We start from the raw sequence: 115343 nt of genomic DNA on the forward strand, positions 1-115343 counted from the left end.
CTGCTGCCAGTGGTGGATACGCGATCGAAACCGGTGGATCACTGTCTCCGACACCTAACTACGCCCTATTCCAGTTCAATGTGGAATACGCAGGATTCTATGCTCTGAAGGCAGGGGTTAAAACGGTGCTGCTAAATGGAACGACTGACTCGTTCTACGTTTCAATCGATGGCGCATCCAATTCCCAGCACGTATGGGATACCGAACAGTCTGATACCGTCTATGTAGAAGACTACGCAACAAGTCGTACGGCAGGTGATCCTTTGTTGTTCTTCCTCTATCCCGGTGGGCACACGATTCGTATTGGGGACCGCGAAGGCCCATTCCTCGATTGGGTTGAACTCGAGTACCAAGGGGATGGTTTGTAAGCTTTTCGCTTCAAGACTTATCAAAATGAAGCGATTTTGAGTAGTAAGTAGCAGCCTCAGTATGTTGGGGTAGATGTGCTGAGGCTATTTACTGCCTGGCCACTGCGGGGGCGGTGGCCAGGTTTTACTTTTATAAAATGACCTTATGAAAATTCTGTCTCAATCCAAGTGGGTGGTTTATCTCGCCGCTGGAGCAACTTTGTTCGGGCTCGGGTATATGGCGGGGACTGGTAGCTCGCCCACCGACCTTGTACCGGAAAGGGTCGCACCCGAATACCTAGAGGCATCGAAGGGGGAATCGATCATTTCTCCGAAAGTAGAAACTTTTGAAAAATCGTATCAGAATGAAAGATACGCCAGCCGTGAAGTTGTTTTAGAAAGTAAGCGCGTTTCTCATGCTTCTTCCGAGCGATCTGCATTAGAGAATAAGGACTGGCTCGTCCGCTTGGCCCAGGAAGATCCGCACTCGGCAATTAGAGAAGCTGCCACTACAGAATCCGAGTACTTGAGAGGCATCTATCTGCAATCAGTAGTTGAGTCTTGGGCGGAAAGCGATTTTCAAGCAGCGTTTGACTGGGCCTTGAGCTACGGGGAGGAAAGTCTCCTCAAGGTAGCTTTGAAAAACCTAACCGGTGGTGCTGAAAACGCGAGTCTCGTGTTTGGTCAAGCTCTCGAAGTATACGGAGCTGAACGTCGTAGTGATTGCGCTATGGCTGTCCTGAAAGGTTTATGCTACTCGGGCGATTACGATTCAGCATTCGAATTTTCCGATACGCTTGAGGATAATCTTAGTAGGCAAGCGGAAGACGTTGCCCTGTCACATTGGGCTCGCTACCAACCAGAGGAGGCCGCGGCCTTTGCCCTCTCTCGAAGTGGGACTGAACCTTTCTCGAAAGTCGTTTCCAGCTGGGCAACGAGCGATCCTGCCGCCCTTGCGAGCTATGCCAGTGAACTCCCAGAAAGTTCGGAGCGTAGTCATGCTTTGAGCGAGGCTTTGAGGTCTTGGGTTGCTACAGATGAGGACGCAGCTGCGAAATGGATTTTGCAACAACCAGCCTCTAAGGATTTGGATACGGGATTACTCTCTTTGGCGAGCCGCTCCAATCGGGCGGAATCAGCACCTCGGGAAGCGGTTAAATGGGCGGAGCTGCTTTATGACAATGGTTTACGCAACGATACCCTGTCCCGAGTGGTTAAGCAGTGGGCGGCGACTGACAGGAGGGCCGCCAGAGCGTATTTGGAAAAATCTGACAGCCTCTCCTCTGAGATGAGATCGGAGCTCGTGGCTCTCTTTGATGGTCGGTAGTCCGGCTACAATTTTGAAACACATGAAAAAAATCCCCTTATTGATCATGGCTTTGCTACTCTCTCGCTTACCATTGTCTAAGTTTTCGTTCGTGGCTGCATTGAGCGGTTCTTTAGCGCTTATGCTGCAATCCCCTTTGGAAGCGGCTACGCACGAGACAAGTACGCTTGCCTACGAAACTATAAGCGTCGAAAACGCTCCGTTCGAGATGCCAAGCTTTGAGGTTCCGGACTTTTCCAAGGCATCTCGCTTTTCGATCGAGGATTTCGGGGCCATGGAGAACAACCAGGCTTCCGTTTCAAAAGCTTTTGCAGCTGCTATCGAAGCAGCCCACGTTGCAGGAGGAGGTCAGGTTGTTGTACCAGAGGGGCATTGGCCGACCGGTAAGATCCACCTCAAAAGCGGGGTTTGCCTGAATTTGGAAAAAGGCTCGGTGCTAGAGTTTTCATCTAATCCTGAGGATTACCTGCCAGCGGTGCAGTCGACTTGGGAAGGAATGGAGTGTTTCAACTACTCTCCTCTGATCTATGCTTTCGAATGCGAGAATGTTGGAATCATAGGAGAGGGGAAGCTGTACGCAAATTTGGATACATGGAAGATCTGGTACAAGCGTCCGCCCGAGCATCTAGAGGCTTCCAAGCGTTTGTATGAAATGGCCTCGCATGACGTACCGGTTGAAGATCGTGACATGACGACTGGCGAGGCGAACATGCGTCCCCAGTTTATCCAGTTCAACCGTTGCGTCGGAGTGCGCCTGGAAGGTATCTCGATCGAGAATAGTCCCTTTTGGGTAATCCATCCATTCATGAGCCGCGATGTGCTGGTCCGAGGGGTGAAAGTGAAGGCTTTTGGTCACAACAACGATGGAGTCGATCCCGAGATGAGCCAGAATATCTTGATAGAAGACTGCGTGTTTGACCAAGGCGACGACGCGATAGCCATCAAGTCAGGGCGTAATCGGGATGCTTGGCGTCTGGACATGCCGACTCGCAATGTAGTCGTTCGCAATTGCGTGGTGAAGAACGGTCACCAACTTTGCGCGATCGGGAGCGAGTTATCCGGGGGCGTCGAAAACGTATTAGTAGAAAACTGCAGCTTGGACAAAGATATCGAAAACGTGGGTCACCTTCTTTTTATCAAAACGAACGAACGGCGCGGTGGCTTCGTGCGAAACATCTACATGCGAAACGTCGACGCCGGCGGTTTGCGTTACGGTGTCCTAGGCATCGAGACGGATGTGTTGTACCAGTGGAAGAATTTGGTTCCCACCTATGAAACGCGGCTCACTCCGATTGAAGATGTTTACGTAGAAAACGTAGATGTAGAGCAGGCTAAGTATGTAACCAAAATAGAAGGACAGCTAGAGCTGCCGGTTGAGCGGGTCGTTCTGAAATCTGTCCGGGTGGGCAAGGTCGAAGAACGCGGTTTGCAGAATACGAACGTAAACGATTTCAGCTTCAATAAGGAAGCTATGTAGAATCAGCAGCGGCTGCGGTTTGCGTTTGTTGAATCCTTGAACACTGAGAGGGTCGTCTGATTCGCCTAGCTCGTTGGCTAGGCGATCATTCTAGAATTTAGTCGGCCTTAGATTGTTGGAGTAGCCAATCTCTCGCCGGTTCTAATTGGTAGGCGTAATCGAAAGAGTACATGTGCTCCGCGCCGCCGTGAGAGTTACTAGATGGAGGTACGGTGCCCTCGCTGAACCGGATGAAATTGATGGGAAGGCCATTCTTCAGCAAGGAAGATACCTTCTCGTTTTTTTCAGCGTCACTAAGTTTGGCCGAGAATTCGGTTTGTCCGAATTCGACGCCTTTGCTTGAGAGCAGCTCGCCGAGTTCTTCCATTCCGCCCGAGGCTTTTTGGTCTCCGGCTGAAACGACATACAAGAAGCTCATTTCGGCGAGTGGCGAAAGTACGTCGACGTCCCACTGGCTTCCGACAAAGAGGCTTGCGGCAAAGAGGTCAGGATGAGTTGCGTTTAAGTAAAATGAGATCATACCTCCCATCGATTGACCGGTAGTGTAGATCCTGTCCTCGTCGATGCTGTATTCAGAAACTACTGATTTTAGTACTTTCAAAGTTAGATCTACCTCTGGGCTTGTCTCCCAATCATCGTTTACGACCCAGTCTGGTCCGCGATAGGAGGGTACGAGGACGAAAGACGGAGTCTTCGCCTGGCTCTCCTGCGTTGCCCAGATTATACCACCGTAGCCCTGCATGAGTGGGGCGATGGCTCCTTTTCCTACCGTACTTGCATCAGCCATGAACATCACCAAAGGGTAGCTTCGGTCGGCTTGGTAATTCTCGGGGACGTACAGGTTGTAGTCCATGCTCGAGCCCGTCGTTTCGTCGTGGAATGTCAAATTCTTGAATTTTGGAGCGATCTCTTCGCGCAGCTGCAAAAGCTGGGCATCATAGCTTTTATCCACTCCACCGTAGGATTGATCCCAAGTAGTGGAAGCGTCCGAGGCCGCTGTTTCGGGGCTCTGATGTGAGCAGCTGGAGACTGTAAATGCTGCCGAGAGAGAAATTACTATGATAGAGAATTGTTTCATAAACGAGCTTAGGATAACCCTTCAAGGGCTCCATGTCAGCCCCGAACGGGATGAAAGTCTTTCCGAGGGGGAGTATTGAAGTCTTTTTCCCACTAGCTGTGGTTCCTTACGTTGCAGTGGGACCCCAATACTACTTTTTCTGGAATATGGAACTGTCAGATTGCTGGGCAGCAGCCAGCTTCGGTAGCTTCCATAGGTTTACAGTTAAAATTTTGCCTATGAAAAGACCCCTTGTTGCCTCGCTTTTGTTCTTAGTTTCCGCCCTTCGCTTTGGCCTAGTCACAGCTCATGCGACCGAGGTGGATCCGATCAATTTTGGTTGGCGTTTTGCGGAGGGCGAATTCCCGGCTGCGGCTGATAGCGATTTCGATGATTCTGAGTGGGAGTCGGTCGATTTGCCGCATGACTGGGCGATTCATTCCGATTTCGATCCGGAAGGAGATCCGAATACTGCTAAGTTGCCTTGGAAGGGGGAGGGCTGGTATCGCAAGCAATTTGAGCTGCCCAAAGCGGCGAAAGGAAAACGGCTTCAATTCATTTTCGACGGAGTTATGGCGAACCCTGTCGTTTATTTGAATGGCGTAGAAGTCGGGTCGTGGGTGTATGGATACAACTCGTTTCATATCGATGCTACGGAGGCGGCACGATTTGGGGAGGTAAATACTTTGGCAGTCCACGTGGACACTCGCGGTCATCACTCGCGTTGGTATCCGGGAGCAGGGATCTACCGTAAGATCGGTATGCGGCTTGTTGAGCCAGTCCATGTCCCAGTTTGGGGAGTTCAAGTAACGACACCGAGAATTGATGAAACTGGAGCGAGCTCACGAGTGGAAGTAGAACTTGCTAATTCAACTGGGAAATCCCGTAAGGTTTGGCTGGAAGTGGAGCTGCTAGATCCGGCCGGGGACGTGGTTGCGAGTGAGCGTAGAGAGATTCGCGTGAAGGAAGATTTGGAGGTTGCGTCTTTTAATTTCGAGTTAGCAGAAGCGTTGCGTTGGGATGTGGAGCATCCGCATCGCTACACGGCTCGGGTGAAGCTTGGAGCGAAGGGGGCGGATACTCAAATTGTCGATACGAAGTTTGGTTTTCGAGTTTTCGAATGGACCGCGGATGATGGCTTTTATCTCAACGGTCGCCGTCTGGAACTGAAGGGTGTAAATGAGCACCATACGCAGGGGATGTTGGGAGCTGCCTTCTTTCCTCGCACCTTGGAGCGCAAGTTTGAGCTTTTGCGGGACATGGGTGTGAACGCTTTGCGAACCTCTCATAACCCTGAAGCTCCCGAGGTGCTCGAGATGTGCGATAGGCTTGGAATTGTAGTCTTCAATGAACTGTACGACAAGTGGGGCCCTACCGGTGGGGTCGCGGTGGATACGGAGACGTTTGTGAATGAGCACGCCGAAAAGGAGGTTCGCAATTTCGTACGCAGGGACCGGAATCATCCGAGCGTCATGATCTGGTCGGTGGCCAACGAGGATGGTGCGATCTTGTCGAACCGGGACGGAAAGTCGGCCCAGCACGTGGCTCGCATGGTGGACTACTTTCGAAAATACGACAGCACACGTCCTACCACGATGGGCTGCCACATGGCGGGTGGGGCTCGCCGGGAATGGGGCGTGTTTGATTCTTTGGATACGTCGGGCTGGAACTATTCCCAGCGCTATATGAACTTCCGGAAGAACTATCCCGAAAAGCCAATTATCTACAGCGAGACCGCTTCGGCTTTCGGAACTCGCGGGCACTACGAATTGGACTTGCCCGAATCCAAAATCGATTTCGGAGACGATGGTTACTTGAGTGCCTACATTATGACGGCGGCTCCTTGGGGAGACATTCCTGAGCATGAGTTCGAACGCATGCGGAAGCACCGTTACCTGAATGGGGATTTCGTTTGGACTGGATTTGATTATCTTGGAGAGCCTACTCCCTTGCGTGGGACGAATTCGCCTCCGGAGCTCATGCTCGAAGCTCGCAGCAGCTATTTTGGAATCATCGATTTAGCCGGTTTGCCGAAAGATACATTCTACTTGTATCGCAGTCAGTGGAACGAGACGGAACCGACCGTGCACCTCTCTCCGCATTGGAATTGGAAAGAGGGGGACGAGGTTCCTGTGTTTGTATACACCAGTGGAGACGAGGCCGAACTCTTCTTGAATGGCCGTAGCCTCGGCCGCAAAGCGAAGTTGGATCCAGACGCGCTGCAATCAGGAAATCTTGGATACCAAAAGCCGAGCTATGCCAGTAGTGCGGAGGTATTTCAAGATGCGGGTGGCAATGTGCTGAAGGACAATACTTCTGATAAAGCTTTCGATGGAAATCCGGATACGCGTTGGTGCGCGGCGGACGGAAGCTTTCCTCAATCGCTGCAAGTCGATCTCGGGGAATCTACTTCGGCCAAGCTTGCCCGTATACGCTGGGAACGAAATGCGTCGGATTACACTTTTTCCGTTGAGGGGTCGCAAGATGGAGAGACTTGGACGGAGCTGGATTTGTCTTTTGAGAACAATGGAAATGTATCCATTGCCTCATTGCAGGAGATCGAGTCCCGGTTTTGGCGTTTGAATGTCAAAGCCGTGGCTGGGGATGCGTGGGCGAGTGTGCGGGAGTTCGAAATCTTGGAGGACGCGGATGCCAGCTCGAACCCCTATTACGACATAGTGGATGCCTACCGTATCCGCTTTTTCGATGTCCCGTTTGAAAGAGGGACGCTCGAAGTGGTCGCGTATGAGGACGGTGTTGAGATTGGTCGCGACTCAGTGGTGACAGCGGGAGAGGGTGTTCGTTTGCAGCTGATTGCTGATCGCGAGGAAATCGCGGCTGATGGCATGGATCTCTGTTACGTGACAGTACAGCTAGTTGACAATGCTGGGAATCTCTGCCCTTGGGCTATGAATACACTCACCTTCGAGGTGGAAGGACCGGCTACGTTTATGGGGGTAGCCAACGGAGATGCCACCGAGATGGATGGGCTCACCGACTTGCAGCACCCTCTTTTCTACGGGCAAGCAGTGGCAGTGCTACGCAGCAAGCCAGGCGAAATGGGGGAGGTTACGCTACGAGTATCGTCCGAGGGAGTGGAATCCGGTTCTCTCGTGGTTTCTGCCCAGTAAGCCGGTTATCCCCCAAAACTCACTTTTGGTGGGGGATTCTTCCCTTTCAAAGAGAGCTTAACGGATTACGGCTTCTTTGGCCCGTTCGTTTTTGCGCAGCAAATTCCAGCGGACTTTGAAATTGATCCCGATGTCGCTCTCCTCCGCTTGCTCGGGCAACTTTTCCATGGCGTACTCCACGTCGAGGGTTAGCTCGAAATGTCCCGCGATGGAACGAAAGAACCACGTATCATCCGGTGGATACCAGGTTATGCTGGGGATGATTTTCAAACCGTCGTTTGTTCCGCCGTCGAAGTCTTCGGTGATGTAGAGAAATCTCAGCCCGTAGCGCAAATCGCCCGGTGGGTGGTGGATGAAGCCGGTGGTAAACCTAGCGAGCGAGTTGGGAGCTTCAATGAGGTAGGGCATCTGGTTGTTGTCTTTATCCAAGAGCTCGTAGGCGACATTGGAGAAAACGGTCCACTCTCCGCTTTTGTCGATTTCGTAGGCGGCGACGAAGAAGGGCGTATAGGAGTCGTATTGGTCGCGTTGCCAGTCGCTAGGGATGGTGTCCAATGGCAAACGTCCGTTTAGGCCCACTGAAACAGCGAGGCGGTCGTTTTCCAAAGCGTCGATGCGCTGCTTTAGGCCGAAAGTGAAATAGCCATCGCTGCTGGCGCGATCTCCGTGGAAAGGGTTTTCAAGAAAGGGGATGACTCCGATGCTGCCCTCCAACTTAGGTGTGAAACCGTACTCCAGCTCGATTGGCAAACGAATGAAAGGCTCATCCAGAAGGTCGCCTATCTTGGGGCGAATTTCGATATTTAGCTCGGAGTTGTTTTGCGTGAAAGGAAGTTCGGTGCCGCTGAAGGTCTGTATGAAATCGGTGCCAAAGGGCGAATTCTCTCCCGCTCGCAGCGAGCTCGCTGAGCAGAGGAGCGCGCAGGAAAAGGCAGATATCAGTATCTTGGATGGCTTGATCATACGTGAGTCGGTAGTTGGTAGGCGTATAGAGAAAGATCCCAGCGATTGAGCTAGGATCTTACATCTGAACCGTTCTCCCGACAGACGGCGTTACGCTAAGTTGCGCCCAGCGGGGAGATTTCTTAAACCTTGGTGGAGAAGGGAGGGATAGCGAACCCTTTTTGACTAGGTTAAGCCCCTACGTATTCGCAGGTCCGATACTTGAAAGCCGCCTAGAGCATAGGTTCGCCACGCTTGCAGAGCTGGACCGAAAAGCCCCACGGGTCTCTCATCATTATGAGGTGGGAACCGTCGGGGAGTTTCACCTCTTCTGCGAAGGTGGCTTCTGCCGCTTCCAGACGCTCCCGATCTGCTTCAGGATTCACTGATACGAATGCGAGGTGCAGCAGCAACGGGTTCATGCTGGCGTAGTCGGGGACTTCGTTCTTCGGGTTGTTGTAGATCTCGACCATAACATCGCCGACGGAGTCCTTGAGAAAGTGGGTAAAGGGTGCCTCGTCCATCTTGCGGGCGATGCTCATGTTGAAGTTTTCGACGTACCAGTCGGCCACTGCGACGGGGTCCTTCACGTTGATTGCGAAATGTTCGATTTTCATGGGGTTCCAGAGATTGGGTTAAGGTTTTGTGTTAAAGGGTTTTGGGGCTAGCTCTCCAGAGCACAGCAGACTGCCTGAGCTAGTGCCATGTGCCCGATGGAATTGGGATGGATCTTGTCTTCTGCGATAAGCTGGGGGGCGATGTGTTCCATCAGCCGGTCCATCTCAAGCTGGCTGTCCACGTAGATGGCGTCAAACTCAGAGGCGATTGTTTGGGTCATCTTCCGATACTCGTCCATGCGTCGTCGCATGGGATCGTGCCGATCGCTTTCGATGTGGTAGGGGGAGATGATGATGAGCCCTTTCAGGCGATCTCGGGTCGCCTCCAGGAGTTGTCGGTAGGTGGCTTGGAATTCTTCGGGCAACACATGCACATGAGGCGAGCGAGGGGAATCGAATTGCCGCCAGACGTCGTTGATACCGATCTTGATTGAAAGCCAGTCGGGACGAAGGTCTAGAACGTCTCGTTTCCATCGCCCGGCAAGATCGCGAATGGTGTTGCCACCTAAGCCCCGATTAAGAACACGAATTTTTCGCTCAGGCCAGCGGGATTGAAGCATGGCGTTTACGAACTCTACGTAACCAAAGCCTAATCCTCCTGGATCTTCCCAAGGCGAAGCGTGAGATTTTCGCTCACGACCCGAATCGGTAATCGAGTCGCCAATAAAAAGAAGCCTTGAATGGGGAGCTAATCGCATCGAGCTCTTGCCTAGTGTGCAAAGGCGCGAGGTCAAGCGAAGCCCCTGTGTTTACCCCGCTTCTAGGGCGTTTTCTTCCCCCTCGCGGCGGAATTGGTTAACGTACAGGTGATAGTAATGTCCACGTTGGGCCAGTAGCTCTGCGTGCGTGCCTTGTTCCTCGATCTCTCCTTTGGAGATTACTAGGATTTGGTCGGCAGATCGAATCGTGGAAAGCCGGTGAGCGATGACAAAACTAATGCGGCCCTTGAAGACCCGCTGCATTCCATCCTGTATCAGTTTTTCGGTTTCCGTGTCGATCGAAGAGGTCGCTTCATCCATGATGAAGATCTGTGGATCCGCAATGAGGGCGCGAGCGAAGGAGATCAGCTGCCGCTCTCCGGTGGAAAGACGAGCTCCTCCTTCGCCAATCACTGTGTCGTATCCGTCTTCCAATTTCATAATGAAGTCGTGGGCATTTACTAGGGTGGCCGCTTCCCGAACTTCCTCCGGAGTTGCATCTAGACGTCCGTAGCGGATGTTTTCCATGACTGAGCCATTGAAGAGGTGAGGTGTCTGCAGAACGATGCCGAGCTGGGCCTGCAACCAAGCCAGACTCCTCTCCCTATAGTCGATGCCATTGAATCGAATTTCACCTTCGACCGGTTCGTAAAATCTGGATACGAGTGAAATGATCGTACTTTTACCTCCACCAGAGGGTCCGACCAAGGCAATGGTCTGCCCACGCTTCACCGTCAGATTGAACTTATTCAGAACCGTGTTTTTGCGATCGTAGGAAAAGGTGACATCCGAGAAATCGATATCTCGTATGTAGCTTTCGTGTCCGTCGATGGCTGTGGCTTCGGATTGATTATTCGAAGTTGAGTGGCTATGGATTTTTTCGCTTACCTGCTCCGAATCGCGAATCTTCGGCTCGGTGGCCAAAAGGCTCATTACCCGTTCGCCTGCCGCTTGTGCTCCTTGGATTTCTGCCATGATCTGAGCGATCTGATTGATCGGGTGGAAGAAGTTGCCCGCGTAGCTAATGAAGGCGACCAACGTTCCCAGAGTGATGGCCTCGGACAAGACATTGAGTCCGCCGTACCAGAGGGCTAAACCTGAACCGATGCTACCGATGATCATAACCAGAGGCAGGTAGATTGCGCTAAGCAGGGCACGGTGTACAGAAGCTGAATACATATCTGTGGACATGCCTTCGAACTCGTTTAGGTTTTCCGTCTCGCGGCCTAAGGTTTTGGTGGTTTTGACGCCAGCTATCCCTTCGTTGTAGGAAGCGGTGATGCGTGCGTTGTGCTTCCGGATTTGTCGCGAAGTAAGCAGCATCTTTCGCTGGAAGTAGATACTAACTGCGACCAGAGGTGGAATGGTAGCCAGTACGATTAGGGCCAGCTTCCAGTTGAGGATAAGCATGGTTATCGACATGGCCAAAACGAAAAAGCTGCCCCACATCAGGTCGAGAAAACCCCATGCCAGAATACGAGACAGACGGTCACAGTCTGCGGTCAATCGAGAGATAAGCCAACCGGTAGGCTGCTTGTCGTAGAAGGAAAACTCCAGCTCCTGGAGCCGTTTGAAGCAGTCTCGTTTGATGTCGAAAGCGATATGGTGAGAGATGCCACCCGCGCAGCGGATAAACAAATAGACGAGCCCAGCCAAGCCGAGTGTCAGACCAAAGTAGATGCCAGCGACTGGTAGCAAGTCTTTGGGTACGCCTTCATTTTCGACGATGTCGACAGCCATCATAGTAACGATGGGAAAGGCCGCGTCGATCAGGCTGAGCACCAATGCGCTCAGAGTGAGCGGAATCAGCAGGCGCTTGTGGTTAAGAGCGAAACGGAAGATCCGTTTCCAGAGATTCAGGTCGATTTTCGAGCTGAATTCTTCTTCTGGTTCTTGTGTCATTGAAAATTGGACTCCTAGTTTTCTGCTTTCGCCTCGGTTTCCTCGGCGAGAATTGTTTCCAGTTGGGTTTGGATGTTCCAGAGCCTTTGGTACAAGCCCTGTTCTGTTCTCAAGGTCTCGTGGTTGCCGGATTGCGTTATTTTACCACCCTCCATGACCACGATCTTGTCAGCGTGGGCCAAGGTCGACAGGCGATGGGCAATGACGATAGTGGTCCGCTTGCCGCGACGTTTTTGTAGAGCCTCGATAATAGAAGACTCGGTTTCGTTGTCGACGGCACTCAAGGCGTCATCGAGCAATAGAACAGGAGGGTTGCGAAGAAGGGCCCGCGAGATCGCAACACGCTGCCGTTGACCACCAGACAAAGTGATTCCTTTTTCACCGATCTCAGTATCATATCCATCGGCGAAGTCTGTGATCGCGTCATGGATACAGGCCATTCTCGCTGCTTCTTCGATGTCCTTTTGGTCGGTCGATTCGACCCCCAGCTTGATATTGCTGGCGATCGAGCGAGAGTAGAGAAATGGCTCTTGCAGGACTACGCCAAACTGGGCTCTGAGGTAGGCGCGATCTAGCGTTCGAAGGTCATGGCCGTCGAGGGTTATAGAGCCTTTGTCTACGTCATAGAATCTCAGCAATAAGTGCATGAGGGTTGTCTTTCCTGAGCCCGAAGGGCCCAGTATGGCCAAGGTCTCGCCCGGTTCGACACGTAGGTTTATTCCGTTTACCGTGGGGGTTCCTTCATTGTGAGAAAAGGAAACCTCCTTCATTTCGATGAAGCCTTGGGAAGGCGAATCCGGTTGGATCTCGACTTGGTCGCTTTCAGTCTCGAATGGTTGCGTGAGTATTTCGTTGATACGTTGCAGCGCTACTGAGGTTTTACCGAAATCGGTCAGGATCCGTCCGATCATGCGAACGGGCCAGAGAACCATGTTCATGAGGGCGAGGAATGCGAAGATAGTGCCTACGGATACGCTTCCCTGTATAGCGAGATAGGAGCTCGCCACAAGGGCGATGCCGATCTGGGTGAGGCTGGCTATGTCCGAAACGGACCAGAACCAGGACATGATACCGATAAGCTTGATGCTGGTATCGCGATACTCGCTGTTTGGCTTTTCGAATTTTTCGATTTCGTAGTCGTGTCGGCCGAAGGCGCGAACGACGCGGATCCCGGTGATATTTTCCTGCACCACTGAGGTTAGGCGGCCTTCCGCTTCATCGACCTGAGTGAAGAGATGCTTCACCTTTTTGATGTATAGATAGCTGTAAAGGATTATGACCGGTATCAGAGCCATGGATGCGACCGTGAGCCCCACGTGCATCGAAAGCATGATTGGCAAAACGGTTACGATTAGGATGAGGCCGCGTCCTATCTCCACTATATGGGCTGCTAGGAAAATGCGTGTCGTTTCCACGTCAGAGGTACAGCGCTGAACGAGGTCCCCGGTCTGAGAGCCGTCGAGGTAGCTGTTCGTAAGGCGCTGGATATGATCGTAGAGTTGGTCCTTGAGGCGTTTGCAAATACCATCGGACGCTTTAGCGGCTGCGAGCTTTTGGAAGTAGTTGAATACGCCTCCCAGAGCGGCAAAGCCAAGCATGGCAACACCCGGAATCCAAAGATTTTCGGATACAAGGGAAGAGCCTCCCAGTAAATCTATAATGTGTCTGAGGATAGGCTCCGAGCTGTTGGGCTCGGATGTTAGGGCGTAGTCGATGGTGGCGCTTCCAATGAGAGGCACGACGAATTGGAAAGCGGTCGCGATGAATAGGGAGATCGCTGCCCACAGGTATTTGAGGCGGAAGCCTCTTATGAGGGTCCAGACGAGTTTGGGCCCGGAAAGGACCTTGCCGGAAGTGTCTTGTAGTTTGAGAGTCATTGTCCGCTGGAAGGAATAAGAGTTTTGAACGATGAACGTTTCTGTTCGGCTTCAAACGCGGGCAAAAAAGAAAGGCCCGCTGTGAAGCGGGCCTTAAGGGATGGGAGGGAAAATTGTAACTAGCTGGCCCGCTGAATGTAGTGTCGAGCCATCTGACTTAGTTTCGTCTAGTCTAGCTCGAGCCTCTTTTCGAGGATTGGGTTGAATGTGGTTACCATGAGCTTCATTGACTTGGACGTTACAGGTTGTCTGATAAGTTAAGTGGGCAAAATAAAGTTGCTTGTCCTGCATCATGCAAGAAAAAGTTTTAGTAAACTACATATGTAGTGTTCACGGTATTACAGGTGATAAGAACGAGTCGGAGGAAAATTAAGACAGGTTATGAGCCAATCTAGCGCATACGTAGGAAGGGTTGCTCCGACTCCGACTGGCTATATGCACTTGGGGCATGCCTGCACTTTTCTGGAAGCTCAGAGAAGGGCTCGTCTGGTAAAGGGGCGCCTGTTGCTGCGAATAGAGGATTTGGATCAGTCGCGCTGCAAGCCCGAGTTTGTGAGCGCGTTGGAGGAAGACCTCGCTTGGGCTGGTTTGGAATGGGAACTGCCGGTTGTGAAACAGAGCGAGCGGATTAGCTATTTCCAAGAGATACTTTTGCGATTGAAAGCGGACGGATTTGTTTTTCCGTGCTCCTGTTCCCGCAAAGATGTGGCCGAAGCGATACGCGCTCCGCACGAATCAGGTGGGGAATTGATTTATCCCGGTACCTGTCGTGAGAAGGAGCTAGCGTTTGCTTCCGCTGAGGACCTGTTTACGATTAACTGGAGGTTTCGGGTGCCAGATGGAAAACGTATCCAGTTCAAAGATGGACGCCTTGGAGATCAATCATTCCTAGCGGGAGAGGATTTTGGCGATTTTCTGGTTTGGAGAAAAGACGGATTTCCTTCCTACGAGCTGGCGGTAGTCGCCGACGACGTAGCTCAAGGTGTTACGGAAATCGTGAGAGGGGAGGATTTGCTGCTTTCCACTGCCAGACAACTGCTGCTCTACGAAGCATTGGGAGCGAAAGTCCCGGCTTTTTTTCATTGTCCTTTGATATTGGATACAGATGGGAAGCGCTTGGCCAAAAGGGCAGGATCCAAAGGGTTGCGCGAGCTAAGAACATCGGGGGTAACCCCGGCTGACCTTATCAGTCTTGGCCGCAGTTCACTCGCGGGTTAAGTTTTTTGATCCATTGCTTTTTGCAGAGACATTGTTGCGATTCGCCACGGCTAATCGGTGTTTTGTCCACAGAAATCGAGTATTTCGTGTTAATATTCATTTAGCGCGGTATCTGCAAACTGCGTGGTATGAAACTCGATGGAAAAGTAGCATTGGTGACGGGAGCCACCTCTGGAATTGGTAAAGCTGTAGCGGAGCTCTTTTTGGAAGAAGGCGCTCGATTGGTTGTGAATTACCACAGCGAAGACGAGAAACGCGACAACACGGAAAAGGAACTGTTGGAAAAGCTCGAATCGGGTGGTCGGCCTGCTTCGGACCTCTTGATGATCAACTGCGATATTTCCGATCCCGAAGAGGTGAGTTCAATGTTCAGCCAAATCGACCAGAGCCTCGGTTCATTAGATGTGTTGGTCAACAATGCGGGGATGCAGAAGGAGTCGGCCTCTCACGAGTTGGAACCTTCCTCTTTGCAAATGCAATTGGGTGTCGACCTGCTTGGGCCGATCTATTGTTCGGTAGAAGCGTTGAAGCGTTTTGTGAGTCGGGGAACTGAGGGTGTGATCCTAAACAATAGCAGCGTTCATCAGGTGATTCCCAAACCCGGCTTTCTCGCTTATTCCGCTTCAAAGGGAGGATTAGGCAATATGACCCGAACCCTTGCCCTAGAATACGCGAGCAGAGGAATTCGGGTAAACAGCGTTTGTCCAGGCGTCGTGGATACGCCTATCAATGACGAACTCGAAGATCCGGAAACAAGGGAGGAAACGAAGTCCCATGTTCCTCAGCGTTCGATTATCGATTCGCGGGAGATCGCGAAAGCGTTTCTTTATCTCGCGAGCGATGATGCCAAAAGCGTAACTGGCCAGTCCTTGGTGGTCGATGGCGGGTTGACGCTTTATCCCAGTTTTGAGTCGAATTGGTCATCCCAATAGGTGACCAGAGATGGGAGCTTAGGCCGTTTGCAGTGGACCCAAAGGTGGCTCTGTTTCTGTGCCCTTTTGACTTTCGATTGCAGGACTCAAGCCAAGCTAGAGACAAGGTGGACGGGATTGGTAAACCACTGCGCATTGCAGGGATGACCTTGCAAACTGATGCTTCGAGTCACCTCGAAGGAATGTGGCCGGAGATTATTAGCGGAAAGAGAAGCTTGGCAGGCTGTCCGCTTCCCGGGCGATCTCCAGAGCTTGTTGTTCTGCTCTTCGCATAAGCTGGCGATCAGAATCGTCTATGTCGTCAAATCCGCACAGGTGCAGGTATCCGTGAATGAGATACAACCCAAGTTCGTCGCTAAACTCTAGGCTATGCGTTTGGGCGTACTCTCTGGCGACTTGAGGGCAGACTATGACCTCACCGGCTTGATCGATATCTGGATCTGCTGGAAAAGTGATCACATCGGTAGGGGTGGGGTCGCCCATGAACTGATCGTGCAGTTGCGCGATGTAGGACTTGTCGACGAATGCGAATGATAATTCGCCGGCTGGTGCGTCGAAGGCTCCTGCTTTATCGAGGGTCAGGATGAGTCGCTCGATCTGATCTTCGTCGAGCCCGAGTTCAGGACAGAGATTATTTACTTGGGTTCGCTTCGGCGCGTTCTGTTTTGCGTTCATCCTTTTTACGCGTGGGTTTTTCTTCCAGCTTTTGGCCAGGGTAGGCGATGCGGGTGTGGAGGGAGTTGAGTAGCGTGAAGATGAAGGATTCGCGGACCTTGGAGACCTCGGCGATAGTGATTGGGCAGTCGTTGAGCTGACCATCTTCGATATTGGCGCTAAAGATCCGGTCTACCAATTCCTCGACGTTCTGAGGGGTGACTTTGGCCAAGGAGCGGGACGCGGCCTCCACGGAGTCGGCCAGCAAGATCACGGCGCTCTCCTTGAATTGCGGTTTCGGTCCGTCGTAGCGGTATGTGGATTCTTGGACGTGGGCAGGATCCTCGGCCTGTTGTTTGGCCTTGTGGAAGAAGAAGCGGATCAGGTTGGTGCCGTGGTGTTGACGTATGACGTCAATGATGGGGCGAGGGAGCTTGTAGGTCAGTCCCAAATCGACGCCCTCTTTCACGTGCGACTTTATGACCAAAGCCGAGAAGGACGGCGTTTTTTCGTCGTGGGGATTAAATCCGTCTAGTTGGTTTTCGGTAAAGTACTCCGGTTTGACCAGCTTGCCGATGTCGTGAAACATGCAAGCCACGCGGGCGAGCAGGCCATTGGCATTGATCGCATTGCACGCGTTTTCCGCCAAGTTCGCTACCATTAGCGAGTGGTGCCAAGTCCCTGGAGCTTCGAATTGCATGCGCCGCAAGACCGGGTGGTTGTAGTCCGATAGTTCCAGCAGCGTTATATCCGTGGTCCGTTTAAATAAGCCTTCGAGGATGGGAAGAAGACCTACGACCATCACGCCTGCGACCAGTCCAGTGCCCAATCCGCCGGTCATTTGGTAAATGATGGTCGACCAAGGGAGGCCGTCCACTCGGTTGAACATCAGGGTAAAGAGGGCTACGCTGAGGCCTGCAAAAAAGCCGGCAGTCACCACGCGGCTACGTTTGCGCAAGTTGCGGGTGACGTAGATTCCCACGGTACAGGCCAAGAAAGACATCACTAGCAGGTCCAAGCGGTTGCCGAACATCACCGCAGTGAAAAGGCTGATCATGAGGGAGGCCAGCAGGGCGGGACCGGTGCCCAGCAGGATAGCTACGAGGATCGGAGCCAGAATGGTCGGCGTTATGTACGGAATGATCGCCGAGAGTTGATTGTCGTATAGGAATGCCTCGAAGCTACCCAATTCGTAACAGGTGCGAACCAGAACAAGGTTGGTTATGACCACGAGGGCGAGTAGGGCCAATCGGCCATTGCTTTGAAAGGTAGCCCTATGTTCCAGCCGAATGTAGAACGTGGCCGCGAATACCATAGCTAGCACCAGCAGGATTCTGCCGATGAGCTGATTGTCGATGGCCCCCACCTTCTTGCCGGCGATGTGTCGTTGATAGGCGACGAGTTGCTCGTATTGCTCTTTGCTGACCGGCTGTCCTGGCTCGATTATGGAGGCCCCTTCTTGCACGTGCACGATGACTGGCTCGAAGGTGGCGAGCAATTTTTGGCGCAGTTGCTCCATCTCCTCTTGGCTTTTGAGGAGGTTGGGCTGCAGGGCGTCTCGGAAAATTCTCAGAGTAGCGTCGGCTGTTTCGGGAGATACGTTGGCGGAACTGATATTGATGCGAATGGAACGAAGGGCCTCTTCGATGGATTCGACACGTTTCTGGCTGATTTTTTTGTCTTGGTTGGCAATGTGGAAAACGGCCACCGCCCCGCTACCAAAATTGAAGGTCGGGTCCTTCTCGTCGTAGATGCCTACCTTGAAGCTCTCCTTGATAGTGATCAGTCCGGTGTTGATGAGGTTTTCAATGGTACTGTAGTCCGCATTGGTGACGATCTGGGCCATGCCTTCAGCGTTCGCGCGGTAGTTGCCCTTCTTATTGAAGGCACTGGTTAATGTCTCGATCATCCTTTCGGCTTCACTGGCGGAGAGATCATCTTCGATCTCCTTAAAATCCTTAATGTCTTTCAGCAGCGCCTTGGCATGCGCTTCGAAAGTTTCGTAGGGCTCCATGTCGATGCGGTAGACATGAGGGGCCTCTTCCAGGAGCTGAAGACGCTTCCGAGCCGTTAGGATATCCGAACGGTAGGAAAAGGATTCTGCAGCGGAAATACGAATGGACGCGACTTGGTTCGCCAGGATTTGGAAGCCGCTCGGCTTGATGCCCACGAAGCTCGTGATCACGATCAGGGCGACCGTGGTCAGGAAAACCAGAAACCCAACCAGCGAGCTCTCTTCCAGGTAACGAGGAAGGGTCGAGGGTGTTTCGGTACGCCGTTTCCGTTTTTTCGGAAACGTCTGTTGAAACCAGGCCTTTATCTGCTCGGAGACGGGCATATGAGGAAAGACTCGTTAGGGAACAAATGATTCAAATTAGATTGGGCGAATATACGTAATGGTATTGTTCGGCGGCTCTGATGCAGCTTTTGCAATCGATCACTGGCGAGTATCGCCACGGTATCGGTCGTAAGCTTGAATGATCTTTTGGACCAAGTGGTGACGCACGACATCGCTGGCGTCGAAAAAGTGGAAGGAGATGTCTTTGATGCCTTTCAGTATGTTTTTGACTTCCAAAAGTCCGGAAGATCGCGACTTGGGGATGTCCACTTGAGTGAGGTCTCCGGTAATCACCATACGGCTGCCTTCGCCTAGGCGGGTGAGAAACATCATCATTTGTTCCGATGTGGTGTTTTGAGCCTCGTCGAGGATGACGAAGGAGTTGCTGAGCGTTCGGCCACGCATGTAGGCGAGGGGAGCGATTTCGATGATGCCGCGCTCGGTGAGCTTCTCGATATCGGAGTGGCTGAGCATATCATTGAGCGCATCGTAGAGGGGGCGGAGGTAGGGAAGGATCTTTTCTTGCAGGTCGCCTGGGAGGAATCCGAGCGTTTCGCCGGCTTCGACCGCGGGGCGACTAAGTATGATACGTTCTACCTTCCCTTCGATTAGCATGGAGACGGCTGCGGCCATCGCGAGGTAGGTCTTGCCTGTACCAGCAGGACCGATGCCGAAAACGATGTCGTTCTCAAATATGGATCTCAGGTAGCTTTTTTGGCCTAAAGTCTTGGGAACGATGCTTTTACGCTTTGTTTTGATGACGGATCCACCTTCGAACAAGGACGCGAGATCGCCCTTTTGGCCTTGGGCGATGCCTTCCACTGTCTTCTTGAAGTCAGCGTTTTTGATGGATAGCCCCTGCTCTCTCCCCGAAAGGAGAAGTTCGAAGACGTCGGCCACGGCTTGAATCGCCTCTTCGGATTCGGCCTCGATTTGTACCCAATTGTCTCTGCAGACGACCTTTACGGGGAAGGTGGACTCCAACAATTCGAGGTTTTCCTCCTGGTTGCAGTAGAGCTCGCTCAATTGGCGTGGGCTCTGGAAATGGATCTTACGACTCGGCATCTAGCGTTGGTATGGATCGAAACGTGTATGGAGACAAATTCTGAGCAACTCTGCTCAAATTGACTCCTTAAAACTCATTCTCGAGCGTTTCCTTCAGGTGGTCCCACATGGCTTCCAGCGATTGTGGGAGGACTCGAGTCGAGCCGAGGACCGGCATGAAGTTGGTGTCTCCGCTCCAACGCGGAACGACATGTTGATGCAAGTGCTTGGGCACGCCGGCTCCCGCTGCTTCGCCAAGGTTGATCCCGATATTGAAGCCGTTCGGCCTCAGGGCTTTGGCGAGAAGCTTTTTGGCTTTGAGCGTGGTTTTGGTGAAGCAGAGCAGCTCTTCGTCGGATAGATTCTCCAGATCTGGGACTTCGCGATATGGTAGGATCAAGAGGTGCCCAGCGTTGTAGGGATAGCGATTCATGAGGATGAAACTGTGTTTCTCCCGGGATAGCACCAAGGTCGCCCGATCGTCGTCCATCTTGGGGAGTTCGACGAAGGGATGCCGCTCAGCAGGGGTCTTTTCCTGCTTCACGTATTCCATTCTCCAATATGCGTGAAGGTGATCCATCTTGATTAAGAAGGCGGAGAATAGTTCGAGGGAGGGGCTTGTCAATGAGCGCTTCAAGCGGCTCGGTAGCCGGAGAAAGAGCATTTCGTAGGCTGTAAAACGCTGCAGGAGGAAGCTTGCTTTGGCTTGGAAGACTTGGTTTTGAGGTCGGGGTGTTTATTTGGATTTACAGAGTGCTGTTTCTGCCGCTGTGGCTGTTGACGCTGCCCGGCTACTACTTGCACATTCGGAAGCGAGGAGGCTACCGGGAGAAATTTATGACTCGTTTTGGAGCCGGGCTTTCGATCCCTCCCAAGAAAAAGGAGTCCAAACGGATCTGGATCCAAGCGGTTAGCCTTGGCGAAATGTTGGCTATTGAGCCGCTCATCAAACGCTTGGCGAGCGAAGATGGCATCGAGATTTACCTCACCGTGACCACCAGCACCGGCTATGCGGTGGCGATGGAAAAATACTGCGAGCTCGCGGTTGGCATTTCCTATTTCCCAGTCGATTTCGCTCCCTTCAGTTCGCGGGTTTGGAGTGCGATCGCCCCGGATTTGGCAATATGCGCTGAAACGGAGCTTTGGCCGGAGCACATCTGGCAGGCCAGCAAGCGTGGGGTGCCTTTTCTGCTGGTAAACGGACGTTTGTCCGATCGCTCCTTCCGCAGGGCCATGAAACTGAAAGGCATCTTTGGCTCCATGCTGAAGCTGACGAGCCAGATTTTCGCCTGTTCGGATCTCGACCGCCAGCGATTCATCGACTTGGGGGCGTCGGAGGAAAACGTTGTTTCCACCGGCAACATAAAGGTGGATGTCGTAATCGAGCCGATTCTTGACGAAGTCACCCGCTCAACCATGCGGGGCGAGCTGGGATTGGGCGACGGATTCGTATTGCTGGGATCCTCCACCTGGCCGGGCGAGGAGGAAATGTTGATCGCCGCCTTCCGCAAGATTCGGGAAGTGGACGAAGAGGCGCGTCTGTTAATCGTGCCTCGCCACGCCGAGCGCCGGCACGAGATCGAAGCGATGCTCAGAGAGGAAGCAGACGATTTCATTTGGCACTTCAAAAGCCGTGGAGCCCCCGAAGGTGATCTGGATATTTTGATCGCGGATACGCACGGCGAATTGCGGGCCCTCACCCAACTTTCAGATCTCGCTTTTGTTGGGAAGTCGCTTCCTCCCCATACCGAAGGGCAGACTCCGGTGGAGTGCGGAGTGCTGGGCAAAGCCATGGTTTTTGGCACCGGGATGTCTAATTTTCGCAGCATTCGAGAGGGCTTGCTGCAACACGGAGCTGCCATTGAAGTTGGCGACGAAGAGGAGGCGATTGCGACCCTTGTGGAGCTCAGCCAAGACCCGAAGCGACGGCAGAAGCTCGGGGAAGGCGGGCTGCTATGGCATGCTGGAAGCCGCGGGGCGGTCGAGCGCACGGTTCGAGGGGCCCTTGACTGGGTTATTCGGTAGCTTTCCCATCTTGACACATTGGGCGAATTTTCGATTTAAACGACGCTTATGGCAGACAAATCCGATAAGTGGGCAGACAACACAGCCGGCAAGTTTTACGTAGATGAGCAGTGCATCGACTGCGACCTTTGTCGTGAAACCGCCCCAGACTTCTTCACTCGCAACGACGACGAAGCCTACTCTTTCGTTTACAAGCAACCGGAAGACCAAGAGGGAATCGATCTTTGTATGGAGGCTCTCGAAGGTTGCCCAGTTGAGGCGATCGGAGACGACGGCGACGAATAGGCTGCGCAGTTAAGCCCTTACCGATCTTAAAACGCGACTCTCTCAAGGAGGCGCGTTTTTTGTGCCTGTTTGCCGAGCTCTACTAGGAGAAGCGCTTCCAGAGCGATGGCGAGAAGAGGGCGAGAATGGCGTAGAGCTCCAAGCGGCCCATGATCATTAGCAGGGCCAGGAAGTACTTGGTATGCGTGTGCATGAAGGCGAAGTTTTCCGTAGGACCCACCTCGGCCAAGCCAGGACCAATGTTGAAAAAGCAGGCGAATACGGCGCTCAAATTCGTATCAACCTTCAAGTTTGGCTCGAAAATAGAGACGACAATGATCGAAGAGAGCACGACGCCCGAGGTAAGTATTAGATAAATCGATACGTCGCTTAAGGCCTGTTGGCTTAGCACGTTTCCGTTGAGGCGAATTTGCCGCACGACGCGGGTGCGGAAGGAACGTTCCACGCTCAACAAGGAAATGCGGATGGCTACGACGATGCGGTAAATCTTAATGCCGCCTGCGGTTGATCCCGAGCAACCTCCGGCTACCATCAGGAGAAGCAGAGTCATTTGAGGAAGGGCGGACCAGGCTACATAGTCTTCGGTGGCGAAGCCGGTTGTAGTCATGATTGTCACGACCTGGAAAGTCGCAGCCCGAATAGCGTGGTGTGCTTCGTTGCTGGTGCCATCCAGCACGAGAGTCGAGGCGATCATCAGCGATGCGAAAACGATGATGAGCAAGTAGGCAAGGAACTCGGTATTGCGACGCAGGAAGTAGAACCTGCCACAGCTCAAGCGGATGATGAGCAGGAAGCTTACGCCCCCTAGAATCATGAATACGATCGCGATCCACTCCATAGCGGGGCTATGGAAATCCGCGAGGCTTCCGCTTCGCGTGCTGAAGCCTCCGGTCGAAAGGGTGGTGAAGGCGTGATTAATGGCTTCGAAGAGATTCATTCCCGCGATCCAAAAGCTCAGGGTACAAGCCAGAGAAAGTCCGATGTAAACCCAGACTAGGCGAGCGACCGTGGACTGGATACGGCTTTCCTCAAATTCGCTCACGGTTCCCGATGCCTCGTTTGCGTAGAGCATTTTTCCTCCCACGCCGATGAAGCCCAATACCGCTACGAAGAAGACGACGACTCCCATGCCGCCGATCCATTGGCTGAGCGAACGCCAGAAAAGCAGGCTGGGAGGCAGTTGCTCCAAGTTGGAAAGCACGGATGCACCCGTCGTGGTCAGGCCTGAAGCGGCTTCGAAAATCGCGCCCGCGAAACCGACTTCCGGCACCACGATCATGTAGGGGATGGCTCCAACCAAACTGGCCAAAAGCCAAGAAATCCCGATGGTGCAGAGCGCTTCTTTACGGAAGAATTTTTTGGTATGCCTGCGGCCAACCCAAAAGAACATTCCTGCCCCCACCAAAGCCGTGCAGGTGGATGCGATGAAAGCGGTACGAGCCAACTTTCCGAATTCTTGGGTATCCAGCTGGAAAGAGACGCCGAGGCAAACCGCGAAGGCGATTGCGAGGATCAGCATCACGACCCCAAGCAGCTTCGAAACGAGAGGGAAATTCATGCGGAGAGGGGAGCTACTTGGTTAGCTTTAGCAGCTCCTTGATGCGGCTTTTGCAGATGATCGCGATGATGGAATCTCCCGCTCTCAAGATGTCGTCCCCAGTCGGGGTTCTAGGCATGTAGTTGTGCTCATGCCCCACCAGAACGCACTCTTCTGGCCATTCGATATCGCGAATCTTCTTGTCCACAACGGAGGATTTCTCGGCGATGTCCAACTCGATGATGAAGTTGTTGTCGATCTCCTCGCGCACGCTGTCCTCCAGCTGGATGAAAGGCTTTTTGCCGATGTAGCGGAGGACTTCGTTGGTGGCGGCGATACGGGGGGAAACGGCTAGCTCTACTCCGAGGTTGGTGTTCAGCTTCTCCAAGATTTCGATGTAGTCGGCCCGGTTGATCGCCAGCATAGTGTGCTTGGCTCCGAGCTTGAAGGCCTGCAGGCAGGTCATGATATTGTCCTCGTCGTCCTTGCGACAGGCTACGAAGAAGTCGGAGTGCCCAATCTCCTCCTCCTCGAGGACGCGAAGCGAAGTGCCGTCTCCGTGAATCATAGTTACGGATGGAAGGCGTTCGGCGAGAGCTTCGCAGTGCTTCAGGTCACGCTCAATGATGCGGATCTTGAAGCGAGGGTTGGAGAGAAGTCGGGCGAGGGAAATCGCGATTTCCGAGCCGCTCAGAATGGTAACCGATATCTTCTTGGAGCCCTTGGAAGAAGGGTCGAAGAGGGCTTTGGTTTCAAACAGGGAGTCCGGATGGCCAAAAACAGTGACTTGGTCTCCGACCTTGAGGGTGGTGTTGGCGTTGGCGACGATGTTGGTGTCGTCTCTCTGCACCAGACCGATGCGGATGTTACCCGGCAGTTTAAGGTCTTTCAGGGGAATGTCGCATACCTTGGCTCCGGATTGGATCTCGATGGACTTCACTTCGATTTGGCCTCGGCCAAAGTCTTCCACCGCCACGCGTCCTGGATTTCGAATACGTTTGGCGAGCTCCACCGCGGCGAGTGCTTCTGGATTTACCAGATGGTCGATGCCGAAGTGCCGTTGGTGGTTTATCAAGGTGTTGTCTCGGTAAGTGGCGTCGTGGGCTCGAGCGAAGGTTTTCTTTGCTCCGAGAGCCTTGGCTAGGGAGGCGGAGACCAGATTGGTCTCGTCGCTGCTGGTCATGGCCAAGAAGAAGTCGCATTTTGAGGCGCCTGCTTTGAGTAGGGTGCTGGCGGATGAGCCATTTCCTTTCACCACCCGCACGTCCACGGTTTCGGTGAGAGTCTGCGCCAAGGCTTCGTCGCGCTCGATCACGGTGACATCGTGGTCGGCGACGCTGAGGGTTTCGCTCAAATGGGTACCGACTTCGCCGGCTCCAACGATAACGATCTTCATTGCTGAGCCTTTAGGCGAACAGTCGCCGCGATTCAAGAACCACTTTTTGACACCTAAAGTTGTTTGTTAAAGCGGGACGCGACGGTTTCTGGCTTTTCCTCTTGTGTGAGAGTTGCGTCCCCATCCGACCCGGGGCCTTGAGTTTGACTTAATCCCGAGCCTTTTCTTCGTAGGAATTCCCCACTCAATTCATCATCGCTTTATGCTACTCAAGAAACTCCCCCTTCTCGCTGCTCTCTTTGCGGCAACCGCAGCTTTTTCAAGCAGCTCCCAAGCCTCGGAACGAACCCGAGACCAGATAAACGACGGCTGGAAATTCGCTCTCGGGCACGCCACGGATAAGCAAAAGGATTTCGGACACGGGCTCGGCTATTTCTCCTATCTCGCCAAAACCGGTTTTGGTGACGGGGCGGCATCTCCCTCTTTTGACGACCGGGCGTGGCGGGAAATTTCCATTCCACACGACTGGGCGGTCGAGGCGGAGTTCTCGCCGGACGCCAGCTACAGCCACGGTTTCAAGGCGATTGGCCCCGGCTTCCCAGAAAGCAGCGTGGGCTGGTATCGGCGGGAGCTGGACATCTCGGAGGACGACCTCGGCAAGCGGATCCGCATCGAATTTGACGGGATCTACCGCGACGCGGCGGTGTTTGTGAATGGTTTTTTTGTTGGGCAGGAGCCCAGTGGGTTTGTCTCCCAATCCTATGACATCACCGAGTATTTGAACTATGGCGGGAAAAACGTGGTCGCGGTTCGTGCCGACGCCTACATGGAGGAAGGCTGGTACTACGAGGGTGCGGGGATCTATCGTCATGCTTATCTGCTCAAGACTGCTCCGGTGCACGTGGCCCGCTACGGGACTTACGTCACCACTGAAGTCGAAAAAAACAAGGCGGCAGTTTCGGTCGAAACCAAGGTCGCCAACGACAGCGATTCAGCGGCCACCGTTTCCGTTTTCCAGAGCATTTTGGATAACAAGGGAAAGGAAGTCGCCAAGGCCGAGAGCCTCTCGATCGAAGTCGGCGCGGGGAAGAGCGGAGTCGTGTCTCAAGACCTGATGCTCAAAAAGCCGAAGCTATGGGATTTGGACAGCCCAAACCTCTACACCATGCTTACCCAAGTGAAGGATTCCGAAGGCGAGCTCATCGACGAGTACCGCACTTCATTCGGCGTTCGCACGATACGCTTCGACCCTAACGAAGGCTTTTTCCTCAACGGACGCTCGGTCAAGCTCAAGGGCTCCAACAACCACCAAGACCATGCGGGAGTGGGAGCGGCCATGTCGGACGCGATGCAAGATTTCCGTATCAAGGCGCTTAAGGACATGGGAAGCAACGCGTATCGAGTTTCCCACCACCATGCGTCGCCCGCCCTGCTGGAATCCTGCGATCGCCTCGGAATGCTAGTGATCGACGAGACTCGCCTGATGGGCATTAACGAGTACCACTTCGACCAGCTCGAGCACTTGATCCTGCGCGACCGCAATCATCCGAGCGTAATCGTTTGGTCGGTTGGTAATGAGGAATGGGGCATCGAGGGCAATATCTTTGGAGCTCGGATCGCTAAGCGTATGCAGGACTTTGTGCACCGGCTCGATCCGACTCGTGTGGTGACTGCTGCGGTGAGCGGCGGTTGGGGCGGCATCTCTTCCACCATCGAAGCATTTGGAGTTAATTACATTAAGCACGGTGACGTCGATCAGCAGCATGAGGACTATCCTGATCAGATAATCATCGGTACTGAAGAAACCACTACGCAGCAGACCCGCGGTATCTATTTCGAGGACGCGGCTTTGGCTCATCAGCACCCTAAGGAGAATGGCTCTTCCGGTGGAAACGCCGAGCTAGGCTGGAAATTCTATGACGAGCGCGACTACACGGCAGGTGTTTTCTTCTGGACTGGTTTTGACTATCGCGGCGAGCCGACACCTTACGAATGGCCCGCAGTGCTTTCGCAATTCGGTATTCTCGATAACTGTGGCTTCCCGAAGGATGGTTATTACTATCTAAAGTCCTGGTGGTCGGATGAGCCGGTTCTGCACATCTTCCCGCACTGGAATTGGCCCGGTAAGGAAGGCGAGACAATCGAAGTCAGAGCCCATTCCAACTATGAGGAGGTTGAGCTTTTCGTTAATGGCGAATCCCAAGGCCGCAAAGAGATGCCGCACAACGGGCACCTGGCATGGGATGTTGAATACGCTCCCGGCGAGTTGTTGGCCAAGGGCTACACGGATGGAAAAGTTGTCGCGGAAAAGCGGGTACGCACTACCGGCGAATCCGCCGCCTTCGCATTGGAACCGGATCGCTCTGAGATCAAGGCAAACGGTCAGGATATCTCGGTTATCACCTTGAGCGTTTTGGATGAACGAGGAGACGTCGTTCCGACCGCGGACGATTTGGCCTTTTTCACCATCGAAGGACCGGGCGAAATCATCGGAGTGGGCAACGGAAATCCATCATCGCTCGAGCCCGATCAGTATAACGAATCGGTTGAAAAGATTAAGGTAGGAGAGTGGGTCGGTCCCAAGGCTTCAATCACCGATCAGCCTGTTGTTTTCGAAACGACCTTCGACAGCCCCGAGCTGGAGAAGGGACAAAGTGCCCGCATGCTGCTCAATCCAGTCGGCAAGGATCTCAAGCTTACCTTGAATGGTAAGCTGCTGGATAACGCCCTTTTCGACGAAGCGGTGCCGGTGGAATCGCTTGATTTAAAGGCGAGCGGAAACGTCTTGAAAATGGAAGCGATGCCATTCGACGAGTGGGGCGCTCGTGAAGATGTCCAGACCCTTTCCCCGCTTGCGTTCGCCATCACGACTCCTGCCGAGCAATATAAGCGAAAGGCTTTCAACGGTCTCGCTCAGATCATCGTGCAGAGCACCGGTGAGGCGGGGGAGATCGTCCTCAAGGCGGAAGGCGAAGGCCTAGAGGCGGTATCTCTCATTATCTCAGCCCACTAGGCTAGTAAATTTCTGTGGGCGGGTCGCTTTTTCTGAGCGGCTCGCTTTTTTTGTGACCAAGTTAGGTTGGGGGGATTCGATCAGCCTCACTTTGGGATAATGAATCGTTGGGCTCACCCTTACCCTATTGGGGCAGGGTGCCTATGAGATAATCTTGCTAAATATCACTCCGCGAATTGCGTCCTTCTTTGGCTGTGTTTAAGGTTTTCGGTTCCTTCCGAAGTGTCAGGGGCTATGGCAAGCTCTTCAGAGACTAAGACCGCTACGGTTCAGGTGTGTATATGAAATTTCGATTTTCTCCTAAACTAGTTATTTGTTTAGCTCCGCTTGCTTGTTCAATCATGTACGCGATCCAAGAGGCGGACGAAGAAGATATATTCGAATTGGATACTGTCTTTGTTACGGCGGAAAAAACGGTTGAGAAATCGGTCCAGAAAACCCCGATCGCCATGAGTGTCGTGGATTCGGAAGAGTTGAAGGTAAACGCGATAAGCAGCGCTGCCGACCTAGGGAGCTACTTGCCCAACCTTCATATAGCCAAGAGCTCTAACGCCATGGAAATCGCGATTCGTGGAATCGGTAGTTCCAATAACAGCGAAGTTGGGGATCCGGCAGCGGCTTTCTCGATAGATGGAGTCGTGTATGCCCGACCTGAATCGGCGGGGGTCGCTTTCTATGATGTCCAGCGGGTTGAGGTTTTGCGAGGTCCGCAAGGTACCTTGTACGGTCGCAATACCATAGCCGGTAGCTTAAATGTCATTACCAATAAGCCTAATCAGGTTAAATCGGCGGAGTTGAATTTCGGATACGGTAGCTACGGCCAGCGAGAGCTCGACGGATTCGTCAATCTGCCGCTAGGCGAGCTTTGGGCCCTAAGGACTGCATTTTATGCGTCGAGCCAAGATGGTTACATCGATAACTCTAGCGAGTTGCTTACCGATGCGAAGGATTATGGGTGGGGTGATAGCAAAAGCGCCCGCGTGCACCTAATCTATCAGCCCGACGAGGATTTTTCTATGCTGTTCACCGTGCATGGCTCGAGGCTCAAGGGAGCTTGGAACTCCTTTGTCTTGCGGCCCGTGGATGGGAGCGCTCCCGGCTATGAGGTGCAAGTCGATTACCCTAACTTGCAGGACGAGAGCCATACCACAGCCAATGTCGAAATCAGCAACAGTTGGGGAGCAGTTTCTATGTCGTATCTCGGTTCGTATAGCGAGGAGACTGTAGATTCCATTCTCACTACTGCTGTCTCGCCCTTACCCGATCCGGCTTTTGTTTCTGGCCCAAATATCAACCGGCAGGATTTGAGGAGTCATGAGCTTCGTTTTAGTACCAAAGAGCCTGATCGCTTGGAGTGGGTGGCCGGATTATTTCTTTTTGAGGAGAACAACGATGTTTCACTCGTATTCCCGGAGTGGGGAATCGCTTTTTTGCAACCCGATGTCCTGAGCGAATCGAAGGCAGTGTTTGGACAAGCGACGTGGAAGCTAACGGAACGCTCTCGACTGATCGGAGGCTTGCGTTTCACTCGGGACCGGAAAGCGAGAGAAGGCGGGCAATTCACCGTTCTGGAGGATGGTAGCTACGGTGTGCAGCTTTCTGTTAATTCAGCGGATCGTGAATGGGATTCCTCCGACTACAAATTTGGTTGGGAATACGATTTACGGGACGAATCGCTCTTCTATGCGACGATTTCCACTGGGTTCAAGGCGGGGGGCTTTTTCGATGGAACTGGAGATGTCTACTACGAGCCAGAGGAGATTGAAGCCCGTGAAGTTGGCATGAAGAACCGTTTTCTCGAAGGACGTCTGCAAGCTAATTTCTCCGTTTTCGATTACGATTACACCAACTTCCAAGTCACCAACATCGAACAGAATGCGGTGACTGGAGAGTTGGGAACGGTTACCCGAAATGCCGAGAAAATCCCCGTTCGCGGTTTGGAATTCGAGAGCCTCTTTCAACTTGGGAAAAACGAGAAGCTGTCGCTCAACCTGACTTGGCTCGATGCCCGATTTGACACCTTCGAGTTGGGAGCGACTGATCTTTCGGGGGATTTTTTGCAAAGGGATCTATCCGGCAATCAACTCGCTAAAGCCTCGGAGTGGACCGTCCAGTTTTCCTATTCCAAGATCTTTGAATTCGAAAACCAGTCCCTGCTCCGGCTGCGTTTCAATTCCCGCTACAACTCGGGCTACTACTTGTCCTACGACAACTTTCCCCTGCCGCCAAATCCGGTCGATACGTGGCAGCCTGCTTTTACCAGCTCGGACCTTGTTCTGACTTATGAGCCTTCCGACCGCCGCTACTACTGCTCGCTTTCGCTTAAGAACTTGGAAGACGAGCTGGTCATGACTTCAAGCGGTGGAAATGCGAATGGCATCATGGCCAACCTGTCCATGCCCCGCACCTGGGGGGTGAGAATCGGGGCGAAGTATTAGGTGCTCGGGCGGCTGAGCTGCTTTAGCCCTTCTGCGACCAAGTTCCGTCCGGAGCTTGCACCCAAACGCCGCTAGCTGACTTGGCCCGCAAGTCTTCCGCTCTGCCTTGGCCAACGAGGGTGGCGGTAAGACCGAGCTTCTGTCCCACGATAGTGTAGAGGGCCCGGCGGTCTGCGTTTTCCGAGTTCATCAGCTGGGTCTCGGCGGGTTTGAGCATGGCTCGTTGCTCGAGTAGCCCCTTGTTGTTTTCGCCGACTTTACCCTCGAGCTTGAGGGCGTCGACTTGGGCAACTCGCTCGATGAGTCGCTGCTTGATCGCTTCCTCGTCCTGGTTCTGGGCTTGGGCGAAACTAGGCAAGATCGCAAAGAGTAGGGCGAAAAGGGGGAGTATTCGGGAGATGGATATCGTTTTCATCGTGGCAGAAATTCGTGTTTTGAGGCGGGTTTATTCGGAGGCGTTTACAGTGGCTGAAGCGGCGTCGATGTCATCGAAGACATTGGCCAATTCCTTCTGTAGCTGAACCTTTAGGTCGATGGTCAGGTTTAGGTAGATCGGGTCGAAACTGCTGTGAGTCTTGACGCTGATGCAACCTGTCAGGGCCAGGCAAAGGGAGCCGAGGGCAAGGAGGGAGGTTTGGATTTTCACGTTGGTTGGTTTTATTTTGTGACGCTTAGCCGAGGCGGACTGTTTGTTTAACATAGCTTCAGAGTGAGTTTAGACGAATGAGAAAGTTATATAATTCACTCATCGATCCGAAAACTTGCGTGGAGATCACCACCGGTATTTCCGCCACGCCGGAATGAGCGGTGCCTTCCATCCTAATCGTAATAGGCATGTCGGGCGAGTCTTCAGGGAACAATTCCGCATCGAAGCGGGTGAGAGTGATGTTGCCCAGCGCCTCCTCGGCGGCCCGGTCGGGATCGATTTTGAGAAACTTCAGAACACGGTCGGAGAAGGTGGGTTTTTCGGCCGGAGCCTCTGTATCGTCCTCGGTGAGAAGCCCTTTGGTATTGTAGAGCAAGGTGGCGGTGGTGTTGGGGGGAAGGTTGAGAGAACCCCGCAGGAGCTGGAATTCGCCGTCTTTCACTCGGAAAGGGAGCTCGCCGCTCAATCGTCCGTCCATCTCGCCCTCGAAGCTTTGGGCGTAACGGGAAAGCTCGGCCAATGAAAGGTGCTCTAGTCGAACGGAACTCTGGAAATCCGAGCCATCGATAGGGATATCGGAGGTGCGAAGCAGGGCTTTTCCGTCGAAGAGGGAAACGTCGGCGGAGTCGATCGCCAGTTGGGTACCCTCGAGAATGCGAAACTGGGCTTTGGCGTCGTGAGCCTCGAAATCGCCGGCCTTCAGCTTGTCGATGGTGAGTCGGGAGCGATGTTCTGCGCTGTCGAGATTGGCTAGAGAATCGACTTGCAGATCCACTTCGATGCCGGAAGCGGTGATTTGAGACGCGGGGTATTCGACGAGGCCTTCTTGCAAGATCGTGTGAAAGCTGGAGTCGGAACTGTCCCGGTCGGAGTGAAAGGACCCAGAGGCGGAAAGGTTGCCGGAAACGGTGAGGCCTGCGAGTTCAGGAATGAGCAAGGAGGGCAGGTCGGAGTGGAAGAGGGAAATGGGCGATAGCTCGAAGTCGCCACTTAGCTTTGGCTCATCCAGAAGATCGAGGGCCTCGTACTTGCTTGAGAGCTCGATACTTGTCCCGGCCAAAAGGGAGCTGAACGCCACGCTCCCTGACATCTGGCTCAAAGATCCCTGATTCGAATTTTCCACATAAACCTGTTCCACTTGGATGGTGTCAAGAGCGACGATTCCAAGGCTTAGTGTATTGGAAAATTGGATGCTACCATCGATTCCCGCTAGAGAGTGGCTTCCGCCGCTCCATTTCGCGCTGGCATTGGGCAGATCCAATTCGTTGGCTTGCCAGTCTAAGGTGACTTGGAGTTTGTCCAGTAGATCCGCTATTGTCGGCTCGCTCGGAAATTCGTCGCTTGTCAGCGAGTCCGAATCCAAGTCGCGGAAGCTGATAAGAGATTGAATGTTGACGCCATTGCCCGATAGCGGCTCGGACTGTATTGAAAGGTTGGATGCGTCGAGTTTAACGCTGCCGGTAAAGAGTTCGGTAGCCTCGCTCTGATTGAGGTCGACGTTTGCAGCGAGGGTTCCCTTCAATGTGGCGAGTCCTGGTAGGTTCAGGTAGCTTTGCTGGTCTTTGGAAGCGACGGTGATTAGACTCCGAGTTGATTCGTCGCCCACTTCGGTCGATAAGGAAATCGTGAATACGGGAATACCTGCTGTTTCTTCGTTTAAGATGATAGGATCGGAGAGGGATTCTGCATTGAAGGTGACTGCTATGGGTTCGGTCTCGTCCTCAGGAATTAGAATGTTTCCGTAACCAGCAGAGAGGCGGTGTTCTGGAAAATCAGCCAGCCCAAGCTCCTCGGTTGTAAAGCGGAGCTCATCGAAGTCGCCTTCTAGCTCGGCGAAGAGCGGCGTTAGAGTGTAGTCGCTGAGCTCGATCTGCGGATCTTCTAGTACAGCCCATAAGGGGGCTGTCTCGTCGTTGAGCTTGTAGGTCGCGGTGAGTTTGCTCGATCCACTGATGTAGTCGGTATCGTAGTTCCATGGAATCGGGGTCAGACTTTGGATCTTCAAAAATGAGAAGTCCTTCAGTTCGATTCCGAACTTCAAATTGGAGTCGGGACTCAGGCTAAGCGTGTCTCGCGCTAATTGCTGGACGGAAAACTCTAGAGTTGCGGGGATGTTATCGAAGCTGTTGAAGGAACTCCTCAGCGAGAGTCGCGGGATTTGAGCCACCACTTCTTCGTAGTCTGTTCTGAGGTCCTGGATCTCGATTGAGAAATCAATGTTTCGAGAATCCTGCACAGCGGCGGGTAGCTTTATTTGAATCTCTACTGGCCCGCTTTCTATTCGAGAAAGGTCCGGCAGGCTGTTTCGCCAATCTGGATACCAGTAGGAGAGGGCTTGGCTGGGATCTTTCAGCCGCAGGTCTAAACTGAATTCGGATGTATTAGGATCGTAGAGTGTGCCCAGTAAATGGAGAGTGCCACTTGGCTCTTCGAGTTGGAGCTCGATGTCGAGACTTTGGTCGGCTTTCGCTACAAACGTTGCCTCGATTTTGGGACTGATGGTTTTACCATCGATCACGAACTCCGTTGTTGAATCGGCTATTTGGATACGGTCAAAGGGCAGTGGGCCAATCGCGGAAAGATCGAAGTAAGAGAAGTAAGTTTGCAGATCTTCCAAAACGAAAGAGTCTGTGTCCTCGGAAGGGGACGATTCACCTGATTCCAAAGCTTGGACGAGTGTAGCCCCCTCGATGTGGGCTTCTTGTATTCGCTGATTGTTGATGAGCTCCGATAGGTCGTAGCTGAGACTCAGCTTTCTCAATTGGAGAGACGTTTCGTCCCTCTCCAGTGTGACGTTTTCTACCTCCAGCGAATCGAGCTGCAGGGAAACCAGATCGAATTCCGCCTTTTGGAATCCGTTATCCTCAAGGTAGCTTCGAACGAGGCGACTTGCGGTCGAGATTCTCGTAAACCAGAAAACGCAGATGAGCAAAAGTAGCAAAGCTCCTCCCGCTAGTGCGATGCGGAGGGAAATTCGAAGAGACTTTTGCAAGCGAGGATTCACGAGGGCAGGATTATCAGTGCGACAAACGATTGTCCACTAGGCTCCCTCTTTTTCTACGACAGCGAATCCTTTTCGCGTCGGCCTTGCTTAGGCCAGCTTGCGGTAATGGGTCTGCATGGCCTGCACGGCGCGGGCGAAGGAAGATTCCGGCGGACCATCGGGGGTCACTAGGGTGGCGGCGGCTTTGGGGCCATCCCAGGCACGGTCCATGGCTGCGGAGAAGCCAGAAAATTCGAACATTGGGATGTCGTTGTTGCCGTCACCAAAGGTCGCGAGCTCGGAGGCTTGGATTCCAAGGTGTTCGATCAAGGGCTTTAAGGCAGCGGCCTTTGAGGTTTTGGGGTCCGCCTGCTCGTAGATATTAGTCATGGAGCGAACTGTGTAGAGCTGGCTCTTGCTGAGGAAGTCCAACTGCTGAACCTCGTCCAGCTTCTCCTCTTCGCCAAAGTAGACCACCTTGAAAATGTGTTCTTTCAGGACTTCCTCGTGCGTGGTGAAAGTCGGGTCGAGCCCTGCCAAACTGGCGTAGAAATCGATCCATTTTCCTTTGCTTAAGGTGAAGAGCCCGGCAGCGGTATAGACCACGATAGAAAGGCCATGCTCCTCGCCAAAAGTGATGGCTGCGTCCGCATCGTCAGTTGGCATATGCGACACGTACAGGGTTTGACTGTTATCGACATCGCTAGCGTAGGCTCCCTGTGCAGAGACCATGTAGCGAACCATGGGCAGGCTTTTGGCGTAGGGAAGCATGCTCTGGTAGTGGCGACCAGAAGCGAGGATGATTTCGACTCCGGAGGCGTGTAGCGTCTCGATCGCTGCACGGTTTTCCTCGGAAATTGTGTGGTCCGGAGAAAGGAGAGTGCCGTCCAAGTCGATGGCTACGGCTTTGATTGGATGAAAAGTGGATGCTGGATTTTGGCTCATCTTCGGCAACAGACTCTGCAGTTCCAGAAAAGTCGCGAGTCTAGAGTTGTTACAAGTTATAGAACGCGAGACTTCATTTTTGACTGCGGAATATGCGAATCGCGAGTGGGCGATCCTGTTGAATTGTTCATTTTTGACCCAGCTCTTCGCTGAAGATTTTCTCCGTGATCTTCCAGAACTTGCCTTGCTTCCTCCCGATAACAAAGGCCGGCATCCTAAGCTGTGGTTGCATTTTAACTACCTCTTCTACGGAGCGAATATTTAGCTTTAGTTCGGGACGTCGCAAATGGGACCTGAGGAAGTTGACGTTGAACTTCTTGAGGCTGGTTGGGTTGTTGAGGTAATGGATCTCGGCCAGGAAGCGGGCGTCGTAGTCGTAGTATTTGACCTGTAAGTAAGGGTTCCCGTTCTTGTCGAAGCGTTCTAGCATCTCTATGGAATCGGGCGTTAGGACGTGGGCATCCTTGGAGAGCTTGGCTTGCTTTAGCTTTGTGTCCGGGTCGATGAGTATGTTTCCGCAACTGCTGCATTCGCGAGCGGTGATGTCGTTTTGGGCGGAACAACGCTCGCAGACCTTGAAGCGGAAGCGATAGCCACAGGGCCTGAATTCATAAGTATCCGGATTTTGCTTACCACCTCGGCATTTGCGGCCAAAGTGTTCGATTACGTTCCCATCGTCGTCGACTATTCCCCAGAAGTCGTTGATGAATCCGCACTCCGGGCAAGGGACTTGCACGGCGACTGATTCGGATACGGTTTTCTTTTCGCCTATCTCTGGGCTGAAAATGCTGTGGCCCATCCCTGTGTAGTCTAGAACGAGGCAGTCCTTCTTTGCTGTATCCAGTCGAAGACCACGCCCGATGATTTGCTGGTAGAGGCTGATCGATTCGGTTGGACGAAGGATGGCAATAACGTCCACGTGAGGAGCGTCGAATCCCGTGGTTAAGACCGATACGTTAACCAAGTATTTGAAGTTTTTCCGCTTAAACTCCTCGATTATTTTATCCCGATCCACTGCTTCGGTTTCCCCGAGGACGAGGCGAGCTTGGCCTTCGGGCAGGCACTTCATAATCTCCTGGGCGTGCTTCACGGTGGAGCTGAAGATCATGACACCTTGCCGCTGGTAGCTCTCGGTTATGTCTATGATGTTCTTTATGATCAGAGGCGTCAGGCGTCTTTGTTGCTGCAGCGCGTTCTCCAGTTGAGCCATGGTGTACTCCTTGCCGCCTTCGGTGAGCTCGGAAAAGTCGTAGGAAGTGACAGGGATATCGACTTTGACCGGAGGGGTTAGATAACCATTTCGGATCATGTATTCTAGCGGAAGGTCGTAGATGCAGCTCTTGAAGAAACGCATCTCCAGCGTTTTCACTTCTCCGCGTAGAGCGTAGTTGTAGATCCATCCAAGCCCAAGGCGATATGGGGTTGCAGTGAGGCCAAGGATGCAGATTCGGCTGTTGCTGAGCTTGAGCCGCGTGATGACTTTTGCGTACTGGCTGTCCGGTTCAAGGCCGACGCGATGGCACTCGTCAATAACGAGCAGTGTGAAGTCTTCAAAGAAGTCGTCGCTGGCGTTCGCAACCGATTGAATGCTGCCGAAGATGACCTTTTGCTTGCTGTCCTTCTGGTTCAGTCCCGCAGAATAGATTCCTGCTTCGAGACCGTAGCTTTGGTATTTGAGGTGGTTTTGTTCGACTAGTTCCTTGACGTGGGCAAGCACCAGTACGCGTCCTTTGGCGACCTTGGCCAGTTCCGCAATGACCAAGCTCTTACCGGCACCCGTCGGCAAAACGATAACGGCCGGAGTCCGCTTTCGCCGAAAGTGGTTCAAGGTGCTGTCAACAGCCTCCTGCTGGTAGGTCCTGAGCTTGTACATAAATGGGGCGAGTGTCTCCGTGGTCTATACCAAATAGAGCAAGTTAAATTGGGATCGCATTTTCATTGCTCAAAGTGAGACAGGAGCAGGTCGTGGATGTCGATGGATTCTAGGTTCTCCGGTGCTTGTAAGGGCGATATCAATACGGGCCAATCTTGCTTGTTGCTTGGGCGGCAGCCGTGAGAGCCTTTTACGAGGCTGGCGTCTAGGGGGATGACGTCTAGTAGGGCGCGGAAGCCGAGCTTTTTCTTGAGTAGGAATTTTGCGATCCGGGCGGGTGGAAGCTTTAGCTTTGGATCTATGAAGAGCTCCACCGGGTCGTAGCCGGGCTTGCGGTGGATGTCGATCGTTCGAGCGAAGTCGGGGGCTTTGTTATCGTCCAACCAATAGTAGTAGGTGAACCAAGCGTTTTCATTGGCCACGGCTATGAAATCTCCGCTGCGCTCGTGATCGATGCCCAAGTCTTTTTGCTGGTTGCGGTCCAAGACTTGATCGACTCCCTGCAGAGATAGAAGGGTTTCGCGTACTTCGTGGGCTATGCTAGAGTCGTTCAGGTAAACATGGGCGATTTGGTGGTCGGCGACGGCAAAGGCTTGGCTGATCCCTGCGTCTAGCTGTTCTAGGCCAAGCTCTTCTTTGGTATTCAGCCAGCCCTTTTCTCTTAGGGCCCTGTTGATGTGGATTGGTGTATCGACGTCCGTGATACCGTATTCGGAGAGGAGGATGACTTGCACTCCTCTTGCCTCGTAAAAGTCTATCAGCTCGCCGACCACGCTGTCGATGGCCTGCAAGTCCTTAGCGATGTCGGGATGCTTGGGGCCAAGTCGTTGCAGGTTGTAGTCCAAGTGGGGAAGGTAGACGAGCGAAAGGGTGGGGCTCTGTTTTTCCTCAGTCCACATAGCGGATTTGGCGATCCATTGGGAGCACTCGATACCGGCTTTGGGTCCCCAGAAAGTGAAGAAGGGAAACTCACCGAGGTCCTTCTTGATTTCTTCCCGCATCCCCATCGGCTGAGTATAAATGTCGAATACCTTCCTGCCATCCGCGGGATACATGGGACGTGGCGTGATGGTGTAGTCTGCGGTAGAATACATATTGTACCACCAGAATAGCTTGGCGCAGGTGAACTCCGGGTCGCGTTTCTTCAGGGTTTCCCAGATTTTTGGGGCTTTGACCAAGTGGTTGGATTGCTTCCAGAAATGAACCTCCGAGTAGTCTCGGTTGTACCAGCCGTTCGCTACGATGCCGTGTTCGCTGGGCTTTTTGCCTGTGAGAATATCGGATTGGCTCGTGCAGGTGAGGGCCGGGAAGGAGGGCGAATAGGATGCCTGATTTTGCTTCCTCGCGTAGGCGAGGATGTTCGGGGTGTGGGGACCGATCAGACGAGCCGATAAAGCGACGATATTGATTACGGCGGTACGACGCATTTTATTCGCGTTTAGCTTCTAGCCTCTGGGCAGCTCGCCGATGGACTCGAGGATTATATCCGTATCCATTTCGTGGACCTCGATTCGACTGCCGATGCCAGTCAGTAAGGTGATGGTGAGCATGCCGCCCAAATGTTCGCGAAACTCTTCCAGACCAGCGATCACGGCGTTTTCGTCGTTCGCAGACTTTTGCTCAATCTCTTTTGCGTAAGTGGCGAATCCGAGCCGGCGAATCAGGAATAGGATTCGAGAGGCGCTGGGGTGATCTAGGAAACCCTTCTTCAAGGAATAGAGTGTATCGAGGGCTATCCCGATGGCTACAGCTTCGCCGTGACTAAGACGGAAATCGGAAAGCTGCTCGAGTTTGTGAGCAGCCCAGTGTCCGAAGTCGAGCGGACGGGCGGAACCGAGCTCGAAGGGGTCGCCTGAGGTGGCGATATGTTGGACATGAAGCTGGGCGGAGCGATGTACGAGCTCCTGCACCGCTTGGGCTTCGGAGCGAATCAGCGAATCCGCATTGATTTCAATCCAGTCAAAAAAGGCAGCGTCTCGTACGAGGGCAACTTTGATGGCTTCGATGAAGCCGTTGCGGAGGTGCTTCTCCGGCAAGGTCTTTAGGAATGCGAAATCGTTTACCACCGCGAAAGGTGGGGCGAAGGTGCCTACGAAGTTTTTCTTCCCGAGGTAATTGACACCGTTTTTCACACCTACTCCTGCATCCCCCTGCCCAAGCGTTGTAGTGGGAAAACGGATATGACGAATCCCGCGATGAGCGGTCGCTGCGGCGAAGCCGACCGCATCGAGCAAAGCCCCTCCTCCGATGGCGATCACGTACGAGTGGCGGCAGATCTTCCAATCCTCGATTTCCTCGTAGATCTTCCTCAAGTAAGACGAGGTATTTTTAATGGCCTCTCCGGCGGGTAGGAGGGAGATACCGCGCAGGTCGAGGGCATCTTTGTGTTTTTGGCAATAGCTTTCGATTTGTTCGACGAGGCCGGGCGAAGCTTGAGCGACACCTTCATCCAGATAGAATGCCACCTTGCTTCTGAAGCCGACACCCTGCGGGTCAAGTAAGTCGAGCAACAAGGAATTGTCGGGGGCAAATGCGTTTTCGGTAAAAAGGACCCTTAGCTGGTAGGGGATTTGTATGGAGTGCTCGATACTCGGGAGAAGCGTCATGTTGGTACTGGAAACCACGAAGAAAAGGGGCAGAGGGTTGCGAAATTTTGAGAGCTTGGATTTAGCTGGCGGGGATTGTTTTTTGGGCGGTCGCTGTGAGTGCGAACAGGGCCACGAAAACGATGAGATGGGTTTGGTTGGCCAAACCGAGCGTCGATAGGATGAGAAGGTCAAGGATGGGAATGGAGGCCAGCAAGGGTCCGATCGTCTTTCCGATTATGAGTTCTCCGTCTACTCTAGCTCTCAGGAAAGATCGCGCGTTCCAAGCGGCGAAAAGGGCTAAGACCGCGCCGCGTTGGGCGTCGAAGTAGTCGGAGCGATAGTAGAAAGCTCCGAGTACCGGGGCGGCTGCCATCGCGAGGGCGGGATAATCGATCGCATTGGTGGTCGACTCCCCGCGGGCAAGGTAAGTCACTCCCAGGATGAAGGTGAAAATCGTGCCTGTTGCGATGAGGTTGTAGGTGTCGATTCCATTTTCGTAGGAGCTCGCGACCGCGAGATAAAGGAGCGCTCGGCAGGCTGCCATGAAGAGGGGCGAGGCGGCATTCCCTTTGTGGCTGAAGTCGTAGATGACGATGCAGGCAACGATTCCCGCCGCGAAGGCGGCGGGTAGCAAGCCGGTCCAGGCGAAGCCGGCAAATCCGACCAGGAGTAGGGCTGCGGCTATGTTTCTGACCGTAACGGGTGAAATTTGCTGCGAAGGGATCGGGCGCTCGGGACGAAATTCGGAGTCGAACTCGCGATCGAAATAGTCGTTGAGGTACATGCCTCCGGTGTAGAGCAAGGTTCCGCCGATCGCGTAGGAGGCGAACTGGAGCCATTCGTACCCGCCTACGATGATCCAAGCGCAAAGGATATTTGACCAAACGGTGGGCAGGTTAGAGGCCCGGGCAAGTGTGAGATGAGTTCGGAGATTCGTCACGGAAACGGGAGGATGCGGGAGTTTCCGGAAAAGAAAAGAGGTAAGCTGCTAAAACGATACAGCCCCCCAACCCGAAGGCTGGGAGGCTGACCGCTGCTTTTGTCGGGGTAACAAATGGTTGCTGAACTATTCGAGCCTGATTCGAATAAAGGTTTTGCTGCCTACCGCTGCTTCCACGCGTCCGGTTTGGAGTTCGCTTGTCGTGGCGAGCACTTCTTCAGCTTCGACCCAATCCACTAGGTCAACGCTCTGTTCGACGATGTAGTTCCGGGCGCTGACGCTTTGCCATTGGTAGTTGATATAGCCGTCGCTATCCACTGCGTCGGACTGAATCTTTAGATTTGAATTCGGGTCGATAGGCGAAGTGCCGCTTAGATACTCTGCTATGTTCGACTGGCCATCGTTGTCCTCATCGGCCTCTGCGGAGTCCAGTGCGTACAGGCTTTCCCAGTAGTCGGGCAGGCCGTCCCCATCGGAATCGGTAGCGTCTTGAACAGTGGCGTACTGGAAGGATCCAGAAATTCCTTCTGCATCTTCGACGACTAGCGTCGCTTCGGTGGCGATGGTCTCAACGACGAGGGGGCCCTCGAAAACTCCCGCCTCGAAGGAGATCTCTTGGGGAGAGGTAACCAGAACGGTCGAGCCGGCTAGCGCAGAAAAGGTCGCCGTGCCTTCGTAGAATTCGACCAACCTTCCGTCTGCATCCAATGCATTGATACGAGCATAAAACGGCTGCCCCGAATCGACTGTGTCGGGCGCGAAGCCCCAAGAGTAGGAGGCTAGTCCTCCGCTACTGGCGATGGTCAAGGTGAGCAGAGCGGAGGCTGTTCCGGTTGTCGCGGCTGCGCTGAGGGCGATTTCGAAGGTTCCCGCTTCGTTGGGTGTGCCGGAGATCAAGCCAGTGCTGCTGGATAGGGTGAGCCCATCGGGAAGTCCGCTTGCGGCGTAACTGTCGACGGTCTTGTTTACGGTTATCTGGTAAGAGTAGGTCTCTCCGATGGTTGCGTTTTCAGCCGTGGCGCTCGTTACAAGCGGTGGCTCCACTCCTCCAGGGTAGCCGCCTGCGACTCCGGAGGTTGTCCAGCTGGAAGCCAGATCCCATAGTTCCACTTCCGTTCCCAGACCTTCTTTTATGACGAGGGAATAACCGTGGTCATCTGCCAAATCGGACCAGCCCCCATCGTACTCAAAACGCAGGATGTTCAGGTCAAGAGGGTTGGGTAAAAGGAGGGCAATCTTCTCACCCGAATTGGAAAGCGAGCCTGTGTATTCGCCTGCAGCCAATGTATCCAAGGCGTCAGGATGGGCTTCTGTAAAGGCCTCTGTATCCTTGGCCACAACGATGTATGCTTCAGCTCCCAAGGTGGTACCAGCGGGGAAGGTGTATTCGACGCCGTCGGCGATTCGTACGCCGGAGAGGTCCAAGGTGGAACTCCCCATGTTTTGCAGCTCGATGAACTCGTAGTCTTTCCCCTCGGAAGGGTTGTAGAGAATCTCTGTAATCCTCAGCGAGTCGATCAAGTTGGAGTAGGTGGACATGTCTGTCGCGTTGGATACGCCGGGGGTTGGGATTTCGAAATCGGCCCACGTATCGCTGCCATCTGTTTCCCTCCCGGTGGAGTGGTCCGCAAATTGCGAGGTGATATCTACGGAATCGATTAGGGCCCCGTTTGAGCCGATCAGGTGTATGAAGTCGGATATGCGGTCTAGTTTGAATCCCAATGTATCCTCGTCTAGGCGCAGAAACCCGTTTGCTGGCAGGTAGCTCAGGTCGGGGAAAACGTAGAGTTCGGGCTCGCGAGCAAGGTTATCCGTCAAGGAAAGGCCTGCGAGGGAAACGGCGTTCAAGGTCGGGTTGTAGATCTCAATGAAATCCTCGGAAACGAGGTAGTTCGTATTGCCGGTCCACTCGTTTATCCGAAGCTCTGCTGGAGACCCGAGCGCGGTGGAGGCGGGGTTTGCCGAGCCGAGAGATGGCGTTGCCAAGGCCCAAAGAGATGGGTCAGAGCTGGATCTAGCTATGGCAGTATCCGCCATTTGAGGACCGAAGCTCAGGCTATCGATCAAAGTGCCATCGGGATCAAAAAGGTAAAGGGATTCGCCGTCTGCGCTTAGTTTAAAATCGACCTCGTCACCGTCGGCGTAGACAAGCAGATAGGAGTTTGCTGCGAGGCTGGCGCCGGATTCGAACACATATGCGGTGGGGTCGTCGATGTCGTCGCTCAACGAATACCCTGCGAGGTCGATAGAGGAACTTGAAGCATTGTAGAGCTCTATGACATCCGGATACATCCCGTCGACCTCAAGTAAGGTATTGTTCGATACAACGATCTCGTTTATACGCAGGTCGCCGGTAGTGGAGCTTTGGGAGCTCGCTGAGCTTGTCGCGACCGATGGTACTATTTTCTCTTCACCGATGAGTCCTAGAAGATAGGTTTGTCGGTTGGTCATCCATTCCTTAATAGTAGTTCTGTTTTCATCCGAAAACCATTCTCCAAGATGGTTGTCTATGAACGCGTAGTAGGTCGGGTAGTCTGTTTCCGAAGTGTCGGCATTGAACACGGTGCCAAACAGCTCTCTGATGGCATCAAGGTAGGTCTGGCGAAATGCCGCGTTACCTTCTCGAGTGGAGTCGCCTAGCAAGGGGAGAAGCGGGTATATTAGCGATGATTGCATCGCTCCCTGCTGGTTCAGCGTGTCGACTTCGGTAACGTCGTAGAGACCGTAGGAATTGTAGGCGATAACGGACTCTCCAAATCCGTGAATTGTATCCAGATCGTGGGGAAGTGGATACATTCGAGTGTACTCTCCGTCGTAGACGAAGGCGGCTGCATAGTCATCGTCTTCTCCGGTCGAGAGATTTTGCTCGCGAGCCTGCAGTACCGTCATGCAGGCGAGCCAACGCGCCAAATAATCGATGTCGCAAACGGTATTTAGTTCGGCGACTTCGGCGTCGGTGAATGCGGAGCCATCCCATGTACCCGAGGCAATGTCGCCTGCGGTTTCACCTGTGAAGTGACTGGCGGCGACTTCCTGCCATTTTTCGGAGAAGGCGACTACGTCCGACCAGTCGTTGGCAGCGGAGTCGGATTGTTTGTCCCAGCCCGAATAGGTTCCATCTGGGGTAGATGGTACCGAGTAGTTGGTCGACCAGTTTGAGGTGGAGACTTTGCGGTATAGCTGGGAGGATTCAGCGTCGGAGAAGTGATTGTCCAGATAGTCGCTGTTGAAATCCTCGACTCGGCACCATAGCCCCCAGTTTCCCGAAGATCCATAGGTCGCTTCTTGCGCTCCGTTGTGGCGAAGGTTGACGGGAGTTACGTCCGAGGCGACTAGGCCCGCCATTCGCATCATAGAGTGGGCTACGAATTGGAAAGGGGAAGAGCGAGGCGCTAGCATGAAGCGGCTGACATCGTTCCATTGATTGTCTCGAGGCATATAAATGCGCAGCGGCGGGTAGGTGAGCTGTCTGCTGCTGTTTCCCCGAATACGCATGGCAGTGTTATAGCGAATGGTGACGTCATCGCCTTGAGTCGCGATAAGGGTGAGGTTGAACTTTGTATCCAGATTGCGGTTAACAGACTGGAATGCTGCCTCTTCGGATGCGGTGAGAATGAGGTGGTAGGAAGGAGCGAGTCCGGTGATCTCTTCGTCTAAAACGAAGTAGTTGCAGTTCGTTGTTTGTCCCACTGCATTTTCTGCGGGCCAGGTGCGTGAATTGGTACCGTCGGTTGAGGATACGTAGAACTCGACGATAGAACCGTCGGTCATGGCCCCGATTTCGGCCTCGTACAGCCCATTTTCATTTAGGGTCATAGCGACCGTAGAAAATGAGCCGGGGCTGGTCGAGGAGGCGTCGCGCCAGTAGAGTGTGGCAGAGAGGTCCTGATCTTCCAAGTCGGTTAATTTACAGGTAACAGTGACTGTATCGGAGCTCGTGGGAATAGCGGGCGAATGTGTTACCTTGGTGATGACCGGAGCGATATCGGAAACGGCCAGTGAGTTGACCGCGCCCGGGGTGCCTCCTGTGGAGGAGGAGCTGCCCCAGTTTTGACCGTTGCCGGAGTCGAGCGTAGCTACGCGACGTTCAAGGGAAGCTCCCGAGTCGTTGGCGGCAGAGGACCAATCCCATCCGTCTGTCGTGTTGTATGTGCGTGTCGCCCAATCCCCCTCGTCTGCGTAGGTGACGGAATCGACAGACTCCCAGTCGTCTCCGTCGGGTTTGGATAAAGTGACTTTCTCTCCATCGTTGGAAAGCTTGTCTCCCGACTCCCAAGGGCCGTACACGGTGGAGGCCGAGCTGATCTGGCTGGGGTCGGAAGCGACCACGACGAAACCTTCGGAAGCGATACTCGATCCTTCGGGGAAAACGTAGTCCACACCGTTGGTTAAGGCCCAACCTGAGAGGTCTACCGATTCGGAATCAGGATTATAGATCTCAATAAATTCTTTGCTGGTATCCTCTGGGTAACCGGTACCGGAGCGGAACATGATCTCGTTTATCACTGGGCTTGCGCTTAAAGCTCCAGCGAAGGCAATCGCCCCAAACGAAAGGATAGATCGTGAGAGGCGCGCGGCGCCGCCACCGCGCGCCCAACCATGAATTGACACATTACGTGTCTGGAAAGAATGGGCTTCAGCCAAATTTATGAAATGAGGATCTTTAATTTTAGTTTTGGGGTGTATGTGTGGTGTGGACATTTAGATTGCAGGTAGTTTTAGGAGGAGGTTTGTGCTCTTTGCCGCAGGCTTTTGGCAAAACGGTACCATGGCTTCGTTTCGGGACGAAGGGGGTGTATCCGTAGATGAAATACCGTCAGCTTCTCAGGTCTGTGGAGATCGCGATTCGGTCTGTGAGCTCTTTTGTCGGTATGGTGAGCGGTATGGTTTGCCCGCTCGACAACATGATGTGTTTTTTCTTCGGGTTTATTCGGATGAGTTGTGAAACCTTGCGCAGGTTTACGATGGCCGATCTGGATACGCGAAGAAAGGGTGCTCCGTTGCAGATCAAATTCTCAAAGTGTGACATGGTTGAACGTAGCATCCACTGTTGTTCGCCCACATGTAGGGAAACATAGTTGCCTGCTGCTTCGACCCAGTCGATATCATCGGGGGCGATGTAGGATGTTCGGTTCCCAGAGTGCGCTTCGAATCGGTTGAGCGGTTCGTTCTGCTTGGCGGCTTTCGTTTTTTCGATATGGCGTTGCGCCCGATCAATCGCTTGGCTGAGCCGCTCTTGGGAAATTGGTTTCAGCAGGAAATCATCGGCTTGCCTATCGAAAGCTGCGACTGCGTGATCCGCTTGGTGTGAGGTGTAGATGAGGTAGGGACGAGTCGTTTTTCCGGCGGCGGTGGCGAACTCGATCATCTCCTCGGGCGCTTTCTTAATATCCGAAAGCAGAATATCCACGGAGTGGTGTTTCAGCGTGTTGAGCACGACTCCCATGGTGCCGGTCGATTCAATAGTTTCGATGGCCGGATCACTGGATAGCAAGGTGCTCAGCAGTTCCCTTGTTGGTTGCTCCTCGTCTATGATAACGGTTTTTAAAGGTCTCATTTCCAAAGTTTGGTTTCAGAATATTTCTGCTAAGGGGGCGCTTCATATTCAGGAGTTTTGTTTTCTCAGTTTCTATTTTTCTTGGAATAACGAACGTGGAAGGAGAGCGTTTGCTGGAGGGAAAGCTCTGCCTTTATTTTCAAATTCAGTGCCTTGGCGCTAGCCAGAGCGATGGATAGTCCGAGTCCGCTGTGATTCGAACCGGTGCGAGAAAAGTCTCTTCGCCAGAATCGCTCGAACATGTGTTCGACATCTTGGGATGTTAGTTCCGGCGCTTGATTTTCAACTACAAGTTCGCAGATTCCTGATTCTAGTTCTTTCTTATATATCCTAGCTTCACTGGAACTAGGCGCGTACTCGCTTAGGTTTGAAAATAGCGTATTCAGAATCAGGGCGAACAAGTCTGCGTTGGTCTGTAGGGTCTCGCCTTGTGGGATGTCTATGGTGGTGGTGATCCCTTTGGCGTCGGCGAATTTCTTGTGCGGTTTCCAGATCTTTTGGACTAGAGACGTTAGGTCGACTGGCTGGCAGTCTTTTTCCACTTGTCCCGCATCCAAGCGCGCGAGCTTGAGGAGACCATCCAATATCATCTCCATGCGTTTACTGATCCCTAGCACCTTTTCGTATCCATCCGATGGAGCGCTTTCGGGCCATTTGATAGCGATTTCCGATAGGGTGGTTAGCTCGGCTACTGGAGTTCTGAGTTCGTGCGAAGCGTCGGAACTAAAACGCCTTTCCCGATCGAAGCTTTGTTCCAAGCGTTTGAGCAGATCGTTAAGGCAAGTGTTTACGGGAATGAGTTCGCGTGGAGTATCGTCTGTGGCAATACGAATGTCCAAGTTGCTCTCGTCGATAGTCTCCACTTGGGCGGCGAGCTTCTTTAACGGCTTCAATCCGACGCCTAGAAGGTAGTTAACTAGCGCGACTGTAGCGAAGGCGCCGCAAAGGCCGATTCCCAAAAAGGCATAGAGGTATCGTTTTAGGGAAGCGTCTAGCTCCGAACGACTCCTAGCCAATACGACGGTTTGTATTTTGCGCTCTCGATCGCGCGGCGGGCCATCGTTGCGGAAACCTTCTTCTTGTACGTCTTCGCTAGGGGGGGCTTCTTCACTGGGTTCATCGTTGCGAAATCCATCCCCGGGAGGGCCAAAAGAGGGTGAGCGGGTAGCCATAACTCGAACTCGATCGCCATTGGGCAGGTCGTAGTCCCAGAACGTGCGGCGTCCGGCGTTCTCTAGAATGGGCAGCTCGTAGTCGCCTAGGCTGGGGGATTTGCTTTCGACAACCCCATCCTTGTAAACAGCGAAGTACAATCCGCTGTCTTTCTCGGAGAACATTTTGGCTCTCTGCGAGAATTCTGCGGGTCCAAAGCTGAAGTCATCCGATTCTTGAGGTGGTGGAGGCGGGGCGTCGCTTTTTTGCTCTGACAAAAGAGGTTGGTCTTCGAGGGCTAGAACTTCGCCTCCTTGAGTTTGGCTCGACCGGCCTGATCGGCCAAAGTCCGGGCCGCCGAAGTCCGGGCCGCCAAAACTTGGGCCGGAATCGCCCCCAGATGGTGGGCCCGGCGGCATGCCCCCGCGGTCGCGTGGCCCCCTATCGAATCGTCCAAAAACGGGTCTCAGAAAAAAGGATACGTCTTTTTCTATGCTTTCGAGCTCTTGGTCGAAGCTCTGTATGGTGACGCTTTCGATCGCTCGATACACGAAGCTTTGCGTGACGATCCAGACTAGCCCCATGGAGACTAGCAGAGTGAGCGTCAGCTTGCTGCGGATCGATTTCATACGTGTAAGCTAGGCTCGGAGTTCGAGGACGTAGCCCAGTCCGCGGCGGGTATGTATGAGTTGTGCGGAATTTTCAGTGACCTTGATCTTCTTTCGCAGCGTGTAGATGCCTACGTCGACTACGTTGCTCATGGGCGATACAAGGTCGTCATAGATATGGTCTTCGATTTCGGTCCTGCTGACCAGAGACCCGGCTCGCATGGCGAGGTATTCGAGAAGGTTGAACTCGCGAGCGGTCAGATCGATCTCTTGGCCGGCTCGGAAGGCTTTGCGCGAATTGGTATCGATGGTCAGGTCGTCTACCTCGATTTTGGAATTGGCTTGTCCGTGAGCGCGACGGCATAGGGCCTGGACGCGAGCGAGCAACTCCTCGATAGCGAATGGTTTTACCAGATAGTCGTCGGCTCCCAGTTGAAGTCCTTTGACGCGATCATCCACAGTGTCGCGAGCGGTCAGGAACATGGCTTGGCAGCGGTTGTTTTTAGCCCGCAGCTTTTCCATAATAGAGAGCCCATCCAAGCCTGGTAGCATGATGTCCAGGATGATAGCGTCATATTGGTTCTGTTCAGCGAGATGCAGGCCGTCGATGCCGTTGTCGGCACCGTCCACGGCGTACCCTGAATGCTGCAGAGCCAGAGTGACTGACTGGAGCAAAATGGGTGAATCTTCTACGATGAGTACTCTCATAATTTGCACGCAATGGTTTGTGTTACGATTTGTAAAGCCCTTTGTATTAGATTGTTGCAAAAAACATTTGTTTTACTGCCATTCATCTTCCGTTCATTTTCGGGGTGCTATTATGTGGGCCTTTGCTGAGCTTGTGACTCGCAACGACACTTGTTGACGGAGCGATTTTCAAGCCACTGAGCTTATCATAAAATGGGCATTTCGAGGAGGGATTACTTTTGCTTAACAAGCCTCGTTTGCTTGTTGGCGAACGGCTTGGGACAGGCTGCTTTGGCTAGCGCTTCGATGGTTCTGACGGAGATCATGTATAATCCGGCAGATTTCGAGGACTACGACGGGCAGGAACTGGAGTTTCTAGAGCTTTTCAATAAGGGGGATGAGCATCTGGATTTGTCTCAAGTCGTTTTCGCCGACGGGGTGGAGTACACCTTTGCCGCTGGTAGCGGCCTGGACGCGGGCGAGGGGCTCGTATTGGTGTCGAACGAGGAAGCCTTTTCCGCGATGTACCCAGAGGTGTCAGTCTTTGGCGAATACGAAGGGCAGCTTGGTAATGGCGGTGAACGTATCGAGATCGCGGATGCGGAGGGAGAGACCCTTCTCGAAGTGACTTATGGGGACGAAAGCCCATGGCCGACTTCGGCGGACGGGCTCGGGTACTCGATCGTCTTGAGGGACGAGGAATTTTGGCCTGAGGATCCCAGCGTAGGTGGTGAATGGAGGGCTAGTTTCGCTGTCGGCGGATCGCCTGGAGAAGAAGACCCGCAGGCGGATGTGGCTGGAGTCTTGGTCAATGAGATCTTGGCGCACACGGATTTGCCGCAGGTGGATTCGGTCGAGCTTTATAACCCCACCGATGAAGCGGTCGACGTGAGCGGTTGGTATTTGACGGACGATCCCGCTTTGCCGCTTCGTTTCTCGCTACCGGAAGGAAGTGTGATCGAGGCGGGTGGGTATATTGTCTTTACGGAATCCAATTTTGGTCCGGACGTTCTAGGGGACGACGGTTTCCGGTTTGATAGCCATGGAGACGAGGTCTGGCTCTACTCGGGCGATGGAGAGGGGAACCTGACTGGGTACCGCCATGGATTTGTTTTTGGCGACTCTGACAATGGAGTCAGTTTCGGCCGTGTGGTCGATTCGCAGGGCTCTGAGTGGCTTACTTTTCTAGAGGAGAACAGTTTTGGCTATGAAAATGGAGATCCGCTAATTGGCCCTGTGGTGATAAGCGAGATCTTGTATGATCCGGTTTCGGGGGGCGTGGAATATTTGGAGATAACAAATGTCAGCGATTCGGAGGTTCTACTTTACGATACGGAAAACCCGGAGAATACCTGGCAGGTCGAAGGTATCGGCTACCAGTTTCCGGAAGGAGTCAGCCTGCAGGCTGGCGAGGTTGCCCTGCTGGTGAGCGTGGAGGCGGAAGAGGCCCGAGCGCTTTGGGCTTTGCCGGAAGATCTACAGATATTCGGTCCCTACGAAGGCTCGTTGAGCAACGAGGGCGAGCAGGTTGCTCTCTTGTACGCCGACCCACCGGACGAGCTCGATAGTGGAGAGATCTACGTGCCCTACATGGATGTAGATCGAGTTCCCTATCTTCCGAGCTCTCCCTGGCCTGTGGGAGCCTTGGGCACGGGTTTGAGTATCGAGAGGATTGACTTGAATGGCCTTGGGTTGGAGCCGACGAACTGGCGGGATAGTTCGGGGCTCTCCGGCTCTCCTGGCTGGGTGGCGACCCAATCGTACCAAACTTGGGCGGAAGCGAATTTTTCAGAGAGTGAACTCAGTTCGGAGGCGACATCAGTGGAGGGGGATTTCGATTCGGACGGTTTGCCCAACGCTTACGAATATGCTCTCGGATTGGACCCGCGTTCTCCTGATTCGGGGGATGCCTTGGCCTTAAGTTGGGCCGGAGGGGGAGATTCGCTTGAGATTGCAGTCAGCCGCTCGCTCGCTCCGGCAGACGTTGAAATCTCCCTCGAGCGGAGCGTCGACCTATCGGATTGGTCCGTCGCCACCGCGGACGAAGTGAGCGTTACCAACCGCCTAGAGGAGGGCATGCAGGATCTTGCTTGGAGCTGGGCCAGTGCGAGCGTGCCAGAATTTGTGTTTTGGAGGCTGGTTTGCAGGGTTGAAAGCGCTGCTGCGGAGTAGCGTGCCACTTCATCTCTGCTTCATGTTGTCTTCATATTGTAACATTTAAAATCCGCCCCGAAAAAATGGAACGGATTGGATCTAAAATGTTGGACGCTGGGGTTCTCGATAAGGGGAGTCTTTGCGATAGCCCGATGACTTGGTGATGATCGGTCTAGGGCAAGGCAGTGTGGCGGGCCCCGATGGGAAGCCGCTGGTTATCGTCCCGCGGGTGCGGCACGAGTTTAAGTACATTGTGCCCGCCTCGATGGCGGACGATATCCGCGCCTACGTTCAAATGTTTTGTGAGAAGGATCCTAATGCGGTGGGCCATCCTCCCTCCTACACTGTATCCACCCTGCAGCTTGATTCACCCAGCCTATCACTGCATTTTGCCAAGGAGAGAAAGCTCGTGAACCGTTTCAAGCTGAGAGTCCGTACCTACGGCACCGATCTGAACGGCACGGTATTTTTCGAGGTGAAGCGGAAGGAGACCGACTATGTGTGCAAGACCCGTTCTCGCGTTTCGATGAGCGAGTATAGGGATGAGCTTTACACGGATCCCAATTGTATCCCTCATTTCGCGACGGAAGAGGAAACTCGCAACCATATCGAGTTTTTGCGTCTTAGCAGGAGCATTGGAGCCCGCCCAGTCCTTCATATTCGCTATGATAGGGAGTCTTGGATCGGCACGGAGGACCGGTCGGTTCGTGTTACGATGGATCGTAATCTTAGGTATCGCAAAGCCGAGGGGTATCGGTTTTTCGGAGCGGAGCCAACGGGTTGGCGGGTTATGGATACAGAAGTCGGATTGCGTAGACCCTTTGCTGGAATGATTCTCGAGGTCAAATCAGCTCTCGGAGTTCCGGTGTGGATACCTACGATGATCCGCCACTTCGGTTTGGTTCGTAGCGGTTTTTGCAAGTATTCGACGGCGATGCGCCTCGAGTCGCTGTTTGGTGGAGGGTCTTACTCCGCTACCTCTGAGCGTTGTCACTTTTAGCTTATAGTTATGGAGTTGTTTATCGAAGGATTTGGTTCGGTGCGCGAGCAAGGCGCGTTGGATATAGTAGCGTCGCTTGCGTTGAGCCTGTTTTTAGGGACTTTGCTGGCCGCGGTGTACCGGTGGACGCATTCGGGGGCGAGTTATTCGCGATCGTTTGTGCAGACTCTGGTACTGGCCTGTATTGTGGTGGCGATTATGATCATCGCGATCGGTAACAATCTCGCCCGTGGTTTAGGGATCATAGGTGCCCTGGCTATTATCCGTTTTAGGACTCCAATCCGCGATCCTAGGGATATCATCTTTCTTTTCGCGACTCTAGCGGTAGGCATCGCTTCCGGATCTGGAATCTATCAGGTAGCGTTTATCGGAACTTTGTTCTTTGCCCTGTCAGCCTTCATCTTGCATTGGGCGCCAGCCTCCTCTCGCCGCAAGAACGAAGGGCTGCTGCGTTTCTTGGCTCCGAGAGGAATGGATCTGGAGCATGTTCTTTCGGAGGTGTTTAGAGGGTTTGCCAGCTCAGTTGAGCTTGTGGCGATGCGTGACGCTATGCAAGGAACCGATTTGGAGTACGCCTACCAGATATGTCTGGTAGATAAGTCGCTTTGCGATGAATTTCTGGATACGCTTCGCGAGGTGGGAACGATTCGGGAAGTTAGCTTCATCCTCCAGCGGGAGACGGTTGAGATTTAGGTTATGAGCGAGGAAGTATCTATACACCGCTTGTCTAAGCGGCACCGTTTCCGTATTTGGTTCGTACGCACGGTACGCCACTGGCCCTTTGTCGTGTGGGTGGCTTTGGGAGCGCTCGCTCTCTGGTCGATTTCGCACACCGAGGTAGAGGAAACAGTACCGGGGCTTGTCGAATACAGCAAACGCACTCTCGTCCCCAAGGAAAGCGGGTACATCGAGACGCTTGAAGTCGAACTGGGGGAGCCGTTTCAAGCTGGGCAGTTGCTCGTGAGTATGCGTTCGGCCGCTTTGAACTCCGAGATAGCCGAGGCCGAGTCCGATATCGTGGATGCGGAGTCAAAGCTGTCGCTGGAGGCTTTTCTAAGAAGCTCGGAGCTAAGGCATTCGGAAGAGAAACTCGTTTTGGAGGGCAAGGAGGCGGAAAGCGAGCTGGAGGTTCTTTTAGCGGAAAGGGAACGTCTCCAGGGCCTCAAGTCTAGTGGACTAATCGACACGGGGATGATAGTCTCGAACGAGCGCAAGATCGCTTCGCTGCGTTTCCTAGTCTCTACCTTGGACGAACGACTGTCGGCTCTGAAAGCGGAGCAGGCAGACTTCAACGCTTTGATCGAGGAGGCTCGAAGCCGGCAAAAGATTAGCAAGGAAACGCTGTTGAATACGCTGAAGGAGCGCCGTGAATCTTTGGATCTAACAGCGGAGTCGGAAGGCTCGGTGGCCACTGTGTATCGGAAAAAGGGGGACTTCGTGAGAGCCGGGGAACCGATTTTAGATTTGGTGGAGAAGGAGAGGCCGCAAGTAGTTGGTTTCGTGGGACATGATGGGACTCAGAATCTCTTCGAAGGAGAACGCGTGGAAGTAAACCTTACCGGCACTCAGCTCGCTCCGATCGCAGGCAAGGTAGTGCGAGTCCTGCCGAAAATAGGTTCGGTGGAAGATAAATCTAACCCTATCATGGCTCGATCAGTTCGCGGAATCCTATTTGTAGTAGACTTAGAGGAAGATGTTCCTTGGCTTGACGGCCAACAGGTAGAAATCGCTTTGGAAGCGGGAGCCAATTCTCCGCTCCAAACTTGGTGGGACCAAATCCTCTCAGTGATCGGGCTTGGTAGCTCGCAGTCTTAAGATGTTAGCTCTTATCGCTGAACTTTTCGCTATCGTGTCCCGTCTCGTAGCATTCTTAGGCGTCCTGATGCTCTTGATTGTAGAGGCTGAGGGGGCTACGGATCCTATTCAAGCAGTCAACGATTGGGTGGCTCGGGTCGACGAGGAAATGGCTACGGAGTCGGACGTGGACGAGGTTGATGATGTTCTATCCCGACTGGTGGATGTGATGCGTGATTGCGAGCCTGGCTTGGAAGAGCTTCGGTTAAAGGCTGAGCTCGTCAAAGCGAATGCGAAGGCCGGTTTGGCTTGGCCGGATCCAGAATTGAGGGTGACCCTGTCAGAGGACGAAGATGGAGACGGGGGAGACGGAAGTGTAGGGCTCCGACTACGTTTCCCTGATAAAACGGATCGGCGAGTTATCAAGCGTGCGGCTGAAGTTGAATTGGACTACCTTGCTAGCTGTATTCAATCTCTGGAGCGCAGAGTTGATTGTAGAGCTCGTGGCCTACTAAGTAGCGGTTCTCTTTATCGTCGGCAGTTGATTTGCGGTATCCGTCGCTTACGGGAGTTAACCGGACTTTATGTAAGGACAGAGTCTGCAGAATCTAGGTCTGTCGAGTGTTCAAAACTGGCTAGGCAAATCTTGAAGGGATATTCGGAACTGCGGGAACAGTATCGTGAGTATGAGCTTGTTCTGTCACAGTTGACGGAATGCGGTTTGAGTGATGCTCAAGCTGAGCTGGTGGTGGCCGGGTGGAGGGATCGTTTGGATACGCTTCCATCCTTAGCGAGTTTGGAGTCACAGGCCTTGAGGTATAACTTGGAATCAATCAAGGTCCGGCGAGATGAAGCCCTCGTCCTAGCTCGCATAGAGGCACAGAATCGAGGTTGGATACCGGAGCCTACGTTTGCCGAATTTAATTGGGGCGATGAATTGCCGGGGGAGAATTCAGACCACGGAGGTCGCTGGAAAGTGAAGACTGGTGTGAGTATCGACTTGTTTTCTGACCATGAATCTGAGCGGCTGAATGCGATGCTCAAGTCGTCGAGCGCTGAGAAGAACTCGAAGCAACGTGAAGTCGTAGCTGAACTTAGAGTTTTGTATCGAAAAATTCGTGACGAGGAAACTCTACTGAGCGTTTCAAGAGAGTGGCTAAACGGCACTTTGTTGGATATGGATGAGGCAATTGGTGACCTGCTTGCGTTAGATGGTGATCCAGAGGTGTTGGTAGATTTGCGAGAGGAGCGTTTCAGAACAGAGAAATCCCTTTTGGAGGGTGAGATTCGTTTAGAGTCTCTTTACCAAGAGATAGAATTGCTCTCTGGTTGGAGTCGTAATCTAACTCGCTTTTAATCTAGCCATTCGTTCAAACAAGCATCGAGCGGGAGTTTAGCTCTGACAATGCCCACTCGTATTCACTAGTAATCTGCTCAACAACACTTTTGTTTCTTCCTAACTCTGGCAGCACCGACCAGGTGTAGGTTTCCATCTCCAGGTGCTGGCACGCTTCAGGTTTTGCCTTTAGGTAGTCTAATGCGCCTCGGATATGGCTTCTGGTAGAAGAAAGAGGCCAAGCAGGTTCGGAGTGAAGCGGAATGTGGAAATGGATACGCCACTCGGTTGAGTTGTCTTCGCCTATTTCTCTCGCTTTCAAGGCCGCCGGCAGATCCTCGTAGCGGCGTATGTTTTCTCCAGTGTCACCTTCGCCTGGTTCTTTGGCCAGTACCTGGTGAAGGTATGTCGGCTCGTTGTAGCCGCTGAGCAGTTCGAGCGACGCTGGGCTGAAATCTCTCGTTACCAAGGCAGAGGAGATGTGAAGCTTCGAAATGCGAATCCCCAGAGAATCGAATTTCCTGAGGGCCGTGTTTGCATCTTCATATTCTAAGGCGAGATGGCAGGTGTCGTAGTTGACTCCGATTCGTCGCTTGATTTGGTCCGCGTCTTTTCTCCTGTTCAGGAAATGCTCAAAGAAGGTTATCGTTTCCTCCGTGTTTTCGAAGAGACCGAGCGGTTCTGGCTCGAGCCCTAGGTGCAGGTCGAGGTCGTAGGTCTCGCTAAGCGTTTCGATGTGTTGGTAGGCCTTATACAAATTGTCGTGCATGGCCGCGTACTGAGAGTTATGGGTAACAAAGCGCTTGAAAGAACCGGGTAGAGTGGAAACGGATCCCGCGACACCAGTGGGCAGAAGTTGTACGAGGATATCGAAGAGAAGGTTGGTGTAAGTGAGTCGGTCTTCTTCAGACCAATCGGGTCGGTATACTTGCTCCTTTACCCGCTCACCGTGGAAGTTGCCATAGGGAAAGCCGTTGATGGTAAAGACGTAGCAATTTTTCTTGTTCAACCAGGCCTTGAAGGCGGCAAGCTTTTTTGGCTGGGATAGTTCTTTCGCAGCCAGAGCGGACAAGCGAAGTCCGATTGCGTATTCGTTGTGTGGGCACACACATGCTTTCACTTGCAAAACCTCGTTTTTAAGGGATCGGAATGTCTCTTCCCAGTTATTGCCCGGGTGAACATTTGTGCAGTAAGCCAAGTGAGCTCCGTTTGCCAATTGCATGAGCATTTGCATTGAGGCAAAAGAGCATATAGGCAAGCCCAGCGATCCTCTTTCTATGCGCTAGGCCTGTATCCGCAAGTCACTGACTCGGACTTCGCTGATTCTATTTGCTTCCAGGGATAATCGCTGCACGAGCCTTTTCGATGGCGGCGACCAGTTTATCAGGGTGGATGGGCTTCGATAGAAAGTCGTCAAATCCAGCTTGGAAGCAGAGTTCTCGATCCTCTTGCCAGGTGCTCGCGGTAGCCGCGATTGTCCAAGGTGCTCTCTGAGATTGGGCGAGATTTTTTCGGATAGATTTCAAGGTTTGTATCCCGCTGATGTCTGGTAGCTGCAGGTCCATGAGTATGATGTCGTAGGGCTTTAGATCGCACTTCTTGATCGCATCTTTGCCGTCTTTAGCTGAATCCGCGCGAAACCCAAGCTTCTGCAGGATGCGGATTGCCAGCATACGGTTGATGGCGTTGTCCTCTACGACCAAGATTTTCTCTTTCTGAAAGCTTTCAGCTGTGTCGGAGCCTTGGAGCGAGTTTTGCAAACTCATCGATCCCTTCTGCAGGACTTGTGAGAATGCGACCGGGTCGATAGGTTTTTGCAGTGAGAAGGGGCCAACTCCGCCACCCTCGGGCTGATCCGCTGGTTTGGAGACAGGAAGGACTTCGATGCGGCAAAACTTAAAATCAGATATGTCCTGAAGGCATGTATCCACTTTTGCTATGTCAGGTTCGCTCCAGCCAGAAATGTCGCAGAAAAGAAATGAGAAGGGAGATCTATTTTCCAAGGATTCAACCAGCTGTTTTGGATTCTCTATGAGTATCGTTCGCAGGCTGAAGTGTTCTAGGATATCAAGGATGATCTGGGTCGATTTGCTGGGGGTCGCTAGTACCAAGGCGATTTTATCCTTCACTTCTGGCAGGGGTGGATAGGCCAGTCCGAATCCGCTTTCTAGCTTGAGATTGCAAGTGAAGAGACTGCCTTGATCGAGTGAACTTTCCACACTGATGGTTCCCCCCATGCGATCGATGATACGTTGGCAAGTAGCGAGTCCTAGACCGTAGCCGCCAAAATGGCTTCGAGTGGAATCGCTAGCTTGAGAGAAAGGGGTGAACAAGTTTGGCAAGGTCTCTGGGGCGATGCCGATTCCGGTGTCTTGAACCGTGAGACTTATCTCAGTGTATAGTTTTCCGTCGCTTTGCTGTTCGGCCCGATTTGCCTCCAGAGTGACAATAACCTCACCCGCCTCAGTGAACTTGACTGCGTTTTCTAAGAGTTTGGATACAACCGTGGAGAAACAACTTTCATCGCCGTAAACCGTGGCCGGTGTTTGGGACCCCATGCGGAACAGGAGCTCTACATTTTTGCTGGCTGCCAGCGGGCTGAGCGTGTCGATAGACTGGGTGAAGCATTTTACGAGGTCGAAAGGCTTATTCTGCAACTCAAAGCCGGGGGCATCTAGGTTCGTGAAGTAGAGGATTTCATCGATATTGGCGAGGAGGTTGCCGCTGTGAGTGGTGATCGATTTGAGCATCCGCCTTTGCTTCTGATTGAGCGGGGTACTCGCTAGCAGATTGGCCATGCCGAGAGCTCCGCTGATAGGATCGCGAATCTCTTGGCTCATTGCGGCGAGAAACTTGGACTTGGCAGCGCTCGCAGATTCAGCGGTTGCGAGGGCGTTCTCGAGAGCGACCTCAGTTTTCTTTCTCCCGGTTATATCTGTCATGCTACCGAGGATACGAGCTGGCTTCTGGTCGGTAGAGTAGGATACCTTTCCTCTCAAGGTGAGCCAGAGCTCTGCCCTCTCGGGAGCTTGAAACCTTACTTCCAAATCGAGTTGCCCGCTTCGGTCCTCGTAGATTGCCAGAAAGGCGTCTTCTACTTTTTTCAGGTCCTTTGGATGAACATTAGCTAAAAGCTCGGATAGGGACCTGATTTCCTCGTGGGGAGACTTACCAAGGATCATCTGGCACCTCGGGGAAGTCCAAACACTTTGGCTTGGGATATCGATTTCCCAGACGCCATCCAAGCTGCTCTCGATGGCGGTTATCCAACGAGAGGATAGGGCCAGTAGTTTTTGTCCCTCGGCTTGCAGGCCTAGGGGCGTATCGAAGCCGATGGCGTACCGGCATCCTTCGAGCTCGTGGAAAGTAAGCGAGTAATCGACTAGGAAGGTGCTGCCATCTTTCCGGCGATGCAGTGAGGAGCCCTTATAAACCCTATCTTTTTTTGGGGTCGCGAACCAGTCGTGGTCGATGGTAGTGGTCCAGTGGATCTCGTGGAGAAGATCGAGCGATTGGCCGACCAATTCCTCTTTTGAGTAGCCGTGAAATTGGCAGGTGGCGGGGTTGCAGTCTCCTATGAGGACGGGCTGCTTTTCATCCGGTCCTGGAACGATCAGGAGGATCCCAAAGGGCGCATTTTCCCAAAGATTAGCCAGCAAGGGTTCCCTTTGCGAGAGCGCGGCAGAGAGTGTTGGAGGTTTGCTGGGAATCGGGTTCTCAGGCATAGGAAAGTGCATTCTAAGGGCCTTCTATCTGTAGCCCAACTGCAGGGAAGGGGCAACCTCGGCAGACTTATTTCTTCGTGATGCCGAGTTGATACTTAAGTCCAGCTCGTTTGAACGCTCAGCCGAGTTTGAAGTTGGGGCTTTGGCTCAGGAACCGGAAGGGCGTTTGATAGAACACTTTGTCTATCGTTTCGTCATCGTAGCCACGCCTTCTCATTTCCATGGCAGCATAGGGTACTGCTAGCGGTACGGATACGCCCCAGTCGCAGGCTGAATTCATCCAAAGTCGTTCGGGTCCGAAATTCTCCAGGATGTCGATGGCGCGTGGTGAGGTGGCTTTCGATTCGGGATAGAGCGTAATGCCGCCCCACATGCCTGCGTCCATGACATAGCCAGCGGTGTGCTCCTCCACGTGATCGATCAAAACGTGGGACGGATCGATTCGTGAGTCTGATTTTATCAGATCCACAATCAGCTTGGTTCCCTTGAGCTTGTCTTCCAAATGAGGGGTATGAACAAGGATGAGCTGTTCGTGTTGGGCGGCGAGATCTACATGCTTCTCAAGAATCGTCATCTCGTTGCGAGAGTTCTTGTTGAGGCCGATTTCGCCGATTCCCAGAACGTTGGGCTTGTCTAGGAATTGGGGAATGAGGGCGAGGACTTCATTGGCCAAGCCTAAGTCCTCGGACTCCTTGGGATTGATGCAAAGCCAGGAAAAGTGCGGCAAATGGAATTTGGCTGCCCGAGCGGGCTCGTACTCGGTTAGTTGCCTGAAATAGTCGTAGAACCCGTGGGAGGAACTCCGGTCGAAGCCCGCCCAGAAGGCAGGCTCGCATACCGCTTTGCAGCCGGCTGTTACCATGGCGACGTAGTCGTCAGTGGTTCGGCTTACCATGTGGGCATGGGGTTCGATATATCTCATCTTTGGATTTTGCTCTTACTCCTTTCGTGAATTTACGACTTCAGCCGCTAAAGGTTTGCGTTAAAGCAAGTCCAAAAGAATGGGAGGGAGCTTGGCAACTTCGCTTTGCTCGAGGGCCTGTATTGTAGCTTACCTGCTAGCGTTTATTCGCCGCTAGATCTGGCTAGGCGGGAGCTACTCGGACAAAGTCTTCTGAGCGGAAACCCAGCTATGGGCTCGAATCAGCATCTCTTTGAGCACGGGAATGCGGGCTGGTTTAGCCACGAAATCATGCATGCCCACATCCTTGCATGCCGCTTTGTCTTCGTCTCGAGCATTCGCGGTGAAGGCTGAGACATAAATCGGATGCTTTATAGAGTGGGAGTTTATGATCTTACTCGCCGCTGTGAGTCCGTCGAGCACGGGCATTTGGAGATCCATGAGAATGGTATCGAATGCTTCCGCTTCTGCGGCTCTCACACCCTCGGCTCCATTCTCCGCCGTTTCAGGAGAGTAGCCGAACTTCTTCAGCATCCTGACCAGGACCTTGGTATTGATCGGATTGTCCTCAACGACGAGGATCCTCATCGGGTACTGTTCGGCAAAGGCGATCGTTTCACCTTGTTCCGCGGCCGGAGTGGCCTCGGGCTTTTGCTCCTGGGGAGAGTCTGTTTTTTCCACGGAGACTCGGCTTCTTGCGGGGGATGATTCCCTCGTATCCGAATCATCGCTAGGTAGCAAGGAATCTCTAAATGGGTGATCCGGCTGGTTTTTGAATGCTTGCAAATGGAAGTTTAGGGCGCGAAGCGAGACCGGTTGGCTGATAGCCACAGATTTGTCGTTGGATGCGATATCCTCCTTCGTCTTGGAAGAGACGAGGCGAATGATTGGAGGGAATAGGTCGCCTTGTAGATTTCGCACATCGAAAAGCGTGCGAATCGTGTCGGAGCGGGAAGCGGACTCGTGAATAATCAGAAGGTCGCTTTTCTCGTTTTCGAGGGTGGAGCGAAGCGGGTCTGGTCGCGAGGAGACGCTGCGCGCTTCGATGCCCCAATGTGCCAGCTGAGTTTCCAAGGCGTCTTGGGCGATCGCATCATCGATCACGATCAAGATCTTCTCTCTGTCGAATTGAGCAAAAGCCGGTTCTGATTCCATGCTGGCGACCGGTATTTCCACAGTGAAAGTGGAGCCTTTCCCGAGTTGGCTTTGCACAGAGATTTTTCCTTCGAGCAAATCGACCAGATTTCGTGTGATGGTTAGTCCGAGCCCTGTTCCTCCATACTGTCGGGAAGCGGAGGATTCGGCTTGGAAGAAGGGTTTGAATAGCTCCTGAAGATGGTCCTTTGCGATGCCTATTCCGGTATCGCGAACTGCGATCTGCAGTTTGGCATTTTCCGTCTCGTAAGCGACCGATACGGTTACGCCGCCGCGATTGGTAAATTTAACGGCATTGCCTACGAGGTTAGCGATGATTTGCCTGAGTCGGCTCGCGTCTGTGAGAACCTGGGCGGGAACCTCGTTTGAAATGGTCAGATGCAGCCCGATGGACTTGCTCTCGCAATCAGCTTGGAAGGGAGAAATGCCGGATTCGATCGTTTCGACCAAGTCTGTCGGATTCTCGGAAATCTCGAATTCTCCTGCTTCGATTTTCGAAATATCCAGAATGTCGTCGATGATGGAGAGCAGATTGTCGGCGCTGACTCGAATGGTATCCGTGTACTCGCTCTGTTCTGCGGTCAGATCGAGGGAAGACAGGAGGCTCGCCATTCCGATAATGCCGTTCATCGGAGTTCGGAACTCATGGCTCATGTTCGCTAGGAATTCGCTCTTTGCTCTATCGGAGGCTTCGGCCGCATCGCGGGCCGCTCGCATAGCGTTTTCAGCTTCTTTACGGTCGGTGATATCGCGGGTGATTTCCACAAATCCGCCTGTTTCCAACTTGGAAAGAGTGACATCTGCCCAGATCAACTTGTCGTCTTTTTGACGTCTCCAGCCTTGGAAACTGACCTGGCCCTTGGCGTTGGCTTCGGCCATCATTGTTTCTGACAGATTCAGAATCGCTTCGTCTTCTGGCGGGAAAAGGGCGGCGTAGCCGATCTTCGAGGCCTCGCGGCTTGTGTAGCCTAGGATGCGTTCTGATGCGGCATTCCAACGCAGGATTTTGCCCTCATCATTCAGAGTAAAAATCGCATGGTCTCTGGCGCCTTCGATGATGAGTCGTAGCCCCTCTTCGCTCTCGATCAGCTGGGATTGGGTAGATTTCAGCTGATGCACGGTTTCCTCTAGTTCGCGATGCGAGGTCTGAAGATTTTCCGTCATGTGGTTGAAAGCCCGAGCAAGATCTCCGTATTCATCCGAGCTAGAGCAATTCACTTTGTGCCCGAAGTTTCCGCGACCTACTTCGTCCGCCCCTTCCTTGAGCAATCTCAGAGGACTGGTGAGTCGATGAATGAAGATGTAGATGAGGAAGGTTCCGAAAACGATGCCTCCAAAGCTGATCGCGATAAGCAACAGTCGGGTTTTGTAGAGGGATTGGCGCTCGTCCTCGTAAGAGCTGAGAAGGATGTATTGCAGCTCGTTTCCGTCGCTTAGCTGAATAGTGTCGCTGAGAGCGTGAAAGTGTTCGTTTCCGAGAAGCACTGGAAACAGGTGTCCCGCTTCTGCGGTATTTTCTTCAATCGCCTTTTGGGTGAGGGATTCTGACAGGGTGGAGCTCAACGGCTTCCCGTCGACAATAGTTATCACTTCCGTTTTGGTGAGATCCTTCAATTCTCTCAAGCGATGCTCTCCCAGTTCAGTCGCGATGCTCAAGCTGGCCAAGATCGTTCCCGACTTTGGGCTGCGCAGCGGCATGAAGGTAATGTTGTAGATACTATTTCCGTCGCTGTAGACGGTTGATTCTGCGTGCCCTCCAAGAGCGAGTTCAACATTTGGCGCTAGAGCTTGCTCCATCGCATCCAGGTCGAGAGTCGAGTCTGATCTGGCTGAGAATGATTCGTCACCATTCATTGGCGTGCAGACGATGGCTTTGACGCCAGGTCCGAGCGATTTGAGCAGGTTTTGTACGAGACCGTCTGGCCCCTCGGCTCCGGAGGGCTGCTCGAGGCGTTCCAAGGAGTGAGCTACCCTTAACTGGAGCTCGTGTGAGCGGGGTTTGTCGTCGACCCATCTGGCCAAGAACGATTGGGCCGTAGTGAGTTTGTCCTTGGCCGCTACATCGGAGCGATCGTTGAAGTGCTGATTTACCTGTGAAACGGTGATGATTGGCATCGCGATTAGGACAGCCAGCACCGGAAGGAGGACCTTCGTGAGGAATGACATCTGCCTAGCTCGTCGGATTTGGATCACAGGTAAGGGCGGCTAGCGTTTCTAGCGAAGCGGGCTTCCGTTCAGGAGCTGAGCTATTCCGTGACTGGAGGTTACAATCCGGTTGGCCAGGGTCCGCTCAACAACGGCGAGTCTTGTTGGTGAAGTCCCAGCAGTGATACAAGAGTAGAGGAAGTCGGAGCCAGTCATGAACTCCTATATACGGCTGGCGTACCGTAATTTTTAGCTATTCTGCAGAGTAATTTACCCCAGATGGCTGGAAGGCATTCGTCGCCTAGCGGTCTTGGACAGCCTTCTCTTTGAATGCCCGGACTATTCCGTCGGCTGAGGCCAGGCTCCGCTCGCTGCCTTGGTGGTAGCGACTGGAATGAGTTCTTTGGTGGGATCGCTGAGGGACTTGAGGACCTCGATTGCCCTATGGTCGCTTCCCAGCGCTTTGAGCGCCTCCCGAAAGGCTTGATATCGATAGTCGTCGGTGGCTCCGTCGCGTTCGACACGGTCCATGAAGGCTGCGATATCTATGAGCTTGGACCGAGCATCCATAAAATAGAGATCCACCGGGCTTTGAGGATTAGCGGGCTTCATAGACTGGAGCTTGCACGCTCCATTTCCGGATGCAAGCCGCCTTGTTTCACTGCACCCATCCGTGGAAAAAGATCGGAGCCTTTTTCTATTTGGGTCGGTCGCTAGGAAGCCACGTTTCGTTGCTTCGTGCCTTTGGAAGCAAAGGTCTTTCGACCATCCGAAGGGCTATTCGCTTCGCGCTGCTGCTTCCGGTCGTGGATTTTTACGTAGAAGGCCATCAGCGTCAAAGCCACGAGAAAGATCGCGGAATTACTCCCCGACCAAGATATCTCTTCCCAAATGGGCATTGCGCCTAGGGATGGGGTTTTGTCCTCAGCGAGTGCCGAAGCGGAATGATCGTTAGATCCCATAACCAAGGGACAAATCGCTGCAATTGAGAACGGCAGGGAAATGCGCCGTAGGAATTGAATTGCACGAGTTGGGGTAATGGAATCGGTCGCGTGTGAAGGGGTAATAAGCGGCATCGAGGTATGTAGTTAGCACATCGAATGCCTTTTTGCTAAGCGAATTTTGATTTTTATACCCAAAACAAGCAACCCCTATGCTTGGTTGAGAGTACCCTGCAGGATTTACTTAGAATAATAACCTGACTGGCTTTTGATTACACGGGAAATTACCCTAGTTCCGTTTTCGAGTTTTTCGCGGCTGACCAACGAAAAGTTCAGTCTTATGCAGCAAGGGTGATCGTTTTTATGCGCGAAGAAGGGAGATCCAGGCATGAAGGCCACGTTCTGTTTCAGGCATTCTTCCAGAGTCTCACTCAGATCAACTCGATCTTTCAACGTAAGCCAGAAGAACATGCCTCCACTCGGTTTTTTCCAATCCGCCAAGGATTTGAAATCCGCTCGAAGCGTTGATTCCATCAGGTCGCGTTTCTGCTGGTAGTGGGAGCGAAGTTTTTCGATCCGCTCCGCATTCTTTTGCGCATCTGAGAGCAATTCTGTCGCGATGAATTGGGCGGGGCGGTTGCTGTGTAAGTCGGCGGCTTGCTTGAGTTTCAGCAGGGACGGGAAAAGCTCTTCCGAGCAGATCAAGCTGCCAAGACGCAGGCCAGGGATGAGTGTTTTCGATACGCTGGAAAGATAAATCCAAGGTGTGTTTTTGAGAAACGACGCGATGGGGGGGGGAGCATCGCTTTCGTAAGACAGGTCGCGGTAAGGATCGTCTTCCAATAGAATCGTGGCATGGCGGTCGAGTACTTCGGCAATTTCACGACGGCGCTCCAGCGAGTAGCAACAGCCGGACGGATTTTGAAAACTTGGATTTAAATATGCGAGCGGAGCTTTGGTCTGCTCTAGGTATCGATCGAGAACTGCTGCGTCGATCCCCTCGGTGTCGAGAGGCAAGGATTGGATATCAGCCTCGAACAACTGGAAAACCTGCAGAGCGGCCAAGTAGGTCGGGGCTTCTACAAGTACAGGTGTCCCGGGTTCTATGACCAACTTGGCAGCCAGATCCAGTCCTTGCTGGGAGCCGGAAGTTATCAAGGTTCGCGAGGCTTCAGCGTCCAGCCCGAAGGCGCTCGCTCGGTCTGCCATTATCTGGCGCAAGGGCATTTCCCCTTCCGAGGGTCCATATTGGTAGGCGGCCGGAGGGACGGTTGGTAGCACGAGATCCTCCCAAAGACTGGCGTCAGGTAATCCTCCTGCGAAGGAGATGATTTCCTTGTTTTGAGTTCGGGAAAGTATGTCGCGGGCGACCGATCCACTGAAGTTATTCAGGCGGCGGGCGAGAGATGCTTTGGGGCATTCGAGGCTATTCATTCCCCATGGTAGCAAATTTATTTGAATAACAAAAATATTCTATAAATTATGAAAGTATAACAAAAATGATATGAATAATCCGACCCATAAACAAATAGTCTCATTCCTAGAGGTCTGTCGTGATTTTCATTTTTCCAAAGCGGCGGAGCGCCTAGGCGTGGCCCAGCCTCAGCTGAGTCGAACCATTAGGGAATTGGAGCAGTTTCTGGGAGAAGCCTTATTTTTCAGGCGAGGCAGAAAAGTCGACCTGACGGCGTCGGGGCAAGTTTTTCTGAGGGAAGTCTATCAGCTACCGGCTGTTTTGAGCAGAGCGGTTGAAGGCGCTCGACGGGCGGGCTCGGGTGAAAAGAGTCTGTTGAGGCTGGGATTCGTAGGGGCTTTGATGGGAGAGGATTTGCTTGGAGTCTTTGAACGATATCGTAAGGAGCATCCGGATACGCAACTATCCTTGGTCGACATGGCTCCGGTGGAGTTGCTGTCCAAGGTGTCTGAGGGAGAACTCGATGGAGCGTTTCTTGGTGTTCGGCCTGCGTCTCTACCCCCTAGAGTGCGATGCATAAATTGGAAAGAGGGCTCTGTGCGGGTTTGTTTGCCCAAAGGGCATCGCTTAGCTGGACGGAAGCGTTTAAGGATTAAAGACGTAGAAGGGGAATCCCTTATCGCCTTGAAGCTTGAGCTTGCCCCGGCGTATCGAGAATTCTTGGACGGAATCTACGCTACTGCCGGAATCGAAGCACCTGGAATCCGGGAAACCAATGGAGCTGCTGCTATGGCCAGTATGGTGGTGGCGGGTTGTGGGGTCGCATTGCTCCCTGCCTCTGCGGTGAAAGGGATGGATCCCTACCTGACATCCATCCCCCTAGCGGGGGATGGATGCAGACTAAGGGAAGTTTTTGTCAGCAGTGAGCGAGAGAACCCGGAGCTTCGAAAATTCGAAACCTGTCTCCCGAGGGCTCGCTCAAAAGTTCTAAATTCTAGTTCCTAGAATGGTCTAGGATTTCTTGGATGATTACAGAGCACCAGCCGGTCGAGTAGGTTTCGTAGCCTGGAGCTTGGGCGTATCCAACAAAGCACTCCTTCCCATTCACTTTGGTGCGGGTCCATGATTTATCCTTAGCCCCTCTATCTAAAGTACCTGGTATTTTAAGGCTATCTTTCAGGATCTTGTCCTGCGTGTCCGCCAGAACCATGCCGCTTCGGTCAATGATACAGCAGCGAGTAGACTCCTTGAGGTTTTGGTCCACAGGAGTGTTTTTCAAGATAACTTGGGCTAGACTCTCCCAGTCGAAAAGAATGCCCAGAACTCCAAGGAGCCTTCCATTCGCATCACCGTTTTCTCTGACTCCGCAGGAATATCCCAAGGTTAGGCTTCCGTTGGTGAGAGGGTTTGCTTTCACGCTTTCGAATCCGTATTCGTTTCCTGAATTCGAGTTGATGGCTGCTCGAAACCAATCCGTTTGAGATACGTCAGCCCTGACTGATCTATACTGTTGCGGTCTGCCGTTGGCGATCACCTTGCCTTGGAGATCGCAGAGCACGAGATCGTGGTAAACGGTGTAGGCATCGAGGATCACGCCAAGCCTCTTGCTCGCGTAAGCGGCGTTTTCCGGAGATGGATTTTGAGCGGCTCCGACCATAGCTGAGTCGGTTGCCCACCAGCGCACATCGCATGTTCGCTCGAAAAGGTTTCTATCGATCAAGTCTATGTTGACCAGGGCCATGTCGGAAAGGCGTACGCCTCGCACGTTATTGGCCATGACTTCGCTGATTCCCTCGAGTTGGTTGACGGCGGTCTTGGTTTCCAGATCCATCCGCTTCGCCACTTGTTCGGTGTGTTTGGAAAGGGTGCGCATCTCAGAGGCTACGACAGAAAAGGAGGCTCCCACTGAGCCGGCTCTAGCGGCTTCCACTTGAGCGTTCAGGGAGAGCAAGCGGGTCTGTAAGTTGATCGCGTCGATCTCCTTGAGGGCTTGGTCGAAATTTTTGGAAATGGAGCGAGAAAGGACCCGAATCCTCTCCGGAGCGGCGTTCGTTTCCTGGTTTTGTTTGTCGGATTGGGCACTAAAGGTAACTGGCATGATTCCCCCTTAATCGGTTCCTCAATCCTCGATTTTAGGTTCTATTAACAATTTCTTTGGGGAGTTTACCTTATTTCTCCAGAGAATGAGCAAAATTAACTTAATGCATGAAAACTGTTCACTTGAGAGCGTTTCGGGGCGAACCTGAGCTCATTTCCCTTTAATCATTTTGAGGAAATTGCGTTTTTGCGTCTCTGAAATTTGTCGTCTTGTTTCGAAAGAGAGGTGACCGGTTTCTGTCGTCTCTTGCAGATGGATGCCCCAGAGTGGCGAAATCGAATTCGGAAGTGGCGAGTAGCGAATATCGATTAGGAAATTTGGCTCTGATGGAGAATAGGCTACGAACCCCTCCGAGAAATGGTCGAAACGCTCGATGTCCTCCAATGCTGTTTCGCTCAGTTCCAGCTCGTGTGCTTCCGCTGAAAAGGCGGGTGCCGAGTCGCCGAGATAGATTTGATTGTCCGAAAAGGTCCCCAGCCGGAGTGCGTCCACGTAGAAGGTTCCTCCGCACTCATAGACGCTCCGCCAGAGGATTAAGTTGGCCAAAGAGGGCTTAACCGCTCGGAGCGTGGAGGCATCGTGTCCTCGGCTTTCCATCAGCTGGCTTTGGTAGCTTTGGGCTCGAAAGTTTTGTGTGGTTCCGAGGGCGAAGTAGAACAAGGCGAAGAGACCTGCGACCTTCGCGAGGATTTGTTTTTGTTTCCAGAGGCAGACTACGAGGAGGACAAGCAGAGGGAGGGTAAAAATTGGGTCCACCACCGATATGATGTTCCAAGCCACTCGTGATGTTGAAAAGGGAAGAAGCAACTGAGTGCCATAGCTCGTGCAGGCGTCCAAGAGACCGGATGTTGCGTACCCGAGGAAGGAGTACAGGTAGAGGGTTGCGAATGATAGTCTCTTGGGAAGAAAAAGAAATAGGAAGCCGGAGACGAGTAGTGCCCCGAACGGTATGAAAGCCAGCGCGTGGGAAAAATGGCGATGGTACTCAATGTTGAGCAAAGGATCCTCGCCGGAAGATATCAGGATGTCTAGGTCGGCAGCCATCCCCCCGATCGCTCCTGCCAAGGCCGCGACTCGCAAGTTTTTGGGAGGGGAAAGACTGAGGGCTGCGATTGCTCCCACGACTCCTTGGCTGATCGGGTCCATCGATCGGCGACAATGCTTGAATTGAAGGGCGAGGGAACCCCAAAGTTTGATAAATTCTACAAGAAAACGGCGACCCGGTTAAGGGTCGCCGTCAGGTGATGAGAGCGTTCAGGATGTCTAAGCCTTTTCCTGTCCCATCCTTCGCTTTGAGACGAAGCCAAATCCGACCAATGCGATCGCTCCCATAAAACCGATATATTGGGTAGAGTCTGGAACCTGTTGCACAGAGATTCGAGCCAGTGAATCATGTGTGGACAGGTAATCCGAAAGATTTGTGCCGGTGGCGAGGGCAGCTCCTTGGAATCCGTCTAGACCCGCTTGACCGAGCAGGCTGATGGGACTCATCGTATCGGTGCTGATGCCGCCTAGCGGAGAGAGAGGTGCCCCCATCAAGTCGTTAAGTTCGGTCCCTGCGTCCCAGATGTTAGCCCCAAATAGGTCGAAGCTCAGATCCATATTCAAATTTCCGTATCCATCGAACAACTCTATCCCCATTGGGTCTTCGTTGCCAATGAAGATGTCGTTGGAGGGGACGACCATGGATGCGAAGCTCAGGTAGCGGTTGAGAGTCGCGTCCAGATCTATGCGAAAGCTCGCGCTTTCTCCCGGAGCGAAGAGAACACCCGGAGGGGCTCCACTTCCATCCTGAAGAAGGACATGATGTTTGGAACCGGCGACTCCCATAATGTCGGAGGCGAGTCCGCTTGCGTCTCCACCCTCGGCTAGGGATTCGATAGATGAAGAGGCATATGAACCGGAATCAAAGGTATCAAAGGATCCGTCGTGGAATCCGAAAAATACTGGGGTGAACCAGAGTCCATCATGGCTTCCTATATTTTCGACAGTGACTTGTACCGTTACAGCGTGGGCATTGACTGCAGCAAGGCAGGCAAGTGCAGCGACGCCACGAAGAGCGAAGCGTTTAAGGGAACGTGTTTGAGTGTGCATTTTTGTTTCTGAGACAGTTATGTTTCAGATCGATCTAGGAGGGCTTCTTTGCCCGGCGCCGATTAAGAGAACGTGCGGGTTCGTAGATTATTCCCAAAAAAATGCGCATAATTCTCCCTTGGCTGCAGGAAGCGCTCACAGTGCCTCTTTTTTGGAAGCCCTATCGGATAGAGGAATCGCTGAGCAGCGAGAGTTGCTCAAGGATTTCCAAGCCGCGGAGTTTCGACTTCCAGATTTTTGGAATGCCGGTATTGCCATGTCGGATACCGGCGATTCCGCCGGCGATGGCAGCGGTGGTATCCGTGTCGTTCCCAAAGGAAATAGCTCGTTTAATTATCGATTCGAAATCCTTTTCGAGACAAGCCCTTCGAGCAGAATGAAGAGAGTCGACTACGTAGCCGGTACCAGTTCCACATGGTTCCCGATCGGGCTGAATCTGTTCTTTTAGCTCTCGCAGGCTCTGCGGGTCGAATTGATAGATTTCTTTGAGCGTCGCGGTCGCCTCGCTCCAGGCATCATCATAGCCTTGGAGCTCTCTTCTGACCCACAGGCAATAGAGAGCGCAGCATACTTGAGAGCGTGTGTGTCCGTGGGTCAGCCTTGATTGCCGGTGGGCATCCACTACTAAGGCGATGTCATTTCCATTGTGGAGTAAGGCGAGGGGTAGGCATCGCATGAGGGATCCATTCCCGTTGTTTCTCTCGCCTCGCATGCCCGAGTTACTCGTGGTCATACCCTTCTTAAGCCGAGAAATGGAAACGCTCGTTTGGTTTCCTATATCGAAAACGTAGTTGTCTACCGCCATGTATCCTTCGTCGTGCCAGCGTAGCAGTCGACTCGCGAAATCATGCGGGTGATAGTGACCGCAACTAACAAGGGAAGTATATAGGCAAAGAGCCTGAGCTCCGTCGTCCGACCAGGTTCCCAATGGCACGTGAGAATATGAACGCAGGAATCCTTTGGGAGGAAACATATCCAATTCCTCGAAGGGCGGTAGCTCCTCCGGCCGCCGGAACTCGTAGGGTACTCCACAGGCATCTCCGATCAGTAAGCCAAGCATACCGTCTCTTATTTGCTCTGTAGAGGCTCGATGCGTATTCATCGTTTGGATTCCCGCAATCATCTAGTAGAGTAGCTCCTTTACCCAATAGTCACCGCCAATAACCAAGTATTCGTCCTCGCCAGTGAGCAGGCTGCTCGGCAGCAATCCACTGAAAAATACGATCTTTGAAATGGCGCAGGTCGCCTTCCAAACCGAGGAGCCAAATTCCCAAGCTTTTTCCCGATCTGAGGTGAAGGAAACGAGATTGTTTAGGCGTATGCATTTTTCGCGTTTTTCGCCGGTGGCGATCAAAGGGTGCTCTTCCGGGTCATTTGTGCCACGGTAGAGTACCAAGGTTTTGGTTTCCGGCATGCGGCGCCTGTATTCGTATTGACAGTACTCGTACAGAATATCCAGTTGTGAGTAGATCGCGTTGGTGCGGGAACTTCCTTTCATCCGATCTCTCGCGAAGCGATTGTCCTCTTCGCCCTGTACTCGCTTTAAGATACCTTTGTGATAGGTTGCCAAAACGCCGAATCGGCTTTCTACCCAGCTTTTTAGAACGGCGCCTTCGATCCCGTTGCTGTCCACTTGCCAGCCGTTAAGAAAACGAAGGTAGCTATTTCGCAGACTGCTTCGAGCGTTGCCCGTGTATTCAGCCCATTGATGCAGGGCGAATTTCACGTTGAGGTATTCATGGAAGATGCGTCCTCTTTTAGCGCTGTCATCTTCTTGGTCGAGTTTACGAAATAGGTCGCGGTTGGAACGCTGTGTTCCGGAAATGCTCAACGGCCTTGGTTCCAGGTTGAACGTATCCGATGCGATTACCCAAGGTGGCAAATCACAGTGATTGAAGGCTACTACTCCTGAGGGTTGTTCTTTGGTTTCGACTGAATTCAACGAGGTCCGATTTTGCCAAGGGATTTAAAATAAGAGGATCGGTCCCCGCTAGGAGACCGATCCTGAGATTGGGTTACTCTAGCTTAGCCCCAGCCGTCGTCATCGTCGTCGTCATCCTCCATGCCCGCTGCTGCGAGGGCTTCGAGGCGATTCCAACGAGCGTCGACTTGGGCCTGTGCTCTTTCCAGTAAGGCGCTGGCCCGTTCTGGATTGGACCGCTCGAGAGACTTGAATCGGTTTTCTGCCCGCATGAAGTCCGCCACAGGAACACTAGGCGTAAAGGAATCTAGCCGGAAGACTGGAAGCTCCGTATCCGCATTTCTTGGATCGAAGCGGTAGAGAGGCCAGTATCCGCTGTTGACTGCTGTTTTCTGGCGATCTGGTCCGAAGGATAGGTCAATGCCGTGAGCGAGACATGGTCCGTAGGCGATGACCAAGGAAGGACCATCGTAGCTTTCGGCTTCGCGAAGAACCTCGAGCGTTTGTTGCTCATTGGCACCCATAGCGATCTGGGCCACATAGATGCCTCCGTAGCTCATTGCTATCTGGCCGAGGTCCTTTTTGGGGAGTTCCTTACCCTTGGATGCGAATTTCGCCTGAGCTCCGATAGGAGTTGCCTTACTTGATTGTCCACCCGTGTTTGAATACACTTCCGTATCCAGAACAAGGATGTTCACGTTATTACCGCTGGCCAGCACGTGGTCGAGTCCTCCGAATCCGATATCGTAGGCCCAACCATCTCCACCGACGATCCAGGTGCTCTTCTCGACCAAGTAGTCAAGGCGCTGCAACAGGCGTGTGCTTTGCGATCCTTTGAGCTCCTTCAAGCGGGAACGAATTCCTTCGAGGGCTTCGCGTTTCTCGCTTACCTTGCTCTTGTCCAACGCGAGGAAGCTGGAAACTTGTTCCTCGCCAATTTCCTTGCTGAGGTTTTGCAGCAGTGTGCGTGCGGTCTCGCTGCGCCATTTGGCGGATAGGTGCAGACCCAGTCCGAACTCCGCGTTGTCTTCGAAGAGCGAGTTGGCCCAAGCGGGTCCACGGCCGTTCGAGTCGGAGCAGTAAGGTGTAGTTGGCAAGTTGCCTCCGTAGATGGAAGAACATCCAGTCGCGTTGGCCATGAGTAGTCTGTCACCAAAGAGTTGAGACAGAAGTCTGACATATGGCGTTTGCGTACAACCCGAGCAAGCTCCCGAGAACTCAAACAATGGTTGTTTGAGGGAGATGCTTTTGGCGCTCGCTTTGGAGGTATCGATCTCGGTTTCCTTGATGCCTTGGAAGAAGGTGAGGCTTTCCTTTTCGCGGTCGAGGATCGGAGCGAGTGGCTCCATTTCGATTGCCTTGCGACCTTCGGCATTCGTTGCAGGACAGAGTTCGACACATGCGTTACAGCCGGTGCAATCCTGAGGGTACACCTGGATGGTGAAGGCTTTGCCTGCAGCATTCGGGCCTTTGAATGGAACACTCTTGAATCCTTCTGGAGCAGAAACGAGTTCGCTTTCGTCGTAAGCCTTGGGGCGAATGGCGGCATGAGGGCAGAACAAGCTACACTTGTTACACTGCGTACAGGTTTCCGCGTCCCAAACGGGTACTTGGGTGGCGATGCTGCGCTTCTCGTATTGGGAAGTGGCAGATGGCCACACGCCGCCGGCGGGAAGAGCGCTGACTGGAAGCAGATCTCCTTGGCCAGCCAGGAGGCGAGCCGTGACGCGCTTTACGAAGTCAGGCGCCGAGTTTGGTACCCACTCTACAGCTACAGGGCTTGAGGTCGTTTCAGATGGGACTTCAACTTCCTTGAGGAAGGCGAGAGCTGCATCTACCGCGGCACAGTTCATATCGACGATCTTAGGACCTTTGCGTCCGTAAGTCTTTTCGATAGCGGCTTTGATTCTGCCGATGGCGTCTTCAGTTTCCAGTACGTCACTCAAGGCGAAGAAGCACACCTGCATGATGGTGTTGATTCTGCGGCCCATTCCGGTTTCGCCAGCAACCTTGTAGGCGTCGATCACATAGAGCTTGTTCTGCTTTTTGATCAAGGTGTCTTGCACTTCGTAAGGCAAAGATTCCCAAACTTCCTCGGCGGGTACGGAGGTGTTTATGAGGAACGTTCCGCCATTCGCGATCTTGCTGAGCATTTCAACACGACCAAGGAACTGCGGCTGGTGGCAACCTACGAAGTTTGCCTCTTCTACGAGGTATGGCGCTTTGATTGGGTTTTCACCGAAACGCAGGTGAGAAGTGGTGAGTCCACCAGATTTCTTGGAATCGTATACGAAGTAAGCCTGCGTGTAGAGTTCTGTCGCTTCGCCGATGATCTTGATCGTGTTTTTGTTTGCTCCTACCGTTCCGTCGGAACCGAGTCCGAAGAACATGGCAGACTGAGCGGATTCGATCTGGATGGTAAAGTTTTCGTCCCAATCCAAAGATTGGTGTGTAACATCATCACGGATACCGATGGTGAAGTGATCCTTCGGGCTCTCAGCGGATAGGTTGTCAAAAACAGCCTTTACCATGGCCGGAGTGAACTCCTTGGAGCCGATGCCGTAACGTCCGCCCACAACGGCTGGGTCGTTTGGCAAGCAATTGTTGAGGCAGCTGCTCGCTTTGCGCAGGGCTAGGGATACGTCGAGGTAAAGAGGTTCTCCGATGGAGCCTGGCTCCTTGGTACGGTCTAGTACCGCTACAGATTTGACCGTTTTGGGAAGGGTGTGGATGAACGCCTTTGTATTGAAGGGACGGTAGAGGCGAACAGCGACCACGCCGTATTTGGTGCCTTCGTTCTTATTGAGGTACTCTGCAGTTTCGGCAGCTGTTTCCACGCCGGAGCCCATCATTACGATTACCTTCTCCGCTTCGGGATCGCCGTAATAGTCGAAGATATTGTAGGAGCGTCCAGTCTTGGCTGCGAAAGTATCCATGGCGGACTGAACGATGCCAGGGACTTCCTTGTAGTAGCTGTTAACCGCTTCTCTCGCTTGGAAGTATGTATCCGGATTTTGGGCAGTGCCGCGTACCGATGGAGCGTCAGGAGTGAGAGCTCTTTGGTAGTACTCGTCCAATGCTTTGTCATCGATCATAGAGAGCAGGGTATCGTCCTGCAGGTACTCAAGTGAGTTGATCTCGTGCGAGGTCCGGAATCCGTCGAAGAAGTGGATGAATGGAACGCGGCTGTTTAGAGTTGCGATGTGGGAGATCGCTGCGAGGTCCTGGGCTTCCTGCACCGAATTGGAGGCCAGCATGGCGAATCCAGTTTGGCGGCAAGCCATTACGTCGCTATGGTCACCGAAGATTGAGAGGGCGCTAGTCGCTATGGCGCGAGCAGATACATGGATGACGCTTGGAGTAAGTTCTCCGGCCATCTTGTACATGTTCGGGATCATCAGGAGAAGACCTTGCGAAGCGGTGAAAGTAGTGCTCAAGGCGCCGCCCATGGTGATACCATGCATGGTACCTGCCACGCCGCCTTCACTTTGCATCTGGGAAACTTGGGGGATTTCGTTCCAGAGATTCGGTTTCGACTGGGCCGACCATTCGTCGCAGAGCTCCGCCATAGAGGTCGAGGGCGTAATCGGGTAGATCGAAATTAGTTCGCTCATTCGGTAAGCTACCGAGGCGACTGCTTCGTTAGCGTCTCGCGTTATGCGAGGTGATTTTGGTGCGGGAGTTGCGATCATTGTATGAAGTAGTGGAATATTGGTGACTTGTCGGCCCGAAGGCCGACAGGGTAGGGACTAGGCGGTTTTGCCGAAAACTCCGGCGAGCGTTTTCCAGAAACGCTTAGACCAACCGATGTAGGTAACCATGAACTCGGATCCGAGGTCGGTACGCTCGAGCAGTTTAGTGGCTCCGAGTTCAGAGAGCTTGGCGTCGACTTGCTTTCCGCATTCGCAGAAGAGCGGGTACTCGGTATCGCCCAAGGCAAGTACAGTATAGTGGAGATTGGTTAGCGCTTCCTCGCGTGCCATCAGCTTGTTGAAGGACTCGACGCACTTTGGTGGAGGAGCTCCGTCATCCCAGGTGGAGATGATGATCAGGAGAGGATTGTCGATAGAGGCGAGTTGATCGACGTCGTAGTCGGCGAAATCGAGTACTTCGATCTCGACTCCATTCTTTTCTGCTTTCTTCGCTACCTTTGCGGCGACGCCTTTGCAATTTCCAGTTTCGGTTCCGTAGATGACTGTGAGTTTCATTTGATTCGCGAGGTTAGATCTAATCTTAGAGTGATGTTTTGCCCGCTAGGCTTGCGGGAGTAAGGGATTGGCTGTGATACGGCCGTAGTTGGAAAATTAGGACGTTTGAAGGTCGAGGAGCTGGGCGAATTCTTCGGTGGTAAGTCCACGCCCTTGGCTTTCCGCGACTTGGCGGATTTGCGGAAGTAGTTTCTCAGCGAAACGATTGCTTATTTCGTGACCTAGTCGGTGAGCGGCAGAAATCACTGCTGCCGAACCGGAGTGGCGGCCGATGACGAAGTCGGGGCGTTCGCGACCAATTTCTTCTGGAGAAATCGTTTCGTAGCTCTCGGCGTTGCGGAGCAATCCGTTGCAGTGGATCCCGGATTCGTGGCTGTGAGCTCCCGGCCCTGTAACCGCTTTATTCCAAGAGAGGCGACGGTTTGATGCTTCCGCTACGAAATCGCTCAGCTTGTAGTAAAAAGAGGAATCGAGCGGCATATCGATGTTAGTCGAATGCTTGAGGGCCATGGAAACTTCCTCGAGCGGAGCGTTGCCTGCTCTCTCTCCCAAGCCGTTGACGGTAACACTCGCGCAAGAGGCTCCTCCCATGAGAGCAGCTACTGTATTGGCAGTGGCCATGCCTAGATCATTATGGGCGTGGAATTCGATCTCGATGGATGTGTTCTTTGAGAGGTCGCAGAAGAGATCTAGGGTTTCGATCGGGTTGAGTCGTCCAGTCGTATCTGCAAATCTGACACGCTTTGCTCCAATGACCTGGGCGGCGTCGATAAAGAGCTTGAGGAAATCGCGATCGGCCCGGGAGGCGTCCTGTGCGCCGACGCTAAAGTACTCGAAATTGTTGGCGGCTTCCTTGGCTAGCTGAGCCATGGTGCGGAGAACCCACTTCTCGTCCTTTTTCCAGATCCGCATGTGAACTGGGCTGGCTGGAAGCGAGAAGTGGAATCCGTTGGCTCCTGTGCGGGTCGCCGCTTTGAGGTCGTGTCGATTGGCACGACCCCAAGTGAGGATACGAGTTCGGAGATTGAGATCCGAAATCGCTTTAATGTGTTCAATCTCGCTATCCCCCATGGCCGGAATGCCGACCTCGATCTCAGGGATGCCCGCTTGGCTGAGCAGGGTGGCAATGGTTTGCTTTTCGGTGAGAGAAAAGGCAACGCCTGCCGCTTGTTCGCCGTCGCGAAGCGTTGTATCGATAAGGTAAGGTATTTTCTGATACATGGCGGGATGCGAGTTTGGGGTTCTTCTTAGTCGGAGATGAGGTTTGTCTCGCAAACCTCACCTTCCTCGATGGCGTCGAGGATTTCGTCGATAAGCTCCTCGGTAGCCTTTTCATAGTATCTGCCGCTTGGGTAGTCGATGACTACAGGACCGCGTGTACACATGTTGAGGCATCCGGTCATGGAAATTTCCACGCCGTCTAGCATGCGGTCCTGGACTTCGCCTTGAGCGTAGGAAAGAAGGGCTACGGAGTCCTTGTTGCAGCAAACGCCTTTGAGTTCGCCGGTTGCGCGGGCACTGCCGCAGATGAAGAGGTGATGGTCTGGCTTATTCATTTCAACGTATTCGTTTTTTTAATTCCTAATGGTTAAACTGTTCTCTGCGTTCAGCCGCAGCCTGTTCCGTCGCCGCCGCAGGTAACGCCCTTGCCGCAGCTCTTGAACTCTCTTTTGAGACTTGGAGGGAGCTCTTCGCCGTGGAAGAGGTGGCTTAGTCCGGCGTCGATCATTCCAGCCATTTCGATGACTTGGATACCGGCTGCCTTAAGGGCCTCCTTGGGAGCCATCCCCGCTGCATTCACTAGGACCGCCCGGCAATCCTTCAACGTTACCGCAAGATCCGCCCAACGGTCGTCGCGACCACCCAGAGGTGGAGCGTCCCGCTTTTCGAAGGCGATGAATTCCTCTTCGTCTTCTGGGTCCACTTTGAAGATGGTGAAGTTTCTGGCTTCGCCTAGGTGCTGGTTGACGAGCATGCCTTCGCGAGTGGCAACCGCGACGTAGGGGCGATCTTGCTTCGGATTGATGGGCAGTCTGGAACAGCTCTGGATGAGCTCGTGTACGTCGTCCGCCATCGGTTCGCTAAGCTTGCCGATTGCGTCGGCGCGGCAGCGAGCGCAGTGTGTCATCTGGTTCATGTATTCGCCACACTTGATACGAGCGGCGAAGCGCATCTTGGCATCTGGCTCGGGATAGTTTTCGAATACTGTGTCCTTGGTAGGAAGGAGCGGGATGCAGTTCATGATGTCCGCTCCCATACTGGAGACTGTTTTGGCAATCTCCTCCAAGTGCTCGTCATTGACTCCCGGAACGATGATAGAGTTCACCTTGGCGATCATTCCGTATTTCTTGATCCAGCTAACTGCTTGTAGTTGCTTTTCAATCATCAAGGCGCCCGCTTTTTCGTGGCGGAAGATCCGCTTGTCGTGGCGTGCCCAAGCGTAAACTTGTCCGGCGATTTTGGGATCAACGCCGTTCATGGTGATTGTTACGTGACTGACCTGTAGCTCGGCCAACTCCTTCACGTATTCTTCGGTGAGACCCAGTCCGTTAGTGGAGAGGCAGAGGATCATGCTAGGGAAACGTTCGCGGACGAGGCGGAATGTTTCCATGGTCTCATTTGGGTTTGCAAAAGGATCTCCCGGACCGGCGATTCCGACCACTGCTATGTCGTCTCGCTTTTCCATGATTTTTTCCAGATAGACCAGAGCCTGACCGGGAGATAGGATTGTGGAAGTGACGCCTGGACGGCTTTCGTTGACGCAGTCAAAATCCCGGTTGCAGTAATTGCACTGGATGTTGCACTTCGGAGCAACCGGCAGATGGATACGGCCGTGCGAAGAACAGGCTTCGCGGTTGAAACAAGGGTGATTGTCGAGATTGATCTCGTTCGGCTTCGGTGGTGTTACGTTTTCTGGCGTCATGGCGTTCTAGTGTTAGAGATAGCTGTATCCGGTTTCTGATGTGTCCTGCTTGGTTTCGAGCAGGGCGTTAACGACTCGGTCAAATGCGGCGAGAGTGCCACGGTAGCCGACTTGCAAAATTCTCTGTCCGCCAAAGCGGTCGTGTATTGGGAATCCCACTCTCAAGAGGGGAACGGAAAGTTCGCGGGCTAGCTGGTAGCCTTTGCTCGATCCAAGAATTAGGTCCGGCTTTCTTTCGCGGGCCTTCTCGGCGATCTTCGCGTGGTCCGCTCCGCAGAGAGCATCTACATCGGCGAGGCCACCTTCGATCTCGCTGGCGAGCAGTTTCTCCCAGTTCTTTATCTTCGCTCCAGTGGCGCAGATGATGGGGCGAACTCCGATTTCGCTGAGGAAGGCTGCTTGAGCGATAACCAGGTCGGGCTCGCCGAATACTGCGGCGGTCTTGCCGGAAATGTACTTGTGGGCGTCGGCGTAGGCATCGATGAGGCGGGCTCTTTCGTCCTTCAGGATTTCCGGCATCTTGTTGCCAGAGATTTGACCGAGAGAGGCGACTAGCTGATCGCTATGGCGGATACCTAAAGGCCATCCGAGCGAGTGCTTTTTTACGCCGCTCGTTTCTTCGAGATAGCCAGCTGGCGTATCCTTCAAGTAAGCGCGAGTATGGCCGATTTCTAGGGTCGCCACTGCAGATCCCATTTCTTCGATCTCTTCGAGCGAAGTGCCGCCTGGTGAAATCCTGTGGTACTCGCCCCAGCTTCCGCCTTCCAAGGTGGCGCTGTAGTCGGGAAGAATCGTCGGAGTGAGCTGATACATGCCGCAAAGCTCACGCAGGTGTCGAAGGTCGGCACAGGACATCATGGCTGGCAGAATATTTACCAAACCAGGGATGGATGCCTTCATGGGGGCGGCGAAGTTTCTAACCAATTGATCGATCGCCGCGTAGTACCCGTCGCTATGTGTACCGGTGTACGCTGGAGTGGATACGTGGACGAGTGGAGGACCGTCGCCATCATGCTTGTCCTGATAGGTCTTGATCATTCCAAGCATGTTATCTCCGATCGTTTCGGAGAGGCAGGTTGTCGCCACACCGATGAGCTCCGGCTCGTATTGGGTAATGACGTTTTCGATACCAATCTCGAAGTTCCGTGCTCCGCCGAAAATCGCATCGTCCTCGCTAAAGCTGGATGAAGCGATGTCTACCGGCTCGCGGAAATGGCTGATCATGTAGCGGCGGATGTAAGTAGCGCAACCTTGGCTACCGTGGAGAAAGGGGAGGCAGGAACGGATTCCTTTGAAAACCATGGCTGCTCCGAGCGGGCTGCAAAGCTTGCAAGCGTTTCGGGTGGCAGAGGCGGGAAGTGGACCTTCGGCTGGGGTTCCGTTCGCTGTGGTGTTGTCAGGATTCATGGCGTAGTGGTTGGATCAGGATTTCACGTTGTTCAGATTCAGGGCCCGCATCTCGTGGCGTGGAGCGAACTTCCAGATAGGGGAGAGGGCACTGCGCGCTACTTCGTCCGCGAAGTGGAGCATTCCCTCGAAGCCGGCCAGCGGGATCTTGCGCTCGTGGTTGTGATCGCAGAAGGCGACTCCCAGCTTATAGGCGATGGGCCGCTCCTTGACGCCGCCGATGAAGAGGTCGACTTCCTTTTCCAGAACGAACTTGGCCAATTCGAGCGGGTTGGAATCGTCTACGATTACGGTGCCTGGGTCGCAGATCTCTTGCAGTTGCTCGTAGTCTTCGGCGCTGCCAGTCTGGGTGCCGGCCAGTACGGTTTTCATTCCCAAAGCTCTTAAGGCAAGTACCAGCGAGAAGGCCTTAAAGGCTCCTCCCACGTAGAGGGCGGCTTTTTTCCCTTTGAGTTGCTTGCGGTACTTTTTGAGTTGCGGGGCGAATTTCGAAATCTCTTCGGCGACGACTTCTTCCGCTTTCCGCATCAATTCCGGATCGCCGAAATGTTCGGCAGTGGCGTAGAGGGCGCGAGCGGTGTCTTCGAATCCGAAGAAGGAAACGCGTTCCATGGGAATGCCATGCTCGTCTTTCAAAAGCTTGGCCAGGTGCGTCATGGAGCCGGAGCACTGAACCAGATTCAACGCCGCTCCGTGGCAGCGACGTAAGTCATCAACTCTGCCGTCTCCAGTGATGGTAGCGACCACTTCGACTCCCATGCGTTCGAAGTACTTACGGATCATCCAGGCCTCTCCGGCGATGTTGAATTCGCCCATGAGGTTGACACTGTATTTGCCAATTGAGGACGTGTCGCCTGTACCGACCAAACGGTATGCCGCTTCGCATGCTGCTTGGTAGCCGGTCTTTTTGGTTCCTTTGAAGCCTGGAGAGTCAACGGGTATGCACTCGATGCCTGTCTTCTTGGTGACCTTCTTACAGATCGCTTCTACGTCGTCGCCGATGAGGCCCACGATACAAGTAGAGTATACGAAGGCCGCTTTCGGGCTGTAGTACTCGATGAGCTCGATGAGCGAGGCCTCGAGTTTCTTCTCTCCTCCGAAGATGACTTCCTTTTCAGCGAGGTCGGTGGAGAAGCTGTTCCGGTTGAGTTGTGAACCGGAGGAAAGGGAACCGCGGATATCCCAGTTGTAGACGGCGCAGCCGATAGGGCCGTGTACGATGTGGAGGGCATCCGCGATTGGATAGAGCACCACTCTCGATCCGCAGAAGGCGCAGGCTCTTTGTGTGACAGAGCCTGCGGAGCTCTTCTTATCGCAGACAAACGCCTTGCCTGATCCTTTGGTCCAAACTTGATCGGAGCGATCTTCCAATACTTGGATTTGCTTCGCGGAATCGATTTCTTTCATGGTCTGGACCTTTGGATCTGTATTGTTTGGCAAGTTGTTGAGCGGGCGATGTGGGTGGGGTTATTCGGCGGGGCTTAGGATTTTTTTGATGTGACGGTCGAGGCTGAAGGCAGCTCCTGGGCATTCGGCCCGTTTGGTGAGCGTTACCATTTGGTTGCCCCAAGCTTCTTCTTCGATCTGCTCGGTAATGAGTTCGAGCAGCATTGGCTGGGATGCGTAGTCTTTAAGTTCCAAGGCCAACTCGTAGCAGGCTTCGATCTTCTCGGAATTGGTCTTCTCGAGCTTCAACGCGTATTCAGCGATCTCTGACAAGCTGGTGAAATCTGGCTTAGGAGTCTCGATGCCGGTGAGGCCTGGCTTTTCTCCACGCTCCAGAAGGTGAGTGAGGAATTTTCCAGCGTGCTCGCGTTCCTCTCCTGCCTGATCGGAGAAGAAGCTGGCGAATCCTGGATAGTCCTTCCAGGCGCACCATAGGGACATGGCTTCGTACGCGTGGGCAGCGAGGAGTTCGTGATTGGCCTGATCGTTTAAGGCTTTGGATATTTCGGGTTTCATTAAAAGGGAAAGGATGGTTCTTTTGGACTTGGGTTTGGGTATTCGGGGCTTTGTCGGGCTGAGGCCCGGAAAATGGGCGGGATAGATCTGGTCCCGCCCATCTACCGATAACCTAACCTCAGAGTACTAGTTCGATGTCTTCGTCGGCGTCTTCGCGATCGCGCTTGTCGAAGAATGCATCGGTGATCTTCTCGATCAGGCGCATGCCACCTGTGTATCCAATGAGTGGGAACGCACGGTGTCCTACGCGGTCGAGGATTGGGAATCCGAAGCGGACGAACGGGAGCTTTTCGCTCTTGGCGACGTACTTTCCGTAAGTGTTACCCATGAGCAGATCGACTGGGTTGCCCTTGATCCACTGGTGTAGGTAGTGGATGTCGCTGAAGGCGGCCACTTCTACGTCTGGGTTCACTTCGCTGCAGATTTCCTTGATCTTAGCGACCCACTTCTTGCCCTTGGTGCCAGTCACTACGATTGCTGGTTCCATTCCCACTTCTACGAGGAACTTAACCATAGCGGTGACGTGGTCAGGATCTCCGAAGATCGCAACCTTCTTGCGGTGCAAGTACTGGGACATGTCGCTAACCATGTCGACGAGGCGACCGCGTTCCTTTTCAAGTTCGCGAGGGACTGTAACATCTCCGGCGATACGCATAGCGTTTACGAATGCGTCCGTGCCTCCGATACCGATTGGCAGTTCAAGAACCTTGTTCTCTACGCCGCACTTCTTCTTAAGCTTGTCGGCAGCGAGGGTGCTGGCCATAGGCCCGAGGGCTAGAGTAGCCATGCTGTCGCCCATAGCCTTAAGCTGAGGAATCGTTGTACCGCCGTCTGGATACATCTGGTATTCGCCTTCGAGAGCGGAGTCCAAAACGTCCGAGGTATCTGGAGCCATGATGTACTCGACTCCGAGCATTTCGGCGAGGCGCTTGATTTCTCGCATATCAGCTGGCTCGACCCAACCTGGGAAGAGGTTGATGACGTTTTTCTTAGCTCCAGTAGACTCTGCGAGGTAGTCTACGAAAGCGGCGCACTGAGCGGAGAATCCGGTAACGTGGCTGCCTACGAAGCTAGGAGTATTTGCGTGGATGACGAGTTTCCCCTCTGGGATGATGCCACTCTCTTCCGACTTCTTGATGATCATCGGAATGTCGTCACCAATAACTTCGGACAAGCAAGTGGTGTGAACGGATACGATGTCTGGTTCGTAGATCGTGAAGATATTCTCCAGCGCTGTCTTAAGGTTGGCCAATCCGCCGAATACCGAGGCGCCTTCCGTGAAGGAGCTGGTGGTGGCTACGATTGGTTCCTTGTGGTGGCGGGTGAGGTGACTGCGGTGGTAGGCGCAGCAACCCTGGGAGCCGTGCGAGTGCGGCATGCATTTGTGGATACCGAGTGCGGCGTACATGGCACCAATTGGCTGGCATGTCTTAGCCGGATTTATGCGGAGCGCTTTGCGTTCCCGGATTTCTGCTGTGGTTCCTTCTAACATGGTTAAATCCTCTTAAGCGTTAATGATTGTGAGTTTCGGCTAAGATACGGTGGCTGGCTCTGCCGCTGCCGCGCTTTGTTCTTCGCTGTCGTCCTTCCAAGGCGCACGGGTGAGCTTCCAAACCTTGGTGGAGATCATGCGATCGATTTCCTTGAAGAAGTTGATCGCTCCCTTGAAGCCAGCGTATGGTCCTCCGTAGTCGTAGGAGTGGAGCTGCTTACAGGGGATTCCCATCTTCTCGATAACATACTTGTCCTTGATACCGGAGCCGATGACATCTGGCTTGTGCAGTTCGATAAGCTTTTCGAGCTCGTGAGCAGAGATGTCGTCGATAACCAAAGTATCCTTGGCCATCTGGCGCATCATGCCTTCGTAGTCGCTGAACTCGAAACCGCTCTCTTCCAGAGCGACTTTGCGCTCCTTGGTCTTGCGGAGGTTGAAGCGTTCGGGATCGGCTTCGATGTGGAGCTCTTCAATGTTACGGCTGTCAGCATCGATCTTGATGCTTGGGAGAACGTCGCGACCTTCGTAGTCGTCGCGGTGAGCGAACTCGTAACCAGCGGCGATGGTGGTCATTCCCATGTCGGAGAACAGGTCCTGGTAGTGGTGGGCACGGCTGCCACCCACGAAGAGGGCGGCTTTTTTGCCTTCGGTGCGCTGGCGCACGTCTTCAATAACGGGGCGGACGTCCGCCATTTCCATGGCGATTACTTCCTCTACGCGGTCGGTTAGTTCTTTTTCGTCGAAGTACTGTGCGATCTTGCGGAGAGACTTCTTGGTACCTTCGATACCTATGAAGTTAACCTTGAACCAAGGCATACCGAACTTGGTTTCCATCATCTCCGCCATGTAGTTGATGGAGCGGTGGCACATCACCACGTTTAAGTCGGCCTGGTGACAGTTACAGATTTCGTCGTAGCTTACTCCACCGGATAGAGTACCGATGATGTGGATACCACATAGGCGTAGGATACGGTCGATTTCCCAGGCGTCACCGCCGATATTGTATTCACCGAGGACGTTGATCTTGTACTTGGCTTCGACTGGAGTGTCGTCGAGTCCGATCATGTTTTTGAATACACCGTTGTTCGCGATGTGGTGACCGGCAGATTGGCTGACTCCCTTGTAGCCTTCACAAGAGAAACCGAAGATGTTGATGCCAAGCTTTTCCTTCATTTCGCGGCAAACCGAGTGGATGTCGTCACCGATGAGACCGACAGGGCAAGTGGCGTAGACGCTGATAGCTTTGGGCTTGAATTCGTCGTAGGCTTCTTGGATGGCCTGCTTGAGCTGCTTCTCTCCGCCGAAGACGATGTGGTCTTCCTGCATGTCGGTAGACATGGAGTACTGGAGGTAGTTTGTTTCCTCCGGGTGGCGGATTTTGCTCATATTGCGGCGAGAGAGCCAGCTGTACCAACCGCAACCGATAGGGCCGTGAGTGATGTGCAAGATGTCGTAGATAGGACCGATGACCACACCTTTACAACCGGCGTAAGAACATCCGCGCTGTGTTATGATACCTGGTACGGTACGGCTGTTGGCGCCGATGGCCTCCGGAGTTTCCGGAGTCTTGTTGACCAGCATTTGCTTAGCGCGCTTGCGTCTGGTCTTCTTGGGATAAATCTCGAGCATTTGCTCGCGGGTCTCTTCGGCGCTTGGTCCGGAGCCCATGGGAGAGTCGTTATTTGCAATTTCGTCTGACATGGTAATTGAAGGCTAATTGTATTCAGTTTGCGGCGACGATATGAGACTTATTGCGAGATATATCGCAGCGCGTAGGTACTTGGGATGAGAGGCGCGGCTTCTATAATAATGCTGCGCGGCGGATGGGGGACGGCGGCAGGGCGCCGCCGTCCGTGGTGGATCCGATCTGATACTGAGCTTTGAAAACTTAGTTGAAGAGGCCGTATTCCATGAGCAACGCTTCGAGTTCTTCGATCTCGAGCGGAGTTGGGATGACGGTCATTTCGTTCTTATCGATGTTCTTCGCGAGAGTGCGGTACTCGTTGGCTTGGTTGACGTCCTTGTTCCAGTCGATAACCGTCTTGCGGTTGATCTCGGCGCGTTGAACGTCGTTGTCGCGAGGTACGAAGTGAACCATCTGAGTGCCGAGGCGGCGGGCGAACTCTTCGATGAGGTCGCGTTCGCGGTCAACGTTACGGCTGTTGCAGATGAGGCCACCGAGGCGTACAACACCCGTTTCGGCGAACTTCATGATACCCTTACAAATGTTGTTGGCAGCGTACATCGCCATCATTTCGCCGGAGCAAACGATGTAGATTTCTTCCGCTTTACCTTCGCGGATTGGCATTGCGAATCCACCGCAAACAACGTCACCGAGTACATCGTAGAATACGTAGTCGAGCTCTTGCTCTTCGTCGTATGCTCCGAGTTGCTCGAGCATGTTGATGGAGGTGATGATACCGCGACCGGCACAGCCAACTCCTGGCTCAGGACCGCCAGACTCTACGCAGAGAGAGTTGCTGAATCCTTCGCTGCGGATATCTTCGAGTTCAACGTCTTCGCCTTCTTCGCGGAGCGTATCAAGAACTGAACGTTGAGCTAGGCCACCTAGGAGGAGGCGAGTGGAGTCTGCCTTCGGATCACAGCCTACGACCATGATCTTTTTGCCCATTTCTGCGAGAGCAGCTACGGTGTTTTGAGTGGTAGTGGATTTTCCAATACCCCCCTTGCCGTAGATAGCGATCTTGCGCATCTTTTTAACCGCTGTTTTTTCCGAGGTCGGTGCTTCCAATGTTGCTGACATGTTTTGTCTTTCGTTTGAGTTGAGGATGAAGTGATGTCTGCCCCAACCTAATCACGTCTTGTGCCAGCTCGTTTTTGGGTGCTTGTAAAGTACTGACAATCAGGGGAATAAAATATTTAAAATAGATTTTACTGAATTTAAGGCCCTGTTTTCGCCCCCCCAAAGCGTCCCGAAAATCCTACATAAACGTCGGATGTAGGACCGATTCCTACCTTTTTGTAGGATCGCTGGACTTAAGGAATTCTAATGTAGAATTTAGCTAAACTTAACATTTGCTGAACTCGCTGCTCTAATTATAGCATTCCCTATTTTAGGCACTCTTCCAGCTTGTCTAGGGGCATGAACGAGCATGCAAGTTGTAGCGTTGGATCGTGTTCCCTGGCCAAAGAAGGCCCGCCCCTCGCTTTGCTAAATACAGCTAACGGAATAAACTGCCGATCGGTGCAGGAGCTCGGCTTATTGTTTTCCGTTAGTCAGACACTCGAAAAAAGTTTAGACTTAGGGGATATCATCCGTCCGGCTTTGAATCGGTTGCGCAGTTTCCTGGGATTGAACCGTGGAAGTATCGCTATCCGAAATCGTGATACAGGCGGATTTCTTTTAGCGGAGGCCGTGGGACTGCAGGACGACGTATCGCCGGACATCTATTTGCAGTTCATCCGTCCCATCGTAGTGCGGACTATGGAGAAGGGCGATCCGGTGATCGTCCCGAAACTGGAGGAGTGGACTAAGGATAAGGATATAGAGAGCCACGTTCTTGAACCGCTGCTTATTGCGCAGGGGATCGGTCTGGTAAGCGTACCGCTACGTACGGATGACGAAGTCATCGGGGCTCTCAGTATCGAGTGTTCGAATTCAGGTAATGGCTGGGAGTCGACGGTACGAATTTTGACTATGATCGCTTCGATCGTCGCTCAGGCGGCTCGAGTGCGAAGGGATGCCGCAGAGCAACTTCAGAGTTTACGGGCGGAGAATGAGCGGCTGCAGGAGGAAATCGCCCATGGCTTTCGACCAAACAACATGATCGGCAATTCCAGCATCATGAAAACGGTCTATTACCACATCGAGCAGGTGGCCAACAGTTCGACATCGGTTTTGGTTCGTGGGGAAAGCGGCACCGGCAAGGAGCTGGTCGCGAAAGCGCTTCATGAAAAGAGCCCTCGCAAGAAGAAGCCGTTTGTGAAGTTCAATTGTGCCGCTTTGCCGGACTCCATCATCGAGAGCGAGCTCTTCGGTCATGAGAAGGGAGCCTTCACCGGGGCGCTCGCCATGCGCAAAGGGCGTTTCGAAGCCGCAGACGGAGGTACTATTTTCTTGGATGAGATTGGTGACATTTCGCAATCCACCCAGATTAAGCTCCTTCGTGTTCTTCAGGAACGGGAGTTCGAACGAGTTGGCAGCCAGGAGACCCGTCGCGTCGATGTGCGCGTGGTTGCAGCTACCAGTCGGAACCTCGAAGAGATGATCGAAGAGGGGGCTTTCCGTGAGGACCTTTATTACCGCTTAAACGTTTTTCCCATCTACATGCCGCCGTTGCGGGAGCGCAAATGCGACATCCTCATGCTAGCCGATCACTTTATCGATAAATTTTCGAAGCGTCTGGGCCAGAAGCGGACTCGCATCTCTTCTGCTGCCATAGACATGCTGGTGAGCTATCACTGGGCCGGAAACGTCCGCGAGCTGGAGAATTGTATCGAACGCGCGGTGCTGCTGGCGAAGGGGCAGAGTATCAAGGCTCACCATCTTCCACCGACGCTGCAGAAGAAAACTAAGGCGGAATCGTCCGAGGTCGCGACTTTGGAGGATGCGGTGCAAGCTCTGGAGCGCGAAATGATCGTGGATGCGCTGAAGGAGACCGGGAGCAATTTGGCGGAAGCTGCCCGACGCTTGGGCATCACGGAGAGAAAAGCGGGTCTTCGCGTCAAGAAATACGGTATCGACTTGGCTCGCTTCAAAAATTGAGGCCCTGCGGCCAGCCCCTTATCCGGACCTCCTTTTCGAGTTGCAGATCGATGAGGGCGGACTTGTGATGCGGGGATGAGCGCAAGCCCCGAGATCAAGAACGACAAGTCAGCTTTGCCCGACGAGCACGGGCGTTTTGGCCAGTTTGGAGGAAGTTATGTTCCCGAAACTCTTGTCACCGCACTAGAGGACCTGACCAAAGAGTACGAGGCTGCCAAAAAGGATCCTGAGTTTCAGAAGGAGCTAGCCTTTTACCTCAAGGAATTCGCGGGACGCCCCACTGGTTTGTACTACGCTGAAAGGCTGACCGAAGAACTCGGCGGGGCTAAGATCTATCTGAAGCGGGAAGACTTGCTGCATACTGGAGCCCATAAGATCAACAACGCCATCGGGCAGGCTCTGCTGGCTAAACGGATGGGCAAAAAACGAGTGATCGCGGAGACGGGAGCCGGCCAACACGGGGTGGCTACTGCAACCGTTTGCGCCCGTTTCGGACTCGAGTGTGTGGTTTATATGGGGGCGGTCGACATGGAGCGGCAGAAGCTCAACGTTTTCCGGATGCGCCTTTGCGGAGCGGAAGTTCGTGGCGTGGAAAGCGGACAAAAGACTCTGAAGGACGCGGTGAACGAGGCGATGCGCGATTGGGTGACTAATGTTCGCGACACGCACTATATTTTAGGTTCGGCCCTGGGCGCCCACCCATACCCCATGATGGTGCGCGATTTTCACAAGATAATCGGCGAGGAGACTCGAAAGGAAATCCTGGAAAAGGAAGGCCGGCTCCCCGACGAATTGGTAGCTTGTGTGGGAGGCGGAAGTAATGCTATCGGCCTATTCTATGATTTTCTCGATGAAGAGGGCATTCGCATGGTGGGAGTGGAAGCCGGGGGTCGCGGCATCAAGCTCGGCGAGCATGCGGCCCGTTTCGAGGGAGGTCGCCTCGGAGTGCTGCAAGGATCGAAGACTTACATTTTGCAGAACCCGGACGGGCAAATCGAGTTGACCCATTCTATCTCTGCGGGCCTCGACTATGCAGCTATCGGACCGGAGCACGCCTATTATCGAGACACGGGACGAATTGATTACGCCTATGCAACCGACGAGGCTGTGCTAGAGGCTTTCAAGACGCTGAGTCGCACGGAAGGGATTATCCCTGCCTTGGAGTCCAGCCACGCGATCGCTTACGTACTCAAACGAGCTCCAGAAATGGATAAGGATAAGATCATCGTGATGAGTCTAAGTGGCCGTGGAGATAAGGATGTGAGCCAAGTTGCCCAAATGCTTGGCGCTGATGTTTAGTTTTCTGGCAATCGTATCATGAATAGCATGACAGGATTTGGCCGCTGCGAAGTGGCAAAGGACGGGGTAGTTGTTTCGCTACGCGTAAGCTCGGTCAACCGTAAGAATTTGGAAGTGGTATGCTCGCTGCCCAAAGAACTTCAGCAGCTTGAACGCAAGGTGCAGGAGAAGGTTCGAGCGGTCGCGGCTCGTGGACGTTTCCAGTTTTCTTTAGACGTTCGCCAGCAAGGTAGCAGCAGCGTCGGCCTGCCTACCGACGAGCAGATCGATTCGGTCTTGGAGCGTCTCAAGTCGATCGCAGAGCGGCATGGGGCTAGTTTCGTAGTAGATGCGGACCTACTTGTGCAGGTGTCGCGGCTGCTAGAGAAAGAGGATGCGGGTCTTCCAGAGAAAACGGCGGAGGCACTTTTGTTTCAAGCTGTGGATACCGCTTTGCAGGAGTTGGTGACTATGCGTGAAAAAGAAGGCGAGGCCCTGAAGGCAGATCTCGAATCACGTGGTCAAACCCTGAAATCCTTAGTGGATCAAGTACGGGAGCAAGCTCCTGGCATGGTGGACAAGTATCGTGAGAATCTTTTGGCTCGCTTGGAACAAGGAGGTTTGGAGGTCGATATCAATGACGACCGCGTTTTGCGGGAGATCGCCCTTTTTGCAGATCGTTGCGATATCTCCGAAGAGATTACCCGACTCGACAGCCACTTGGAACAGTTCGTTGAGCTTATCAATAAGGGTGAGCCTGTCGGACGTCCACTGGAGTTTCTTCTGCAAGAGGTCGGTCGAGAGATAAACACCAGTGGAAGCAAGGCTACCTCGATTGAAGTGTCGCGCTTGGTGCTAGAATTGAAGAACGAGCTTGAGCGGATACGCGAGCAGGTTGCTAACGTCGAATAGTCGTCGCGAAAAGACGAATACGATTCGTTGAAACCTAGGCTTTGTCCTCTTGTTTCAGAGGGTTTGATGGGGCGTTCTCCTCAAGAGAGTCACTGCTCTCGGCTTCATCGCCGCTATTCTCTGCTGCGTTGAATACCGCTTCTTCGTTTTCCTTCTGGATTTCCTCTGGTGTCTTTTCGTTGGATCGAAAAGAGAAGATTATATACAAAGCCACTCCTACCGTGATTCCTGAGTCGGCGATGTTAAAACTGGGGAAGTAGTAATCCCCATAATGGAAATCTAGGAAATCTATGACTTTCTGAATACGAATCCGATCGATCATGTTTCCGATGATTCCGCCAATGATAAGTCCGTAGCTCAGCTGGATTTTTGGCAGATGAAGCTCTAGGGCCTTTCGGAAAAAGAAGAGAAGGCCGAGGGCTAGGAATCCGACCGCGGTGAGTGGCCAGATGTGGCCGGAAAACATGGACCACGCTGCTCCGGTATTGGTGACCCAGACGATGTTGAAGAAGCCCGGTATGACTTCTATGCTCTCAGGCGGGAAGAAGGCTCCCTCGTAGGGGAGCGTGTTTACTACCCAGAGTTTAGTGGCTTGGTCTAGAAGCAAAACGGCTGCTGCCAAGGTGAGCAGCAGCCTGTATTTGGAAAACTTTGACACGCGGTGCGTGGTTTAGTTGTCGTCGTCGTCCGATCCGTAGTTGAGTGAATCCTCGGATGAGGCGTCGGCGAAAACTCCACCAGATTGAGCGCGTGTGCGGAAGGTGTTCTTCTCGATTTGCTCTTGGGTCTTCATGGAGTAGCGAGTGAACGGTACGGCCATGAGTCGCTCATCACGAATCTGTTTGCCGGTCATTTCGCAGAAACCGTAGGTACCGTCGAAAATGCGATCGATGGCAGCTTCGATTTCCTGAAGCGCATCTTGCTCGGATGAAACCATGCTCAAGGCGAAGTCGCGGTCGAAGGTGTCGGTACCCGCGTCGGCCATGTGCTGGCTGTATCCTGAAAGGTCACCCGCATCGTCCTTGCTGGAGCGCTTGAGTGTTTCTTCCGTGTGAGCGCTAAGTCCGTGCTTAACGTGGTCGCGTAGCTGAACGAGCAGGTCGTAGAATTTCTTGTACTTGGCGGGAACGTCGGAAGCGTCGCGTTTCTTGGTCTTGGCAGCGGGAGCTGCGGGGTTGTAACCCAAGATATCAGCGAGCGATGCGGCCCCAAAGCTTTGCTTTTGCTTTTTGGCCTCCGCTTCTTCGATCGCTTTGCGGGCTTTTTCCTTGGCTGCGATGTCGGCTCTCTCCTTCGCTTCGTCTTCGCCGCGAGTGCTGGCAATCGCGAGGGCGTCGTCTAGAGAGAAGCCGCTAGCGGCTGCTGACTTTTTTCCGTTCTTTTTTGCTGCTTTTGCTGGAGTCTTAGAGGCTACTTTCTTGGCCGCTTTTTTAGCAGGTGTCTTCTTATCAGGCATGTGTAATCAGGCTTTTATTAAGGCTTGGTCGCAGCGTGAGCATGTGTGCTCGTTGTCGGTTCCGTTGTTAAGTTTGGATTCCCATCTCCAGCAGCGAGGGCAGCGGCCTCCGCTTGCTTTTTCCGCAGAGATCTCGACCTCGGCACTTGAGTTGGCGACGAGTTTGACCTCCGAAACGATGAGTAGTTCTTCGAGAAAATGTGTATAGCGCTCCAGAAGGAGAAAACTTTCGCTCTTCGCATCGCCCGAAAGGGTGACAAACGCATCAAGGGAGCGTCCGATTTCGCCCGCGGAGCGAAGGGCCTCCAGTTTTTCGTTAACCTGATCGCGGAATGCGAACAAGGCTACGAAGTCTTCCGCAAGCTTAGCGCTCTGCCAGCTTTTGGCTTCCGAAGGCCAATCCTGCAGGACAAGCGAGTCTTCGCTGAAGTCTTCACCTGTGGTGAAATAGGACCAAGCTTCATCCGTAGTGAACGGGATGATTGGGCCCATGATGCGCACCAGCGTCTTGAAGATGTGGTAGATGGCAGTCTGTGACGAGCGTCTTAGTGGAGCGTCGGCCGCCAAGGTGTACAGTCTATCCTTTAGGATGTCGTGGTACAGCGAGGAAAGGGTGACTGAGGCGAAGTGGTTGCAGAGCTGGTAGACCTTGTGAAACTCGTAGTTGTCGTAGGCTTTCTCAGTCGCTTCAGCGAGCTCGCCGACCTTGTGTACCGCCCAACGATCCAGTTCGTGGAGCTCTTCGATTTGCAGGGCATCCTTTTCGAAATCGAAGTCGTAAAGATTCGAGAGCTGGAAGCGGAAGGTATTGCGGAAGAGACGGTATGCATCTCCCACTCCTCCAAGGATTTGCTCCGAAATCCCGATATCGTTTCTGAAGTCGGTAGAAGCCACCCAGAGGCGAACTACGTCGGAGCCGAACTTGTTCATGTAGTGCATCAAGGTCATGGCTCCATCGCTCTTGGAGAGCTTAGATCCGTCTTGGTTCACTAGGAAGCCGTGGGTGAGGATGCTCTTATAGGGAGCTCCGCCAGCTCGGATGACACCGGTCCAGAGGGATGATTGGAACCATCCGCGATGCTGGTCGCTGCCTTCGAGGTAAAGATCACAAGGCCATTTCAGCTCCTCGCGTGCCTTCAGCACCGCGAAATGGCTGGAGCCAGAGTCGATCCAGACGTCTAGGGTGTCGGTTCCCGCCTTTAGGGTTTTGCCTTTCCAGGATTCCGGGAGGTCGACTCCCTCTAGGAGTTCCTCAACGCTAGAAGTATACCAGAGGTTCGTACCAGCTGTGGAAACCTTGTCGGCAATCGCTTTGATCACGCCGGCGTCCATGTAGGCTTCGCCTTCTTCGTCGTAAAAGGCGGGAATCGGCACGCCCCATGAGCGTTGGCGGCTGATGCACCAGTCAGGGCGGGCTTCGACGTTGGCGGTGATACGCTTTTGGCCCCAATCTGGGATCCATTTCACCTTTTCGATGGCGGAAATGGCGTTTTGGCGGGTGCCATTCTTGTCGATGGCTACGAACCATTGATCGACCGCTCTGAAAATGACTGGGGTCTTGGAGCGCCAGCAGTGCGGGTAGCTGTGCTTGATGTTTTTCTTCTTAAGAAGGGCGCCCGCTTCATCGAGAGCCTTGAGCACCTTGCCGTTGGCGGGGACCCAGCCTTTTTCTTCAAGTACGGATTCGCCAACTAGAAATTCAGGAATTTGCCCGTCGTCGGCGTACTTACCCTCGTCGTTGACTGGACAATAGACATCCAAGCCGTACTTGAGACCTGTCATGTAGTCTTCTTGACCATGACCCGGGGCGGTATGGACGCAGCCTGTTCCGGATTCTGTGGTGACGTACTCGGCGAGAACCACTGGGCTGGGACGATCGATGAACGGGTGCTGGGGCTGTTCGCCTTCTAGCTCCTCGCCGCGAACCTCGTGCACTATCTTCCAGTCTTCGAGACCCAGGTCCTCGGCGAACTTTTCAGCCAAATCCTTGGCGACGATGTGCACTTTTTCGCCGGTATCGACGAATGCGTAAGTGAGGCGAGGGTGTACTGCGACCGCGAGGTTAGCGGGAATCGTCCAAGGCGTGGTGGTCCAGATGACGATGGAAAGTGGTTTTTCGATGCCGAACTTAGCTTTTTCGGCGATATCGAAGGCGACCCAGATCGAGGGACTTGTGTGTTCCTTGTACTCGATTTCGGCTTCCGCCAGTGCGGTAGCGCAGGGGATCGACCAGTAGACAGGCTTTTTGCTGCGATAGACGAGGTCCTGCTCCACGAAAGAGGCTAGGGTGCGGAGGATCTCCGCTTCGTAGGCTGGATTTTTGGTTTTGTACTCGTTTTCCCAGTCTCCCAAGACGCCAAGGCGCTTGAACTGAGAGCGTTGCACGTCGATCCAGTGTTCGGAAAAGGCGTCGCACTTGTCGCGAAGTTCGGCAGTCGGGAGGTCTTTACCTTCCGCCTGCAGTTCCTTGGTGACCTTGTGTTCGATGGGGAGTCCGTGGCAGTCCCAGCCAGGAATGTAGGGCGTGCTGAATCCTTGGGCGGCCTTGTAGCGGAGAACGATCTCCTTCAAGGTTTTGTTCAGGGCATGCCCGAGGTGGAGCTCGCCATTTGTAAACGGAGGACCGTCATGCAGGAGGAAAGTAGGTTTGCCCGCGTTCTTGTCCTGCAGTTTCCCGTACAGTCCAATCTTGTCCCAGTGTTCGACTCGAGCGGGTTCCCGCTTGCCGAGGTTGGCCCTCATAGGGAAGGCTGTTTTGGGAAGATTCAGGGTATCTTTATAGTTATCCGACATGCCCGTTTTTAGGAATGCGCGGATACTGGCCAAGGGGTCGCGCGTGTCAAGGATTGACGAAAATCGATTTGTTGGAGGGAAACTGGTAGGTTTTGGCAGATTTGCGGCACGTTTAAAATCCGACTGCGGTTCGGATGCTTTGGTAGAGTTGATGGGTGTTTTCCGGCACAATCCGGTCGATGACGATGGAGGGAGCGTAATTTGGCTCTATGTCGAGGTGCAGGCCGTCCTCTGTACCCGGGGCGACAAAGTCGTCGATGAAATCCATCCCGCCTCGAGCTTTGAGCCAGCTGTAGTAGAGGTCGACTTGATCGCTTTCGATCAGGATGTTGGTTTGGAGCCTTAGGCTGCAGATCAGCGTAAGATCTCTGAAAGATGAAAACCATGTCGGAGGATTGAGGAGCTCGTCTCTGAAAATGATGATCATAAGGCGGTAATCTATTCCGGGTTAACGCTTCGCCGCCTACTCAGCCTGAAGCGCGCCATTTTGCCTTTTTCGGGCGATCGGAGAATGGGTTTGCTTTCTAGGGGGGGATTTGCCCAATGTGCTGCCCTTTTTTCCAAGAGCTATGAAACGAACACATCATTGCGGCCAACTTCGCTCCGGCGACGTTGGAAAATCGGTAGCGCTGATCGGCTGGGTGGACTCCATCCGCGATCACGGCGGCATTCTCTTTATCGACCTAAGAGACCGCGAAGGCCTGACTCAGGTGAAGGCCAATCCGAATAGCGATGACGCGAATTTCAATGCGGCCATCAACAGCCTCAAGCCGGAGTCCGTAGTCGAGTTTCACGGCGAAGTGGAAGCGAGAGCTGAAGGTACCACTAACCCGAAGATGCCAACTGGCGAGATCGAGGTGCAGGTCAAGGAAGTGGTTGTTCATAACATCTCCGAGACTCCGCCATTCCCGATCGACGATGAGAAGGGCGACAAGGTCAACGAGGACATGCGCTTGCGCTACCGTTACCTAGACTTGCGTCGCAACAAGATGAACAAGGTGGTTCGTCTTCGTCACGCGACTTCGCGTTCCATCCGCGACTACATGGATACCAATGGTTTCGTGGACGTGGAAACGCCGATTCTTTTTAAGAGCACTCCGGAAGGGGCTCGCGAGTATTTGGTGCCTAGCCGTATCAACCCAGGCGAATTCTACGCCCTTCCTCAGTCTCCGCAGCAATTTAAGCAGATGCTCATGGTGGCGGGTGTGGAGCGCTACTACCAGGTCGCGCGTTGCTTCCGCGACGAGGACTTGCGCGCGGACCGCCAGATGGAGTTCACCCAGCTAGATATCGAGCTCTCCTTCATCGATCGCGAGGACATGTACGAGCTGATCGAAGGTTTGATGAAGCAAATCTGGAAGGACGTTCTGGATGTTGATTTGCCGACTCCGTTCGCCCGTATGTCTTTCTACGATGCGATGAACCGCTTCGGTGTGGACAAACCGGATACACGTTTCGGGCTCGAGATTCAGGATTTCTCCGAAACCTTTGCCAATTCCTCTTTCAAGGTATTCCAGGCAACGGTGGCTAAGGGCGGAGTCGTCAAGGCTTTCAAGGCACCGACTTTGGCTGACGTCACTCAGGGCGAGATGAAGAATCTCGAAGAGACTGCCAAATCGCTCGGAGCGAAAGGCTTGGCTTTCATCAAGGTAGGTGCCGAGGGCGAGTGGAAGTCTCCGATCGTAAAGTTCTTCTCGGATGAAGAGAAGGCAGCTCTCAGCGAGCGTCTCGAGCTCGAAGAGGGTGATATCGTTTTCTTCGCGGCCTCCGAGTGGGAGCAGGCTTGCGCGATCCTGGGACGCACCCGTTTGCTCTGTGGTGATTTGCTCAAGAAGCGTGGACGTTTGGAAATTGCTCCCGATCAGTTCAACTTCCTGTGGGTGATTGAATTCCCTCTCATGTCTTACGACGAGGAACGTGGTGGCTTCGCGGCTACGCACCATCCATTCACGGCTCCAGTCCCTGAGGACGTGCAGTATCTCGATAGCGATCCGAAGCGTGTTCGCGGCCAGCACTACGACTTGGTGCTCAATGGTGTCGAATTGGGTGGCGGTTCGATCCGTATCCACCAGACCGCAGTGCAAAAGAAGGTTTTCGAGGATGTACTCAAGATTCCTGAGGATGTGGTCAAGGAGCGCTTTGGCTATATGTTGGAAGCCTTCAAGTACGGAGCTCCGCCGCACGGCGGCATCGCTTTCGGCTTGGACCGCCTCGTCATGATCTTGGCTGGATTGAGTAGCATTCGTGACGTAATCGCCTTCCCGAAGACTCAAAAGGGGCAGTGTTTGATGACCGATAGCCCAACGCCGGTCACCGAGAAGCAGCTCAAGGATTTGCACATCGATACAACCGTTCTTTCCGATGAGGATTGACGGATCTAGCCCCCGTTGGAGCTATTGAATTAAGACCTTATTTCATGGAGGGCCGCTCATTTTCGAGCGGCTCTTTTTTTGTCCGGTTACATTTGAGCGCCCACTTGTTTGGAGCGCGTAATTAAATCCTGAACAATGGGTGTTTCTATAAATAATATTCATAGACCCAAGCAGTTCGCTTACGATTTCTTAACGTTTGAAAGCTGATGGCACGCCAGTTGCTTGATCGGACCGGTCTCGAAGCTGCGATCCCGCAGCCTGTTTTCCTGAATAACAATCGATAGATCCACATGAAAAAACTCCTTCATCGAATCCCTGGACTTTCGCTACTCGCAATCTTGGCGGTAGTGAGTCTGGAACTAACGCCAGCGATGGCTTTGACCGGCGACGAAGCCGCTGCAAAGTCGTTCTTTGACCTCAGTAACTTGTGGATCCTGATATCCGCGGCTTTGGTTTTCATCATGCACCTTGGTTTCTCTTGTGTTGAAACCGGTCTGACTCAGTCCAAGAACACCGTTAACATCCTCTTCAAGAATCTCTTCATCGTAACGATGGGTGTTCTGACCTACGCTCTGTGGGGCTTCAATTCGATGTACCCAGGTGACTTCAATGGCTTCTTCGCTGTTGGTTCGCCAATCGCAAACGCGTTGGACTACGGCGATCCTTCCACGATGACTGCCGAATACGCTGACTACACGATCTGGAGTGACTTCGTATTCCAGGCAATGTTCGCCGCAACTGCTGCGACGATCGTTTCCGGTGCGGTTGCTGAGCGCGTTAAGCTCACTACTTTCATGATCTTTGCGACTCTGCTCGTGATGTTCCTCTACCCGATCACTGGTTCCTGGAAGTGGGGCGGTGGCTGGCTCGACGGTAAGGGCTTCTACGACTTCGCAGGTTCTTCCCTCGTTCACGCTTTTGGTGGTTTCGCAGCACTCGCTTGCGTACTCGTACTTGGACCTCGTAAGGGCAAGTACACTTCCGACGGCAAGATCAAGCCGATCTTGGGCCACAGCATGCCTCTCGCTGCTATCGGTGTGTTCCTTCTTTTCCTCGGATGGTTTGGATTCAACGGCGGTTCCGTACTCAGCGCCGACGCGGCTCTCGTTTCTCTCGTTTTCGTAACCACCACTATCGCAGCTTGTGCGGGTGCAATGGGCGCGATCTTCACTTCTTGGGTTGTTCTCAAGAAGCCTGACCTCTCTATGGGACTGAACGGTGTTCTCGCCGGCCTCGTTGGTATCACCGCTGGCGCAGACCAAATGGGACCTTGGAGCGCTGCGATCGTCGGCCTTATCGCTGGTGTGCTCGTAGTTTTCTCGATCGTTTTCTTCGATAAGATCAAGATCGACGACCCTGTTGGCGCGATCTCCGTACACGGTATTTGTGGTATGTGGGGAACCGTCGCGGTAGGTATCTTCGGTGTCGCTGCTGGCGAGCCTGAGTCCTACAGCTTCATCTGGCAGTTGATCGGTACGATCTCCGTATCCGCCTTCGCTTTCATAACCTCTTTCGTACTGTTCTTCATCTTGAAGGCTGTAATGGGAGTACGGGTATCCGAAGAAGAAGAATTCGGTGGCCTCGACGTCGGAGAGCATGGTCAGGAAGCATATCCTGACTTCTCAGTCTCTTCCCGCTAAGGGAATCTGTAAGGTTAAGAAGGACATTTACTTGCATAAAGTAACTCAATCCGTACTAAATATATAACCCTCAATAATTTTTCCCTATGAAACTAGTAGTAGCCATTATCAAGCCCTTCAAATTGGAAGAGGTTAAAGAAGCGCTCTCGGAAATCGGCATCGAAGGTATGACCGTAACCGAGGTGAAGGGTTTCGGACGCCAAAAGGGTCACACCGAAATCTACCGTGGTAGCGAGTATACCGTGGACTTCCTGCCAAAGGTGAAGGTCGAGATCGCTGTACCGGACGATGTCGTTTCTAAGGCGGCTGAAGCGATCGTTAAGTCTGCTAAGACTGGCAAGATCGGTGACGGTAAGGTTTTCGTGGTACCTCTCGAAGAGGCTATCCGCATCCGTACCGACGAAGCAGGCGACGCAGCCCTCTAGGTTTAGCTAAAGGCTTAAATCTTTTTCTAGCCGATCCTCCGCATGGAGGGTCGGCTTTTTTTTGCTCCGGAGGAGATGTTGAGAGAAGGCAGAAAAGGGGGGGGGCTTATCCTTTAACTGCGATGTTTCGGCCTTTTTAAAGGGCAAGGTTGGAGTTGAACGAGTCGCTTCTCTACGGCCTATTCTCTAGTGGTCGGTGCGTGATGGGCAGCTTGAGCCTCAGCCTTGTGGCTCCTACTCTAGTGTGCCCACCGCTTCTATGCCCTGAAAATTTCAGGGAGCTGACTTCAGAATCCAGCCTGATGGGTGGTGCCAGCGGACTGCTGAGTGCCTCTCTGGCTTTATCTCTATCGGGGTTATGGCCTCACTCAGGCGGACGGCATCCATTGTGAGTCGAAGTGTTCCAGGAAAGGTGTCTGGGTTCTATTTCACGATTTGTTCGCCTAGGCGGCCAATCCCTTGGCCTTGTTGCGAAGCTGGCGGATGTCCAAGGGGAGTTGGAGTCCGGAGTTTTTTTCCAGCGCTTCCAGGACAAATAGGTTCGCCCTGAGGCGTTCTGCCTCGCCGCTTTGGCTGGCGATGCGGCTCCTGCGGATCGCTTCACCGGCTCTCACCGCGAGGTTGAGGGCGATTTGCTGGTCGCGTGTCAAGGGGGAGGCTTCGACGACCAGTTTTTCCGCTTCGTCGGTTAGGTTCAGATAGAGATCGAAAAGGTGTTTCTTCAGCTCTTCACCAGACAGCTGATCTTGTTCTGGCGTGTAGTACGCAATGGCTTGTTTGAAGGTGTCTGGGTGGATGACCGAGACGTATTGCACCGTGTTGACGTGCTGGATGAAGCGAAAAATCCGCAGGGAGTTGGGGAGCTCTGCTAGCATAAGAACCATGTATAGCAGATAGAATATGGTTAGCAGAAGTTTCGCTCCTACAATCAGCGTCACTGCCAACAGGAGGATGTTTAAAAACAAGCCGGTGAAAAGTACGATGATAGCCAGTACACAGCGATCGAATTGGCGGGCGAAGGGAACTGGAAAAGGCTTCAATACCTTCAGATCGTAATAGCGAGCAGGGACGTCCCCGTAGACGATTCCGAGAAGGTAGAGGATCAGGGGAAGGAACAGCATGGGCCACAGCCAACCGCCGGTCTCGTTAATACCGCCGCGATAGTACTCGAAGAGAGTGCCACCAAACAATGCGGCTACCGCAAGCAACATCGCCTTTTTCCAAGGCGTGATGTGAATAGGGTCTGGCTTTGGCTCTACTTCTGCGGACATGTGTTGGATTCAGGAACTCGTTGGACATGTTATAAGAGGGGGGCTCTTTCAAGCAGAACTTGATCCAATTCCGAATTGGCTACCGCTTTAATGGCCTGAGGCCAAGGCGGTGTCATTCCTAAGGTCAGGAATGGTGGACGGGAAGGGACTCGAACCCCCGACCTACTGGGTGTAAACCAGTTGCTCTAACCAACTGAGCTACCCGTCCGATGGGAAAGGCCGCAAATAAGAATCTGCTAATGCCCCTTGGCAAGGCAAAATTTGAGAAAAACAAATATCTTTGCACATGCTCCTTGCATGCCGAGTAGTGGTTCGGTAAGAAGGCGCCCTTTTTTTAATCCTGATCCTGAATGCGACACACCATCTCCGTACTCGTTGAAAACAAATTTGGCGTTCTTGCCCGCATCGCTGGCCTATTTAGCGGCCGCGGTTTCAACATCGACACGCTCAACGTGGCTCCGACTCACGATCCTGAGTTGTCTCGTGTGACAGCTGTGGTGCGAGGGGATGACGCGGTGCTGGATCAGATCACCAAGCAACTGAAGAAGTTGATCAACGTAGTCGAAGTTCACGACTTCCAGACCGGTCAGGCCGTTTCCCGGGAGCTCGTCCTGGTTAAGCTGAAAACTGACTCTGGCAACCGTGCCGAGATCATTCAAATTTGCGAGTTGTTCCGCGCTAAGATTATCAGTGTCAATCACGCTGACGTGGTAGCGGAAATCACGGGTGACGAAGGCAAGATCGAAGCTTTCCTCGGCCTGGTGGAAGACTTTGGCATCATTGAGTTGGGCCGCACGGGCAACCTCGCCATGGAGCGCTAGCTCAAACGGCTCGCACTCATTCCGTAAAACGAACTTTCCCAAGTTATGATCAAGCCCGCTAAGGAGTTTGTCGTAGCGACTCGGAAGAGTCCTTTGGCCATGGCACAGGCCTACCTCGCCAAGGAATTATTCGAGCGAGGAATGCCTGAGGCTATCTTCCGTATAGAGAAGATGGTAACAACTGGGGACAAACGCCAAGAGTGGTCCCTTGAGAAACAGGGTGGGAAGGGGCTTTTTACCAAAGAGCTGGAAGACGCGTTGCTCGAAGGACGGGCGGATTTCGCGGTGCACAGCGCCAAGGATCTGCCATCCGAAATGCCAGAAGGGCTTTCGTTGGCCGGCTTTTTGCCGCGTCAAACCTGCGAGGATGTTCTGATCCTTCGTGACGGAGTCGAAACCCCTGAGCGAATTGCAACAAGCAGTCCGCGTCGCAGAATCCAGCTTCGCTATCTGTTTCCCAAAGCGGAATTTTGCGAGATCCGCGGAAACGTGGACACGCGCTTGAACAAGATCGCTCGCGGTGATGCGGATGCCACGGTTCTCGCTTCTGCGGGTCTAAACCGTCTCGGTATCGAGTCTTGGGAGGGCGTGACCTTCCGCACTTTGAGTTTGGACGAATGTGTTCCGGCTGTGGGACAGGCGGCGGTCGCTATCCAATGTCGCACCGAGGATGTTGACGTTTTTAGACCGCATCTTGATGAGGAAACGGCAGTAGCGGTCAATTTGGAGCGAGCTTTCCTCGAGGAATTAGGGGGAGGTTGCCAAGTTGCCTTTGCGGTGAATTACCACGGGGGCCTTTTGCGAATCTATCATCAGCAATGCGGAAAGGAGTCTCGAGAGCTTCCGGAAGAGTACGTGGCGAGCCATTCCCGCAAAATTGCCATCAAGCTTATCGAACAACTCGAGCTCAAGGATGCCTAAGGGAATCGTCTATCTTGTCGGAGCGGGGCCGGGTAATCCCGATTTGCTCACGGTACGGGCGAGGCAGTTGATCGAATCGGCCGAGGTACTCGTCTACGACTATCTCGTCCACCCAGCTTTCACGCACCTGCTCCCGGATGATTGCGAGCAGATTTGCGTCGGAAAACGCAAAGGCTTCCATTCCAAGAAGCAGGAGGAAATCCAAGAAATCCTTTTGGCAAAAGCGGCTGAAGGGAAGCGAGTGGTTCGCCTCAAGGGGGGCGACCCTTTTCTGTTTGGCCGCGGGGGAGAGGAGGCAATGGCTTTGGCTGAAGCTGGCATCGAATTCGAGATAGTCCCAGGTATCACCTCTGCGATGGGCGCGGCCGCTTACAGTGGAATCCCGCTAACCAATCGAAGCACGAACGCTACCTTGGTTTTTGTAACGGGACACGAGAATCCAGAGAAGTTGGATACAACTGTTGATTGGGAGAATTTGCCCAAGAAGGACTCTACTATCTGCATCTACATGGGAGTCGCTAATCTCGACCGGATTAGTGAGCGATTAATGGCGGGTGGATTTTTACCTGAAACCCCGACCGCTTGCGTAGAGTGGGCCACTATGGGGCATCAACGGGTTTGTCGTGGAAGTTTGGGTACGATTGCCCAAGAATCGAAATCGTTCGGACTCAAGGCTCCGGCGATCATAATCGTAGGAGAAACTGCTGCTATGAGTGAAGATTTGTCATGGTTTGAGAACAAGCCCCTGCAGGGGCGAAAATTAGTGGTCACCCGCAGTAAAGGCCAAGCTAGCGAGTTGAGCTCGATGCTTGAAAAAACGGGTGCCGAGGTGATCGGCCTTCCTCTGATATCGATCACAGGCGCGGTGAAGCCCGAGGTTGCGGACGAGATATTCGCGGAAATTGCTTCCTATGATTGGCTGGTCTTTTCTAGCCCGAATGGGGTTCGCTATTTCTTCGAAGCGTTTTTCCAAAAGTTCGAGGACATCCGTTCCCTAGGATTTTTGCGAATTGCTGCAGTTGGGAAATCTACAGCCAAGGAGATTAAAAAGTATTTTGTCTCCACAGATCTGATACCGAAGGAAGCCAATGCGGAGAGCTTGGCAGAGGCTTTGGTTGAAACCGATAGCCTTGATAGCGCTAAGGTATTGGTAGTGGCTGGAAATCTCGGCCGCGACGTTCTTATCGACAAGCTGGAAGAGGCAAGGGCGATCGTGGATCGCTTCGAAGTCTACAAGACTGAACAGACGGATTTGAGCGAAAATCCATCGGCTAAAATGTTTCGCGAGCAAGGGGCGGATGGCATTCTCTTTACCAGCTCTTCGGGTGTCCGATCGTTCATCGACCAAGCGAAGTATTTGCAGCTATCACCGGACGCTCTGCGGCCCAAGACAGTGAGCATCGGACCAATCACCTCCGCTACAATGAAGCAGATTGGCATGCCGGTGGATATTGAAGCCAAAGAAGCGAGTCTCGATAGTCTAGTAGACGCTGTCGTAAAGCGTTTCGGCAAGTAGGGCCGATGGGCCGTGTGACTGTCGCTGAAGTGCGATCCCGTTACGGTCATTTTCGGCTGTACCGGTATTTACGGACGAGCATGGCCAATAGAAGATGGATAAGCTAAACGTTTTCCCTTAATGGCTAGCTTATGATTAATGGAATCCAGTTCAAAGTTTGCGGTTTGACGCGGGCTCGCGATGCGCAAGCTGCGGCTGAAGCCGGGGCTGATTATCTAGGTTTCATATTCTATCCAAAGTCGCCTCGTCGGATCGATTTGGATCGCTACAAGTCAATCCAGCCGCGTTTGCCAGAGGTTCCCAAAGTGGCGGTTACGGTGGCCCCGGATTTGTACACGCTCTCCCAATTGGAAGGCGCTGGCTTTGATTTTTTCCAAATTCACTTCCCGATCGGTCTGAGCGAGGAAGTGGAAGCCTGGTCCAAGCTGGTGGGCAAAGAGCGACTCTGGCTGGCTCCAAAACTACCACCGTCGGTCGCGTTCAATGAGGACTTGCTCAAGTATGCCGACACTATCCTTTGGGATGCCTTCAAACAGGACAAGGACACTTATGGCGGGACCGGCTCGACGAGTGATTGGAACGCTTTCCGAGAAGCCAAGGCAAACTATCCGGAGACCAAGTGGATTCTAGCGGGTGGCATTTCGCCTGAAAACGCTATCGAAGCGTTGAGGGAAACCGGAGCGGACTGCCTCGATTTCAACAGTTCTTTGGAAATTGAGCCCGGGATAAAGGATCTTGAACGAATTTCGCAGGTCAGAGTCTTACTGAGCGAGGTAGACTAGGGAATGTACCCATCTTTTTGGGTGGAGTTTCATTCTCAGTTCAACTTTTATCCTATTTTACAACCTTCGCCCCGACGACGCATGCCAAAATCTTTCACTATCAAATCGTTCCTTCTTGTTCCATTTGTAGCCGTTAGCCTTTTCGCCAACGAGCCAGAGGAGGTGTCGCCGTTGGTAGAGTCAGAGCAAGAGCCTGCGGAGGCTCCAGCAGCTCCGTCCGGGAAGGCGGTAGTGGGTACCAAGTCCTTTGATGCGGAAACTGTGAATGAGCTTTTCAGCGAGTATAAGGCTGAAAACGAGCGCCGAGCTGAAGAATTCGCTCCACACATGAACATGGACGATTTGGAAGTGATCGAGCTCGGCCCAGTCAATGCCCAGGCTTACGAAGTGCGTAATCTCGACTTGCTCATCGAAAAGCTCGACCCGCAACCTCGCCGCCGCCTCGAGCGACTCGCGGAGCTGGATCCAGTCGCTGCTGCGAACATCCGAGTGACTGCTCGTGCCGAGGAACGCTTTTTCTCAGGAGAAAACGATTACGGTTCTGACGTAAACGCTGGCTCCACTGCCAACGTGGATTTCCGCAAGGTCGGAACGGCTCTCTCCAACGTATTCTCCAAAGCGAAGGAATCCGTACGCGAGCAGAAGGTTACGGATGATCAATCCGAGCTGCCGACTGAAGAGAGGTAGTTGAGAATCTACCCTTCGACTAAATTTCTAACATGATAAAGGCGTCCTCTTGGGGACGCCTTTTTCGTTGGGAGAATGATTAGAATTTCAGATTGCTGAGGTCGGGCATACCGCCTCCACCCATGCCACCCATTTGGCTCGGGTCCATGCCGCTGGCTTTCATTTGCTTCATCATCTTCTTCATGTTGCCTGCCTTTTTGCCGCCACCTTGCATCTTCTTCATCATCTTTTTCATCTGCATGTGCTGCTTGATGAGCTGATTGACCTCGGCCAGCTTGGTGCCGGAACCGCGGGCAATGCGGGTGCGACGGCTGGAGTTGAGCAACTGAGGCTTGCGGCGCTCTAGCTTGGTCATGGAGAGGATGATCGCCTCGCTGCGCTTCATCTGGCTCTCCGCCTTGTCGTCCATATTCATGCTGCCGGCTAGTTTTCCCATGCCGGGAAGCATGCCCATGATAGAGGACATGGAGCCGAGCTTCTTGATTTGCTTAAACTGGTTGAGCATGTCCTCGAAATTGAATTCGCCGGACATCATACGCTCCGCCATGTTGGCCGCATCCTTTTCGTCGATCGTTTCCTGAGCCTTTTCAACCAGCGAAACCACGTCGCCCATGCCGAGAATTCGGCTGGCCATACGGTCTGGGTGGAACACGTCGAATTCGTCGAGCTTCTCGCCCGTACCCGCAAACTTGATGGGCACGTTCGTGATCTCCTTCATGGAGAGGGCGGCACCGCCTCGAGCGTCGCCGTCGAGCTTGGTCATGACGATACCCGTTAGCTGAACGGCTTCGTTGAAGGTCTTTGCTACGTTTACCGCCTCCTGACCAATCGCGCCGTCCACCACGAGGAGAACTTCATCAGGATTTACGCGACGCTTCAGCTCCTTGATTTCTTCGATGAGCTGCTCGTCGATCTGCAAACGGCCCGCGGTATCGAAGATAATCAGGTCATCCCCAGAGGCCCGGGCTACCGATAGGCCTTCTTCGCCGATAGCCGGAACATCCGGCGTACCGCGTTTGGCAAAGCAGGGTACCTCGATCTGTCGGGCGACGGTTTCGAGCTGGTCGATGGCGGCGGGACGATAGACGTCACAAGCTACGAGGTGCGGCTTGTAGCCATCCTTTTTTAAGGCCTTGGCGAGCTTTGCGGTGGTGGTGGTCTTACCGCCGCCTTGCAAGCCGACCATCATGATCTTGAGCGGCTTTTTCTTGGAAAGTTCGGTCGAGCCCTCGCCGAGCAGGGCGGTTAGCTCGTCGTTGATGATCTTGATGATCTGTTGACCGGGAGTGACAGTCTTCAGGACGTCTTGCCCGACGCATTTCTCTTTGACGCGTTCTATGAAAGAGCGGGCGACCTTGAAATGCACGTCGGCGGAAAGCAGGGCGGCGCGTACTTCCTTGAGCGCCTCGGCCATGTTTTCCTCGGAAAGCTTGGCGGTGCCCCGCAGGTGGCGCATCGCGTTGGTGAGCTTATCTGTCAGGCTTTCGAACATAAGTGTGTGAAGTTGGCGCGAGAGTCTCCTAGCGTAAAGCCTGCTTCTCGCGAAAAATGCCGTGCAGATTCTCGAACCGCAGATTGGAGGGGCGAGGACTGTCCAAAACTCGCATTGTGATCAGTTTTTTGGGGTGCTCGGAGCGGCCAAAGGCTGCCTAAATTTCGAGCTGGCAGTCTGCGAGGAATGATGCACAGTCCCTCGCAATTATGAACAAGGTACTCAAGCTGCTATCAGAAGGAGAGCGACTCAATGAACGGCAAATGGCCGAAATCCTCGGCATGTCCGTGGAAGAGATCGAGGCTCAGCTGAAGGCGTTGAAGGATGCGGGCATCCTTCTCGGCTGGATCCCCGTGTTCAATCCTGACAAGGATGATTCCCTGGCTGTTCGTGCCGCGATCGAGGTGAAGATCACTCCCGAGCGCGACGGAGGCTTCAACCGTTTGGCCCAGCGCATCAGCCGTTTCGACGAAGTCGAATCCTGCTATCTCATGTCTGGTGGCTACGATCTGCACGTGGTGGTGAAGGGCTCTTCGCTGCACAAGGTAGCCAGTTTCGTTTCCGAGAGACTCTCAACAATCGAGGGTGTTCTCTCTACCGCTACCCACTTCATGCTGCGAGCCTACAAGGAGCAAGGTTACCTGATCGAGCAGCCAGCGGAAGACAAGGCGCGTCTCGACGTGACGCCGTAGCGGGGAACGAACATACAATTCGAATCCTTCCGAGCGGTCGCGACTTTTGTCACGCCGCTTTTCGAGTTTTTATATACAAGCAATTTCTGAATACAAAGCCGCAGCAAGCGGCTCTTCCCATAAAACCAAAAATACAATGTCTGAAGATCAAAACCGTTTTATCGCCGATCATGTTATCGGACTCCCGCGTTCGGGAATCCGCGACTTCTTCGAGCTGGTGGCGGCGATGAAGGACGTCATCTCGCTGGGAATCGGCGAGCCGGACTTCACCACCCCCTGGCACATACGCGAGGCGGCGATCTACGCATTGGAGAAGGGCCGCACTCACTACACTTCGAACCTCGGCTTGATCGAGCTTCGTCGCGAAATCGCGAACTACGTAGGTCGCAACTTCGGTTTGGAATACAATCCGCACAACGAAGTGTTGGTAACGGTGGGAGTTTCCGAAGCCATGGATATCGCACTTCGCGCGGTGCTGAATCCGGGCGACAAGGTACTTTATCAGGACCCTTGTTTCGTTTCCTATCACCCGACTGTAATGTTGGCTCACGGAGTCGGAATTGCTATCAAGACGGAAGCTGCCTCAGGATTTACCTTGAAGGCGGAAGAGGTGAAAAGGTCATGGGAGCCCGGTTGTAAGGTGCTGATGATCAATCTGCCTTGTAATCCGACCGGCGGTGTGGCTGAGCGCAAGGAGCTCGAAGAGATCGCCAAGTTCGCGGTCGAGAAGGACATGCTAGTCATCAGCGACGAGATTTACGCTGAAATGACTTACGAAGGTGAGCACGTGAGTATCGGGATTTTCCCAGGCATGCGCGAACGTACTATCTTCTTGCACGGTTTTTCCAAAGGCTGGGCCATGACGGGATGGCGTTTGGGCTACGCCTGCGCTCCTGCTCCATTGACCGAAGCGATGATGAAAGTGCACCAATATTCCATGATGTGTGCTTCCATCGTAGCTCAGGATGCGGGCGTGGAAGCTTTGCGTAATGGAGACGAGGCGGTGAAGAAAATGCGTCAGGCCTACCAGCGCCGTCGCGACCTCGTAGTGCGTCGCTTTAACGAGATCGGTCTGACTTGTCACAAGCCAAACGCGACATTCTACGCCTTCCCGAATATCACCTCAACGGGCTTGGATTCCAAAACTTTCGCCAAGCGTTTGCTTGAAGAAGAGCGAGTGGCGATGGTGCCTGGTACGGCTTTTGGCCAATACGGAGAGGGCTTCGTTCGTTGCAGTTTCGCTACCGGCTACGATCAGATCGTGGAGGCGTGCAATCGCATCGAACGCTTCGTCAACAACTGCAAGTAATTTAAGTTAACCACAAAACGCTTAGAATTCACAAAATGAATACGAGAGTCGCGAACATCCCGTTTGTGGCTTTTGTACGTTTTGTGGTTTAATCAATTTCCAAATATGAACTTCACAGTGGCAATCGTAGGCCGACCAAATGTCGGCAAGAGCCGCCTTTTCAATCGATTGGCGGGCAAGCGCATTTCTATCGTTCACGATATGCCAGGGGTGACGCGCGACGTCATCACCCGCGATCTGGATGATGGCTACACGTTGATGGATACCGGAGGTATGGGGCTTGTCGAAGGTATGAGCGACACTCCCGGTAAGATCGTCAATGCGGTAGAAGGCCAGATCGACTTTTCTATCGACGCAGCCGATCTGGTGCTCTTCGTCGTTGATGGGCGCGAAGGTTTGATGGCTTTGGATAAGCAGATGGCCGAGCGTTTGCGGCGTGGCGACAAGCGAGTGATTCTCGTCGTCAACAAGGTCGATACGGAAACGACTGCCATCAAGGACAAGGAGTTCTACCGCTACGGATTTGGAGAGCCGCATCTTGTATCCGCCGAACACGGACGAGGTATGAGCACTTTGCGAAAAGCGGTCTTGAAGTTGCGTGACGAGATTGTCGGTCCGCCTCAGGAGCCGGAAGACGATGGGAAAAAGGTGCTGAAGGTTTGCTTCATTGGCCGCCCAAATGTCGGAAAGTCCTCCTTGAGCAATTGTCTGGTCCAGTCGGATCGTTTCATCGTGAGCGACGTGCCCGGCACTACTCGCGACTCCATCGAGATGCCTTTCGTTTGGAAGTCGAAGCGTGGGGAAGATTGGCACTTCATGCTCACCGATACCGCTGGGATTCGAAAGCAGACCAAGCTCAACTCCTCAGTCGAATACTTCTCCCGCGTTCGCTCGCTGGACGCGATTCGCGACGTGGACGTGGTATTCATGGTCATCGACGCCAAAGAAGGTCCGACCAATCAGGACAAGGCGATTGCCGGCGAAGCGACCAAGGCGAACAAGCCAGTTGTCATCGTGGTCAACAAGTGGGACCTGGCACTGAAGGCTTGGGAAGACGAGGAGATCGACGGATTCGACTCGGAAGCGAAATTCCGTGAAGCCTTCGAAAAGGGGATTCACCGTGAGCTGTTCTTCGTGCCCGGTTCTCCGGTACGTTTCGTATCCGCGAAGGAAGGCATCGATGTAGAGAAGATTCTTCTCTCCGCTCGCCAGCTCAACAAACGTCAGGGCCGCAAGATTCCGACCGGACGTTTGAACAACAAGCTCTACAAGATGGCCGAGCGTTTGCCTGCTCCGAAAAAGGACGGCCGCCGCTTCCGCATCTATTACGCGGTGCACACCGGAAACTATCCATACCGTTTCAAGATCTTCTGTAATCAGGCCAAGAAGCTGGGCGACTCCTACAAGCGCTTCCTGCTGAAGGGGCTGGTCGAAGAATTCGAGCTCGATGGCTGCCCGATGGTATTTGATCTGGTGAACAAGAAGAACCCGTACATCCAAGAGGAGGATTAGGATCCCGCGGCGCGTTTGCCGCCTGTATTGTTATGGCGTTTCGAATGATTTTCATGGGCTCGGACCCAATCGCTTTGCCCGGACTGGAAGCTGTGGTATCTGGTCGCTGTGGTGAAATCGAACTGGTCGCGGTCTATACCCAACCAGACCGGCCCAGAGGTCGCGGCAAGAAAGTCGTTCCCAACGAGATAAAGACTTGGGCCTTAGAACGTGACTTGCCTGTCTACCAACCTGAGAAGATGGGTAAGGCTGAGCGTTTGGAAATCGAAGCAATGGCAGTGGATTCGATTTTGGTAATGGCCTATGGGCATATCCTTTCCCAAAAACTGATCGATACGCCAAGGCTTGGTATCTGGAATCTGCATACGTCTCTGCTTCCGAAATACCGTGGAGCTTCGCCGATCCAGTGCGCGGTGGCTTCGGGCGATCAAGAAACGGGCGTTTCGCTGATGAAGTTGGTTCGTGAAATGGATGCAGGGCCGGTTTTGGATGTGGAGAAAGTTGGTATCGGCGAGTCTGATACAGCATTGGATGTGGAGTCCCGACTAGCGGATGCCTGCGCTCCTTTGTTGGTTCGTGGTTTGCCGATCGCGCATGGGGGCGAACCCGAGTTGCAGGAGCAAGATCCGGCCGGAGTTTCTTTTGTTCGCAAGCTTGGCAAGGGGGATGGAGAACTTGATTTTCGTGCTCCAGCCAAGGTTCTGGCTCGCCGGATCAACGGGCTTTTCCCTTGGCCTTCCACTCGCGCCAATTGGGGCGAGGTATCGATCAAGATTGGGTTGGCAGGCTATCAGAATGAAAGGGCAGAGGCTGATCCCGGCACTGTGCTTGGGCTGGAAGACGAAGGTTTGAAGGTCGCGTGCGGCGACGGAGTTGTTTTTCTCAAAAAGCTGCAGAGGCCGGGAGGCAAGATGCTGACGGCGGCCGAGTTTTTGCGAGGCTACGATTTACCGGTCGGGTCCGTATTCGAATCGCGGGAGATGACGGAACTTGTCACCGCGGAGCACGTCAAGGGCTAGCGAAGGCGGCGAATTGAGGAATTCTTTGTCAGCAAGGGCCGCCTTGCTCTCTAAACACTTGTTTTCGAAAACAGAATTTCCCACCATCCCCAGCCATGACTCGCCTCGTTAGATTTGTCCCAGCCTTTTTTGCGTTCGCCCTTGTTTTTACCTCTCAGCTCTCCGCTCAGTCTTCCAACCTGCAGTACCAGGTGGCCAATATGGTGGAAGACCAGCGACTCATGATGGAGCAGATGAGAGCTCTCCTTTCGGAGATGGATGACATGCGCCGCGAGAACGCTCGGCTGAAGTCGTTGGTGGAGGATTTGGAAGGCAAGGTTCAGCGCCAGTCCGGCAATTACGCCACGGTAGCCCAGGTGAACGAGGTTGTTCGCAAGGCGGTTACCGCCTTGGAGGCTAGAGACGAGACTTTGCGAAACGAGATGGTCAACATGGTTGGCGACAAGCTCGAAGCCTTTGGCAAGACAGTTAACAAGGCGCTGAATTCAGTCCCGACCATGCCAGCGCCACGCAAGGACGTTAAAACCAATTTCGATACTTCTGGGATTCCAACAACTGGCGTTCCGCATGAAGTCGCTCCAGGAGAAAGCATCTCGAGTATTGCCAAAAAGTACAATTCCCGCAGCGATTGGATCCAAAACATCAACAAGATCTCCGATCCGCGCCTCCTGCAGGTCGGGCAGACCATTTTTGTTCCTCAAGACTCTCAATAGCACCCACACCACATGGCGAAGAAACCCAGATTGGGCAAAGGGCTAGCCGGCCTGATTTCCGGCAACAAAGCGAACCAGTCGGCGCCTGCCGAAACGAAGGCGAAAGCGCCGGCGAAGACTCCGGCCAAGAAGGCGACCAAGGCAGTCAAAGCTGCGCCAGCCCCTGCGCCGGAACCGGCGGGAAGTCCTGACTTCATGGAGTTGCCGATTTCCAAGGTGGAGCCGAATCCTTATCAGCCACGCCGTGAGTTCGAAGAGAGCCAACTAAGCGATTTGGCCGAAAGCATTCGCAGCGAAGGTTTGATCCAACCGATCGTGGTTCGCGAGGTAAATGGGCGTTATCAGCTCATTGCTGGCGAGCGTCGCTGGCGGGCTTTCAAGATGCTGAAGCTCGGCAAGATCCCAGCCCGCATTATCAAGGCAGGCGATTCTTCCTCGGCCTCCATGGCCTTGATCGAGAATCTGCAGCGAGAGAACCTAAACCCGATCGAAGAGTCTCTCGGCTACGCCAGCTTGCTGCGGGACTTTGATCTGACTCAGGAGCAGGTAGCCGAAAGAGTGGGCAAGGGCCGCGCGACAGTGGCGAATTCGCTGCGTTTGTTGACGCTTCCCGATGAAGTTCGTGGCTATTTGTCGACTGGTCTTTTGTCCACCGGGCACGCTAAGGTGTTGCTCGGTCTCGAGGCTAAGCAAGAGCAGGTTTTGATCGCTCGTCGCATCATCGAAGAGGGGGTAAGCGTGCGTGGAACGGAGGCTCTGATTGAGAGCATGAAGCGCTCCGGCAAGGGCAAGCAAAGCGGAGGACGCACTGTTTCTTCCGCGGAAGCCGCCGCCATCGAAGACATCGAGAAGCGTATGGTTTCCTATCTTAATGCCAAGGTGGCTCTCAAGCACTCGCCCAAGAAAGGTAAGATCATGATCGAGTACACCGGCAACGACGACTTGCAGCGCATCCTCGAGAAGATCGGCTTGGAAGAAGCGTAGTACGTCGTCGTATTATCGTTTTTACTTCTAACGGTCGCATCCAGGCCTCTGTAATCTTGCCAGGGGTGTTTGTCCCTTTTATGCAGGGGTGATGTTGAGACGAATCCCTCTTTTCGCCCTGCTGTGTATCGTTATCTCTGCAAGTTTAGCTTATTCGCAGACGACTTGGACTGACCAGACTACGAGTGCTGGTATAGGCGGCATCCTTAATGATGTCGATTACGGCGACGGCCTCTATGTAGCCGTGGGGACAAATTCGACCGCGGGCCTGATCTATTCTTCAGAAGACGGCGTCACTTGGACCAGTCGTACTAGTTCCGCCAATCTCGGCGGAATCCTAAACGGGATTGCTTATGGAGATGGCAGCTTCGTCACAGTCGGCACGAATTCGACCTACGGCTTAATAGGCTTCTCTTACGATGGTATCAATTGGAACAACTTCACGAGTAGCGCCTCGATCGGCGGCATTCTCAATGATGTGGCCTATGGCAACGGAACTTGGGTCGCAGTGGGAGAAACGGGCTCGGTCGCAGTCGTGGCCACTTCGACCACCGGGGCGGCTTGGACGAACCGAACTTCAACTCTAGGCATCGGAGGAAACCTCAAAGGAGTCGCCTACGGAAATGGCAAGTTCGTGGCGGTCGGCACCAACGGGGCCCGAGTGGTGTTTTTGACCTCGGAGGACGGCCGTGATTGGCAAGACCACACGGTGGCGGTCGACATCGGCGGAGTAGCGTATTCAGTGGCTTATGACGGCAGTCGATTCGTGGCGACCGGGGAGGGGACTTTAAGCGGTGGAAGCACGACTGCCCATGTTTTGGTTTCTGAGGATGGCGAGACGTGGACGAACCTGACTCAATCGGCAGGCTTAGGCGGCATTGGCTATGGAGTCGCGGGTACGAACGGAACCTCGGTCCTAGTTGGGCGTACCGGATCGGCGGGATTGCTTGCGTATTCGGATAATGGATCAAGCTGGACGAATTTAACCAGTACCGCGAATGCTCCCGGGGACTTAAATGGAGTCGCAGTCGGCCCGACGCTTTGGGTTGCGGTGGGAACGAACGCGGTGAATGGCGTGGTAGTGACTTCAGAGGCAAGCAGTAGCTCCACGTCCGATCCTATCTTTTTCGAGTCGGATATCGAGGCCGGTCCCAACGGAGGAAACTACACAGTCAACGTTTTGGCCGGATCTTCCAGCTCTTGGACTGCGACTGAGGATTCCAGTTGGATTTCACTTACGAACCCGAGTGGCACTGGCAACGGCGCTGTTCAAGTGAATGTGTCGTACAATCCAGATCTAACGAGCCGCAGCGCTACGGTTGCTCTTGGGAGTAACAGTCTCGTGGTCAACCAAAGTGGCAGTCCGCTTATTACGCCGAGCTGGTATTCGGGGAGCTTGTCGAGCGAAGGCGTCGTAACTCTCCGCTGGTCTCAGGCGTACGGATCAGATGGATACGAATTGCAGAGAAGGCTACAAGGCGATTCCGCATTCACAACGATAGCGAACGTATCGGGAGCGAGCTCTATCACTTACGACGATACTACATTTGTATCCGGATATACATACGAATATCAGGTGCGTTCGGTGGCGGGTAGTGTCGTTTCCGATTGGTCGACTGTTCGTACTGTGGCGACTCCGCCTGCCATTCCGGACGGATTCGATGTCGCGGTATTGAATCCCTATCAAGCTCGACTCACCTGGAATGACGTGACGGGCGAGAGTGGTTATCTCATCTATCGGGCTCTTGGAGCGGATGGGAACTTTAGCCAAGTAGGCAGGACCGCCGCGGATGTGACGTCATTTGTCGACGTTGGATTGCAGGAGCTCACTCTTTATCGCTACCGCATTGAGGCGGAGAGTTCGATCTATGGGCGTTATTCGGAAATCGTTTCCGCCACGACCTCGGAGGATACACGGTCCATCGTTTGGTCGCATTCCAGCAGCGGGCTTCGCTCTTACAACGATGTCGCCTTCGCGGATGGAGTCTGGGTCGCGGTGGGTTCTGGCGGTTGGGTTAGCCGTTCCACCGATGCGAGCAGCTGGAGCGATGTCGATCCCGGCGTTACGGTAGCGCTCAACGACGTGGCATCCCGCTCGGGCCAGTTCGTTGCGGTGGGGGACGATGGTACTATTATATATTCTACCGACGGTTCGTCATGGACAGAAGCGGATAGCGGCCTTTCCGAGAGGTTGGTCGGAGTCGCCTATGGAACAGCGGGTTGGATTTCGGTGGGCGAATCGGGTGGTATGGTGAGCAGTGCGGATGGAATCGTTTGGTCGGCGGTGACGTCGATTGAAGCGAGTGAATTTGTATCCATTTTCTACGGAGGCGCTACTTACTTCGCGATCGAAGGCAGTGGTCGAGTGGTATCAAGCGCGGATGGGGCCACATGGACCGAAGTCCGGGCCAGCGCCTCGACTGATGCTGAGTTGCAACCGTATTTCTGGACTCGAACAGCTGGGGTGGAAGGAAATGGAAGTTTTTCCATGGTCGGCCCAAACAGCTATTCATCCAACAGTTCCGATGGGGTCACGTGGAACGAAGTGTCCGAGGGTGACTATAATTACTTCAATTCGGTTGCTTACGGAAATGGTCAGTTTGTGGCGGTGGGTATCAACGGAAGCGTTGGTACCTCGGCGACGGGAGCCTCTTACGCGAGCTCGGCGTATCTGCAGGTTTCTTTAAACGGGGTTGCGTTTGGGAATGGCATTTTCGTCTCCGTGGGAGAGCGTGGTTTTATAACGAGCAGCTCCGACGGAAGCTCTTGGACCACCAGAAACGCGGCGGTGGGATCTGTCGCGAATCTTACTGTGATAGCCGCTGGCGCCGGCCAACTGGTCGCCTTTGGCGATACCGATACCGAAACCGTGGTGGTGGTGAACGACTTCGATGGGCTCGGTTGGAACGAACATGTCTACTCGGCCGATTCCAGCGCCTACATGCCGCTCATGGATGACGCCTTGTACCTGGGATCCAACTACGTGGCGGTTGGAAACGAAGGGTTAGCTCTGACTTCTACCGATGGCGTTACGTGGACGACTACCCGAAATCAGGAAGCGGGAGCCATTAATGATTTTCTCCGCACAGTGGCCGCGGGGCAGGGCAAGGTAATCGCGGCAGGAGGCTCCGATGGTTTGGTCGTGTCGCAAGATGATGGAGCGACCTGGCAAGCA

87 protein-coding genes and 1 tRNA gene (2 of these 88 cut by a window edge) are annotated in these 115343 nt (G+C 53.4%); 34 read left to right on the top strand and 54 right to left on the bottom strand.

All coding sequences use genetic code 11. The features are described from left to right. The 3 genes from H5P27_RS08730 to H5P27_RS08740 form a co-directional block, all read left to right on the top strand. On the top strand, positions 1 to 368 hold the final stretch of the coding sequence (locus H5P27_RS08730; RefSeq protein WP_221774655.1) for a rhamnogalacturonan lyase family protein. It extends 5101 nt beyond the left edge of the window; the window shows 368 of its 5469 coding nt (coding positions 5102-5469); the start codon falls outside the window, past its left edge; the stop codon is at positions 366 to 368. Between the two features lie 145 nt (positions 369 to 513). After that, the gene (locus tag H5P27_RS08735; protein WP_185660023.1) at positions 514 to 1674 is read left to right on the top strand and encodes a hypothetical protein; all 1161 of its coding nucleotides are present in this window, start codon (positions 514 to 516) and stop codon (positions 1672 to 1674) included. 121 nt (positions 1675 to 1795) lie between these two features. Then, positions 1796 to 3151 carry a glycoside hydrolase family 28 protein gene (locus tag H5P27_RS08740; RefSeq protein ID WP_185660176.1) on the top strand — a complete coding sequence of 452 codons (1356 nt, stop codon included), beginning with the start codon at positions 1796 to 1798 and terminating at the stop codon, positions 3149 to 3151. Between the two features lie 97 nt (positions 3152 to 3248). Here the strand turns inward: H5P27_RS08740 and H5P27_RS08745 are convergent, their stop codons facing one another. Further along, positions 3249 to 4229 carry a carboxylesterase family protein gene (locus H5P27_RS08745; RefSeq protein WP_185660024.1) on the bottom strand — a complete coding sequence of 327 codons (981 nt, stop codon included), beginning with the start codon at positions 4227 to 4229 and terminating at the stop codon, positions 3249 to 3251. Positions 4230 to 4447: 218 nt separating this feature from the next. Here H5P27_RS08745 and H5P27_RS08750 point away from each other — a divergent pair, with 218 nt between their 5' ends. Continuing rightward, positions 4448 to 7339, top strand: coding sequence for a glycoside hydrolase family 2 TIM barrel-domain containing protein (locus H5P27_RS08750; RefSeq protein ID WP_185660025.1), 2892 nt, complete (start codon positions 4448 to 4450; stop codon positions 7337 to 7339). 57 nt (positions 7340 to 7396) lie between these two features. Here the strand turns inward: H5P27_RS08750 and H5P27_RS08755 are convergent, their stop codons facing one another. From H5P27_RS08755 to H5P27_RS08775, 5 genes are all read right to left on the bottom strand, one after another. Beyond that, positions 7397 to 8302, bottom strand: coding sequence for a hypothetical protein (locus tag H5P27_RS08755; protein ID WP_185660026.1), 906 nt, complete (start codon positions 8300 to 8302; stop codon positions 7397 to 7399). Positions 8303 to 8514: 212 nt separating this feature from the next. After that, positions 8515 to 8898: a VOC family protein gene (locus H5P27_RS08760; protein WP_185660027.1), complete on the bottom strand. Its 384-nt coding sequence runs from the start codon at positions 8896 to 8898 to the stop codon at positions 8515 to 8517. Between the two features lie 47 nt (positions 8899 to 8945). After that, entirely contained in the window at positions 8946 to 9596 is a 651-nt protein-coding gene (locus H5P27_RS08765; RefSeq protein ID WP_185660028.1) for an SGNH/GDSL hydrolase family protein, read from the bottom strand. 51 nt (positions 9597 to 9647) lie between these two features. Next, complete coding sequence (locus H5P27_RS08770) at positions 9648 to 11498, bottom strand: ABC transporter ATP-binding protein (protein WP_185660029.1); 1851 nt, start codon at positions 11496 to 11498, stop codon at positions 9648 to 9650. Positions 11499 to 11512: 14 nt separating this feature from the next. Beyond that, positions 11513 to 13375: an ABC transporter ATP-binding protein gene (locus H5P27_RS08775; protein ID WP_185660030.1), complete on the bottom strand. Its 1863-nt coding sequence runs from the start codon at positions 13373 to 13375 to the stop codon at positions 11513 to 11515. Positions 13376 to 13756: 381 nt separating this feature from the next. On the opposite strand from H5P27_RS08775, the gene gluQRS reads away from it, so the two are divergent. Further along, positions 13757 to 14593 carry a tRNA glutamyl-Q(34) synthetase GluQRS gene (gene gluQRS, locus H5P27_RS08780; RefSeq protein ID WP_185660031.1) on the top strand — a complete coding sequence of 279 codons (837 nt, stop codon included), beginning with the start codon at positions 13757 to 13759 and terminating at the stop codon, positions 14591 to 14593. A 128-nt stretch (positions 14594 to 14721) separates the two neighbouring features. Beyond that, positions 14722 to 15525 carry an SDR family oxidoreductase gene (locus tag H5P27_RS08785; RefSeq protein WP_185660032.1) on the top strand — a complete coding sequence of 268 codons (804 nt, stop codon included), beginning with the start codon at positions 14722 to 14724 and terminating at the stop codon, positions 15523 to 15525. Between the two features lie 198 nt (positions 15526 to 15723). Here the strand turns inward: H5P27_RS08785 and ybeY are convergent, their stop codons facing one another. The 4 genes from ybeY to H5P27_RS08805 all read right to left on the bottom strand — a co-directional run bounded on the left by ybeY (position 15724) and on the right by H5P27_RS08805 (position 20141). Then, positions 15724 to 16200 (bottom strand): rRNA maturation RNase YbeY, encoded by a 477-nt coding sequence (ybeY, locus tag H5P27_RS08790; RefSeq protein WP_185660033.1) that lies wholly within the window; start codon positions 16198 to 16200, stop codon positions 15724 to 15726. Continuing rightward, positions 16157 to 18517: an HD family phosphohydrolase gene (locus H5P27_RS08795; protein ID WP_185660034.1), complete on the bottom strand. Its 2361-nt coding sequence runs from the start codon at positions 18515 to 18517 to the stop codon at positions 16157 to 16159. Before H5P27_RS08795 ends, ybeY begins: the two co-directional genes overlap by 44 nt. Positions 18518 to 18616: 99 nt before the next feature. Next, positions 18617 to 19582, bottom strand: a complete 966-nt coding sequence (locus H5P27_RS08800) for a PhoH family protein (RefSeq protein ID WP_185660035.1) — start codon at positions 19580 to 19582, stop codon at positions 18617 to 18619. 67 nt (positions 19583 to 19649) lie between these two features. Next, positions 19650 to 20141 carry an HIT family protein gene (locus H5P27_RS08805; RefSeq protein WP_221774657.1) on the bottom strand — a complete coding sequence of 164 codons (492 nt, stop codon included), beginning with the start codon at positions 20139 to 20141 and terminating at the stop codon, positions 19650 to 19652. Between the two features lie 173 nt (positions 20142 to 20314). Here H5P27_RS08805 and H5P27_RS08810 point away from each other — a divergent pair, with 173 nt between their 5' ends. Next, positions 20315 to 21586, top strand: coding sequence for a glycosyltransferase N-terminal domain-containing protein (locus tag H5P27_RS08810; protein WP_185660036.1), 1272 nt, complete (start codon positions 20315 to 20317; stop codon positions 21584 to 21586). A gap of 48 nt (positions 21587 to 21634) precedes the next feature. Beyond that, positions 21635 to 21871 (top strand): ferredoxin, encoded by a 237-nt coding sequence (locus H5P27_RS08815; RefSeq protein WP_185660037.1) that lies wholly within the window; start codon positions 21635 to 21637, stop codon positions 21869 to 21871. An 82-nt stretch (positions 21872 to 21953) separates the two neighbouring features. On the opposite strand, the gene H5P27_RS08820 is transcribed toward H5P27_RS08815, so the two are convergent. Beyond that, positions 21954 to 23429, bottom strand: coding sequence for a TrkH family potassium uptake protein (locus H5P27_RS08820; RefSeq protein ID WP_185660038.1), 1476 nt, complete (start codon positions 23427 to 23429; stop codon positions 21954 to 21956). Between the two features lie 13 nt (positions 23430 to 23442). Further along, a complete protein-coding gene (gene trkA, locus H5P27_RS08825) occupies positions 23443 to 24804 on the bottom strand; it encodes a Trk system potassium transporter TrkA (RefSeq protein ID WP_185660039.1) in 1362 nt (453 codons plus the stop codon). A gap of 202 nt (positions 24805 to 25006) precedes the next feature. Here trkA and galA point away from each other — a divergent pair, with 202 nt between their 5' ends. Both galA and H5P27_RS08835 read left to right on the top strand, forming a co-directional pair. After that, positions 25007 to 27757, top strand: a complete 2751-nt coding sequence (galA, locus tag H5P27_RS08830; RefSeq protein WP_185660040.1) for a beta-galactosidase GalA — start codon at positions 25007 to 25009, stop codon at positions 27755 to 27757. A 341-nt stretch (positions 27758 to 28098) separates the two neighbouring features. Then, positions 28099 to 30195, top strand: coding sequence for a TonB-dependent receptor (locus tag H5P27_RS08835; protein WP_185660041.1), 2097 nt, complete (start codon positions 28099 to 28101; stop codon positions 30193 to 30195). Between the two features lie 22 nt (positions 30196 to 30217). On the opposite strand, the gene H5P27_RS08840 is transcribed toward H5P27_RS08835, so the two are convergent. The 12 genes from H5P27_RS08840 to H5P27_RS08895 all read right to left on the bottom strand — a co-directional run bounded on the left by H5P27_RS08840 (position 30218) and on the right by H5P27_RS08895 (position 48195). After that, a complete protein-coding gene (locus H5P27_RS08840; protein ID WP_185660042.1) occupies positions 30218 to 30610 on the bottom strand; it encodes a DUF1318 domain-containing protein in 393 nt (130 codons plus the stop codon). A 30-nt stretch (positions 30611 to 30640) separates the two neighbouring features. After that, positions 30641 to 30895 carry a hypothetical protein gene (locus H5P27_RS08845; RefSeq protein WP_185660043.1) on the bottom strand — a complete coding sequence of 85 codons (255 nt, stop codon included), beginning with the start codon at positions 30893 to 30895 and terminating at the stop codon, positions 30641 to 30643. A gap of 4 nt (positions 30896 to 30899) precedes the next feature. Further along, positions 30900 to 33845 carry an intermembrane phospholipid transport protein YdbH family protein gene (locus H5P27_RS20065; protein WP_185660044.1) on the bottom strand — a complete coding sequence of 982 codons (2946 nt, stop codon included), beginning with the start codon at positions 33843 to 33845 and terminating at the stop codon, positions 30900 to 30902. A gap of 87 nt (positions 33846 to 33932) precedes the next feature. Next, a complete protein-coding gene (locus tag H5P27_RS08855; protein ID WP_185660045.1) occupies positions 33933 to 34769 on the bottom strand; it encodes an HAD family hydrolase in 837 nt (278 codons plus the stop codon). A 127-nt stretch (positions 34770 to 34896) separates the two neighbouring features. Further along, positions 34897 to 36642, bottom strand: coding sequence for a DNA repair helicase RadD (gene radD, locus H5P27_RS08860; protein ID WP_185660046.1), 1746 nt, complete (start codon positions 36640 to 36642; stop codon positions 34897 to 34899). Positions 36643 to 36704: 62 nt separating this feature from the next. Then, a complete protein-coding gene (locus H5P27_RS08865; protein ID WP_185660047.1) occupies positions 36705 to 38069 on the bottom strand; it encodes an alkaline phosphatase family protein in 1365 nt (454 codons plus the stop codon). 18 nt (positions 38070 to 38087) lie between these two features. Further along, positions 38088 to 39248, bottom strand: a complete 1161-nt coding sequence (locus tag H5P27_RS08870) for a 3-dehydroquinate synthase (protein ID WP_185660048.1) — start codon at positions 39246 to 39248, stop codon at positions 38088 to 38090. 61 nt (positions 39249 to 39309) lie between these two features. Continuing rightward, the gene (locus tag H5P27_RS08875) at positions 39310 to 40170 is read right to left on the bottom strand and encodes a UbiA family prenyltransferase (protein WP_185660049.1); all 861 of its coding nucleotides are present in this window, start codon (positions 40168 to 40170) and stop codon (positions 39310 to 39312) included. A gap of 126 nt (positions 40171 to 40296) precedes the next feature. Further along, entirely contained in the window at positions 40297 to 44676 is a 4380-nt protein-coding gene (locus H5P27_RS08880; protein ID WP_185660050.1) for a lamin tail domain-containing protein, read from the bottom strand. Positions 44677 to 44986: 310 nt separating this feature from the next. After that, positions 44987 to 45727 carry a LytR/AlgR family response regulator transcription factor gene (locus H5P27_RS08885; RefSeq protein ID WP_185660051.1) on the bottom strand — a complete coding sequence of 247 codons (741 nt, stop codon included), beginning with the start codon at positions 45725 to 45727 and terminating at the stop codon, positions 44987 to 44989. Positions 45728 to 45792: 65 nt separating this feature from the next. Next, complete coding sequence (locus H5P27_RS08890) at positions 45793 to 47508, bottom strand: ATP-binding protein (RefSeq protein WP_185660052.1); 1716 nt, start codon at positions 47506 to 47508, stop codon at positions 45793 to 45795. 9 nt (positions 47509 to 47517) lie between these two features. Then, positions 47518 to 48195 (bottom strand): response regulator, encoded by a 678-nt coding sequence (locus H5P27_RS08895; RefSeq protein WP_185660053.1) that lies wholly within the window; start codon positions 48193 to 48195, stop codon positions 47518 to 47520. A gap of 192 nt (positions 48196 to 48387) precedes the next feature. Between H5P27_RS08895 and H5P27_RS08900 the strand changes: the two genes are divergently transcribed. The 5 genes from H5P27_RS08900 (at position 48388) to H5P27_RS08920 (ending at position 54479) form a co-directional block, all read left to right on the top strand. Continuing rightward, the gene (locus tag H5P27_RS08900) at positions 48388 to 50346 is read left to right on the top strand and encodes a lamin tail domain-containing protein (RefSeq protein ID WP_185660054.1); all 1959 of its coding nucleotides are present in this window, start codon (positions 48388 to 48390) and stop codon (positions 50344 to 50346) included. Between the two features lie 145 nt (positions 50347 to 50491). Beyond that, positions 50492 to 51328 (top strand): polyphosphate polymerase domain-containing protein, encoded by an 837-nt coding sequence (locus H5P27_RS08905; RefSeq protein ID WP_246462593.1) that lies wholly within the window; start codon positions 50492 to 50494, stop codon positions 51326 to 51328. A gap of 9 nt (positions 51329 to 51337) precedes the next feature. Next, complete coding sequence (locus H5P27_RS08910) at positions 51338 to 52021, top strand: DUF4956 domain-containing protein (protein ID WP_185660056.1); 684 nt, start codon at positions 51338 to 51340, stop codon at positions 52019 to 52021. Between the two features lie 3 nt (positions 52022 to 52024). After that, complete coding sequence (locus H5P27_RS08915; protein ID WP_185660057.1) at positions 52025 to 53143, top strand: HlyD family secretion protein; 1119 nt, start codon at positions 52025 to 52027, stop codon at positions 53141 to 53143. A 1-nt stretch (position 53144) separates the two neighbouring features. Then, complete coding sequence (locus tag H5P27_RS08920; RefSeq protein WP_185660058.1) at positions 53145 to 54479, top strand: TolC family protein; 1335 nt, start codon at positions 53145 to 53147, stop codon at positions 54477 to 54479. 13 nt (positions 54480 to 54492) lie between these two features. Here the strand turns inward: H5P27_RS08920 and eboE are convergent, their stop codons facing one another. The 7 genes from eboE to H5P27_RS08955 form a co-directional block, all read right to left on the bottom strand. Further along, the gene (eboE, locus tag H5P27_RS08925; protein WP_221774658.1) at positions 54493 to 55686 is read right to left on the bottom strand and encodes a metabolite traffic protein EboE; all 1194 of its coding nucleotides are present in this window, start codon (positions 55684 to 55686) and stop codon (positions 54493 to 54495) included. 97 nt (positions 55687 to 55783) lie between these two features. Further along, positions 55784 to 58183, bottom strand: a complete 2400-nt coding sequence (locus H5P27_RS08930; RefSeq protein WP_185660060.1) for a PAS domain-containing hybrid sensor histidine kinase/response regulator — start codon at positions 58181 to 58183, stop codon at positions 55784 to 55786. Between the two features lie 118 nt (positions 58184 to 58301). Beyond that, the gene (locus H5P27_RS08935) at positions 58302 to 59105 is read right to left on the bottom strand and encodes a TatD family hydrolase (protein ID WP_185660061.1); all 804 of its coding nucleotides are present in this window, start codon (positions 59103 to 59105) and stop codon (positions 58302 to 58304) included. 174 nt (positions 59106 to 59279) lie between these two features. Beyond that, entirely contained in the window at positions 59280 to 62405 is a 3126-nt protein-coding gene (locus H5P27_RS08940; protein ID WP_185660062.1) for a hybrid sensor histidine kinase/response regulator, read from the bottom strand. A 318-nt stretch (positions 62406 to 62723) separates the two neighbouring features. Then, positions 62724 to 62996, bottom strand: a complete 273-nt coding sequence (locus H5P27_RS08945) for a hypothetical protein (RefSeq protein ID WP_185660063.1) — start codon at positions 62994 to 62996, stop codon at positions 62724 to 62726. Positions 62997 to 63097: 101 nt separating this feature from the next. Then, positions 63098 to 63283 carry a hypothetical protein gene (locus H5P27_RS08950; protein ID WP_221774659.1) on the bottom strand — a complete coding sequence of 62 codons (186 nt, stop codon included), beginning with the start codon at positions 63281 to 63283 and terminating at the stop codon, positions 63098 to 63100. Between the two features lie 282 nt (positions 63284 to 63565). Then, complete coding sequence (locus tag H5P27_RS08955) at positions 63566 to 64759, bottom strand: aminotransferase-like domain-containing protein (protein ID WP_185660065.1); 1194 nt, start codon at positions 64757 to 64759, stop codon at positions 63566 to 63568. Positions 64760 to 64829: 70 nt separating this feature from the next. On the opposite strand from H5P27_RS08955, the gene H5P27_RS08960 reads away from it, so the two are divergent. Next, entirely contained in the window at positions 64830 to 65744 is a 915-nt protein-coding gene (locus H5P27_RS08960; RefSeq protein ID WP_185660066.1) for a LysR substrate-binding domain-containing protein, read from the top strand. Here H5P27_RS08960 and H5P27_RS08965 read toward each other — a convergent pair. The 16 genes from H5P27_RS08965 to nifH form a co-directional block, all read right to left on the bottom strand. After that, positions 65734 to 66837, bottom strand: coding sequence for a methyl-accepting chemotaxis protein (locus tag H5P27_RS08965; protein ID WP_185660067.1), 1104 nt, complete (start codon positions 66835 to 66837; stop codon positions 65734 to 65736). The two genes, H5P27_RS08960 and H5P27_RS08965, sit on opposite strands and share 11 nt — an antisense overlap. Positions 66838 to 66987: 150 nt before the next feature. Beyond that, positions 66988 to 67983: a metal-dependent hydrolase gene (locus H5P27_RS08970; protein ID WP_185660068.1), complete on the bottom strand. Its 996-nt coding sequence runs from the start codon at positions 67981 to 67983 to the stop codon at positions 66988 to 66990. 117 nt (positions 67984 to 68100) lie between these two features. Continuing rightward, complete coding sequence (locus H5P27_RS08975) at positions 68101 to 68931, bottom strand: spondin domain-containing protein (RefSeq protein WP_185660069.1); 831 nt, start codon at positions 68929 to 68931, stop codon at positions 68101 to 68103. A gap of 160 nt (positions 68932 to 69091) precedes the next feature. Beyond that, positions 69092 to 70033 carry an ADP-ribosylglycohydrolase family protein gene (locus tag H5P27_RS08980; protein WP_185660070.1) on the bottom strand — a complete coding sequence of 314 codons (942 nt, stop codon included), beginning with the start codon at positions 70031 to 70033 and terminating at the stop codon, positions 69092 to 69094. Between the two features lie 21 nt (positions 70034 to 70054). After that, positions 70055 to 70873 carry an NAD(+)--dinitrogen-reductase ADP-D-ribosyltransferase gene (locus H5P27_RS08985; protein ID WP_185660071.1) on the bottom strand — a complete coding sequence of 273 codons (819 nt, stop codon included), beginning with the start codon at positions 70871 to 70873 and terminating at the stop codon, positions 70055 to 70057. Between the two features lie 83 nt (positions 70874 to 70956). Beyond that, positions 70957 to 74544 carry a pyruvate:ferredoxin (flavodoxin) oxidoreductase gene (gene nifJ / locus H5P27_RS08990; RefSeq protein WP_185660072.1) on the bottom strand — a complete coding sequence of 1196 codons (3588 nt, stop codon included), beginning with the start codon at positions 74542 to 74544 and terminating at the stop codon, positions 70957 to 70959. Between the two features lie 57 nt (positions 74545 to 74601). Next, on the bottom strand, positions 74602 to 75060 hold the full coding sequence (locus H5P27_RS08995; RefSeq protein WP_185660073.1) for a flavodoxin domain-containing protein: 459 nt from the start codon (positions 75058 to 75060) through the stop codon (positions 74602 to 74604). A 96-nt stretch (positions 75061 to 75156) separates the two neighbouring features. Continuing rightward, the gene (locus tag H5P27_RS09000; protein WP_185660074.1) at positions 75157 to 76281 is read right to left on the bottom strand and encodes a homocitrate synthase/isopropylmalate synthase family protein; all 1125 of its coding nucleotides are present in this window, start codon (positions 76279 to 76281) and stop codon (positions 75157 to 75159) included. Between the two features lie 26 nt (positions 76282 to 76307). Further along, entirely contained in the window at positions 76308 to 76616 is a 309-nt protein-coding gene (locus tag H5P27_RS09005) for a (2Fe-2S) ferredoxin domain-containing protein (protein ID WP_185660075.1), read from the bottom strand. Between the two features lie 50 nt (positions 76617 to 76666). Beyond that, positions 76667 to 77983 carry a radical SAM protein gene (locus H5P27_RS09010; protein ID WP_185660076.1) on the bottom strand — a complete coding sequence of 439 codons (1317 nt, stop codon included), beginning with the start codon at positions 77981 to 77983 and terminating at the stop codon, positions 76667 to 76669. Positions 77984 to 77995: 12 nt separating this feature from the next. Next, positions 77996 to 79390 (bottom strand): nitrogenase component 1, encoded by a 1395-nt coding sequence (locus H5P27_RS09015; protein WP_185660077.1) that lies wholly within the window; start codon positions 79388 to 79390, stop codon positions 77996 to 77998. Positions 79391 to 79405: 15 nt separating this feature from the next. After that, on the bottom strand, positions 79406 to 80797 hold the full coding sequence (nifE, locus tag H5P27_RS09020) for a nitrogenase iron-molybdenum cofactor biosynthesis protein NifE (RefSeq protein WP_185660078.1): 1392 nt from the start codon (positions 80795 to 80797) through the stop codon (positions 79406 to 79408). Between the two features lie 60 nt (positions 80798 to 80857). Next, positions 80858 to 81352, bottom strand: a complete 495-nt coding sequence (locus H5P27_RS09025) for a ferritin (RefSeq protein WP_185660079.1) — start codon at positions 81350 to 81352, stop codon at positions 80858 to 80860. Positions 81353 to 81470: 118 nt separating this feature from the next. Then, positions 81471 to 82844: a nitrogenase molybdenum-iron protein subunit beta gene (gene nifK / locus H5P27_RS09030; RefSeq protein WP_185660080.1), complete on the bottom strand. Its 1374-nt coding sequence runs from the start codon at positions 82842 to 82844 to the stop codon at positions 81471 to 81473. A 39-nt stretch (positions 82845 to 82883) separates the two neighbouring features. Then, entirely contained in the window at positions 82884 to 84548 is a 1665-nt protein-coding gene (gene nifD, locus H5P27_RS09035) for a nitrogenase molybdenum-iron protein alpha chain (RefSeq protein ID WP_246462584.1), read from the bottom strand. Between the two features lie 187 nt (positions 84549 to 84735). Further along, positions 84736 to 85560 (bottom strand): nitrogenase iron protein, encoded by an 825-nt coding sequence (nifH, locus tag H5P27_RS09040; RefSeq protein WP_185660179.1) that lies wholly within the window; start codon positions 85558 to 85560, stop codon positions 84736 to 84738. A 390-nt stretch (positions 85561 to 85950) separates the two neighbouring features. On the opposite strand from nifH, the gene H5P27_RS09045 reads away from it, so the two are divergent. The 3 genes from H5P27_RS09045 to H5P27_RS09055 all read left to right on the top strand — a co-directional run bounded on the left by H5P27_RS09045 (position 85951) and on the right by H5P27_RS09055 (position 89763). Then, complete coding sequence (locus H5P27_RS09045; RefSeq protein WP_185660081.1) at positions 85951 to 87573, top strand: sigma-54-dependent Fis family transcriptional regulator; 1623 nt, start codon at positions 85951 to 85953, stop codon at positions 87571 to 87573. A 75-nt stretch (positions 87574 to 87648) separates the two neighbouring features. After that, on the top strand, positions 87649 to 88872 hold the full coding sequence (gene trpB / locus H5P27_RS09050) for a tryptophan synthase subunit beta (RefSeq protein WP_185660082.1): 1224 nt from the start codon (positions 87649 to 87651) through the stop codon (positions 88870 to 88872). Between the two features lie 18 nt (positions 88873 to 88890). Next, positions 88891 to 89763 (top strand): YicC/YloC family endoribonuclease, encoded by an 873-nt coding sequence (locus H5P27_RS09055; protein ID WP_185660083.1) that lies wholly within the window; start codon positions 88891 to 88893, stop codon positions 89761 to 89763. A gap of 34 nt (positions 89764 to 89797) precedes the next feature. Here the strand turns inward: H5P27_RS09055 and lspA are convergent, their stop codons facing one another. The 4 genes from lspA to H5P27_RS09075 form a co-directional block, all read right to left on the bottom strand. Continuing rightward, on the bottom strand, positions 89798 to 90421 hold the full coding sequence (gene lspA / locus H5P27_RS09060) for a signal peptidase II (RefSeq protein ID WP_185660084.1): 624 nt from the start codon (positions 90419 to 90421) through the stop codon (positions 89798 to 89800). 12 nt (positions 90422 to 90433) lie between these two features. Then, positions 90434 to 91219 (bottom strand): TraR/DksA family transcriptional regulator, encoded by a 786-nt coding sequence (locus tag H5P27_RS09065; protein ID WP_185660085.1) that lies wholly within the window; start codon positions 91217 to 91219, stop codon positions 90434 to 90436. Between the two features lie 6 nt (positions 91220 to 91225). Beyond that, positions 91226 to 94012: an isoleucine--tRNA ligase gene (gene ileS / locus H5P27_RS09070; protein WP_185660086.1), complete on the bottom strand. Its 2787-nt coding sequence runs from the start codon at positions 94010 to 94012 to the stop codon at positions 91226 to 91228. Between the two features lie 112 nt (positions 94013 to 94124). Beyond that, the gene (locus H5P27_RS09075; protein ID WP_185660087.1) at positions 94125 to 94439 is read right to left on the bottom strand and encodes a hypothetical protein; all 315 of its coding nucleotides are present in this window, start codon (positions 94437 to 94439) and stop codon (positions 94125 to 94127) included. A gap of 142 nt (positions 94440 to 94581) precedes the next feature. Here H5P27_RS09075 and aspS point away from each other — a divergent pair, with 142 nt between their 5' ends. From aspS to H5P27_RS09090, 3 genes are all read left to right on the top strand, one after another. Further along, positions 94582 to 96384 (top strand): aspartate--tRNA ligase, encoded by a 1803-nt coding sequence (aspS, locus tag H5P27_RS09080; RefSeq protein ID WP_185660088.1) that lies wholly within the window; start codon positions 94582 to 94584, stop codon positions 96382 to 96384. A gap of 290 nt (positions 96385 to 96674) precedes the next feature. Then, on the top strand, positions 96675 to 98024 hold the full coding sequence (locus tag H5P27_RS09085; protein WP_185660089.1) for an ammonium transporter: 1350 nt from the start codon (positions 96675 to 96677) through the stop codon (positions 98022 to 98024). An 86-nt stretch (positions 98025 to 98110) separates the two neighbouring features. After that, positions 98111 to 98449: a P-II family nitrogen regulator gene (locus H5P27_RS09090; protein ID WP_185660090.1), complete on the top strand. Its 339-nt coding sequence runs from the start codon at positions 98111 to 98113 to the stop codon at positions 98447 to 98449. 443 nt (positions 98450 to 98892) lie between these two features. Here the strand turns inward: H5P27_RS09090 and H5P27_RS09095 are convergent, their stop codons facing one another. Continuing rightward, a complete protein-coding gene (locus H5P27_RS09095; protein ID WP_185660091.1) occupies positions 98893 to 99720 on the bottom strand; it encodes a hypothetical protein in 828 nt (275 codons plus the stop codon). 131 nt (positions 99721 to 99851) lie between these two features. Continuing rightward, positions 99852 to 99928: transfer RNA gene (locus H5P27_RS09100), tRNA-Val, on the bottom strand. 142 nt (positions 99929 to 100070) lie between these two features. Between H5P27_RS09100 and ilvN the strand changes: the two genes are divergently transcribed. The 5 genes from ilvN to H5P27_RS09125 all read left to right on the top strand — a co-directional run bounded on the left by ilvN (position 100071) and on the right by H5P27_RS09125 (position 104447). Beyond that, complete coding sequence (gene ilvN, locus H5P27_RS09105) at positions 100071 to 100541, top strand: acetolactate synthase small subunit (RefSeq protein ID WP_185660092.1); 471 nt, start codon at positions 100071 to 100073, stop codon at positions 100539 to 100541. 45 nt (positions 100542 to 100586) lie between these two features. Then, positions 100587 to 101462, top strand: a complete 876-nt coding sequence (hemC, locus tag H5P27_RS09110) for a hydroxymethylbilane synthase (RefSeq protein WP_185660093.1) — start codon at positions 100587 to 100589, stop codon at positions 101460 to 101462. Continuing rightward, entirely contained in the window at positions 101455 to 102978 is a 1524-nt protein-coding gene (cobA, locus tag H5P27_RS09115; protein ID WP_185660094.1) for a uroporphyrinogen-III C-methyltransferase, read from the top strand. Before hemC ends, cobA begins: the two co-directional genes overlap by 8 nt. Positions 102979 to 103109: 131 nt before the next feature. Next, complete coding sequence (locus tag H5P27_RS09120; RefSeq protein WP_185660095.1) at positions 103110 to 103760, top strand: phosphoribosylanthranilate isomerase; 651 nt, start codon at positions 103110 to 103112, stop codon at positions 103758 to 103760. An 81-nt stretch (positions 103761 to 103841) separates the two neighbouring features. After that, positions 103842 to 104447 carry a hypothetical protein gene (locus H5P27_RS09125; protein ID WP_185660096.1) on the top strand — a complete coding sequence of 202 codons (606 nt, stop codon included), beginning with the start codon at positions 103842 to 103844 and terminating at the stop codon, positions 104445 to 104447. Between the two features lie 79 nt (positions 104448 to 104526). Here H5P27_RS09125 and ffh read toward each other — a convergent pair whose 3' ends face one another. Next, complete coding sequence (gene ffh, locus H5P27_RS09130) at positions 104527 to 105939, bottom strand: signal recognition particle protein (protein WP_185660097.1); 1413 nt, start codon at positions 105937 to 105939, stop codon at positions 104527 to 104529. Positions 105940 to 106148: 209 nt separating this feature from the next. On the opposite strand from ffh, the gene H5P27_RS09135 reads away from it, so the two are divergent. The 7 genes from H5P27_RS09135 to H5P27_RS09165 form a co-directional block, all read left to right on the top strand. After that, positions 106149 to 106631, top strand: a complete 483-nt coding sequence (locus tag H5P27_RS09135) for an Lrp/AsnC family transcriptional regulator (RefSeq protein ID WP_185660098.1) — start codon at positions 106149 to 106151, stop codon at positions 106629 to 106631. A gap of 136 nt (positions 106632 to 106767) precedes the next feature. Beyond that, the gene (locus H5P27_RS09140) at positions 106768 to 107940 is read left to right on the top strand and encodes an aminotransferase class I/II-fold pyridoxal phosphate-dependent enzyme (RefSeq protein WP_185660099.1); all 1173 of its coding nucleotides are present in this window, start codon (positions 106768 to 106770) and stop codon (positions 107938 to 107940) included. Between the two features lie 105 nt (positions 107941 to 108045). After that, positions 108046 to 109452: a ribosome biogenesis GTPase Der gene (gene der / locus H5P27_RS09145; protein ID WP_185660100.1), complete on the top strand. Its 1407-nt coding sequence runs from the start codon at positions 108046 to 108048 to the stop codon at positions 109450 to 109452. Between the two features lie 32 nt (positions 109453 to 109484). Then, positions 109485 to 110471 (top strand): methionyl-tRNA formyltransferase, encoded by a 987-nt coding sequence (fmt, locus tag H5P27_RS09150; protein ID WP_221774661.1) that lies wholly within the window; start codon positions 109485 to 109487, stop codon positions 110469 to 110471. Between the two features lie 95 nt (positions 110472 to 110566). Then, a complete protein-coding gene (locus tag H5P27_RS09155; protein WP_185660101.1) occupies positions 110567 to 111184 on the top strand; it encodes a LysM peptidoglycan-binding domain-containing protein in 618 nt (205 codons plus the stop codon). Between the two features lie 12 nt (positions 111185 to 111196). Beyond that, positions 111197 to 112168 (top strand): ParB/RepB/Spo0J family partition protein, encoded by a 972-nt coding sequence (locus tag H5P27_RS09160; RefSeq protein WP_185660102.1) that lies wholly within the window; start codon positions 111197 to 111199, stop codon positions 112166 to 112168. 91 nt (positions 112169 to 112259) lie between these two features. Beyond that, positions 112260 to 115343: the 5' portion of a beta strand repeat-containing protein gene (locus tag H5P27_RS09165; RefSeq protein ID WP_185660103.1), read on the top strand. It continues 783 nt past the right edge of the window; 3084 of the gene's 3867 nt are visible here — the first part of the coding sequence; it begins with the start codon at positions 112260 to 112262; the stop codon falls past the right edge of the window.

This window comes from Pelagicoccus albus (assembly GCF_014230145.1).
GTDB lineage: Bacteria > Verrucomicrobiota > Verrucomicrobiia > Opitutales > Opitutaceae > Pelagicoccus > Pelagicoccus albus.

Bases quoted from the DNA above. Each gene is read 5' to 3' on its own strand.
- H5P27_RS08735 (WP_185660023.1), top strand. From the start codon at position 514: ATGAAAATTCTGTCTCAATCCAAGTGGGTGGTTTATCTCGCCGCTGGA.
- H5P27_RS08740 (WP_185660176.1), top strand. From the start codon at position 1,796: ATGCTGCAATCCCCTTTGGAAGCGGCTACGCACGAGACAAGTACGCTT.
- H5P27_RS08745 (WP_185660024.1), bottom strand. From the start codon at position 4,229: ATGAAACAATTCTCTATCATAGTAATTTCTCTCTCGGCAGCATTTACA.
- H5P27_RS08750 (WP_185660025.1), top strand. From the start codon at position 4,448: ATGAAAAGACCCCTTGTTGCCTCGCTTTTGTTCTTAGTTTCCGCCCTT.
- H5P27_RS08755 (WP_185660026.1), bottom strand. From the start codon at position 8,302: ATGATCAAGCCATCCAAGATACTGATATCTGCCTTTTCCTGCGCGCTC.
- H5P27_RS08760 (WP_185660027.1), bottom strand. From the start codon at position 8,898: ATGAAAATCGAACATTTCGCAATCAACGTGAAGGACCCCGTCGCAGTG.
- H5P27_RS08765 (WP_185660028.1), bottom strand. From the start codon at position 9,596: ATGCGATTAGCTCCCCATTCAAGGCTTCTTTTTATTGGCGACTCGATT.
- H5P27_RS08770 (WP_185660029.1), bottom strand. From the start codon at position 11,498: ATGACACAAGAACCAGAAGAAGAATTCAGCTCGAAAATCGACCTGAAT.
- H5P27_RS08775 (WP_185660030.1), bottom strand. From the start codon at position 13,375: ATGACTCTCAAACTACAAGACACTTCCGGCAAGGTCCTTTCCGGGCCC.
- gluQRS (WP_185660031.1), top strand. From the start codon at position 13,757: ATGAGCCAATCTAGCGCATACGTAGGAAGGGTTGCTCCGACTCCGACT.
- H5P27_RS08785 (WP_185660032.1), top strand. From the start codon at position 14,722: ATGAAACTCGATGGAAAAGTAGCATTGGTGACGGGAGCCACCTCTGGA.
- ybeY (WP_185660033.1), bottom strand. From the start codon at position 16,200: ATGAACGCAAAACAGAACGCGCCGAAGCGAACCCAAGTAAATAATCTC.
- H5P27_RS08795 (WP_185660034.1), bottom strand. From the start codon at position 18,517: ATGCCCGTCTCCGAGCAGATAAAGGCCTGGTTTCAACAGACGTTTCCG.
- H5P27_RS08800 (WP_185660035.1), bottom strand. From the start codon at position 19,582: ATGCCGAGTCGTAAGATCCATTTCCAGAGCCCACGCCAATTGAGCGAG.
- H5P27_RS08805 (WP_221774657.1), bottom strand. From the start codon at position 20,141: ATGGATCACCTTCACGCATATTGGAGAATGGAATACGTGAAGCAGGAA.
- H5P27_RS08815 (WP_185660037.1), top strand. From the start codon at position 21,635: ATGGCAGACAAATCCGATAAGTGGGCAGACAACACAGCCGGCAAGTTT.
- H5P27_RS08820 (WP_185660038.1), bottom strand. From the start codon at position 23,429: ATGAATTTCCCTCTCGTTTCGAAGCTGCTTGGGGTCGTGATGCTGATC.
- trkA (WP_185660039.1), bottom strand. From the start codon at position 24,804: ATGAAGATCGTTATCGTTGGAGCCGGCGAAGTCGGTACCCATTTGAGC.
- galA (WP_185660040.1), top strand. From the start codon at position 25,007: ATGCTACTCAAGAAACTCCCCCTTCTCGCTGCTCTCTTTGCGGCAACC.
- H5P27_RS08835 (WP_185660041.1), top strand. From the start codon at position 28,099: ATGTACGCGATCCAAGAGGCGGACGAAGAAGATATATTCGAATTGGAT.
- H5P27_RS08840 (WP_185660042.1), bottom strand. From the start codon at position 30,610: ATGAAAACGATATCCATCTCCCGAATACTCCCCCTTTTCGCCCTACTC.
- H5P27_RS08845 (WP_185660043.1), bottom strand. From the start codon at position 30,895: ATGTTAAACAAACAGTCCGCCTCGGCTAAGCGTCACAAAATAAAACCA.
- H5P27_RS08855 (WP_185660045.1), bottom strand. From the start codon at position 34,769: ATGAGCCAAAATCCAGCATCCACTTTTCATCCAATCAAAGCCGTAGCC.
- radD (WP_185660046.1), bottom strand. From the start codon at position 36,642: ATGTACAAGCTCAGGACCTACCAGCAGGAGGCTGTTGACAGCACCTTG.
- H5P27_RS08865 (WP_185660047.1), bottom strand. From the start codon at position 38,069: ATGCGTCGTACCGCCGTAATCAATATCGTCGCTTTATCGGCTCGTCTG.
- H5P27_RS08870 (WP_185660048.1), bottom strand. From the start codon at position 39,248: ATGACGCTTCTCCCGAGTATCGAGCACTCCATACAAATCCCCTACCAG.
- H5P27_RS08885 (WP_185660051.1), bottom strand. From the start codon at position 45,727: ATGAGACCTTTAAAAACCGTTATCATAGACGAGGAGCAACCAACAAGG.
- H5P27_RS08890 (WP_185660052.1), bottom strand. From the start codon at position 47,508: ATGAAATCGATCCGCAGCAAGCTGACGCTCACTCTGCTAGTCTCCATG.
- H5P27_RS08895 (WP_185660053.1), bottom strand. From the start codon at position 48,195: ATGAGAGTACTCATCGTAGAAGATTCACCCATTTTGCTCCAGTCAGTC.
- H5P27_RS08900 (WP_185660054.1), top strand. From the start codon at position 48,388: ATGGGCATTTCGAGGAGGGATTACTTTTGCTTAACAAGCCTCGTTTGC.
- H5P27_RS08905 (WP_246462593.1), top strand. From the start codon at position 50,492: ATGATCGGTCTAGGGCAAGGCAGTGTGGCGGGCCCCGATGGGAAGCCG.
- H5P27_RS08910 (WP_185660056.1), top strand. From the start codon at position 51,338: ATGGAGTTGTTTATCGAAGGATTTGGTTCGGTGCGCGAGCAAGGCGCG.
- H5P27_RS08915 (WP_185660057.1), top strand. From the start codon at position 52,025: ATGAGCGAGGAAGTATCTATACACCGCTTGTCTAAGCGGCACCGTTTC.
- H5P27_RS08920 (WP_185660058.1), top strand. From the start codon at position 53,145: ATGTTAGCTCTTATCGCTGAACTTTTCGCTATCGTGTCCCGTCTCGTA.
- eboE (WP_221774658.1), bottom strand. From the start codon at position 55,686: ATGCTCATGCAATTGGCAAACGGAGCTCACTTGGCTTACTGCACAAAT.
- H5P27_RS08930 (WP_185660060.1), bottom strand. From the start codon at position 58,183: ATGCCTGAGAACCCGATTCCCAGCAAACCTCCAACACTCTCTGCCGCG.
- H5P27_RS08935 (WP_185660061.1), bottom strand. From the start codon at position 59,105: ATGAGATATATCGAACCCCATGCCCACATGGTAAGCCGAACCACTGAC.
- H5P27_RS08940 (WP_185660062.1), bottom strand. From the start codon at position 62,405: ATGTCATTCCTCACGAAGGTCCTCCTTCCGGTGCTGGCTGTCCTAATC.
- H5P27_RS08945 (WP_185660063.1), bottom strand. From the start codon at position 62,996: ATGAAGCCCGCTAATCCTCAAAGCCCGGTGGATCTCTATTTTATGGAT.
- H5P27_RS08950 (WP_221774659.1), bottom strand. From the start codon at position 63,283: ATGCCCATTTGGGAAGAGATATCTTGGTCGGGGAGTAATTCCGCGATC.
- H5P27_RS08955 (WP_185660065.1), bottom strand. From the start codon at position 64,759: ATGAATAGCCTCGAATGCCCCAAAGCATCTCTCGCCCGCCGCCTGAAT.
- H5P27_RS08960 (WP_185660066.1), top strand. From the start codon at position 64,830: ATGAATAATCCGACCCATAAACAAATAGTCTCATTCCTAGAGGTCTGT.
- H5P27_RS08965 (WP_185660067.1), bottom strand. From the start codon at position 66,837: ATGCCAGTTACCTTTAGTGCCCAATCCGACAAACAAAACCAGGAAACG.
- H5P27_RS08970 (WP_185660068.1), bottom strand. From the start codon at position 67,983: ATGGACCCGATCAGCCAAGGAGTCGTGGGAGCAATCGCAGCCCTCAGT.
- H5P27_RS08975 (WP_185660069.1), bottom strand. From the start codon at position 68,931: ATGCACACTCAAACACGTTCCCTTAAACGCTTCGCTCTTCGTGGCGTC.
- H5P27_RS08980 (WP_185660070.1), bottom strand. From the start codon at position 70,033: ATGAATACGCATCGAGCCTCTACAGAGCAAATAAGAGACGGTATGCTT.
- nifJ (WP_185660072.1), bottom strand. From the start codon at position 74,544: ATGATCGCAACTCCCGCACCAAAATCACCTCGCATAACGCGAGACGCT.
- H5P27_RS08995 (WP_185660073.1), bottom strand. From the start codon at position 75,060: ATGAAACTCACAGTCATCTACGGAACCGAAACTGGAAATTGCAAAGGC.
- H5P27_RS09000 (WP_185660074.1), bottom strand. From the start codon at position 76,281: ATGTATCAGAAAATACCTTACCTTATCGATACAACGCTTCGCGACGGC.
- H5P27_RS09005 (WP_185660075.1), bottom strand. From the start codon at position 76,616: ATGAATAAGCCAGACCATCACCTCTTCATCTGCGGCAGTGCCCGCGCA.
- H5P27_RS09010 (WP_185660076.1), bottom strand. From the start codon at position 77,983: ATGACGCCAGAAAACGTAACACCACCGAAGCCGAACGAGATCAATCTC.
- H5P27_RS09015 (WP_185660077.1), bottom strand. From the start codon at position 79,390: ATGAATCCTGACAACACCACAGCGAACGGAACCCCAGCCGAAGGTCCA.
- nifE (WP_185660078.1), bottom strand. From the start codon at position 80,797: ATGAAAGAAATCGATTCCGCGAAGCAAATCCAAGTATTGGAAGATCGC.
- H5P27_RS09025 (WP_185660079.1), bottom strand. From the start codon at position 81,352: ATGAAACCCGAAATATCCAAAGCCTTAAACGATCAGGCCAATCACGAA.
- nifK (WP_185660080.1), bottom strand. From the start codon at position 82,844: ATGTTAGAAGGAACCACAGCAGAAATCCGGGAACGCAAAGCGCTCCGC.
- nifD (WP_246462584.1), bottom strand. From the start codon at position 84,548: ATGTCAGACGAAATTGCAAATAACGACTCTCCCATGGGCTCCGGACCA.
- nifH (WP_185660179.1), bottom strand. From the start codon at position 85,560: ATGCGCAAGATCGCTATCTACGGCAAGGGGGGTATTGGAAAATCCACT.
- H5P27_RS09045 (WP_185660081.1), top strand. From the start codon at position 85,951: ATGAACGAGCATGCAAGTTGTAGCGTTGGATCGTGTTCCCTGGCCAAA.
- trpB (WP_185660082.1), top strand. From the start codon at position 87,649: ATGAGCGCAAGCCCCGAGATCAAGAACGACAAGTCAGCTTTGCCCGAC.
- H5P27_RS09055 (WP_185660083.1), top strand. From the start codon at position 88,891: ATGAATAGCATGACAGGATTTGGCCGCTGCGAAGTGGCAAAGGACGGG.
- H5P27_RS09065 (WP_185660085.1), bottom strand. From the start codon at position 91,219: ATGCCTGATAAGAAGACACCTGCTAAAAAAGCGGCCAAGAAAGTAGCC.
- ileS (WP_185660086.1), bottom strand. From the start codon at position 94,012: ATGTCGGATAACTATAAAGATACCCTGAATCTTCCCAAAACAGCCTTC.
- H5P27_RS09075 (WP_185660087.1), bottom strand. From the start codon at position 94,439: ATGATCATCATTTTCAGAGACGAGCTCCTCAATCCTCCGACATGGTTT.
- aspS (WP_185660088.1), top strand. From the start codon at position 94,582: ATGAAACGAACACATCATTGCGGCCAACTTCGCTCCGGCGACGTTGGA.
- H5P27_RS09085 (WP_185660089.1), top strand. From the start codon at position 96,675: ATGAAAAAACTCCTTCATCGAATCCCTGGACTTTCGCTACTCGCAATC.
- H5P27_RS09090 (WP_185660090.1), top strand. From the start codon at position 98,111: ATGAAACTAGTAGTAGCCATTATCAAGCCCTTCAAATTGGAAGAGGTT.
- H5P27_RS09095 (WP_185660091.1), bottom strand. From the start codon at position 99,720: ATGTCCGCAGAAGTAGAGCCAAAGCCAGACCCTATTCACATCACGCCT.
- ilvN (WP_185660092.1), top strand. From the start codon at position 100,071: ATGCGACACACCATCTCCGTACTCGTTGAAAACAAATTTGGCGTTCTT.
- hemC (WP_185660093.1), top strand. From the start codon at position 100,587: ATGATCAAGCCCGCTAAGGAGTTTGTCGTAGCGACTCGGAAGAGTCCT.
- cobA (WP_185660094.1), top strand. From the start codon at position 101,455: ATGCCTAAGGGAATCGTCTATCTTGTCGGAGCGGGGCCGGGTAATCCC.
- H5P27_RS09120 (WP_185660095.1), top strand. From the start codon at position 103,110: ATGATTAATGGAATCCAGTTCAAAGTTTGCGGTTTGACGCGGGCTCGC.
- H5P27_RS09125 (WP_185660096.1), top strand. From the start codon at position 103,842: ATGCCAAAATCTTTCACTATCAAATCGTTCCTTCTTGTTCCATTTGTA.
- ffh (WP_185660097.1), bottom strand. From the start codon at position 105,939: ATGTTCGAAAGCCTGACAGATAAGCTCACCAACGCGATGCGCCACCTG.
- H5P27_RS09135 (WP_185660098.1), top strand. From the start codon at position 106,149: ATGAACAAGGTACTCAAGCTGCTATCAGAAGGAGAGCGACTCAATGAA.
- H5P27_RS09140 (WP_185660099.1), top strand. From the start codon at position 106,768: ATGTCTGAAGATCAAAACCGTTTTATCGCCGATCATGTTATCGGACTC.
- der (WP_185660100.1), top strand. From the start codon at position 108,046: ATGAACTTCACAGTGGCAATCGTAGGCCGACCAAATGTCGGCAAGAGC.
- fmt (WP_221774661.1), top strand. From the start codon at position 109,485: ATGGCGTTTCGAATGATTTTCATGGGCTCGGACCCAATCGCTTTGCCC.
- H5P27_RS09155 (WP_185660101.1), top strand. From the start codon at position 110,567: ATGACTCGCCTCGTTAGATTTGTCCCAGCCTTTTTTGCGTTCGCCCTT.
- H5P27_RS09160 (WP_185660102.1), top strand. From the start codon at position 111,197: ATGGCGAAGAAACCCAGATTGGGCAAAGGGCTAGCCGGCCTGATTTCC.